Below are 115,099 nucleotides of genomic sequence, written 5' to 3'. Positions count from 1 at the left end.
CTTCAACCTGCCATCCCTGCCCGGCACTGGCGAAGGGCTGCCTTTCCAGTTTGTCATCAACACCGCCAACGATTACGAGTTGCTGCTGCAAGTGGTCGACCGGGTGAAAAAACGGGTGATGGAGTCCGGCAAGTTCGCCTTCGCCGACGTCGACCTGGCGTTCGACAAGCCGGAAGTGGTGGTGGATATCGATCGCGCGAAGGCTGCGCAGATGGGTGTTTCGATGCAGGATCTCGGCGGAACGCTGGCCACTTTGCTCGGCGAAGCAGAGATCAACCGCTTTACCATCGAGGGTCGCAGCTACAAAGTCATTGCACAGGTCGAGCGGCCTTTCCGGGATAACCCGCAATGGCTGAACAATTATTACGTGAAGAACAGTAAAGGCGAACTGCTGGCCCTCTCGACCCTGATTAGCGTGACCGACCGGGCGCGTCCACGGCAACTGAACCAGTTCCAGCAACTCAACTCGGCCATCCTGTCCGGGGTGCCGCTGGTCAGCATGGGTGAAGCGATCGACGCCGTTCTCCAGATCGCTCGGGAAGAAGCACCGGCAGGCTTTGCCTTTGACTATGCGGGCGCTTCGCGGCAATACGTGCAGGAAGGCAGTGCATTGTGGGTGACCTTTGCCTTGGCGCTGGCAATCATTTTCCTGGTGTTGGCGGCCCAGTTTGAAAGCTTCCGCGACCCGCTGGTGATTCTGGTGACCGTCCCGCTGTCGATCTGCGGGGCGCTGATTCCGCTGTTCCTCGGCTGGTCGAGCATGAATATCTACACACAGGTCGGATTGGTGACGTTGATTGGACTGATCAGCAAGCACGGGATTTTGATCGTCGAGTTCGCCAATCAGCTGCGCAAAGACAAGGGGCTGAGCGCTCGCGAGGCGGTGGAAGAAGCTGCGGCCATCCGTTTGCGCCCGGTGCTGATGACGACCGCCGCCATGGTGTTCGGCATGGTGCCCTTGATCATCGCCACCGGGGCGGGAGCGGTCAGCCGCTTTGATATCGGTACGGTGATTGCGACGGGGATGTCGATTGGTACGTTGTTCACATTGTTCGTGTTGCCATGCGTGTACACACTGCTGGCCAAATCCGAGAAAACTGTACACACCAACGCCCTGTAGGAGCCGGCTTGCTGGCGATGAACGACGACGCGGTATGTCTGGAGCACCTCGGTGCCTGGATCGCCAGCAAGCCGGCTCCTACGAGATTGTGTGCAAGTCAGTTGTTGACGGGCATAAAAAAGGCCTCGCATCAGCGAGGCCTTTTATTTTGGCTTCAATCTGTTCAACTTTGCGGCCTCAATCCTTGAGAAAGTCCGAACATGAACAGCAATAGATCATGGTCGGGCTGTGTTGCTACGGATGCCTTGGCAACCCGTGGCAACGGACAATGCGCGTCCCCTTGCATTGAACTGAGGACTTGCGTGCGGGGCTGCTCCCAGGCAGCCACCGCGAGTGAAGCAACTGCCAAGGCTCCTATCAGAAACAAACCTCGCGCAACTTCGAGTTTCATTGCTATAAACCTTTGATAGCGCTGCCAAACGCCGTCTTATAAAAATAGACGAGTTTGTCCCAGTCCGTCGTGCTGAACGACGAGTGGCGACGCAGTTGCTTCATGTCATGAGCCGCTGCGCGATAAGCGGTCAGACGCTGTCGGCACTTCTCCAGATCGATCAGGGCGACCTCGACTTTGGCGGTTTCGCCGACACCGGTAACGCGCACAAATACGTGTTTGATATAGATGCAGCTATGCTGCCAACGACCCTTGTGCATACGCGCAAGGTTCTCGGCCAGATCCTTCAACACGCGATCATGCGCGACTTCACCGACACGCTCGCGGCCGCCGCCAGCGTACCAATGTTCGATTTCTTCAAAGCCGTCCAGTGACTTGGTAACCAGCAGTGCGCGCCATTTGTGCACCGGATCGCGTTGTGCGCCGCAGTAAACGATTTCCGGAACGCGGACACCCAGTGCCCGCACGCCAGTCAGCGCATCACGCTCACGCAAAACCGTCGGCCGACCAAACGGGTGCAACCAGCTGCGATGGATATGCCCGGTCTGCCGTTTAACGTAGAGCAGCTGACCATCGCTACCCATGATGCGCTGCACGCCACTTTCTCCACCGCGACGGACATTGGGTTCTTCTACCCATTCACCGCGCTGGTTCCAGAAATAGTCGAAGCGGTCCGGGGAAGCGACTTCCGTTTCCGCTGCACATTGCACTGCCATTCTCTTACCTCTTCCGTAATACGTAGACCCGCCACATGGCATAGAGCGGTATAAAGTCCAGTTGTTCCTGAATTCGGAAACCTGCCTGTTCAAATTCCTTTTCTACCGTAGCAGCCGGTAACACAAATCGATTCTGATAACCAACCTGCCCACGGGTTTTCTCTGCGCGCTTGCGTTTCCAGGCTTTGAAATTGCCATCCACCCACAGCGAAAGAATCACACTGTCTCGGGTGACGCGCTCGAACTCACGCAAAATCGCCAGTCGATGCTCGGCTTCACCGATGTGATGGAGCAAACGCATGCAAAAAATGCTGTCGACGGCGTTATCAGGCAGGGCGATGTCGAATGCAGAAGTGTGCAAGGGTTGTACCCGTTTCACCACATCGGCAGGTTGCGCCTGTGTAGCGATCTTCAGCATGGACTCGGAATTGTCGGCACCGATGATCACACGATTGGGCTTTTCTGCCAGCAACGGCCAGAAACGCCCCGCACCGCAGGGCAAATCGAGGACCAGGCCCGGCTCGCCAACCAGCGCCAATGCCTTTCGTGCCAGTTGCTCGTCCCGCAAGTGGGACAGTCGACGGCCAAGACCATCCTTGTGCTTGCGCAGGTAACGCTGGGCGTGTTGATCGTCGTACTTTTCGGAAAAATCTAATTTGATAGGGCCGGCCATCACAAAGGTCTCCTTAGCTTCTGATACCAACGACCACCATATGGAGCGGGTTGTCAGATTCAGGTTATCCCTTTGTGAAAAAAATGTTATGTAAAAGTCGAAAATATTTCGAGGTATTACAAGGCTTGGCTATGGCCCTAATCGCCTTTTGACAGATCGCTCAATTCACTTGAGATGTATGCAACTGCACGTGGAAACGACAACCGTTGGGCTCCATGGTAGTGAGGCTGACGCTCCAGCCCTGGTTTTCACAGATTCGTTGCACCAATGACAGACCTAACCCCAGCCCGTCACCGCGTTTCTCCGTGCCCCGCACAAAGGGCTCGAACATGGCTTCGCGTTTTTCCTCGGGAATACCCACGCCACTGTCCTCGACCAGGAAACCACCGGTCGTCAGCGTCAAGCGAATGAAGCCCCGTTCGGTGTAGTGCAGCGCATTACGCAGCAGGTTGCCCATGACCGCTTGCAAGAGCGTCGCGTTATAGCGAGTGGTCTGTGGATTACCCGGCTCGAAGATCAGCCTCAACCCTTTTTCCTCAATCGGCCCGCGCCACAGACTGAGCAGCCCATCGGCCACTTGGCTCACGGACTGCTGCGGTGACATGTTGGCGTCTTCACGTTGCGCACGGGCCAGCATCAGGAAGGTTTGCACCAGCTCACGCATTTCTTCACAGGCCCGTGCGATTCGTTCGACCTGCGCTCGGCCGCGCTGATCGAGGCCCGAGTTTTCCAGCAACAATTCACAGGAACTGGCCAACACCATCAAGGGCGTGCGCAGTTCGTGGCTGACGTCGCTGGTGAACAAGCGCTCCCGGGTCAATGCCTGGCGCAATCGGCCGAGCGTAGCGTCAAAGGCGACCGCCAGTTCACCCACTTCATCGGCCGCATAATCGGGCGCCAGAGGTGGCGCCAAACCTAACAGCTGATCACGATGACGCACCTGACGTGCCAGGCGCACCACCGGCGCCATCACCTTGCGCGCCAAGACCCATCCGAGGAAAACCGCCAACGCCAGGCTGAGCACGAAACCCACCAGCACCACGGCGAACAACACTCGCTCGCGCTCTTCAAAATCGCTCTGATCCTGCAACAGCACATACCGCCGGCCATCAATGATTTCGACCATCGCGTGGTAGGACAAATTCTCGCGGAATACTTCGTGAAACCCCGTATCGAGGTGGCGCAAATCCTTGGGCAGCTCGAAGTCGCCGCGTCCGCCGCTGAAATAGAACAACTGGTCGGGCTCAGGGCGATGGCTCCAGTCGGAGACATTGTCCATCAGCAACAGACGTTGTAGATCGCCGCCCAGACCGGCCGAAATCAGTTTTTCTTCCACCAGGTGCACGGTGAAGACAATGCCCATCGCGAACGCACCCGCCACCAACGCGCTCATCAGCGCAAAGGCAATAATGATCCGCTGGGAAAGGCTTTGCTTAAACTCCATCACGGCCCTCGGCCAAGCGATAACCCACACCGTGCACCGTTTGCAGCAAGGGCTTGGCGAATGGCTTGTCGATCACCTGGCGCAACTGGTGGACATGGCTGCGCAGGCTGTCGCTGTCCGGGCAGTCGTCGCCCCACAGCGCTTCCTCGAGAATTTCCCGGCGCAGCACGTGCGGGCTTTTCTGCATCAGTACGGCCAGCAACTTCAGGCCCACCGGGTTGAGCTTGAGCAGACGACCTTCGCGGGTAACTTCCAGGGTATCGAGGTCGTAGCTCAGATCGCCGACTTGCAGGGTGCGGCGACCGCCACCCTGGGTACGACGCATGACGGCCTCGATGCGCGCCGCCAGTTCCGACAGGGCAAAGGGCTTGATCAAGTAATCATCGGCACCGGACTTGAAGCCCTGTAGCCGGTCATCCAATTGATCGCGAGCCGTCAGCATGATCACCGGCGTATCGCGGCGTGCATCTTCGCGCAGGCGCTTGCACAGGGTGTAGCCGTCGATCCCGGGCAACATGATGTCGAGCACGATCAAGTCGTAATGCTCGGTGGCCGCCAGATGCAGACCTGACAAACCGTCCTGCGCGCAATCCACGGTATAGCCTTTGAGACCCAGGTAATCGGCGAGATTAGCCAGGATATCGCGGTTGTCTTCAACCAATAGAATTCGCATGGGCACCTTCTTCGTACGCGGAAACGGCCGTCTTGGCCCGCGCAGCTTAAGGCCAAGTGTGGCTCACGGCTAGGACTGCGTGCAGTCATTGATCCAGCGAACGAACGGGTTAACGGCTCAACAACTTTTTCACTATTGGTTCACAGGCTGACGACAGGATCAGGCTCAAACTCCGCGCGGCTGCGTACTTCAGATCTCTTCACCGACCAAGGAATTGCCATGGTTTCGACCCTCGTCCGCCCTGCCTCCCGCCCGCTCAACTGGTGGGTATGCCTGGGCGTTCCCGCCGTCGCGGCGATAATTTTGGTACTGCTTGAGCTGACGTCCCTGGACATGGACCTGGCCAGGCTCTTCTACGATCCGGTCGCGGGAGAGTTCATCGGGCGGCACAGTTACTTCCTCGAAGACATCCTGCATGACCGGGCAAAGCAAGTAGTCATCGCGTTCTCGGTGTTTGCCATTCTCGGCTTCATCGGTTCGTTTTTCATGGTCAGGCTCAAACCTTTCAAACGAGAGCTTGGCTGCCTGGTGTTGTCCCTGGGTTTGGCGACATCTTTTGTCACCCCCATGAAAGCGGTGACGGCAGTGCAATGTCCTTGGAGCCTTGAGCAGTTCGGTGGTCACGAAACCTACAGTGAATTGCTGAGCCCTCGCCCGCCTACCGAGAAGCCTGGCCGTTGCTGGCCCGGCGGTCATGCCGCCACCGGTTTTACGCTGCTTGCGTTGTTTTTCGTGTTGCGCGACCGTCGTCCGCGCATGGCACGTGCGGCGTTTGTTTTCGCCATCGCTTTGGGCTCGGTGTTCTCTATCGGCCGGATGATGCAGGGTGCGCACTTTTTCTCGCACAACGTGTGGACCGCGGTGTTCTGCTGGTTGATTTGTTTGGGGTCGTATTACTGGATTCTGTATCGGCCGGCATCGAAGGCTGAACCGGTGAGCAAGACTGAACCGGTCAGGGCCTGATAGAAGATCAAAAGATCGCAGCCTTCGGCAGCTCCTACAGGGATCGCATCTTCATGCCGCGATTCCCACAACTGTCGCATTTCCCTGTAGGAGCTGCCGGAGGCTGCGATCTTTTGACGTTGATCTTTTATAAGCCCAATAAAAAACCCCGCCTGCTTTCGCAGGCGGGGTTTTTTGATACAGGGGTAAGGCTGGCTTACATCATGCCGCCCATGCCGCCCATACCGCCCATGTCTGGCATACCGCCGCCAGCACCGCCGTCTTTCTTCGGTGCATCAGCGATTGCTGCTTCGGTAGTCAGGATCAGGCTGCCGATGGAGGCTGCAGCTTGCAGAGCCGAACGGGTCACCTTGGTTGGGTCCAGGATGCCCATTTCGATCATGTCGCCATATTCGCCAGTCGCAGCGTTGTAGCCGAAGCTGCCCGCGCCGTTCTTGACCTTGTCGACCACTACGCTTGGCTCGTCGCCGGAGTTGGCAACGATCTGACGCAGAGGTGCTTCGATAGCGCGACGCAGAACAGCGATGCCCACGTCCTGATCGGCGTTGTCGCCTTTCAGATCGGACAGTGCTTGCAGAGCACGGATCAGGGCCACGCCACCGCCAGGTACCACGCCTTCTTCAACGGCTGCACGGGTAGCGTGCAGGGCGTCTTCAACGCGGGCTTTCTTCTCTTTCATTTCTACTTCGGAACCAGCGCCAACCTTGATCACTGCAACGCCGCCGGACAGCTTGGCCAGACGCTCTTGCAGTTTTTCACGGTCGTAGTCCGAGGAAGTCTCGGCAACCTGGGCGCGGATCTGGTTGATGCGTGCTTCGATGTCGCCTTGTACGCCAGCACCGTCAACGATGATGGTATTTTCCTTGGACAGGGTCACGCGCTTGGCGTTACCCAGGTGCTCCAGGGTGGTGCTTTCCAGGCTCAGGCCGATCTCTTCGGAGATGACGGTACCGCCGGTCAGAACAGCGATGTCCTGCAGCATGGCCTTGCGACGGTCGCCGAAGCCTGGAGCCTTGACGGCTGCGACTTTAACGATGCCACGCATGTTGTTCACAACCAGCGTCGCCAGGGCTTCGCCTTCAACGTCTTCGGCCACGATCAGCAGTGGACGGCCGGCTTTGGCAACGGCTTCCAGTACTGGCAGCATTTCGCGGATGTTCGAGATCTTCTTGTCGACCAGCAGGATCAGCGGGCCGTCCAGCTCAGCGACCATGGTCTCTGGCTTGTTGACGAAGTACGGGGACAGGTAGCCACGGTCGAACTGCATGCCTTCAACAACCGACAGTTCGTTTTCCAGGCCCGAGCCTTCTTCAACGGTGATCACGCCTTCTTTACCGACTTTTTCCATCGCTTCGGCAATGATGTCGCCGATGGAGTTGTCGGAGTTGGCGGAGATGGTGCCTACCTGAGCGATAGCCTTGGTGTCAGCGCATGGCTTGGACAGGGCTTTCAGCTCTTTGACGATAGCGATGGTCGCTTTGTCGATACCGCGCTTCAGGTCCATCGGGTTCATGCCGGCAGCGACGGCTTTCAGGCCTTCGTTGACGATCGATTGAGCCAGAACGGTAGCGGTGGTGGTGCCGTCGCCTGCGTCATCGTTGGCACGGGAAGCAACGTCTTTGACCAGCTGCGCGCCCATGTTTTCGAAACGGTCTTCCAGTTCGATTTCCTTGGCTACGGAAACGCCGTCCTTGGTGATGGTCGGAGCGCCGAAGCTCTTCTCGATGATCACGTTACGGCCTTTCGGGCCCAGGGTCGCTTTTACTGCGTCAGCCAGGACGTTGACACCGGTGAGCATTTTCTTGCGGGCGGAATCGCCGAATTTAACTTCTTTAGCAGCCATGATCGATATTCCTTAAATACTTTGTAGTAACGGGAAAATGAGCGGGTAATCAGCCTTCGACAACAGCGAGAATTTCGTTCTCGCTCATTACCAGCAGGTCTTCGCCGTCGACTTTCACAGTGTTGCTGCCGGAGTAAGGACCGAACACAACCTTGTCGCCCACTTTTACGGACAGTGCACGCACTTCACCGTTATCCAGTACGCGGCCGGTGCCGACAGCGAGGATTTCGCCGCTGTTGGCTTTTTCAGCAGCCGAACCTGGCAGGACGATACCGCCAGCGGTTTTCTTTTCTTCTTCGCTGCGACGGATGACGACGCGGTCATGCAGAGGACGAAGCTTCATTGTCGATCTCTCCTAATTGTGGTTTTCATCGGCCGGTGTAGTCCCGGCGGGTTTAACAAAGTCCGGCGGTGCCGGGTGCGGTTCGTCGAGCGAACCGCGGAAGTCTGTCTGGCGTGATCACCAGAAACCTTGCGGTGACCGTTACATAAGGGCGCATAAGCTTATTACAAGGGCGGGGATCGAAAAATTTTCTTCTCTTTGCCCGCAACGAACACGGCACCCGAAGGTGCCGTGTCGATATGAGGTGTTACTTGCTATCGCGGTGTTCGAACTCGCCTTCGATCACGTTCGGCTCGCGGCCCAGCGGCTCACGCGGCGCAGGGCCGCCACGGGACTGAAGGTCATCGGCGAACGCACGCTGGCGGATCGCTTGCTCCTCGGCACGCTGGCGCATTTTATTGGCCAGCAGACGACGAGAGATCGGCAGCAGCATGATCAGGCCGACCACGTCGCTGATGAAACCCGGCAGGATCAACAGACCACCGGCCAATGCCAGCATCAGGCCTTCGAGCATGGTCTGCGCGGGCAACTCGCCACGGTTCAGGCTTTCACGGGCTCGCAAAGCCGTTGCCAGCCCGGCGACTCGCAACACGAACACACCGAACATTGAGCCGAGAATGATCAGCAGCAGAGCCGGGAAAAACCCGATAGCCCCTGCCACCTTGACGAATACGAACAGCTCCAACACCGGGAACAGCAGAAAGAGCAACAAAAAAGGGCGCATCAAATGGTTCCTCAACGCAAGAATGCCTTGCCAGTAATCCTTAGATGACGTCGCCGTTTCGTGAATTCAAGCGTCGGCTACTTCATTTTTTGGCCAATGTTCGGCGTGAGCGAGGAAAACCAAGGCCTGGCGAACTTGTGTCGGCGTATTACACGGAGCCTGGAACGGCAACCAGTAGAGCACTTGCCCGATGCGCAGGTGCATACCTTCGCTGTCGATTCCGACCATCTGCGCCGGCGCGGTTTTCGGCAAACCCGCCAGATCGACGTAATGGGCAATCGCCTTGGCGTGATCGGCGTTCATGTGCTCGACCATGCTCACTTCAGCCTTGCCGGCAAAAGGGTTCGCCACGATCAGGTCGTTGACCCAATGAATGGCGCCAAAACCGCCGATATAACGGTGACGCACCGGTTGCAGCACCCAGAAATCGAAATCATGGGCCTTGTGGTAGTTCTGCGATTCGGGGAAGTAGCGGTAATAACGCTCGGCCGCCGCATCGATGGCCGACTCGTCCTCGAGCATCTGCGCCTCGGCCAGATAGGTCAGCCGACCAACGGCTTGCACATCCTCAGCCCCACGCTCGCCGACAAAAAGCGAGCATTTTGGATCTTTCTGCAAGTTGTGGGTGTGCTGAGCGATGCGGCTTATAAGGATCAGCGGCCGACCGTGCTCGTCCAGGCAGTACGGAACGACAGATCCAAACGGGAAGCCGGGCATCGCCTTGGAGTGGGTCGACAGCACTCCACGGTATTCCTTGAGAAGCAATTCTCGGGCATTCTTGGCCGCTTCTACGCTCAATTTATGACTCCTTATATAGAATCCGTCGAAAAAACGGACGGGCACCTGGGGATAAGTTCCCAGCACGCCATCGGGGGCAATTCTCATGTGCAGCCGGGCCACGTCGGGCGCAGATAGAGAGGCTCTCAACAAGGAAACCACTCTAGACCTGCTACCGGGGCATGCGAATGCAACTCACTGACAAAGTAATCATTATCACTGGCGGTTGCCAGGGTTTAGGCCGCTCCATGGCCGAGTATTTCGCCGACAAGGGCGCGAAGCTCGCGCTGGTCGACTTGAACCAGGAAAAACTCGACGACGCCGTTGCCGCTTGCAAGGCCAAAGGTGTCGAGGCCCGCGCCTATCTGTGCAACGTCGCCAATGAAGAACAGGTGACCCACATGGTCGCGCAGGTCGCCGAAGACTTCGGTGCGATCCATGGCCTGATCAACAACGCCGGTATTTTGCGTGACGGTCTGTTGCTCAAGGTCAAGGACGGCGAAATGACCAAGATGAGCCTGGCACAGTGGCAGGCGGTGATCGACGTCAACCTGACCGGCGTGTTCCTGTGCACCCGAGAAGTCGCGGCGAAAATGGTCGAGCTGAACAACAGCGGCGCGATCATCAATATCTCGTCGATTTCCCGCGCCGGCAACGTCGGCCAGACCAACTACTCCGCCGCCAAGGCCGGTGTCGCTGCGGCGACCGTGACCTGGGCCAAGGAACTGGCGCGCTACGGCATTCGCGTGGCCGGCATTGCACCGGGCTTCATCGAAACCGAAATGACCTTGGGCATGAAACCGGAAGCGTTGGAGAAGATGACGTCGGGGATTCCGCTCAAGCGCATGGGCAAGCCGGAAGAGATCGCCCATTCGGCGGCTTACATCTTTGAGAACGACTATTACACCGGTCGGATTCTGGAGATGGATGGCGGGTTGCGGATCTAAAACAAGATCAAAAGATCGCAGCCTGCGGCAGCTCCTACAGGGTGAACATCAATCCCATGTAGGAGCTGCCGCAGGCTGCGATCTTTTAAGAGGTGACCGGAATCAATCGTCGCTGATGCTGATGTTCGGCATCGCCGGCGTCGCAGCTTCCTGCAACACGATCCGCGCGCCAACGTGACGTGCCAGTTCCTGGTAAACCAGGGCGATCGGACTGTCCGGCTCGGCGATCACCGTTGGCTTACCGCCATCGGCCTGTTCACGGATGGCCATCGCCAGCGGCAACGAAGCCAGCAGCTCCACGCCGTACTGATTGGCCAGTTTTACACCGCCGCCCTCACCGAACAGATGCTCGGCATGTCCGCAGTTCGAGCAAATGTGCACAGCCATGTTTTCCACCACGCCCAACACCGGAATGTTGACCTTGCGGAACATTTCCACGCCCTTGCGCGCGTCCAGCAAAGCCAGGTCCTGTGGTGTGGTCACGATGACGGCACCGGCCACCGGGACTTTCTGCGCCAGGGTCAGCTGGATGTCGCCGGTGCCTGGCGGCATGTCGATGACCAGGTAATCCAGGTCGCCCCACGCAGTTTGGGTCACCAGTTGCAACAAGGCGCCGGAGACCATCGGCCCGCGCCAGACCATCGGCGTGTTGTCATCGGTCAGGAATGCCATGGACATCACTTCGACGCCATGGGACTGGATCGGCACGAACCACTTCTGATCCTTGATCTGAGGCCGGGTACCTTCCGCGATGCCGAACATGATGCCCTGGCTCGGCCCGTAGATGTCCGCATCGAGAATCCCAACCTTGGCGCCTTCACGGGCCAGCGCCAATGCCAGGTTGGCCGCGGTGGTGGACTTGCCCACACCGCCCTTGCCGGACGCCACGGCTACCACGTTCTTGACGTTGGCCAGGCCCGGAATCTGCGCTTGAGCCTTGTGCGCGGCGATCACGCTGGTGATGTCGACGCGGGCACTTGCTACGCCATCCAATCCTTGAATAGCCATTTCCAGCATCTGCGCCCAGCCACTTTTGAACAGACCCGCGGCGTAACCCAGTTCGAGCTGCACGCTGACGCGATCGCCCTGGATTTCGATGTTGCGCACGCATCCGGCGCTGACCGGGTCCTGGTTCAGGTAAGGGTCGGTGTATTGGCGAAGGACGGCTTCCACCGCTGCGCGATTGACGGCGCTCATGGGCAACTCCGAAAACAAGACTGGGAATAGATGGCGGGTATCCTACGCCGGCCATCCAATTGTGGCGAGGGAGCTTGCTCCCGTCCGGCTGCGCAGCAGCCGTCATTCGAATGACTCCGTTTGTCTGACAGATTGGCATCGACAGGTTAGGGGGCGGCTTCGCCACCCAGCGGGAGCAAGCTCCCTCGCCACGGTTTTTTGCGATTGCAGCAACAGGAAACAGGTGCACAGGATGAAAAATCCGCGCCAGCGCTTTATAGTGGCCGACCTCCGTTTCATCAAGTAGCCGAGCCCCATGTCCGAGCCACGCAAGATCCTCGTCACCAGCGCCCTGCCCTATGCCAATGGTTCGATCCATCTTGGCCACATGCTGGAATACATCCAGACCGATATGTGGGTGCGCTTCCAGAAGCACCGCGGCAACCAATGCATTTATGTCTGCGCCGACGACGCCCACGGTTCGGCGATCATGCTGCGCGCGGAAAAAGAAGGCATCACCCCGGAACAACTGATCGCCAACGTCCAGGCTGAACACAGCGCCGACTTTGCCGAGTTCCTGGTGGACTTCGACAACTTCCACTCCACTCACGCCGAAGAAAACCGTGAGCTGTCGAGCCAGATCTACCTGAAGCTGCGCGACGCCGGGCACATCGCCCAGCGCTCGATCACTCAGTACTTCGACCCGGAAAAGAAAATGTTCCTGGCCGACCGCTTCATCAAGGGCACTTGCCCGAAATGCGGCACTGAAGACCAGTACGGCGACAACTGCGAAAAATGCGGCGCGACCTACGCCCCGACCGACCTGAAAGATCCAAAGTCTGCGATTTCCGGCGCCACTCCGGTGCTCAAGGATTCCCAGCACTTCTTCTTCAAGTTGCCGGACTTCCAGGAAATGCTGCAAACCTGGACCCGCAGCGGCACTCTGCAAGACGCCGTGGCGAACAAGATTGCCGAATGGCTGGACGCAGGCCTGCAACAGTGGGACATCTCCCGCGATGCACCGTACTTCGGTTTCGAGATTCCCGACGAGCCGGGCAAATATTTCTACGTGTGGCTGGACGCGCCGATCGGCTACATGGCCAGCTTCAAGAACCTCTGCGACCGTACGCCGGAGCTGGACTTCGACGCGTTCTGGGGCAAGGACTCCACCGCCGAGCTGTACCATTTCATCGGCAAGGACATCGTCAACTTCCACGCCCTGTTCTGGCCTGCGATGCTCGAAGGTGCGGGTTATCGCAAGCCGACCGGCATCAACGTACACGGCTACCTGACCGTCAATGGCCAGAAAATGTCCAAGTCCCGTGGCACCTTCATCAAGGCGCGGACCTACCTGGATCACCTGTCGCCGGAATACCTGCGCTACTACTACGCGGCCAAACTGAGCCGTGGCGTCGATGACCTCGACCTGAACCTCGAAGACTTCGTGCAGAAGGTCAACTCCGACCTGGTCGGCAAAGTCGTCAACATCGCCAGCCGTTGCGCCGGTTTCATCAACAAAGGCAATGCCGGTGTGATGGTCGACACCAACGCCGCGCCGGAACTGACCGAAGCCTTCCTGGCCGCCGCGCCTGGCATTGCCGACGCCTATGAAGCCCGCGACTTCGCCCGTGCCATGCGCGAGATCATGGGCCTGGCCGACCGCGCCAACGCCTGGATCGCTGACAAGGCTCCGTGGTCGTTGAACAAACAGGAAGGCAAGCAGGATGAAGTCCAGGCGATCTGCGCCACCGGCGTCAATCTGTTCCGCCAACTGGTGATCTTCCTCAAACCGGTGCTGCCGCTGCTGGCCGCCGATGCCGAGGCGTTCCTCAACGTCGCGCCGCTGACCTGGAACGACCACGCGACCTTGCTCGCCAACCATCAGTTGAACGAGTTCAAGCCGCTGATGACCCGTATCGATCCAGTAAAAGTGCAAGCCATGACCGACGCTTCGAAAGAAGACCTGACCGCCAGCCAGACCGACACCGGCGACGCAGCACCTGCCGGCAACGGCGAGCTGGCCAAGGATCCGCTGTCGCCGGAAATCGAGTTCGATACCTTTGCTGCGGTCGACTTGCGCGTGGCGCTGATCGTCAAGGCCGAACACGTGGAAGGTGCCGACAAGCTGCTGCGCCTGACCCTGGACATCGGTGACGAGCAACGCAACGTGTTCTCCGGCATCAAGAGTGCTTACCCGGATCCGTCCAAGCTCGATGGTCGCCTGACTATGATGATCGCCAACCTCAAGCCACGGAAAATGAAGTTCGGCATTTCCGAGGGCATGGTGATGGCGGCCGGCCCTGGCGGTGAAGAAATCTACCTGCTCAGCCCGGACAGCGGCGCCAAGCCTGGTCAGCGGATCAAGTAAGGGATTGCGGCAAACTGATCCCACAGTCGTGCCTCGCGCGACTGTGGGATTTTCATGTCTGGCCCATACTATCTCTGTAGAAGCTGCCGCAGGCTGCGATCTTTTGATTCCGCTTTCAAGATCAAAAGATCGCAGCCTGCGGCAGCTCCTACAGAGGATATCCAGCATCGGATATGGACGATCATGACCGAACTGCTTCTGACACTCATCAGCACTGCCCTGATCAACAACCTCGTGTTGCATTGGCCGCTGGGCGTCGATCCGTTGTTGGGCAGCGAACGCCGGCAAGTCCATGCGCTGGGCATTGCAACGACGTGCCTGATGTTGATTGTCGGTTTGCTCGGCTACGCATTTTATCACTGGCTGCTTGTGCCGCTGGATATGACGGCCCTGCGCCTGTTCGTGTTTCTACCGCTGAGCGTGCTGTTGATCGCCCCTCTGCTCAAGCTGCTTGCGCGGTTGCTGCCCAAGCTTTCATTCGACGGCCTGTGGCTGCTGATGGCGGCCAATGCCGGCATCCTGGGCGTGACATTGTTCAACGCTCAGGACGACAACGGCCTCTTCCACGCCACAGCCCTGAGCCTGGGTGCCGGGCTGGGCTTCTGGCTGGTGCTGAGTCTGTTTAACGACCTGCGCCAACGCACACTCGATAATGATGTCCCCCTGCCCTTTCGCGGCCTGCCGATCGACTTGATCGGTGCCGGCCTGATTGCAGTGGCTTTTCTCGGATTCAGTGGACTGATCAAAACATGAGTCTGATTCAACGCATCGACGCCCTCCTTCCGCAGACTCAATGCGGCAAGTGCGGCCATCCCGGATGCAAGCCCTACGCCGAAGGCATCGTCAACGGTGAGCCCATCAACAAGTGTCCGCCGGGCGGTAGCGAAACCATCAAAGCCTTGGCCGAGCTGCTTAAAGTACCGGTGCTGGAACTGGATGCGAGTAGAGGTTCGGCTCCGGCGCAGATCGCCTACATCCGAGAAGCCGAGTGCATCGGCTGCACCAAATGCATTCAGGCCTGCCCGGTTGACGCCATCATCGGTGCGGCCAAATTGATGCATACGGTCATCATCGACGAATGCACCGGTTGCGACCTCTGCGTGGCGCCCTGCCCCGTGGACTGCATCGAAATGCGGCCGCTGCCGATGGCTACGGTGCTGCCGATTGTCGGCGGTCTGGCGTTCAGTGTTGAGGAGCAACGAGCCCGTGCCGCCAAACGCAATCACGCTCGCCGCCGTTTCGAACAGCGCAACGCCCGCCTGCAACGGGAAGAACAACAGAAAGCCGCCGATCGCCAGGCCCGGGCGCAACGCGCAGCCCAGCCACGTGAAGTGTCGGTCGACCCGGTGCAGGCCGCCCTCGAGCGGGTCCACGCGCAGAAAGCCGCCAATGCCGACGCGGCATTGAAAAAAGCCAAGATCGATTTGGCGATGAGCCGGGCGCAATTGAACAAATCGCTCAAAGCCTTCGGCCATCCGCCGACCTTCGAACAGCAGTCGCAACTGATTGTCCTGCAACAACAGTTCGAGGCCGCCGAAAAAGCCCTGGCGCAGCTCGAAAGCACCGCTCCACCCGTCTCGGCACCCGTTGCGGCTCCGGCAAAGAATGCCGATTTGAATCGGGCGAAGATCCAGTTGGCCATGCGCCGCGCCGAACTGAAGAAAGCTCAAGCCAACGAAGCGCCCGCCGAACAGATCGAAATCCTGGAGCGTGCACTCAGCGATGCTGAACGTCAGGTGGATGCCTATGCCTCCCCTTGAAGCGGTTGACGAGCGCCTCCAGCAGGCCATGAAGCGGGTGTTGCTAGCCACGCTGCCGGGGTTGCTTGTGCTGTTCTGGCTGTATGGCTGGGGGGTTTTATTCAATCTGCTGTTGGCAAGTTTTAGTGCGTTGGCGGTTGAAGCGGCTGTATTGCAGTTGCGCAGACGCCCGCTCAAAACCACTTTGAGCGACGGCAGTGCCTTGGTCAGTGCGACGCTGCTGGCCCTGGCCTTGCCGCCCTACTGCCCATGGTGGCTGACGGTCTGTGCTGCCGCTTGCGCAATGCTGTTCGGCAAGCATCTGTATGGCGGCGTCGGCGGCAACCCGTTCAACCCGGCGATGCTTGGCTTCGCCTTGGTAATGGTGACCTTTCCCCAGCAGATGACGCACTGGCCGGCGCCCCATGGCATGAATCTGCTGGGCGGCTTGCAGCAGGTATTCGGCCTGGAACAGCCCCCGGATGCCTGGGTCCAGGCGACGGCACTGGACAGCCTGCGGATCAACAAAAGCCTGACCATGGATGAATTATTCTCCACAAATTTAGCGTTTGGTCACTTCGGTGGCCGAGGCATGGAATGGGTGAACCTGGCCTTTCTCGCCGGTGGTGCATTTCTTCTGCGACAGCGAGTGTTCAGCTGGCATGCACCGGTCGGCATGCTCGCCAGCCTGTTCATCAGCAGTTTGTTGTGCTGGAACGGCTCGGGCTCCGATTCACATGGCTCACCGCTGTTTCACCTGCTCACTGGCGCGAGCATGCTGGGGGCGTTTTTCATCGTGACGGAACCGGTGTCCGGCGCGAAAAGCCCCGGGGCACGACTGTTGTTCGGCGTTGGCGTCGGCCTGCTCACGTATGTGATTCGCACATGGGGCGGCTACCCGGATGGCGTGGCGTTTGCCGTACTCCTCATGAACCTTTGCGTACCGGCGCTGGAGCGGTTTGCCGCATCAAGACAGGAGCGAACTGCGCCATGAATCGCGCATCGAGCGTTGCGATCCTGATAGTTCTGACCACCGTTGGCATTGGTCTGAGCTATTACGTCCAGTACAGCAGCGCCCCCCGTATTGCAGCTGAACAACGGTTGATTGACAGCCGTAACCTGCTCGACTTGTTGCCACCCGACAGCTATGACAATCAACCGCTGGAACAGCCTCTCACCCTCGAAAACACCGAGTTGACCAACAGCACCTTGATAACAGGCTACCGCGCGACCAAAGCCAGCCAGCCTTGCGCGGTGTTGCTGCGCAGCCAGACCCTGGGCTATGCCGGCACGATTGACTTGCTGATCGCCATTGATGTCAACGGCAGGCTGGTCGGCGTCAAAACCCTCAAGCAATCGGAGACTCCGGGCCTGGGCGCGCGGATCGCCGACTGGCCCAATGCGTGGCTTCAGGTGTTTTCCGGCAAATCACGGTCGGAACCCGGCGACAGTGGCTGGGCGCTGAGAAAAGATCAGGGGCAATTCGACCAGATCGCCGGCGCGACGATTACTTCCAGGGCGGTCATTAACGCCCTCCATGAAGCGTTGCGCTACTTCGATGAACACCGGCAACATCTGCTCGGAAGTTCTTCCCATGAATAAATCATCGACTCTGCAGAACACGCTGATGCTTGCACCCCTGATTGGCGCCACCAGTTCGCTGACGCCTGCTCTCGGTCTGTGGCTGATGTTCATGCTCGTGATCAGTTGTTTTGGCCTTAGCATGGGCGCATTGAGGCCGCAAATGCATCCGACGACGCACTTGCTGACCAGCGTGCTGCTGGCTGCCACATTGACCACTTGCGCGGAGTTGGGTGCGCAAGTCTGGTCGCTGCAATGGCATCAGCACGTGGGGATTTATGCAGGCTTGATCGCCTTGCAGTGCGTCGTCCTGGAACACACTGGTTATTTCCAGAGACCGTGGCGAGATCGTCTGCGGTTGAGTGGCCTCTTCGGCTTGGTGTTGGTCAGCATGGGGCTGCTGCGCGAACTCGTCGGCAGCGGGACGATCGCCACTCATCTACCGTGGCTGGCCGGTATGACACAGGCCGGCTGGCAGGGCTGGGTTTTGACCGCTGACGGTGGTTTACGCCTGGCCACGCTTACCCCTGGCGGTTTCATTCTGTTGGGGTTGCTGATCGCCGCATGGCAAGCGTGGCACCGCCCGACACCTCTTTCACACTGACCGTCCTCAAGGAAAAGCACTGCCGATGAATGCCGCAAAACGTCTGGAAATTTTTCGCCGGCTGCATGAAGACAACCCGGAACCGAAGACCGAACTGGCCTATTCCTCACCGTTCGAGTTGCTGATTGCAGTAATTCTTTCTGCGCAATCGACCGATGTCGGCGTCAACAAGGCCACTGCAAAACTGTTCCCGGTTGCCAATACCCCGGCGGCGATTCACGCACTGGGCGTCGAGGGTTTGTCGGAATACATCAAGACCATCGGCCTGTTCAACAGCAAAGCAAAAAACGTGATCGAGACCTGTCGCTTGCTGGTGGAACGCCACGCAGGCGAAGTACCGCAGACCCGCGAAGAACTCGAGGCGCTGCCCGGCGTAGGCCGTAAAACCGCCAACGTTGTGCTCAATACCGCGTTCCGTCAGCTGACCATGGCCGTAGACACCCATATTTTCCGGGTCAGCAACCGCACCGGCATTGCGCCCGGCAAGAATGTGGTTGAGGTGGAGAAAAAACTGATGAAATTCGTGCCCAAGGAATACCTCCTCGACTCCCATCACTGGTTGATCCTCCACGGGCGCTACGTCTGCCTCGCTCGCAAGCCTCGCTGCGGCAGTTGCAGGATCGAAGACCTGTGCGAATACAAGCACAAGACCTCGGACGATTGAGACACTATTAAGTTTATTGATTTATCGATTGAAAAAATCTTTTTTACCGACTGGAAGAATATCGATATAAGGAGCCCCAAAGGCCGTCTTAGCCTGGAGTAACTAAATGAGCACTGGCAAAGAGCAATTGGACGTAGAGGACGATTTCACCCCCGTCGAGGCTGATGACGCTGAACCGGTGGTTGAAGTAGCGAAAACCAACCTTAGCAAGCGCCGTACCATCGATAACCTTCTGGAGGAGCGCCGACTGCAAAAGCAATTGGCCGATTACGATTTTGACTTATGACACCTGAAAGCCTCCCGAAACGGAGGCTTTTTTTATTATGTTCCGACTTGCGATAAATGCCCGTTCATCGCATATCGCTCTACGCTAACGGATTACACAAGCCCATTGCGTTGAGCCAATTCAATCAGGTCAACCAAAGAGCGCGCATTAAGCTTTAATAAAAGACGCGTCTTGTAAGTACTGACGGTCTTGTTACTAAGGAACATCCCGTCAGCAATCTCTTTATTAGTCTTGCCCTTGGCCAACTGTTGCAAGACCATCATTTCGCGCCCTGAAAGCCGATCTACCATATCCGCTTCGCTGGCATTCCCAAGGCTTGCACGCACTGTATGCAACGCCTGATTGGGAAAGTAACTATAACCGGACAATACCGCCTTGATTGCACTGAGCAACTCAGTCAAGTCCTGTTGCTTGCAGACATATCCAGCCGCCCCCGATTGCATGCAACGCATGGAAAAATGCCCGGGCGCCTGCGACGTCAGTATCAATACCTTCACCGGCATTGCTGTCGATGCCAACCGCGCAATAACTTCCAGCCCATCCAGTTTCGGTATTCCAATATCCAGAATGACAATGTCCGGCATACAGTCACGGGCAAGTTGCAATGCATCCACGCCATTATCTGTCTCTGCAATGACTTCGTAGCCATGACGTTCCATCAGCATACGCACCGCAAGACGAATGACGGGGTGATCATCCACGATCAGCACTTTATTCATGGGCAAGTCCAATTTTCGCTGTTCGAATTTTTAGAGCCCGCACAATAGCCTAGTCGTTTCATCCATGGCATGCCGTGCCCCCCGGCCACCCACAGCGAGAGACATTCCCTACAAATATTGCGGATTAGTCTTACAAAAAAACCAATGACACGACGCCTCGAAAACGGAACAAGCGTGAAGACAATTCAATTCTCAATAGTTTTTTGTAACGACGCACGACCGAAAAATCAGTTAGAAATGCGAAACAGCGGCATTCCGACAAGCACCAACCATTAAACAAAGGTCGGAAGTAACTGATATTTTCTGAATCCACATTCATACCAGAAATATCATACACAATGCATCCACTTGCTCTTACAGCAAAAAAACACCCATGATCAATTATTACAGAAAAGCAATTTAAAAACCAAAAACAGAGAAGCATTTAAAAATTCCAAAAAACATTACACAGTTAAAATAAAATAACCAAACTACAAACACCACAGATACTATGACAACCAATAACCACAACAACCATAAGCGAACTAAGAAAAGATTAAATCACATGAGCAAAAGATATGACAAAACTCAAAAAAAGAATGACCAACCCCATGACCATTATCGCGATATTCGCAACGCTATCCGAAACATCGGCGGCCATCTCATTGCCTTTTCTGGACAATGAGGATCGAGAAATTTACATCTGGTTTTTGATCAGCTTTCCTTTTTACTTGCTGCTTCTTTTTTTCGCCACGCTCAACTTTAACTATCGGTCGCTTTACGCGCCTTCGGACTTTGAAAAGGAAGAGCACTTCATGAAGGCGCTGGACAATGTTGAGCGCCCGGAAAATGACAATTCAATGATGTCGCTCGACAACAGTGGCCGGGATTCGTCGATTGATGATTGGCGATCAGTTCCGCCCTCGCGAACTGCACAGGCCCCGCCGATCGAAACCGACCTATCGGCTACCCTCTCGTTTCAGCATCACGGCCGGATGCCGGAGCTTTTGGAAGACCTCTACATCATTGATGCCCGTTGGGTGAGCGAAAAAATCGAGTTCGGCACTTTACTGGAGAAAATCAAAAAACCACAGGCGAGGAAGGGCCGCGTAATTTTGTTTCTTACCGGTGCAGAATCGGAGAGGTTAGTGAAAGAAAGTGCACGCTCAAAGCAGACAAGAAAACAAGGCAGCGCCGCTTTTTATGTGGCTTATAACTTGAATTCACACGAGATGACGGTCATTGATCAAAGCAGCCTGATGGCGCACAGCAATCAATCGTGACGCAAGGGAGCACCAGACGATAAAAATGAATGAAGCGCAGTGTCATACAGAAACGATATTTTGCAAATTTGTGGCCTCGTCAATGACGAGGCCACAAACCCATCACAAGCTCAAAAGCTTCAGAAAAGCTTCCGGCCTTTATTCGCTGCAATACGCATACGCAAGGCGTTCAGCTTGATGAAGCCTGCCGCGTCCGCCTGGTTGTAAGCGCCGCCATCTTCCTCGAAGGTCGCAATGTTGGCATCGAACAACGACTCGTCGGACTTACGGCCAGTAACGATCACATTGCCCTTGTACAGCTTCAGGCGCACAACGCCGTTCACGTGAGCCTGGGACGCGTCGATCATCTGTTGCAGCATCAGACGCTCAGGGCTCCACCAGTAACCGGTGTAGATCAGACTGGCGTACTTCGGCATGAGCTCGTCTTTGAGGTGAGCCACTTCACGGTCCAGGGTGATCGATTCGATCGCACGGTGGGCGCGCAGCATGATGGTGCCGCCAGGTGTCTCGTAGCAGCCGCGGGACTTCATGCCCACGTAACGGTTCTCGACGATGTCCAGACGACCGATACCGTGTTCGCCACCGATACGGTTCAGGGTCGCCAGCACGGTAGCCGGGGTCATTTCGACGCCGTCCAGTGCGACGATGTCGCCGTTGCGGTAGGTCAGTTCCAGGTATTGCGGCTTGTCGGGAGCCTTCTCCGGGGAGACGGTCCATTTCCACATGTCTTCTTCGTGCTCGGTCCAGGTGTCTTCCAGCACGCCGCCTTCATAGGAGATGTGCAGCAGGTTGGCATCCATCGAGTACGGGGATTTTTTCTTGCCGTGACGCTCGATCGGGATCGCGTGCTTTTCAGCGTAATCCATCAGTTTTTCACGGGACAGCAAGTCCCATTCGCGCCACGGAGCGATCACTTTCACGCCTGGCTTCAAGGCGTACGCGCCCAGTTCGAAACGAACCTGGTCGTTACCTTTACCGGTGGCGCCGTGGGAAATGGCGTCAGCGCCGGTTTCGTTGGCAATTTCGATCAGGCGTTTGGCGATCAACGGACGAGCGATGGAAGTACCCAGCAGGTACTCGCCTTCATAAACGGTGTTGGCGCGGAACATCGGGAACACGAAATCGCGCACGAATTCTTCGCGCAGGTCGTCGATGTAGATTTCTTTGACGCCCATGGCCTGAGCCTTGGCGCGTGCAGGTTCGACCTCTTCGCCCTGACCCAGGTCAGCGGTGAAGGTCACGACTTCACAGTTATAAGTATCCTGCAGCCACTTGAGGATCACCGAAGTGTCCAGGCCGCCGGAATACGCCAGAACGACCTTGTTTACGTCCGCCATGCCATCACTCCACGGGGTTCTACGGAAAGCCGTGAAGTCTACCGCTCATACAGAATAATTTACAGAGGCGCGACAGCTTATGACGACGAAGCGACAGAATCTGTCGAGAGCGCGACGATGACCGTCAGGTCAGGAAGTCGCCGACGCTGCCGGTTTCGTAGCCTGAGGGGCAACCTGCTCCGCCGGAGCCCCTCGCTCCAGGCGTACGGCTACCCGGCGATTCTTCGAGCGGTTGGCGTTGTTGGTGTTGGGCGCCAACGGATAACGCTCGCCGTGAAAACGGATAGTGATTTGCGATTCCTGAATCCCGTTGGCCTTGAAAAACTCCATGACGGCCAAGGCCCGGCGGCGTGACAGATCACGATTGGTCAATCGGTTGCCGCTATTGTCGGAGTGGCCATCGAGTTCGATGTGATTGACCGTCGGATCAGCCTTCATGTACTCCAGCATGACCTGCAGCTTGGCTTTGGCGGCGGCATCCAGATCGATACCTCCACCAGGGAAGCCAACCTCGGACTGTTTCACTTGCTCGAAGTTTTGCGGCAACAACTTGGCCACGCAGCCCTGATAATCAGCGAAAGCCTTGCTGAATTTGACCGGCAGCAACCGCACTTCCGACACCCGGCCGTCGCCCGAGGAATGCCGAACCACCGGACTGCGCCCATCCATGAGGCCACTGATCAAACGCCCGGCCTGAATCTGTGAGCTGTTGAATAGCACATTGCCGCTGCCAATTCTCACCGTGCCCAGGTTGATATCGCCACGTCCCGGTTGCCAAGGGGCAGCGGCCGCCAGCAATGTCGCAGAACCGCCGCCCATCATGGCGTTGTAAGCATTCAGACGAAATGTCGCCTGCTCGCCAGCACGGCGCACAAACTGCCCCGAGCCGAAATCGGTGATCGGCTGAGTCAGGCGGCATTCGAACTTGTCGCCTTCGACCGTCCACTCAATGCTCTCCAGACGGGTCTGGAAAGTGAGCGCCATCGCGGGAAGGCTGGCAAACACACTGAGCAAGGCTAAATAACGCTGGCGCACGGGAGGCTCCACTGGTTTCTACAACACAAAGACCGACACACACTTGTTTACGGCATACCTGTTGGATATCGGAAGCTTCCCGCAAAACTTGATAGCGAGTGCCTGCAAGAGTCTTTTCCGGTAGCATTCCCCTCAGTTTGACCCGCCTGGAATCCCCTCATGTCCGACCGCCTGACCCTGCTGCGTCCCGACGACTGGCATATTCATCTTCGCGATGGTGCTGTGTTGACCAATACCGTCGCGGATGTCGCGCGCACCTTTGGTCGCGCCATCATCATGCCCAACCTGGTTCCTCCGGTCCGCAATGCGGCCGAAGCCGACGGCTATCGCCAGCGGATTCTCGCTGCCCGCCCGGCCGGCAGCCCGTTCGAACCGCTAATGGTCCTGTACCTGACCGACCGCACCCAGCCTGAAGAAATTCGCGAGGCCAAGGCCAGCGGTTTCGTGCACGCCGCCAAGCTGTACCCGGCCGGTGCGACCACCAACTCGGACTCTGGCGTCACCAGCATCGACAAGATCTTCCCTGCACTTGAGGCCATGGCCGAAGTGGGAATGCCTTTGTTGATTCACGGTGAAGTCACCCGTGGCGATGTCGACGTGTTCGACCGCGAAAAAATCTTCATCGATGAGCACATGCGCCGTGTGGTCGAGCGTTTCCCGACGCTCAAAGTAGTGTTCGAACACATCACCACCGCGGACGCCGTGCAGTTCGTCAACTCGGCTTCGGCCAACGTTGGCGCGACCATCACCGCGCATCACCTGCTGTACAACCGCAACCACATGTTGGTGGGCGGGATTCGGCCGCACTTCTATTGCCTGCCGATTCTCAAGCGCAATACGCACCAGGAAGCCCTGCTTGACGCCGCCACCAGCGGCAGCGAAAAGTTCTTCCTCGGCACTGACTCTGCGCCCCACGCCCAGCACGCCAAAGAAGCCGCTTGCGGTTGCGCCGGCTGCTACACCGCTTATGCCGCGATCGAGATGTACGCCGAAGCCTTCGAACAGCGCAACGCGCTGGACAAGCTCGAAGCCTTCGCCAGCCTCAACGGCCCGCGTTTCTACGGCCTGCCGGCGAATACCGATCGCATCACCCTGGTTCGCGAAGAATGGACCGCCCCAACCAGCCTGCCATTTGGCGAGCTGACCGTTATCCCGCTGCGCGCCGGTGAAAAACTGCGCTGGCGCCTGCTGGAGGAACACGCGTGAGTGAAGACCATTACGACGACGAACAGGAAGGTAATGGCGGTGGCGGCGGTTCCCGTCACCCAATGGCCGCACGGTTTCGTGGCTACCTGCCGGTTGTCGTCGACGTAGAAACCGGTGGCTTCAATTCGGCCACCGACGCTCTGCTGGAAATCGCCGCGACCACCATCGCCATGGATGAAAAGGGTTTTGTTTACCCGGATCACACCTACTTCTTCCGGGTCGAGCCTTTCGAAGGCGCGAACGTCGAGGCGGCAGCGCTGGAGTTCACCGGGATCAAGCTCGATCACCCACTGCGCATGGCAGTGAGTGAAGAAGCGGCCCTGAACGACATCTTCCGCGGCGTGCGCAAGGCGCTCAAGGCCAACGGCTGCAAGCGGGCAATTCTGGTCGGGCACAACAGCAGCTTCGATTTGGGCTTCCTGAACGCCGCCGTCGCGCGACTGGACATGAAGCGCAACCCGTTCCACCCGTTCTCCAGCTTCGACACGGCCACCCTCGCCGGTCTGGCCTATGGTCAAACCGTGCTGGCCAAGGCCTGTCAGGCCGCCGATATCGACTTCGACGGCCGCGAGGCCCACTCGGCTCGCTATGACACCGAGAAGACGGCCGAGCTGTTCTGCGGCATCGTCAATCGCTGGAAGCAGATGGGTGGCTGGGAAGATTTCGACGATTGATCCAGGTGCGACCTTGCGCCTACAGGATGCACGCCTCTGTAGGAGCCGGCTTGCTGGCGATGGCGGCATAACGGCTACCATCGCCAGCAAGCTGGCTACTACAGGGTTCTGGACATATTCCGCGCATAAAAAAACCGGCCCTGAGGCCGGTTTTTTTGTACCTGGAACGGCCTTACAGAGCAGCAGCGTGCTCGGTCAGGTAAGCAGCAACGCCTTCTGGCGAAGCGTTCATGCCTTTGTCGCCTTTTTTCCAGTTGGCAGGGCAAACTTCGCCGTGCTCTTCGTGGAATTGCAGAGCGTCGACCAGACGCAGCAACTCTTCCATGTTACGGCCCAACGGCAGGTCGTTGATGATCTGCGAACGGACCACGCCTTTGTCGTCGATCAGGAATGCGCCACGGAAAGCAACACCGTCAGCGGACTGAACGTCGTAGGCCTTCATGATTTCCTGCTTGATGTCGGCAGCCATGGTGTAACGGACTTCGCCGATACCGCCATTGTTGACCGGGGTGTTGCGCCAGGCGTTGTGGGTGAAGTGCGAGTCGATCGAGACCGCGACCACTTCAACGTTGCGTGCCTTGAACTCAGACATGCGGTTGTCCAGAGCGATCAGCTCCGACGGGCAAACGAAGGTGAAGTCCAGTGGGTAGAAGAACACCAGGCCGTATTTGCCTTTGATGGCCGACGACAGGGTGAAGCTGTCTACGATTTCGCCATTGCCGAGTACAGCCGGTACGGTGAAGTCAGGGGCTTGCTTGCCTACGAGTACGCTCATTGGATATCTCCTGGTGTAGAAACGTATAAAACAAGATTCGTATCAGCCTGCCACCGTCAGGCGACAGCCCTGTGACACGAACCCGTTTCGAAAAGACCGGCCATCATACACTGCGTTTTTGACCTGTCCTTAACGGTTTTTCCCGCTCAGGTAAAAAACGCCGGAGAAGATTTCGTTGTTGGCTACCGTTCGTCAGCGCTGAAAAAAGGGCCCCGAAAGCACTTTGACAATCATTCTCGTTAACATTAAGATCCATCGCATTCGAGCATAAACAAGCGACGGTTTTCACTTATGTATGTTTGCCTCTGCACTGGCGTCACCGACGGCCAAATCCGCGATGCGATCTATGAAGGATGCTGCAGCTACAAGGAAGTCCGCCAGGCCACCGGCGTTGCCAGTCAATGCGGCAAATGTGCCTGCCTGGCCAAGGAAGTGGTCCGCGAAACCTTGACCAAACTGCAAACCGCCCAGGCTGCGATTCCTTTTCCTGTCGAATTTACAGCCGCATAAATACGCTATTTCAAAGAACCGGACTGAAGTCCGGTTTTTTTATGCCTGAAAATCAATTGCTTAGGCTCTAGACGCGGAACACAAACATTCTTATTCCGATTAATTTTCATTTAAGTTTCAATAACTTAGGTTTGACACTATTAAATACGGGGCTCAAACTCTTCCCTATTGACGGCTAATAAAGGGCAGGACCCCATCATGAAAGGCGACGTTACAGTCATCCAGCATCTCAACAAGATCCTTGCCAATGAACTGGTCGCGATCAATCAATACTTCCTGCATGCGCGCATGTACGAAGATTGGGGCCTGAACAAGCTCGGCAAGCACGAGTACCACGAATCCATCGACGAGATGAAGCACGCGGACAAGCTGATCAAGCGCATCCTGTTCCTCGAAGGCCTGCCGAACGTCCAGGACCTGGGCAAGCTGCAGATCGGCGAGCACACCAAGGAAATGATCGAGTGTGACCTGCGTATCGAAAAGACCGGCCACGCCGATCTGAAAGTGGCGATCGCACATTGCGAAACAGTCGGCGACTTCGGTAGCCGTGAACTGCTTGAAGATATCCTTGAGTCCGAAGAAGAACATATCGACTGGCTGGAAACCCAACTTGGCCTGATCGATAAAATCGGTATCGAGAACTACTTGCAATCGCAGATGGGCGACGACGAATAAACGTAGCGCCACTCATCTCGATGCAATAAAAAGCCCCGCACTCTTTTACAGAGGCGGGGCTTTTTTATGCGTGGATTTCAGGCTTGCCTGAAACCTCTGCAGGAGCAAACTTGCTCGCGATGAACGATAACGCGGTGCTCTTGATGAACCGCGTCATCGTTCATCGCTGGCAAGCCAGACTCCTACAGGTACTGAATCAGGCTTCGCTCTTGTTGGCAGCAGCAGCTTCAACAGCAGCCTTGATGGTGGTTTGCAGCGAACCGTCTGCAGCCATCTCGGTCATGATGTCGCTACCGCCAACCAGCTCACCACCGACCCACAGTTGCGGGAAAGTTGGCCAGTTGGCGTATTTTGGCAGGTTGGCGCGGATTTCCGGGTTCTGCAGGATGTCCACGTACGCAAACTTTTCACCACACGCCATCACGGCCTGCGCGGCTTTCGCGGAAAAGCCGCACTGCGGGGCATTTGGCGAGCCTTTCATGTAAAGCAGAATGGTGTTGTTGGCAATCTGCTCTTTAATCGTTTCGATGATATCCATGGAGCACCTCGGCTGAACTTTCCGACTCATGGGTCGGCACGGTGGCGCATTGTAACGGAAAGCCGAGCGCCCTGCTCGGTCTCTCCGTCAGATACGATCAGGCCGCCGCCACGGTCACCGGAACACCATTGAGCGCCGCATTCCCTGACAACTCATCAAGTTGACACTCGTCAGTCAGGTCATTGGCACTGGAACCCGGTTGGCCACTGGCGATCGTCATTTGCACACCAGGCCGGGCATGACCCCAACCGTGAGGGAGGCTGACCACGCCTTTCATCATATCCAGGCTACCGAGCACTTCAACTTCGATCACGCCAACCCGCGAGCTGACCCGCACCTTCTGCCCGTCACTCAGACCGCGACTGGCGAGGTCATCCGGGTTCATCAGCAACTGATGACGCGGCTTGCCTTTCACCAGGCGGTGATAGTTGTGCATCCACGAGTTGTTACTGCGCACATGCCGGCGGCCAATCATCAACAACTCATCGGCAGCCGGTGCCTGCAACGCCGCAAAACGCGCGAGGTCGGCGAGGATCGCGGCCGGGGCGGCCTGGATTCGCTGGTTGGCGGTTTTCAGACGTGGTGCCAGGTTGGATTTAAGCGCCCCCAGATCGACCCCGTGAGGATGATCGAACAGGGTTGCCAAAGACAGTTTGTGTTCCGAGTTATCGCCATACATCCCCATACGCAAGCCACGGTCGATCATCTGCGCCGGAGCAATGGTCGGTTTCAATTCCTTGCCGGTCTTCGCCGCAAACGCCTTGGCCAACCCGACGAAAATCTCCCAGTCATGCAGCGCTCCTTCGGGTTTGGCGAGGATCGCACGGTTGAAACGACTGACGTTGCGCACCGCAAACATGTTGAACGTCGTGTCGTAATGATCGTTTTCCAGTGCCGAGGTGGACGGCAGGATCAGGTCGGCGTAACGCGTGGTTTCATTGATGTACAGATCGACACTGACCATGAATTCCAAGCCGTCCAATGCCTGCTCCAGTTGTCGGCCATTGGGCGTCGACAGCACCGGGTTGCCCGCCACGGTGATCAGTGCGCGGACCTGCCCTTCGCCTTCAGTGAGCATCTCTTCGGCCAGTGCCGACACCGGTAGTTCGCCCGCGTACTCCGGGCGCCCGGACACACGGCTCTGCCACAAATTGAAATGCCCGCCCGACGTGGAAGCCACCAGGTCCACCGCCGGTTCGGTGCACAACGCACCGCCGACACGGTCGAGGTTGCCAGTGACCAGATTGATCAACTGCACAACCCAATGGCACAGCGTGCCGAACGCCTGGGTCGAAACGCCCATGCGGCCGTAGCAAACGGCGGTCGGGGCAGCGGCGAAATCCCGCGCCAACTGGCGGATCTGCTCGGCTGGCACCGCACACAACGGGCTCATGGCCTCGGCGGTAAAATTCGCGACGGCCGCGCGGACCTCCTCCAGTCCGTCAATCGGCAAATGACTGGCGCGGGTCAGCCCTTCAGCGAACAAGGTATTGAGCAGGCCGAACAGTAACGCGGCATCGCCGCCGGGACGCACAAACAAATGCTGATCGGCAATTGCCGCCGTTTCGCTACGGCGCGGGTCAACCACCACCACTTTGCCGCCCCGGGCCTGAATCGCCTTCAAGCGCTTTTCCACATCCGGCACGGTCATGATGCTGCCGTTGGACGCCAGCGGATTGCCGCCGAGGATCAGCATGAAGTCGGTGTGATCGATGTCCGGAATCGGCAGCAGCAAACCGTGGCCGTACATCAAATGACTGGTCAGGTGATGGGGCAACTGATCGACTGAGGTCGCAGAAAACCGGTTGCGGGTTTTCAGCAAGCCTAAAAAATAGTTGCTGTGGGTCATCAGCCCATAGTTATGCACGCTGGGGTTGCCCTGATAGACCGCCACCGAATTCTGCCCATGACGCGCCTGAATCTCCGCCAGGCGATCGGCCACCAGGTTGAAGGCGTCTTCCCACTCGATCGGCTGCCACTCGCTTCCTACCCGCAGCATCGGTTGATGCAGGCGATCCGGATCGTTCTGAATATCTTGCAGGGCGACGGCCTTGGGGCAGATATGCCCGCGGCTGAACGTATCGAGCGGATCGCCCTTGATCGAGGTGATCTGCACGTTGCCGGCTTCAGCCTCGGTGGTTTCGATGGTCAGGCCGCAGATGGCTTCACACAAGTGGCAGGCACGGTGATGGAGAGTCTTGGTCATGGCCAGTCTCTGTCTTGTTCTGGGCGGGCAATATCGGCCGCGGGAACAAAACTATGGCGCCTGCCCCGCCACCGCGCCAGCGACGTTCGTCTTGTGAATTGGTGTCCATCAGGCCAGCCGATGACCTGCGAGCACCGCGGGTGGTGTTGCGAATAACAGGTCAGAAACCGACCGCCAGCGCACCGTCCCCGCCCCGGTTAATTGCCAAGCTCCACAGGGCCGGTGTACAAATGCTCGGCTGCTGTCAGGAAACAGGCTTCAAAAGCGCTACTGCGGTTATCCCGTAGCCCCTCTGAAATCCCCTAAAAACCGTAGCCCTATTGGTAAGACGCGACATTTAATTATAAGATCGCGCCTTCCCCTATTTCGTCGCCCCGTGCGGCTTACGCCGCAGGTCTCGCCCGTTGTTCCGTTAAACAAGGCTTTGAGCATCTGCGGTTTGTAGCAAAAAGGTAGTCAATGATGAGCGCAAGGCACTTTCTCTCCCTGATGGATTGCACGCCCGAAGAGCTGGTCAGCGTGATCCGTCGAGGCGTTGAGCTCAAGGACCTGCGTAACCGCGGCGTACTGTTCGAGCCCCTGAAAAACCGCGTGCTCGGGATGATTTTCGAAAAGTCCTCGACCCGCACCCGTATTTCGTTCGAAGCCGGCATGATCCAGCTTGGCGGCCAGGCGATCTTCCTGTCGCCGCGCGACACGCAACTGGGTCGTGGCGAGCCGATCGGCGACGCCGCCATTGTCATGTCGAGCATGCTCGATGCGGTGATGATCCGTACGTTTTCCCACAGCACCCTGACCGAATTCGCTGCCAATTCCCGCGTCCCGCTGATCAACGGCCTGTCCGATGACCTGCACCCGTGCCAGTTGCTGGCCGACATGCAGACTTTCCTTGAACACCGTGGCTCGATCCAGGGCAAGACAGTGGCCTGGATCGGCGACGGCAACAACATGTGCAACAGCTATATAGAAGCGGCGATCCAGTTCGACTTCCAGTTGCGCATTGCCTGCCCGGAAGGTTACGAGCCCAACCCCGAATTCGTGGCCAAGGCCGGCGACCGCGTGACCATCGTCCGCGATCCGAAAGATGCAGTGCGCGGCGCCCATCTGGTGAGCACCGACGTCTGGACCTCCATGGGACAGGAAGAAGAAACCGCCAAGCGCCTGCAGCTGTTCGCCCCGTATCAGGTCAACTGCGCCCTGCTCGATCTGGCCGCCCCGGACGTGCTGTTCATGCATTGCCTGCCGGCCCACCGTGGCGAAGAGATCAGCGTCGACCTGCTCGACGACTCGCGCTCGGTCGCCTGGGATCAAGCTGAAAACCGTCTTCACGCACAAAAGGCCCTGCTCGAGTTTCTCGTCGAGCCGGCGTACCACCACGCATGAGCCAGCCATTACTGCTCAACCTGCGCAACCTCGCCTGCGGCTATCAAGACCAGCGCGTGGTGCAGAACCTCAACCTGCATTTGAACGCCGGTGACATCGGTTGCCTGCTGGGCTCTTCGGGCTGCGGCAAAACCACCACCCTGCGGGCGATTGCCGGTTTCGAACCGGTGCACGAAGGTGATATCCAGCTGGCTGGGGAGACCATCTCCAGCGCCGGTTTCACCCTCGCGCCGGAGAAACGTCGTATCGGCATGGTGTTCCAGGACTATGCGCTGTTTCCGCACTTGAGCGTGGCCGACAACATCGCCTTCGGCATTCGCAAGCATCCGCAAAAGGATCGCGTCACCGAAGAGTTGCTGGAACTGGTCAACCTGAAAAACCTCGGCAAGCGCTTCCCCCACGAACTCTCCGGTGGCCAGCAGCAACGCGTCGCCCTCGCCCGCGCGCTGGCGCCGGAACCGCAACTGTTGCTGCTCGACGAACCGTTCTCCAACCTCGATGGGGAATTGCGCCGCAAGCTCAGCCACGAAGTGCGCGACATCCTCAAGGCCCGTGGTACCAGCGCGATTCTGGTCACCCATGACCAGGAAGAGGCCTTCGCCGTCAGCGATCACGTCGGTGTATTCAAGGAAGGTCGGCTGGAACAGTGGGACACGCCCTACAACCTGTATCACGAACCGCTGACGCCTTATGTCGCCAGCTTCATCGGTCAGGGTTATTTCATTCGCGGCCAACTGAGCAGCCCGGAATCGGTGCAGACCGAGCTGGGTGAACTGCGCGGCAACCGTGCCTACACCTGGCCGGTCGGTGGTGCGGTGGATGTGTTGCTGCGCCCGGACGACATCGTTTATGCGCCGGACAGTGCGCTGAAGGCGCGGATCGTGGGCAAGACCTTCCTCGGTGCTTCGACCCTGTATCGCTTGCAGCTACCGACTGGTGCGCAACTGGAATCGATATTTCCGAGCCATGTTGATCATCTGGTGGGTGCGCAGGTGGGTATTCGTGTCGCGGCGGAGCATCTGGTGTTGTTCCAGGCCTCAGGCAGTACGGCGGCGCAGATTCCGGCCGTAGAGTCAGGTGTTCGGCGCTACAGCACCGCGCACTGATAAAGATCAAAAGATCGTCCGCGTTCGGACGATCTTTTCGCTTTCAACCCAACATTAGCTTTCCGCTCGTCGCCACCAGCGTCGCATTCCCGCCAATCTTCACCCGATCCCTTTCAGCCGAAAAAGCAACTCCCGCCCCCCGCGCCGGACACTGATACGCCGTCAGGAAACTCAAGCTGCATGAGACTTCTCCTTTATAAGCTCAAGCGCGGCCGATATCGGCGAACTTCGCCTGGGTGTGTTCGGCGAGCACGTCGGGGGCCAATTCGACTTCCAGACCGCGTCGACCGGCACTGACAAAAATACTCGCCAAGGGCTGGGCCGAGCTGTCGATAAAAGTACGCAGGCGCTTCTTCTGCCCCAGTGGACTGATCCCGCCCAACAGATACCCCGTTGAGCGTTGCGCAGCTGCCGGGTCTGCCATTTCGACTTTTTTCACCCCGGCCGCATGGGCCAGCCCCTTCAAATCCAGGCTCCCGCCCACCGGCACCACCGCCACCAGCAACTCGCCTTTTTCACTGGCTGCCAGCAAGGTCTTGAACACTTGCGCCGGGTCCAGTCCGAGTTTCTCCGCGGCCTCCAATCCATAGGACGCGGCCTTCGGGTCATGTTCATAACTGTGCACGCGATGTTCGGCTCGAACCTTTTTCAACAAATCCAATGCGGGGGTCATGTCAGCTCCAGACTGGGCGGCAGTAGAAAAATACTGCGCCCGATTCTAGGACATTGATTCACAAATGGCTCTATGACAGGACTGTTTCGAAAACCCTGGCGCAATTTTACGTCTCCCTCGCTCCCATTTTCCTACTCACAGCCAGGATCATTCATACAACTAATAGTTAATTTGTGACTGACGGTTCACTTTCGCCCTTTGACAGTAGCGTTTCTTGTCTATATTTTTTCGAATCTGAATAATGCACCATCGTTTCATTGCAACACCCGACAGTCAGCCGAGAACAGGATGGGGATCCTGCCTCAGTGAAAAACGCGCTTCGACCATGATTTGAAAAAAGCGCCAGAAAATAAAAAATGAGGTTTCAATGACAACCGCTTTACAACAACCATCGCTCTCGAGCCAATGCATGGCCGAATTTCTCGGCACTGCTCTGCTGATCTTTTTTGGTACGGGTTGCGTTGCTGCGCTCAAGGTCGCAGGCGCCAGCTTCGGCCTGTGGGAAATCAGCATCATCTGGGGCGTCGGCGTCAGCATGGCGATCTACCTGACTGCCGGGGTTTCCGGGGCTCATCTCAACCCCGCTGTCAGCATTGCACTGAGCATTTTCGCCGACTTCGAAAAACGCAAACTGCCGTTCTACATTTTGTCTCAGGTCGCCGGGGCCTTTTGCGGCGCCTTGTTGGTGTACACGCTGTACAGCAACCTGTTCTTCGATTTCGAACAAACTCACCACATGGTTCGCGGTACCGAAGCCAGTCTTGAATTGGCCTCGGTGTTCTCCACTTTCCCTAACCCGAGCCTGTCCACCGCGCAGGCGTTCCTGGTTGAAGTGATCATCACCGCCATCCTCATGGGCGTGATCATGTCCCTGACTGACGATAACAATGGTCTGCCGAACGGCCCGCTCGCGCCCATCCTGATCGGCTTGCTGATTGCGGTAATAGGCAGCTCGATGGGGCCGCTGACGGGTTTCGCGATGAACCCTGCCCGTGACTTCGGCCCGAAACTGATGACCTTCTTCGCCGGCTGGGGTGATATTTCCTTCACCGGCGGGCGCGACATCCCGTACTTCCTGGTACCTGTTTTTGCACCGATTGTCGGTGCTTGCCTCGGTGCCGCGGCCTATCGCGGGCTCATCGCCCGCCATCTGCCAGGCACCGCAGCTGCTACAAAGGACACAACACCGGCCATTGACGGCAAACCAAGAATTTCTTGATACCGTTGACGCGTGATACTGCCCACTTAATCGCGCGCCAGACTTCATTCCCTTATTTCGTCCAAGGCAATCGACATGACCGACCTACAGAATAAGAACTACATCATTGCCCTCGATCAGGGTACGACCAGCTCCCGCGCGATCATTTTCGACCGCGACGCGAATGTGGTCTGCACCGCCCAACGGGAATTCGCGCAGCACTACCCGCAAGCCGGCTGGGTCGAACATGACCCGATGGAAATCTTCGCCACCCAAAGCGCCGTGATGGTCGAGGCCCTGGCTCAAGCCGGCCTGCATCACGATCAGGTCGCGGCCATCGGCATTACCAACCAGCGTGAGACCACGGTGGTCTGGGACAAGAACACCGGCCGCCCGATCTATAACGCGATCGTCTGGCAGTGCCGCCGCAGCACCGAAATTTGCCAGCAGCTCAAACGCGATGGCCATGAGCAGTACATCAGCGACACCACCGGCCTGGTCACCGACCCGTACTTTTCCGGCACCAAGTTGAAGTGGATTCTCGATAACGTCGAAGGCAGCCGCGAACGCGCACGCAATGGCGAGCTGCTATTCGGCACCGTCGACAGTTGGCTGATCTGGAAATTTACCGGCGGCAAGGTCCACGTCACCGACTACACCAACGCCTCGCGCACCATGCTCTTCAACATCCACACTCTTGAGTGGGACGCGAAGATGCTGGAGGTGCTGGATATTCCGCGGGAAATGCTGCCGGAAGTGAAATCGTCGTCGGAAATCTACGGCCATACCAAAAGCGGCATTGCCATCGGCGGTATCGCCGGTGACCAGCAGGCCGCACTGTTCGGCCAGATGTGTGTCGAGCCTGGTCAGGCCAAGAACACCTACGGCACCGGTTGCTTCCTGCTGATGAACACCGGTGACAAGGCCGTGAAGTCGAATCACGGCATGCTCACCACCATCGCCTGTGGCCCGCGCGGCGAAGTCGCTTATGCACTGGAAGGCGCAGTGTTCAACGGCGGCTCCACCGTGCAGTGGTTGCGTGACGAGTTGAAAATCATCAACGACGCCCACGACACCGAATACTTCGCCAACAAGGTCAAGGACAGCAACGGCGTGTACCTGGTCCCGGCCTTCACCGGCCTCGGCGCGCCGTACTGGGACCCGTATGCTCGCGGCGCCCTGTTCGGCCTGACCCGCGGCGTTCGCGTGGATCACATTATCCGCGCCGCGCTGGAGTCGATTGCCTATCAGACCCGCGACGTACTCGATGCCATGCAGCAGGATTCCGGCGAACGCCTCAAAGCCCTGCGTGTGGATGGCGGTGCGGTGGCGAACAACTTCCTCATGCAGTTCCAGGCTGACATTCTCGGCACCCAGGTCGAGCGTCCGCAAATGCGTGAAACCACGGCGCTGGGCGCTGCTTACCTGGCCGGTCTGGCCTGCGGTTTCTGGGGCAGCCTGGAAGAATTGCGCGGCAAAGCGGTGATCGAACGCCAATTCGAACCGACCCTGGACGAAGCGGCGAAGGAAAAACTCTACGCTGGCTGGAAAAAAGCCGTCAGCCGCACCCGTGATTGGGAACCGCACGAGGGCGCTGAATAAGCCAAGGGCCGGACGCGTTTCCGGTTGTAACTGGCAGGGAGCGAATTCCTGCGGCATCATGGGCAAATTTTGCACGGCAGCCCCAAGGACGCCCCATGAATCTGCCTCCCCGTCAGCAGCAAATCCTCGAACTGGTCCGCGAACGCGGCTACGTCAGCATCGAGGAAATGGCCACGCTGTTCGTCGTTACCCCGCAGACCATCCGCCGCGATATCAATCAGCTGGCGGAAGCCAATTTGCTGCGTCGCTATCATGGCGGCGCGGCTTACGACTCCAGCGTCGAAAACACTGCCTACGCCATGCGCGCCGATCAAATGCGCGATGAGAAGCAGAGAATCGGTGAAGCGATCGCAGCGCAGATCCCCGATCATGCCTCGCTGTTCATCAATATCGGTACGACCACCGAATCCATCGCCCGGGCGCTGCTCAATCACAGTCACCTGAAGATCATCACCAACAACCTGCATGTCGCCTCGATGCTCAGCGCCAAGGACGATTTCGACGTCCTGCTGACCGGCGGCAATGTGCGGCGCGATGGCGGTGTAGTCGGTCAGGCCAGCGTCGATTTCATCAACCAGTTCAAGGTCGACTTCGCCCTTGTCGGCATCAGCGGCATCGATGAAGACGGCAGCCTGCTGGATTTCGATTATCAGGAAGTGCGAGTGTCCCAAGCGATTATCGCCAATGCCCGTCAGGTGATCCTCGCCGCTGACTCCAGCAAGTTCGGGCGCAATGCCATGATTCGCCTGGGGCCGATCAGCCTGGTTGATTGCCTGGTAACCGACCAGCAACCTTCGCCTGCGCTGATGCAGTTGTTGAATCAGCACAAGGTTCGTCTTGAAGTCGTTTAACCCTTTCAACATCAAAAGATCGCAGCCTTCGGCAGCTCCTACAGGGTATTGCATATCCATGTAGGAGCTGCCGAAGGCTGCGATCTTTTTGCTTTTATGTTCGAATATTTTCCTTTCTCCGCCCTTCGATGAGTATTTTCAATCGAAGCTGACTGGCTGCGCGCGTCTTAATGGGCTAGTATTTTCGCAAATGAACATTTATGTTCGAATTCAAATATAGAAAATCAAAAAGCCCCGAGGCCTTGCCGATGCCCACTTCCATTTTGTCTACGCCCCCTCTTGCCGAGGTCTACGATATCGCCGCCATCGGTGGCGGCATCAATGGTGTGGGGATCGCAGCGGATGCTGCCGGGCGTGGTCTGTCGGTGTTCCTTTGTGAAAAGGATGACTTGGCCAGCCATACTTCGTCAGCCAGCAGCAAGCTGATCCACGGCGGCCTGCGCTATCTCGAACATTACGAATTCCGCCTGGTGCGCGAAGCACTGGCCGAACGCGAAGTGCTGCTGACCAAGGCTCCGCACATCGTCAAGCAAATGCGCTTCGTGCTGCCGCACCGCCCGCACCTGCGCCCGGCCTGGATGATCCGCGCCGGCCTGTTCCTGTATGACAACCTCGGCAAACGGGAACAGCTCGCCGGTTCGAAAAGCCTGAAGTTCGGCCCGGACAGCGCGTTGAAAAGCGAAATCACCAAAGGCTTCGAATACTCCGATTGCTGGGTCGACGATGCGCGTCTGGTTGTACTGAACGCCATGGCCGCCCGGGAAAAAGGTGCCCACGTCCACACTCAGACCCGTTGCGTCAGCGCTCGCCGCACCAAAGGTCTGTGGCACCTTCATTTGGAACGCGCCGATGGCAGTCTGTTTTCGATCCGCGCCAAAGCATTGGTGAACGCGGCTGGCCCATGGGTCGCCAAGTTCATTCGTGACGACCTGAAGATGGAGTCGCCTTACGGCATTCGCCTGATCCAGGGCAGCCACCTGATCGTGCCGAAACTGTACGAAGGTGAACACGCACACATTCTCCAAAACGAAGATCAGCGCATCGTCTTCACCATCCCGTACCTGAACCACTTCACCCTGATCGGCACCACCGACCGCGAGTACACCGGCGACCCGGCAAAAGTGGCGATCACTGATGGCGAGACCGACTACCTGTTGAACGTGGTCAATGCTCACTTCAAAAAGCAGATCAGCCGCGACGACATCCTGCACAGTTATTCCGGTGTTCGTCCGCTGTGCAATGACGAATCCGACAACCCGTCGGCCGTCACCCGCGATTACACCCTGGCGTTGTCGGGCAGTGGCGACGAAGCGCCGCTGCTGTCGGTGTTCGGCGGCAAGTTGACTACCTATCGCAAACTGGCGGAATCGGCATTGGCACAACTGGCGCCGTACTTCCAACACATCCAGCCGAGCTGGACCGCTAACGCGACCCTGCCGGGCGGCGAAGACATGACCACCCCGCAGGCGCTGAGCTCGCTGATCCGCGACAAGTACGATTGGGTCCCGACCGAGATTTCGCGGCGCTGGGCCACAACCTACGGCAGCCGTACCTGGCGCATGCTCGAAGGCGTAGAAAACCTGGGCGATATGGGCGAACACATTGGCGGTGGTCTCTACACCCGTGAAGTGGATTACCTGTGCAGCGAAGAATGGGCGACCACCGCACACGACATCCTGTGGCGCCGCAGCAAGCTCGGCTTGTTCACCACGGCTGCCGAACAGGACAAACTCAAGGATTACCTGAACAAGGTCGAGCAGAACCGCAGCAAGATTGAAGCGGCCTAATCGGAAATAGCTGAAAAGCCCCGCCTCTTGAAAGAGAGCGGGGCTTTTTATTGGTTTACCGATAAGCGACCTGTAGGAGCCGGCTTGCTGGCGATTCCGGTGTATCAATCAACATTGAAGCGTCAGATATACCGCCATCGCCAGCAAGCCGGCTCCTACAAAACAGGCTGCGATCAGTTGATCCAGAGCCTCATTCACGCAAATCCGATTCATGGATGGGCTGATCACGATGGGTCGCCCGCTGGTATTGCGCCGGCCAGATAGCCTTGCGCCCGCCCAGGTCATCGTCCGCATGCAGCGGCCAGTACGGATCGCGCAACAGCTCACGGGCGAGGAAAATAATGTCCGCCTGACAGGTGCGCAGAATGTGCTCGGCTTGCGCAGGCTCGGTAATCATTCCCACGGTGCCGGTGGCGATTTCTGATTCTTTGCGTACGCGCTCGGCAAAACGAGTCTGGTAACCAGGCCCTGTAGGGATTTCCGCGTTGACCGCCGTACCGCCCGAGGAAACATCGATCAGGTCCACGCCGAGGACTTTGAGGCGCCGTGCCAGTTCAACGGTTTCATCAGGGTTCCAACCGTCTTCCACCCAGTCGGTGGCCGAAACCCGGACGAACAATGGCAATTCTTCCGGCCATACCGCACGCACCGCTTCGGTGACCTGCAACACCAACCGGATGCGGTTTTCGAATGAACCTCCATATTGATCCCGCCGCTGATTACTCAGAGGCGAAAGAAATTGGTGCAGCAGATAACCATGGGCGGCGTGCACTTCCACCACTTTGAAACCGGCCGTCAGCGCTCGTTTGGCCGCGTCGACAAAGGCCTGAATGACATCGGCGATTTCGCCTTCATCGAGCTGTTTGGGTTGCGTGTGTTGTGGATCGAAAGCAATCGCTGACGGGCCGACCGGCAGCCAGCCGCCCTCTTCGGTTTTGACGCTGCCGTGCTTGCCCAGCCAGGGTCGATAGGTACTGGCCTTGCGCCCGGCATGAGCCAACTGGATGCCGGCCACGGCGCCCTGAGCGGCGATGAAGCGGGTGATGCGTTGCAAGGGTTCGATCTGTTCGTCGTTCCACAGGCCAAGGTCTTGACCGGTGATGCGCCCGTCGGCCGTGACCGCCGTGGCTTCGGTAAATATCAGCCCCGCGCCGCCGATGGCGCGGCTGCCGAGGTGGACCAGGTGCCAGTCATTGGCCAGGCCATCGACACTGGAATACTGGCACATCGGCGATACGGCAATTCGGTTGAGCAGGGTCAGTTGGCGAAGGGTATAGGGTTCAAGCAGCAGACTCATGGGGCACCTCTCGATCAGTGGTCAGGCTCCAGGGTTCTGATTGAATAGTCGACGAGTGACAGGAAAAAGGTGCAGCACCCGCCCCCGCGGGCAAAAAATTCGACAAGACGTCACAAGGCCAATCAAGCAGTGCTTAGAGCCTAGTCGACAACCGGGGATGAGGGAGGGTTCAAGAATTGAAAACGCAGACAACCCGCAAACAACACCGCCCTTCGTGGCGAGGGAGCTTGCTCCCGCTGGAGGGCGCAGCACTCCCAATGCCGGCTGATGCGGATCGACCTCGGCACTGGTTTTGGGGCGGCTACGCCACCCAGCGGGAGCAAGCTCCCTCGCCACAAAGGTCAACGCGGTTCGATATGGGCAATCATCAACTGAACGGTCTCGTTACCACGAAACTCGTTAACGTCGAGTTTGTAGGCCAATTCCACCCACTTGATAGTCGGATTCGGCCAGACGTCGCGGTCGATACCAAAGGCGATCCCGTCGAGCTTGACCGAACCGCATTCACTTCTGAGGACCACTTTCAGGTGCCGTTCGCCGACGACACGCTGTTCGACCAGTTGAAATACCCCATGAAACAACGGCTCCGGGAAGTGCTGCCCCCAGGGCCCGGCATGGCGCAGCGCGCGGGCCAGTTCCAGGTGAAATTCCTCAACCGCCAGGGTTCCGTCCGACAGCAAACGCCCGGTAAGGTCTTCTTCGCGCATTTGCCTACGCACTTCAGCGTCAAAAGCTTCGGCAAACAGTGGAAAATTCGCTTCCGGCAGCGTCAGGCCGGCGGCCATGGCATGGCCGCCGTATTTGGTGATCAGGCTTGGATGCTGTGCCGCCACCACGCTCAGGGCATCACGAATATGAAAGCCCTGGACCGAACGCCCCGAGCCCTTGAGCAGGCCGTCTCCTGCATCGGCAAAGGCGATGGTCGGACGGAAATAGCGCTCTTTCATACGCGACGCGAGGATACCGATGACGCCCTGGTGCCATTCGGCATCGAACAGGCACAAGCCAAACGGCATCGATTCCACCGGCAAATCCTTGAGCTGCGCCAGCGCTTCACGCTGCATGCCCTGCTCGATGGATTTGCGGTCCTGGTTCATGCCGTCCAGTTGCGCGGCCATTTCACGGGCCAGGCCTGCGTCTTCGGTGAGCAGGCATTCGATGCCCAGGCTCATGTCATCCAGGCGCCCCGCCGCGTTCAGCCGCGGACCGACAATGAAGCCCAGGTCGGTGGAAGTAATGCGCGCATGGTCACGCTTGGCCACTTCGAGGATCGCCTTGATCCCCGGCCGGGCACGTCCGGCGCGAATCCGCTCCAGGCCTTGGTGCACCAGAATCCGGTTATTGGCATCCAGCGGCACCACGTCAGCGACGCTGCCCAGCGCCACCAGGTCGAGCAATTCACCGATGTTCGGCTGCGGCTTGTTTTCGTACCAGCCCAAGCTGCGCAAGCGCGCACGCAGCGCCATCAACACATAGAAAATCACCCCGACGCCGGCCAAAGCCTTGCTCGGAAATTCGCAACCCGGCTGGTTCGGATTGACGATGGCATCGGCCAGCGGCAGTTCGTCGCCGGGCAAGTGGTGATCGGTAACCAGCACGCTCAGACCGGCCTTTTTCGCCGCCGCCACGCCTTCGACACTGGAAATGCCGTTGTCCACCGTGATCAGCAACTGCGGCTGACGCTCCAGCGCCACCGCGACGATTTCCGGCGTGAGACCGTAGCCGTAATCAAAACGGTTGGGCACCAGATAGTCGACGTGAGCCGCGCCCAACAAGCGCAGACCCAGGGTGCCCACGGTACTGGCCGTCGCGCCGTCAGCATCAAAGTCACCGACGATCAGGATCCGCTGCCGCTGCTCGAGCGCGGTCACCAGCAAATCCACGGCCGCCTCGATGCCCTTGAGTTGCTGGAACGGAATCAACCGCGCCAGACTCTTGTCCAGTTCGGCCTCGGACTGCACGCCACGCGCCGCGTACAGACGGGTCAGCAGAGGCGGAATATCACCGAGGAATGGCAGGGTGTCGGGCAGCAGGCGAGGTTCGATGCGCATGGGGTGACAGATGCTTCTCTTCAATACGTAGGATAAAACTGATGAGGCGGCGACTGATCAGCCGCGTTCGCCCTGCAGCCACTGCAACTGGACTTCATGCTGGCCACGGTCGTCGGTAACGAAGATGGTCCCTTCGCTGATCATCACGTCCCACTTGATCACTCGAGGCATGTCTTTGGCCAGGGTTTCCAGGACTTCCTGAGGCACCGCCGCGATGTTGACGTTTTTCAGGTTTTTGATCGCCGGGATCACCTTGCCTTCCCAGACGCGCAGGCTGCCGTAGGCCAACAGGCTGGTGCGCTCAGTGCGGCGCGAGCACCAGGTCAGGCGATCAGCGTCCGGTTGGCCGACTTCGATCCAGTGCAGGACACGGTCATCCAGGCTCTTTTCCCACAAGGCAGGTTCATCCACGTCCGACAGACCACGGCCAAACGACAGTTGCTCGTTGTACCAGAGGGCGTAGGCCAGCAGGCGCACCGTCATACGCTCTTCGGTTTCCGAAGGGTGACGGGCAATCGTCTGCTTGACGGTCTCGTAGACACTGCGGTCGAGGTCGGTGAGGTTCAGTTCAAACTTGTAGGTCGTGGACGGCTGGGCCATGAACGGGCTTCTTGATACGAGGAAAGTCGGCAAGTCTAACCGATTCGACAGGCAATCATCGAATTGAAGGCGATCTACCTTGAGCGCCTGACAGTCGGCTATGTTAAAACTCTGTATTCGCTCAGTCTTTTGTCCTACAGGATCCAGTATGCCGTTCACCGCCAAACCGCTCTCAGGTCTGAAAGTCATTGAATTGGGTACGTTGATCGCCGGTCCGTTTGCTTCGCGCATTTGCGCGGAATTCGGTGCCGATGTGGTCAAGGTCGAATCCCCGGACGGTGGCGATCCGTTGCGCAAGTGGCGCAAGTTGTACGAAGGCACTTCGCTGTGGTGGTTCGTGCAGGCACGCAACAAAAAGTCCCTGACCCTGAACCTGAAACATCCGGACGGTCTGGCGATCCTGAAAAAGCTGCTAAGTGAAGCGGACATCCTCATCGAGAACTTCCGCCCGGGCGTGCTGGAAAAACTTGGCCTGGGCTGGGACGTCCTGCACGCACTGAACCCGAAGCTGGTAATGGTGCGGCTGTCGGGCTTCGGCCAGACCGGACCGATGAAAGATCAGCCAGGCTTTGGCGCAGTCGGTGAATCCATGGGCGGCCTGCGCTATATCACTGGATTCGAAGACCGGCCACCGGTGCGCACCGGGATTTCCATCGGCGATTCGATTGCTGCGCTCTGGGGCGTGATCGGCGCGCTGATGGCCCTGCGTCACCGCGAGGTGAATGGTGGCCAAGGGCAGGTGGTGGATGTAGCGCTGTATGAAGCGATCTTCGCCATGATGGAAAGCATGGTCCCGGAGTTCGACGTGTTCGGTTTTATCCGCGAGCGTACCGGCAACATCATGCCGGGCATTACGCCCTCCTCCATTCATACCAGCGCCGACGGCAAACACGTGCAGATCGGCGCCAATGGCGACGCGATCTTCAAGCGCTTCATGTTGATCATCGGCCGCGAAGACTTGGCCAATGATCCAACGCTGGCCAGTAACGACGGGCGTGACAGCCGTCGCGACGAGCTTTACGGAGTGATTGAACGCTGGGTCAATTCGTTGCCCCTGGACACTGTTATTGAGCGCTTGAATCAGGCCGACGTACCCGCCAGCCGAATATTCAGTGCCGAAGATATGTTCAGCGATCCGCAATACCTGGCCCGGGAAATGTTCCTTCAAGCCAAGCTTCCGGACGGCAAAGACTTCAAGATGCCGGGGATCGTGCCGAAACTCTCTGAGACACCCGGTGATTGTGAATGGGTCGGGCCGCAACTGGGCGAGCACAACGCACAGGTACTCCAGGAGCTTGGCTATGACGCGTCGCAGATTACACAGCTGCGCAAAGACGGGGCCATCTGAGCTGAAGCGCCTGCCTGCGCGGTTCTTCACGCACTGCCTGCTGCGTAACGGGCGGGCGATGTGCGCGTTGGCGGGCGTGATTTTGACTACCCTTGTGGCTCCGCCGGCAATCGCGCAACCCAAGGAAAACCTGCTTTGGCTGAAGCGGGATCTACCGCCGCTGTTCATTTTCGACGGCCCGCAAAAAAGCCAGGGGGTGATCGATCAACTGTTGCGGCAATTGATCGCCGGCATGCCGCAGTACCAACACAGCGTGATGAAGGTCAATCGCGCACGCGGATTGCAGATGCTCCACGAGCCCGCCCTGACGTGCGATGCAGCACTTAACTGGAGCAAGGAACGCGAAGGCTGGATCGCGTTTTCCGTTCCGGTGTTCCGCGCCATGAGCAATGGCCTGGCAGTGCGGCGCATTGATCGGGAGGTGCTGACGCCTTTCATCACGAATGGCGAGGTCGACCTGGCGGCACTGCTGGCCACTGGCAACGTGACCATGGGCATTGTTGCCGAGCGCAACTACGGGGAGTTTCTCGACGTATTGATCAAACAAGCACCGCCCAAGGCGCTGACCTTGCATTACGGTAACGACGCCTTGGGCAGCCTGTTGCAGATGCAACGCCTTGGGCGCTTGCGGCTGCTGTTGGGCTATCGTCCGGAAATCCGCTACCAGGCCCAGCAGCAGGGCATCGGGGAAGATGAATTGCAGTTCTACCCGATTCGCGGCACCGGAAAATACTTGTCCGGTTACATCGGTTGCACCGACACACCCAAAGGCCGACAGGCGATCATCGAGATTAACGAGCTGCTGCGAACGCTATCCCGCGCCCCATTGAGCGAAGCCTATGCCGCTTGGCTTGATCCGGAAAGTCGAAGCGAATATCTGAAGGCCGCCAAGGCGTTTTTTGAGGATCAGGCCGGGCAATGACAAATCCCGTGCAAAAAGAAACCCCGAGAAGTGGGGAGACGACTCGAGGTTAAACGTGGTCTGAAAAATAGACCCGTAGCAGCAAGCTACAAGCACCGGAGCACAATGCTTGATCCTGCTGTTAAAGGGTCTGACTGACTTGGGTGCAGGAAGGTTCCCACAAAAAATCCATTCAGTTACGGCTGGCCAGCAATTTGTCCTGGGCAGCGTTGCGCAATGCTGCGATAACGCAGGGCTCCAGGCGTCCTTCCGCGATCAGCACATCGCGATGCAACCCGTCGACCACATCCGTGAGAAGACGCTTATCGGTTAACTGGGCCTGGCTGAATTCGCGCTCGACCATCACGGCACCGGTCGAGTTCTTCAATGTCACCCGGCATTCGCCATGAATGCCTGACGGGGTCAATGTCACCTGGTACGGGCTCAGAGCCTCACCGAGCAAGAGACTGATACTTTCCAAATCGATCACCACTCAATAGTCCGAAAACAAAGTGCCTGGGGCGTGTCTACAGTAAATGACCGCTGGCCCGAGATGAAAGTTCTGAATTCCGGTGCAGATGCACCTTCGTCTCTGGTCGATTGAGCATGCATGGAAAAGATGACAGAGAAAAAACAGTCACGTCACGTCTGTCGGGTGCGCCGGCCAATATCGCTCCACCCCCCCAACAATCCTCGCAATTGGCCGTCGGCGCTGTAGAACGGCACGGTCCATTGGTAGACATCCCTGAGGCCGTTGTTGAACATCAATTGCCGCTCCTTGAAATGCCCCTTGCGATTAGCCAGCTGAGCCATGAACTCGGCGTGCAGCAGTTGCGCGGTCTCTTTGGGAAAGATGTCCAACTCAATCAGCTGCCGTCCCTGAACCTGATCAAAACGGGTCGACAGTCTCTCCTCATAGCTTTTGTTGCACATGATCAAGCGCCCTTGCAGATCACGAACGAACATCGGATCAGGCATCGCGTCCATCAACGCATGCTGGAATGCGAGCTGATCACTGAGGCTTTTTTCAGCCTCTGTCCGTTGTTTGACCAATGCGGTCAATCGACGATTCCAGAGCAAGGACAACAGACCGAACATACCGGTAATACCGACACCCCAGCAGCCCCACTTGGTCACTCGGTGCCAGACCGTACGCGATGGCGCAGGAGCTATGCCGCTGAGCCATTTCTGGCGAATGGCGCGCAGTTCTTCGGGGGGAAACGCCTCAAGCGCCTTGTTGAGGATGCTCAACAGCTGCGGCTGACCTTTGCGTGTAACCAGGTAGTCGGGATCCCACCGGCCCTCCACGATATGCCCCACCTCGAGCTGGCCCGATGGATAAAGCTGAGCGCCAATTTCGTTTTCAATGGTGGCATAGGCCTCACCGCTTTCGACCAACGCACGGGCCTCTGCGTAAGTCTTGACCAATCGCAACTCGATAGCTGGATACTCTCGGCGAATAGTGGTCTCCAGGGCATGACGAGCCGGTAACACCAGCACCCGTTTCGCCAACTGTTGCAGAGACTGCACCTTCGGTGCCTCGGCTCGCCCGACAAATACCCAACCAGCGCCACCAAATGAATGGCTGAAATCCAGATAAGCCTTGCGCTCGTCATTCATCGCCAGCGTCGTGCTCAAGTCCGCCTCGCCGTTCTCCAGGGTGGCGAGCATCTGATCGATAGAAAACGATTCGACATGAACAAACTGCAAACCGGTCATGGCGCTGATGCGGTCCAGCATATCCTTGTTCAACCCACTCCAATGGCCCTGCTCGTCCTTGAACAGGTACAACGGGTACGGCAGTGACGCGACGATGACCCGCGGATGCTCGGCAATCCATCGCAACTCCCCGGCATCCAGTTCAATCGCTTTACCGAGTTCTCGTACCGCCGAATGCGCCGCCACCAGCCACTGGGAAAAACCCAGGGTACTGAGCAAAACGAGCCAGCAAGCCGCTGACCTTAACCTTTTGAAAAACAGCATTGCCACGTCCTTGATGATCCGCTCGCCCGTCCCTCCTGGGCAACTTCACGGTCAGTGTGGCATGCAAAAACAAGAAAGCCCGTCAGGAGACGGGCTTCAATTTGTGACAGGTTTTGCCGGTTACAAAGGCTTACCGCGGTTGCCATGCTGACTGACAAAGGCCTGTACGGCTTTCAGATCGTTCGGTAACACGGTGCAACGCTCATCTCGCTCAAACAAATCAGAAAGATGTACAGGGAGTTCCAGCTCTTTTCCTACACCAGCTTTCTCCACCGCGTCCGGGAATTTGACCGGATGGGCCGTGCCGAGGATCACCATCGGGATATCCAGGCTGCGACGGCATTCGCGCGCGGCCTTGACGCCGATCGCGGTATGCGGGTCCAGCACTTCGCCGGTCTGCTCGTAGACCTCGGCGATGGTTTCGCAGGTTTGCGCATCATCCACGGCCAGCGAGTCGAACAGTTTGCGCGCTTCGGTCCAGCGCTCCTGCTCAACGCTGAAGCCACCGCCCTGCTTGAAGCTGTCCATCAGACCGGCAATCGCCGCGCCGTTGCGACCGTGCAGGTCGAACAGCAGGCGCTCGAAGTTCGACGAGACCATGATGTCCATCGACGGCGACAGCGTGGCGTGCAGGGTTTCCTTGACGTACTGGTTGCCGCTCATGAAGCGGTGCAGGATGTCGTTGCGGTTGGTGGCGACGATCAACTGGTTGATCGGCAGGCCCATGTTGCGCGCCAGGTAACCGGCGAAGATGTCGCCGAAGTTGCCGGTCGGCACCGAGAACGACACCGAACGCGCCGGGCCACCCAATTGCAGGGCCGCGTGGAAGTAGTAAACGATCTGGGCCATGATCCGCGCCCAGTTGATCGAGTTTACGGCCACCAGGCGAGTGCCCTTGAGGAAGCCCTGGTCGGCGAAGCTCGCCTTGACCATTTCCTGGCAGTCATCGAAGTTGCCTTCGATGGCGATGTTGTGGATGTTCTCACCGAAAATGGTGGTCATCTGCCGGCGCTGCACTTCGGACACACGGTTGTGCGGGTGCAGGATGAAGATGTCGACGTTTTCGCAGTGCTTGCAGCCTTCGATGGCGGCCGAACCGGTATCACCGGAGGTGGCGCCGACAATCACCACGCGCTCGCCGCGTTTTTCCAGCACGTAGTCGAGCAAGCGACCGAGCAGTTGCAGGGCGAAGTCCTTGAACGCCAGGGTCGGGCCGTGGAACAGCTCGAGCACCCATTCGTTGCCGTTCAGCTGACGCAGCGGCGCGACGGCGCTGTGGGCGAACACGCCGTAGGTTTCTTCAAGAATCTTTTTGAAATCGGCATCCGGAATACTGCCGGTGACAAACGGGCGCATCACGCGGAAGGCCAGTTCGTGATACGGCAGGCCGGCCCAGGAAGCGATTTCTTCCTGGGTAAAACGTGGCAGGTTTTCCGGGACGTACAAACCGCCGTCGGTGGCAAGACCTGCCAGCAGGACGTCTTCGAAATTCAGGGCCGGTGCCTGGCCGCGGGTACTGATGTAGCGCATAGGGGCAAACCTTCGGTTCGGGCTTCAAGCTTCAAGCTTCAAGCTGCAAGTTCAAAGCACTGAGGCTTTTGCTTGCAGCTTGAAGCTGACGGCTTGCAGCTGCTTCTAAATTAGTTCAGATGCTCGACGCGGATCCGTACAACCGGACCGACCACGCCAGCCAAGGCTTCCAGGGCAGCGATCGCATCATTGATATGCTGTTCCAGCACGCGGTGGGTCAGCAGGATCATCGGCACCAGGCCGTCGTGTTCTTCGACTTCCTTCTGCATGATCGACTCGATGTTGATGCCGCGCTCCGACAGGATGCTCGCCACTTGCGCCAACACGCCCGGATGGTCCTTGGCCTGAATACGCAGGTAATAGGCGCTTTCGCAGGCTTCGATCGGCAGGATCGGGTGCGCCGACAGCGAATCCGGCTGGAAGGCCAGGTGCGGTACACGGTTTTCCGGATCGGAAGTCATGGCGCGAACCACGTCCACCAGGTCGGCGATCACCGACGAAGCGGTCGGCTCCATGCCGGCGCCAGCGCCGTAGAACAGGGTAGAACCGGCAGCGTCGCCGTTGACCATCACCGCGTTCATTACGCCGTTGACGTTGGCGATCAGGCGATCGGCCGGAATCAGCGTCGGATGCACACGCAGCTCGATACCGGCCGCGGTGCTGCGCGCCACGCCCAGGTGCTTGATGCGGTAGCCCAGCGCTTCGGCGTAGTTCACGTCAGCGGTGGTCAGCTTGGTGATGCCTTCGGTGTACGCCTTGTCGAATTGCAGCGGAATGCCGAACGCGATGGACGCCAGGATCGTCAGCTTGTGGGCTGCGTCGATGCCTTCAACGTCAAAGGTCGGATCCGCTTCGGCGTAACCCAGGGCTTGGGCCTCGGCCAGCACGTCTTCGAAGGTGCGACCCTTCTCGCGCATCTCGGTAAGGATGAAGTTACCGGTGCCGTTGATGATGCCCGCCACCCAGTTGATGCGGTTGGCGGACAGGCCTTCGCGGATCGCCTTGATCACCGGGATGCCACCGGCCACGGCCGCTTCGAACGCAACGATCACGCCCTTCTCGCGGGCCTTGGCGAAAATTTCGTTACCGTGAACGGCAATAAGCGCCTTGTTCGCGGTGACCACATGCTTGCCATTCTCGATGGCCTTGAGTACCAGCTCACGGGCAACGGTGTAGCCGCCCATCAGCTCTATAACGATGTCGATCTCAGGGTTCGTGGCCACTTCGAAGACATCGTTGGTAATCGCAATACCGGTCGTTTGGAACTGAGGCTTTGGCGTGCGCATGGCAATTTGTGCCACTTCGATTCCACGCCCGGCACGACGAGCAATTTCCTCGGCGTTGCGCTGAAGTACGTTGAAGGTACCGCCACCGACGGTTCCTAACCCACAGATGCCTACTTTGACCGGTTTCACTGTGAACTCCCCATAAAACGGCCGACTCGAGGCCGGCCGTAAAAACAACCGCGTGCTCGCGGTTCTCTATTAATGGCCCGGCAAATGTTGCTGCCGGACCATGATCGTCAAAGGCTGGCCGTGACGATGCGAATTTACTTCGCGCCCAGCGCCAGTTTGGCGACTTGTGGCGCAGGCTGGTAGCCCGGAATGACCTGACCATCAGCCAAAACGATGGCCGGTGTACCGTTCACGCCAATCGACTGGCCGAGGGCGAACTGCTTGGAAACCGGGTTATCGCACTTGGCGGCCTTGATTTCCTTGCCGTCGACCATTTTGTCCATGGCCGCTTTCTTGTCTTTCGAGCACCAGACCGCTTGCAGCTGCTCGTCACCCGGCGAGCCCAGACCCTGGCGCGGGAACGCGACGTAACGCACTTCGATGCCGCGCTTGTTCAGCTCGGGCACTTCGGCGTGCAGCTTGTGGCAATACGGGCACGTGGTGTCGGTGAACACGGTGATGTGCGACTTGGTTTCGCCGATGGCCGGGTAGACCACGGTTTCCGCGACAGGGATCGCATTGACCAGTTTGGAAACGCCCAGGCGCTCGGTCTTTTCGGTCAGGTTGACCGGTTTGCCGTCCTTGAGCTGGAACATGTAGCCCTGCACCACGTACTGGCCATCGGCGCTGGCATAGAGCACGCGGCTGCCTTGCAGCTTGACCTCGTAGAGACCTGGCAGAGGACTGGCGGAAATGCTTTCTACTGGCACTTCGAGCTGGAGGTTTTCCAGGCTTTTACGAATGGCTTTGTCGGCCGCGTCATCGGCGACGGCAAAGGTGCTGACCAACGCAATGGCGGCGGTGGCGAAAATCTGGGTCAGACGCATGAGAACTCCTGAAGGCGGACAAATGGAACGATCAGAACGCCCGTGCCGAAACACCGGGTCATAACCGCCCATCGTGCAAACCGGCAAAGCCTACCACATAAGGGCTGTGTGACCGAATGCGCCTGTCGCAAGAGATCGCACGATGCAGATCTGGAAATTCTGCTGTGGCGAGGGAGCTTGCTCCCGCTCGGCTGCGAAGCAGTCGCAAACTCACCAAGCCAATGTTCCTGATTGACCGCGTCGAATGGTTTTGGGGCCGCTGCGCGACCCAGCGGGAGCAAGCTCCCTCGCCACAAAAGCCACAGCCCCAATAGTTATCGACTATCCGCGCGGGTGGTGTTTGGCATGCAGCTCTTGCAAGCGCGCCCGGGCGACGTGGGTATAAATCTGCGTAGTCGACAAATCGCTATGGCCGAGCAGCATCTGCACCACGCGCAAATCCGCGCCATGGTTGAGCAGATGCGTGGCGAACGCATGGCGCAAGGTGTGCGGCGATAGCGATTTGCCGATCCCCGCGACTTTCGCCTGATGCTTGATTCGGTGCCAGAACGTCTGGCGCGTCATCTGCTCGCCGCGCTGACTGGGAAACAACACATCACTGGGACGCCCGCCGAGCAGTTCGCCACGGCCATCGCGCATGTAGCGCTCGACCCAGACAATCGCCTCTTCGCCCATCGGCACCAGACGCTCCTTGCTGCCCTTGCCCATCACACGCAGCACGCCCTGACGCAGATTGACCTGCTCAAGCGTCAGGCTGATCAGCTCCGTCACCCGCAGGCCACAGGCGTACAGGACTTCCAGCATGGCCCGATCGCGCTGACCAATGGCTTCGCTCAGGTCCGGCGCTTTCAACAACGCTTCCACGTCGGCTTCCGACAAGGATTTCGGAAGCGGCCTACCGAGCTGTGGCATGTCGATGCGAAGGGTCGGATCGACAGCGATCAGCTTTTCCCGCAGCAAATAGCGATAGAACCCACGCACACCGGAAAGAAATCGCGCGGTTGAGCGAGGTTTGTAATTTTGCTCCAGGCGCCAGGCGAGGTGATCGAGGATCAGTTCGCGCCCGGCGCTGATCAGCTCCAGCCCCTTTTCCTGCAACCAGCCGTTGAACAAGGCCAGGTCGCTGCGATAGGCATCTCGGGTGTTGTCGGAAAGACCTTTTTCCAACCACAGGGCGTCGAGGAATTGGTCTATCAATGGATGATCAATGGCAGGCATAAAGGCTCAGGCAAGACCGGAAAAACGGTCAACGAAGATAAATCGCAGGCAACAAAAAAGCAGCCCGTAGGCTGCTTTTTTCTGCATCGGAAGCTGGACTTAAGCCAGTTTTTCCTTGATGCGAGCTGCTTTACCGGACAGGTCACGCAGGTAGTACAGCTTGGCTTTACGTACGTCACCGCGACGTTTAACGGCCATGCTGTCGATTTGCGGGCTGTAGGTCTGGAAAGTACGCTCTACGCCAACACCGTTGGAGATTTTACGAACGGTGAAAGCACTGTTTACGCCGCGGTTACGCTTGGCGATAACAACACCTTCGAACGCTTGCAGACGCGAACGGTCGCCTTCCTTCACTTTCACCTGAACGACAATGGTGTCGCCCGGGGCAAAGGTAGGGATCTCTTTGGTCATCTGCTCTGCTTCGAGTGCAAGGATGATTTTGTTAGTCATGCTGTGCTCCTAAGGTAAATCGTCGGATCTACCATCGATACGTTGTTAACTATCGTCCCGCTCGCGGATGTATTCCTCGAGCAGCTTCTTCTCTTCTCCAGAAAGCGAGCGGCTTTCCAGAAGATCGGCGCGTCGTTCATAGGTCCGACCAAGGGACTGCTGTAAACGCCAACGCCGGATGTGCGCGTGATTGCCACTTAGCAATACGTCGGGAACACGCTGATCCGCATACACCTCCGGTCGGGTGTAGTGCGGGCAATCCAGCAAACCATCCGTAAAGGAATCTTCCTCGGCGGAGTCCGCATGCCCTAAAGCTCCAGGCAGCAGTCGTGTAACCGCATCGATCAGGACCATCGCCGGCAGCTCGCCGCCAGACAGTACATAGTCGCCAATCGACCACTCTTCATCGACATGAGCATCAATAAAACGCTCGTCAATGCCTTCATAGCGGCCGGCAATCAGGATCAATGCATCCAGATTCGCCAACTCGCGTACCGCCGACTGAGTCAGTTGACGGCCTTGGGGCGACAGGTAAATCACCTTCGCGCCCTCCCCGGCGGCTGCCTTGGCGTGAACCAGAGCGTCTTCCAGGGGCTTGATCTTCATCACCATGCCCGGACCACCGCCAAACGGGCGATCGTCCACAGTGTGATGTCGATCCGTCGTGTAGTCTCGCGGATTCCAACAGGTGAGCTGCAAGAGCCCCTGTTTCACCGCACGACTGGTGATGCCGTACTCGCTGATGGCGGAGAACATCTCGGGAAACAAACTGATCACTTCTACGCGCAAATTAGCCACGCTTAGAAGTCCGCGTCCCAATCCACCTTCATCTCGCCTGCTGCCAGGTCGATGGCCAACACGCATTGCTCGGTATAGGGCAACAGGCGTTCGCGATCATCCAGGCTGCCAGCGCAAGGCTTGACCACCATTACATCATTCGAGCCGGTCTCCAGCAGGTGATCGATCTTCCCGAACAGTTGTCCGAGGGTGTCGATGACCTTGAGACCTTCCAGCTGGTACCAGTAGTACTCGCCGTCGGTCAGTTCAGGGAACAGGTTGCGCGGCACGCAGATCTCATAACCGGCCAGAAGACGAGCTTCTTCACGATCATCGAGACCCTTGAGCTTTGCGACCAGGAACTTGTCATTCCCGCGTCCGCTGACCAGCTCTACCTGCTTTACATTGCCGTCACGCTTGAGCGTCCAGGTTTTGTAGTCCAGCAGGTTTTTAATCGGATCAGTAAAGGAGTACACCTTCACTTCGCCGCGAACGCCGTGAACAGAATAAATCTTGCCGATAACGATCAAATCATCAGCAACAGCTGGCGTCGCGTTCATATTGCTCAGGCCGCAGCCTTAGCAGATTCCTTCAACAACTGAGCAACGCGCTCAGAAGGTTGTGCACCAACGCTCAGCCAGTAGGCTACGCGCTCTTGGTTCACGGACAGACGAACTTCTTGACCACGAGCAACAGGGTTGAAGAAACCAACCTGTTCCTTGTGCGAACCGTCGCGCGGGTTGCGGCTGTCGGTTACGGTCAAGTGGTAAAACGGGCGCTTTTTGGAGCCGCCAAGGGCAAGACGGATTGTTAGCATGTGAACATCGTTCCTGTAGTCGGTGCTGCAAATCTAAAGGCACAGCGGGCATAGGTGCCCGAAAGGCCGCATATTCTAAGGAATATCCGGACTTTTGCAAATGACTTTTTCCGGCGGCCTATCGGACGCCATGCAGATTTGCTATAGAGCCGTCGTTGAAAACGGCCGGTCAGCTCCCGCCAAGTGCGGGTTTGCTGTAGATCCCGCTTCCTTGCGGGTCTGCGCCGGTGCGATGACCGGCGCGGATTCTTTACATTTTCGGCATGCCGCCGCCGGGCAACATACCGCCCATGCCGCGCATCATTTTGGCCATTCCGCCTTTCGCGGAGAATTTCTTCATCATCTTCTGCATCTGCTTGTGTTGCTTGATCAAGCGGCCGATGTCCTGCACCTGAGTGCCGGAGCCCATGGCGATACGACGTTTGCGCGAACCGCTGATCATCTCAGGGTCGCGGCGCTCGGCCGGGGTCATGGAGTTGATGATGGCTTCCATCTGCTTGAATTGCTTCTCTGCCGCACCCTGGGCGTTGCCCATTTGCGCCAGGTTCACGCCACCCATGTTCGGCAGCTTGTCCATGAGCCCGCCGAGGCCGCCCATGTTCTTCATCTGTTGCAGCTGATCACGGAAGTCTTCGAGGTCGAAGCCCTTGCCCTTTTTCAGCTTCTTGGCCAGTTTGTCGGCTTTGTCCTTGTCGAGCGTCGCTTCCGCCTGCTCGATCAGGCTGAGCACGTCGCCCATGCCGAGGATGCGCGAAGCAATACGCTCAGGGTGGAACGGATCGAGCGCTTCGCTCTTTTCGCCCATACCGATGAACTTGATCGGCTTGCCAGTGATGGCACGCACCGACAGTGCGGCACCGCCACGGGCGTCGCCGTCGACCTTGGTCAGGATCACACCGGTCAGCGGCAGTGCATCGCCGAAAGCCTTGGCCGTGTTGGCCGCGTCCTGGCCGGTCATGGCATCAACCACGAACAGGGTTTCTACCGGGTTGATCGCGGCATGCAGCGCCTTGATCTCGCCCATCATCTCTTCATCGATGTGCAGGCGACCGGCGGTATCGACGATGACCACGTCGATGAATTTGAGTTTTGCTTCCTTAATAGCCGCTTGCGCGATATCGACCGGTTTTTGGCTCAGGTCGGACGGGAAGAAGGTTACGCCAACTTCACCGGCAAGCATTTCCAGCTGCTTGATCGCCGCCGGACGATAAACGTCCGCGGACACGACCATGACCGACTTCTTCTTGCGCTCTTTAAGGAAGCGCGCGAGCTTGCCGGCGGTGGTGGTTTTACCAGCGCCCTGCAAACCGGCCATCAGGATAACGGCAGGAGGAACGGCACTCAGGTTCAGGTCTTCGTTGGCCGCGCCCATCAGGCTTTCGAGCTCGGCCTGAACGATCTTCACAAAGGCCTGGCCAGGCGTCAGGCTGCGCGACACTTCGGTGCCGACAGCGCGCTCCTTGACCGAATTGACGAAGTCCTTCACCACTGGCAGGGCGACGTCGGCTTCGAGCAACGCCATGCGCACTTCGCGCAGGGTGTCTTTGATGTTGTCCTCGGTCAGCTTGGCCTTGCCGGTGACATGGCGCAGCGTCTGCGAGAGACGGTCGGTTAAGTTTTCAAACATTGCGCGATCCTTTCAGGCCCTGTGTAGACCGGGATAATGGCGGCCCGGACCGGACTAAACGTGTGCTCGGCGAGCCTGCGGCGTGGGCAGGTCGCGGATTATAGCGAAGAGTGCGGCCGGCGGACACCTCGCCGTCAGCTTGTCTGGTCTTTCGTGCGGCGTGGGTTCTATGCCAAACTCAGCGCCTTTCGGGCTTGCCTAACAGGACTTATGCTCCCCTTGTCACCCAGTTTGCTTACTACTCTCGCCGCCGCCTGTTTATATGCCGCTGCGACTCTCTATCAGGGCACTCGTCTGGCCACCGGCGCCAAGGCGAACAAACGCCTGCTGGTCACGCTCGGCGTGCTTGCGGTACTGGCCCACAGCGCCAGCCTGTTCACCCACCTGCTGACGCCGATTGGCCTGGGCCTGGACTTCTTCAGCGCCGCCAGCCTGATTGCCGCTGCGGTCATCGCCCTGACGCTCTTGGCCTGTTCGCGCATTCCAGTGGAGAACCTGCTGGTATTGCTGTTTCCCCTCGGAGCGCTGACCGCCCTTCTCGCGCAGTTCGCCCCCGCCGGCACCGTGCAGATCATCGACGAGGCGCCGGGCATCCTTGCCCACATCCTCCTGTCGATCCTCGCCTATGGCATGTTTACCATCGCGGTGTTCCAGTCGCTGTTGCTGCTGGTTCAGGACCATCAGCTCAAGCACAAGCACCCGTCCGGACTGATCAAGAACTTCCCGCCGCTGCAAACCATGGAAAGCCTGTTGTTTGGCTTCCTCTGGGCCGGCTGGACGCTGTTGTCGCTGTCGTTGATCTCGGGCTGGCTGTTCGTCGAAAACCTGTTCGCGCAACATCTGGTGCACAAAACCTTGCTGGCCTGCCTGGCCTGGATTGTCTTCAGCGTGCTGCTCTGGGGTCGTAACCGCCTCGGCTGGCGCGGACACAAGGCCATTCGCTGGACCCTTGCCGGTTTTTGCCTGTTGATGCTGGCGTATTTCGGCAGCAAGCTGGTTCGTGAATACATCCTGCACATCTGACGGGCGGCATTAATGGACGACTTGCCCTTAGGGCCGATGCTTGCAGTAGTAATCGTGTTGCTTCTCTGGTCGGGGCTGTTCACCGCCATTGAAGCCGCTCACCAGCATGTGCTGGCCCAGCGCAACGCCTCACGCTCAAGCGACCAGCCGCTGGCCAGACTTGGCTTCCCGCTCAATAGCCTGATCTTCTGCAATACCCTGTGCCGCACACTGCTGGTGGTCATCTGCACCTTGCTGGCGATTTTCACCTGGGCCGAAAACGGTCCGTGGCTGGCGTGCATGGGTGCCGGCGCCGCGGTACTGGTATTTGCCGACTACCTGCCGCGCGCCCTCGCCGTGCGCCATCCGGACGCAATCCTGGCGCTGGGTAACAACCTGCTTCGCATTCCCCTGAAGATCCTTTACCCGGCTGCCTGGCTTCTGAATGCCATCAGCCAGTTACTGCTGCGCCCGCTCGCGCGCAAGGCCAAGGTGGTGCAACAGAGCGACGACGAGATACCAGTGGAGCGCCGTGACGATCACGAAACCGTTTGCCGCCCACATTCGCTACCGGGCATCCATGCGCTGGATAACATCACGGTCAACGACATTCTGGTACCGCGCAGTGAAGTCGACGGAATCAACCTCGACGACCCGATCGAGGAAATCATCGAACAACTGCGCCACAACAAACGCACGCGCCTTCCGGTGTTCCATAGCGATATCAACCAGGTCGAAGCGGTACTCAACACCCGGCAAATAGGCCACTTGCTGCCCGATGGCAGCCTGACGCTGGAAGCACTGCTGGAGGCCAGCCGCGAACCGTACTTCGTGCCGGAAAGCACCCCGCTACAACTGCAACTGCTGAACTTCCATAAACAGCAGCGGCGCCTGGGCATGGTGGTCGACGAGTATGGTGAAGTGCTCGGCATCGTCACCCTGGAAGACATTCTCGAAGAAATCGTCGGCGAATTCGAAAGCCAGCAGAGTCTGAACAACCCGCACATCCATCCGCAGGCCGATGGCCGTTTGGTGATCGATGGCGCGGCCTCAATTCGCGAACTGAATAAAAGCCTCGGTTGGCACCTGCCGAGCGACGGCCCGAAAACCTTGAACGGCTTGGTGACCGAAGCATTGGAAACCATCCCCGAGAGTGCGGTTTGTCTGAAGATTGGTCGGTATCGACTGGAAATTCTCGAGACCGAGGAAAACCGGGTGACACGGGTGTTGATCTGGCAGACCAGTTCGAAACCTGTAGTTATCTGAGAGAGCCGACACTATCAACTGTGGCGAGGGAGCTTGCTCCCGCTGGACTGCGAAGCAGTCCCTGGCTTTTTGCGGCCGCTGCGCGCCCGAGCGGGAGCAAGCTCCCTCGCCACAGGAAACCTCATTCATCCGCCTCTTGTTGAATCATTAGCCACCTTCCTATAATCGAGCGGCTTACCCAAGCCTCGCCGCCCCCGTGCTTACCCCGCACTCCGCAGGTTCCGGCCAGACCATCAGATACGTCCGCATCAAACCGACGACTGTTCCTACCTGGAACAGCGACCGCGCCTCCACCCACATCCCTGGGTATTCGACCATAATAATTCGCTCCACTGGGGCACATGACTGTCAGGGATAACCGCATGACGACCAGCACGACTTACAGCGATTCCACACCCGCGCAACCGACGAACTCCGCCACCCGCGTGGCCACCGCGAGCTTCATCGGTACCGCCATCGAGTTCTACGACTTTTACGTCTATGCCACTGCTGCCGCGCTGGTGATCGGGCCGGTGTTCTTTCCGCAAACCTCCGGCACGGCGCAGATGCTGTCGGCCTTCCTCACGTTCGGCATCGCCTTCCTTGCCCGACCGCTGGGCTCGGCGCTGTTCGGCCACTTCGGCGACCGCATCGGCCGAAAATCCACCTTGGTAGCCTCCCTACTGTTAATGGGTGTGTGCACCACGCTGATCGGCGTACTGCCGGGTTATGACAGCATCGGGGCCTGGGCGCCGATCCTGCTTTGCGTCTTGCGCTTCGGCCAGGGCCTGGGGCTGGGTGGTGAATGGGGCGGCGCAGCCTTGCTCGCCACCGAAAATGCGCCAAAGGGTAAACGCGCGTGGTTCGGCATGTTCCCGCAGCTCGGCCCATCCATCGGTTTTCTGGCGGCGAACGGACTGTTCCTGACCTTGGCCATGACCCTGGACGACGAACAGTTCCGTTCCTGGGGCTGGCGTATCCCGTTCCTGCTTAGCGCTGCGCTGGTGATGGTTGGTTTGTACGTTCGACTCAAGCTTCATGAAACACCGGTCTTCGCGAATGCCGTCGCTCGCCAGGAACGGGTGAAAATCCCACTGGTCGAGCTATTCAGCCAATACTGGATGCCGGTGCTGTTGGGGGCAGGCTCCATGGTGGTGTGCTATGCGCTGTTCTACATCTCGACCGTGTTCTCGCTGAGTTATGGCGTCGCGACGCTCGGCTACAGCCGCGAAACCTTCCTCGGCCTGTTGTGCTTCGCCGTGCTGTTCATGGCGGCGGCCACGCCACTGTCGGCATGGGCCAGCGACCGTTACGGGCGCAAACCGGTGCTGATCATCGGTGGTGTGCTGGCGATTCTGTCCGGCTTCCTGATGGAACCGCTGCTGACCCAGGGTTCGACCTGGGGCGTGGCGTTGTTCCTGTGCATTGAACTGTTCCTGATGGGCGTGACCTTTGCGCCGATGGGCGCGTTGCTGCCGGAGCTGTTTCCAACCCACGTGCGCTATACCGGCGCATCGGCTGCCTACAACCTGGGCGGGATTGTCGGCGCTTCGGCGGCGCCGTTCTTCGCGCAGAAACTGGTGGCCATGGGCGGACTGAGTTATGTCGGCGGGTATGTGTCCGGGGCGGCGGTGCTGAGTTTGATTGCGGTGCTGTGCCTGAAGGAAACGCGGCATAACGATTTGAATCGCATCGCCTGATAGATCGCTATCGCGGGCGAGCCCGCTCCCACAGAGTTAGTGTCGATCACAAAATAGCTGTACGACACATAACCTGTGGGAGCGGGCTTGCCCGCGATGGCGTCTTCACTGACAAAGACTCTCCCCGGAAAACCACAATTTTCCCCCGCCCATTGTCACCTCGCTCTACGCGCATTGGCTCATCCCCGCTATACTTCCCGGCTTTTCCTGAATAAATGCCAATAGGGTCCCGCCGCGCATGGATAAGACCTACCAGCCGCACGCCATTGAAACTTCCTGGTACAACACCTGGGAGTCAGAGAATTACTTCGCCCCGCAAGGCGCGGGCGAGTCCTACACCATCATGATCCCGCCGCCGAACGTCACCGGCAGCTTGCACATGGGTCATGGCTTCAACAACGCGATCATGGACGCCCTGATCCGTTTCCGTCGCATGCAGGGCCGCAACACCCTGTGGCAGCCGGGCACCGACCACGCGGGTATCGCCACGCAAATGCTGGTGGAGCGTCAACTCGAGGCCCAAGGCCAGAACCGCCACGACCTGGGCCGCGACAAATTCCTCGAGAAGGTCTGGGAGTGGAAGGATCAGTCCGGCGGCAACATCAGCCGTCAGATCCGTCGCCTCGGTTCGTCCGTGGACTGGAGCCGCGAGCGCTTCACCATGGACGACGGCCTCTCGGAAGCCGTTAAAGAAGCTTTCGTTCGCTTGCACGAAGATGGCCTGATTTATCGCGGCAAGCGTCTGGTCAACTGGGACACCAAGTTGCACACGGCGATTTCCGACCTCGAAGTGGAAAATCACGACGAAAAAGGTTTCCTGTGGAACCTGAAATACCCGTTGGCCGATGGCGCCAAGACCGCTGAAGGCAACGATTTCCTGATCGTCGCGACGACTCGTCCGGAAACCATGCTCGGCGACTCCGCCGTGGCGGTTAACCCGAACGATGAACGCTACAAAGCCCTGATCGGCAAATTTGTCGAGCTGCCGCTGGTCGGCCGCCGCATCCCGATTATCGCCGACGATTACTGCGATCCAGAATTCGGCACCGGCTGCGTGAAAATCACCCCGGCCCACGATTTCAACGACTACGAAGTCGGCAAGCGTCATAACCTGCCGCTGCTGAACATTTTCGACAAGAACGCTAATGTCCTGCCGGCCGTGCAGGCGTTCAACCTCGATGGCAGCCTGAACGAAACGATCGACGGCAAGATCCCGGCCGAATACGCCGGCCTCGACCGTTTCGAGGCGCGCAAGCAGATCGTCGCTGCGTTCGACGCTGCCGGCCTGCTGGTCAGCGTCGACGATCACGCCCTGAAAGTACCGAAAGGCGATCGCTCCGGCACCATCATCGAGCCGTGGCTGACTGACCAGTGGTACGTGTCCACCAAGCCATTGGCCGAGCCTGCGATTGCTGCCGTTGAAGACGGTCGCATCCAGTTCGTGCCGAAACAGTACGAAAACATGTACTTCTCGTGGATGCGCGACATCCAGGATTGGTGCATCAGCCGTCAGCTGTGGTGGGGCCACCGGATTCCGGCCTGGTACGACGAGTCGGGCAAAGTCTACGTCGGTCGCGACGAAGCCGAAGTGCGTGCCAAGCACAACCTGGGCCCGGACGTAGCGCTGCAACAGGACAACGACGTTCTCGACACCTGGTTCAGTTCCGGCCTGTGGACGTTCTCGACGCTCGGCTGGCCTGAGCAAACCGAATTCCTGAAGAAATTCCACTCCACCGACGTGCTGGTGACTGGCTTCGACATCATTTTCTTCTGGGTTGCCCGGATGATCATGCTCACCATGCATTTGGTGAAAAACGAAGACGGCACGCCGCAGGTTCCGTTCAAGACCGTGTACGTACATGGTCTGGTGCGAGATGGCCAAGGCCAGAAGATGTCCAAGTCCAAGGGCAACGTCCTTGACCCGTTGGACATCATCGACGGCATCGAACTGGAAGAACTGGTGCAGAAACGCACCTCCGGCATGATGCAGCCGAAACTGGCGAAGAAGATCGAGAAGCAGACCCGCGACGAGTTCGCCGAAGGCATCGCCAGCTACGGCACCGACGCCCTGCGCTTCACCTTCTGCTCGCTGGCGTCCACCGGTCGCGACATCAAGTTCGACATGGGCCGCGTCGAAGGCTATCGCAACTTCTGCAACAAGATCTGGAACGCGGCGCGCTACGTGCTGGACAAGGGCGAAGACTGCGGCCAGAACGGCGAAGCCTACGAACTGTCGCTGGCTGACCGCTGGATCATTTCGCAGCTGCAACGCACCGAAGCCGAAGTGACCCGTCAGCTTGACCAGTTCCGTTTCGACCTCGCCGCACAAGCCTTGTACGAGTTCATCTGGAACCAGTATTGCGACTGGTACCTGGAACTCTCCAAGCCTGTGTTGTGGGACGAAAACGCGCCGGTTGAACGTCAGCGCGGCACCCGTCGCACCCTGGTTCGCGTACTGGAAGTGGCCCTGCGCCTGGCGCACCCGTTCATGCCGTTCATCACCGAAGAAATCTGGCAGCGCGTCGCGCCGCTGGCCGGAATCGAAGGCAAGACGATCATGCTGCAACCTTGGCCAGTGGCCAATGAAACACGCATCGATCAGGCTGCTGAAGACGATATCGAATGGCTCAAGGGCTTGATGCTCGGCACGCGTAACATTCGTGGCGAAATGAACATCGGCCCGGGCAAACCGCTGCCGCTGTTCCTTAAGAACGTCAGCGCTGAAGATCAGCGTCGTCTGACCGAGAACGAAGCCCTGCTGAAGAAGCTGGCGCGCCTCGAATCGATCACCGTGCTGGCAGCCGGCGAAGAAGCACCGCTGTCCGCCACTGCACTGGTCGGCGAGATGGAAGTGCTGGTGCCGATGGCCGGCCTGATCGACAAAGGTGCTGAGCTTGCGCGTCTGGACAAGGAAATCCAGCGTTTGCAAGGTGAAGTGCAGCGCGTCGGCGGCAAGCTGTCCAACGCCGGTTTCGTTGACAAGGCACCAGCCGAAGTCATCGAGAAAGAACGCGCCAAACTGGCCGAAGCCGAACAGGCTCTGGGCAAACTGGCGGAGCAACATGCGCGGATTGCCAGCCTGTAACGGCAAATCGCAATGAAAAAGGGAGGCCCATGCGGCCTCCCTTTTTCATACCCGCCACAAATCCCCCTGTAGGAGCTGCCGCAGGCTGCGATCTTTTGATCTTGTTTTTTTAAGAGCAAGATCAAAAGATCGCAGCCTTCGGCAGCTCCTACAGAGATACAGGGGGCACGCCGATTGTGGTGGGATGTGGGACAATGCCCGTCACTTTTAGCCATACCCGAATCGACCACACCCATGACCGCCCCCCGCACACCCAAACCTGCGCGTAAAAAGCCCGAATCCGCGACCCCGGCCAAAGCCGTGGAGCCACGCGAAAAGGCCAGCCTGCACCCGCGCAACCGCCATCAGGGTCGCTACGACTTCCCGGCACTGATCAAGACCACGCCGGAGCTGGCGAAGTTCGTGATCATCAATCCGTATGGCAAGGAAAGCATCGACTTCGCCAGTCCGGATGCGGTGCGCGTATTCAACCGGGCGTTGCTCAAGTCGTTCTATGGCATCGCCCATTGGGACATTCCCGCGGATTACCTGTGCCCACCGGTTCCGGGCCGTGCGGACTACGTGCACTTCCTCGCCGACTTGTTGGCCAGCGGCAATGACGGCGTTATCCCGCGTGGCGCTGCGGTGAAGGTACTGGACGTGGGCATGGGTGCCAACTGCGTGTATCCGTTGATCGGTCATAGCGACTATCGCTGGCAGTTCCTCGGCTCTGAAATCGACGCCACGGCCCTGGCCTCCGCCAAAGCCATCGTGCAATCCAACGGGCTGAACAAGGCCATCCAGTTGCGCCAGCAGAGCAATCCCAAGCACATCCTGCTGGGTCTGCTCGAACCCGGCGAACGTTTTGACCTGACCATGTGCAACCCGCCATTCCACGCCTCGCTGGAGGAAGCAACCAAGGGCAGCACGCGTAAATGGCGCGCGCTGGGCAAGGCCGATCCGAAGCGCAAACTGCCGGTACTGAACTTTGGTGGCCAGGCGGCCGAGCTGTGGTGTGAAGGTGGCGAAGCGCGTTTCGTGACGCAACTGATCGCCGAGAGTGCGCAGGTCAGCCAGCAGGTGTTGTGGTTCAGCACCCTGGTGTCGAAAGCCTCGAACCTGCCGGCGATCCAGACTGCGCTGAAAAAAGCAGGTGTGCTGGAAAGCCAGGTCGTGGAAATGTCCCAAGGGCAGAAGCAGAGCCGCTTCGTGGCCTGGACCTTCAAGACCAAGTCCGAACAGCAGATCTGGCGTCGCGAGCGTTGGGCGCAGAAAAGCTGAGCCATCACACAATTCAACGGTAGGAGCGAGCCTGCTCGCGATGAGGCCCTGTCAGCCAACATCTATGTTGAATGACCCACCGCTATCGCGAGCAGGCTCGCTCCTGCATTGATTCGATGTGTTTGCGAGCAAATCGCAGACACAAAAAAACCGTGCCCGGATCGCTCCGGCGCACGGTTTCTTTTTAACAAGTCTTACTTGTTAACAGCATCGGTCAGGCCTTTGGCCACAACCAGCTTGATCACTTTCTTGGCAGCGATTTCGATGGCAGCGCCAGTCGAAGGGTTACGGCCAGTACGGGCAGGACGCTCAGTCACTTTCAGTTTGCCGATACCTGGCAGAGTGATTTCGCCGCCGTTTTCCAGCTGATCGGCAACGATTTGGCCCAGTTGGTCCAGAGCGTTACGCGCGGTGGTTTTCGGCGCGTCGATAGCTTCAGCGATGTCGGCGATCAGTTGGTCTTTAGTAAGAGCCATGTAGTGTTCCTTCCCTATCAAATTCATATGGATTGCAGAGTGCAATGTCAGCCATCGAGCCCGATCTTCTGGATCTGGCACCCTCGGCGAAATAACCTCGGGATCGGGGTTATAGATACCGAAATCAGGGTTTGGTTCGACCTGACAAAAGCTGACTGCAGGCTTAACGCAGTGACTTCGCGCAAGACCGGGCAAAACTAGCACAGAGACGGGGAAATATCCGCCTCCAGCTACCCATTTGGTCAGCTTTATTGCTCTAAATCGGGAAAAAAACCTATAAGGGCCACCGGTCACCGTGCAATTGCCCTACATCCCGCCTGCAGGAGCTGCCGAAGGCTGTGATCTTTTGACTTCGTATTTTTTAAAAACAGGATCAAAAGATCGCAGCCTACGGCAGCTCCTACAGAGGGATGCGGTTACACTTAGCGCTTTTTCGGGGAGCTCGCCCTGCTCTCTCCAACCAGCCGCTCCCATTAGCCGAGAAGCCCATGCCGATCCGTCACTGCATCGTCCACCTGATCGACAAAAAACCCGACGGCACACCCGCAGTTCTCCACGCCCGTGACTCTGAACTGGCCGAGTCCGCGGCCATCGAGAACATGCTCGCCGACCTCAATGAAAGCTACAACGCCAAACAAGGCAAGGCCTGGGGCCTGTTTCATCCAGAGTCCGGCGCCTTTCCATTCAGCGGCTGGCTGAAGGAATACCTCGACGGCGGCAAGGATTTCACGGCGTTCAGTCGTGTGGCGGTGGAACACCTGCAAAAGCTGATGGAGGAATCCAACCTCTCGGTTGGTGGCCACGTGTTGTTCGCGCATTATCAGCAAGGCATGACCGATTACCTGGCCATTGCCCTGCTGCACCACAGCGAAGGTGTCGCGGTGACCGATCAACTCGACGTCACCCCGTCCCGTCACCTGGACCTGGGCCAACTGCACCTGGCGGCGCGGATCAACGTTTCCGAGTGGCAGAACAACAAACAGTCCAAGCAGTACATTTCGTTCATCAAAGGCAAGAACGGCAAAAAAGTCTCGGAATATTTCCGCGACTTCATCGGCTGCCAGGAAGGGGTCGACGGGCCGGGCGAAACCCGCACCTTGCTCAAGGCTTTCAGTGATTTCGTCGAAAGCGAAGACCTGCCGGAAGACTCCGCCCGCGAGAAGACCAAGACCCTGGTGGATTACGCCAGCAGCCAGGCCAAGCTCGGCGAACCCATGGGCCTGGAAGAACTGTCGGAACTGATCGACGAAGAACGCCCGAAAGCTTTCTACGATCATATCCGCAACAAGGACTACGGCCTGTCGCCGGAAATTCCGGCCGATAAACGTACCTTGAACCAGTTCCGCCGCTTCACCGGTCGCGCTGAAGGTTTGTCGATCAGTTTTGAAGCACACCTGCTGGGCTCGAAGATCGAATACGACGAAGAGGCCGGTACGCTGGTCATCAAGGGCCTGCCAACCTCGCTCACCGATCAGCTCAAGCGACGCAACTGATGCTCGGCAGCGCATTGAAGAAATTCCTGCTGATCCTGCTGGTGGTTGTGGCCTACCAGAACTGGGGCAAGATCGAGCGGGTGTTTAATCCTTCACAAGTGGTGTCGGAGCAGACCCAGGCCGAAGCCAACGTTGTGCTTTACGTCACCGAATGGTGTGGCTACTGCAAGCTGACCCGGCGTTTTCTCGACCAGAAAGGCATTCCGTATCAGGAGTTCGATATCGAAAAAGATGCGCAGGCGCGCAAGGCCTATCAGGCGTTGGGCGGAGGCGGGATTCCGATCATCGATGTGAACGGAACGCTGATTCGCGGGTATGACCCGGATGCGATTCTGGCGGCGTTGAAGTAATTCAATTCACACCATCCATGTGGCGAGGGAGCTTGCTCCCTCGCCACAAGTCGATGTGTATCAGCAAGCCTCGATACGGAATCCGAAGCGCGGAAAGTGCACATGCACCACACCGCCTCGCTCGTCCTCGCGGCGCACAATCAATTCCTCGCGCCCCGCAAACAACAACTCCCCCGCCACCGGATCGACGCCATAATCGGTCGCCGCAATGATCACCTGCTGACCCGCCTTGAACCCATTCGGGTCTTCAAACACTTCATCGGGCAATGCAGCAGGCGTGGCGTTGCATGCAACTTCCAGCGCTTCTTCGGAAGTCATCTCGCTCGGCGCGCCGTGGCCGAAACCTAATACCCGCGCCAACCAGGCCGAGACCGCCGGGTAGTTATCCACAAGCGGCGAGGTTACCGGCGTTGCCTTGAGGAACCACATGGGGTGTGCCAGCGCGAAGTCGGCAATAGACGGCTCGCCGAACAGATAATCCCCCACCTCCTCGCGCTGCAACTGCTGCTCAAGACGCGCCATGATCGTCGGCCATTGATGCTTGGCCTGCTCGGCAGAAAGGCGTGTAGCGCTGCCACCGCTGAACAAGCCGGCGCGGTCAGCGATGAACGCCTTGATCGCTTCTGGCGGCAAACTAGCGAAGCGTACCGCGACCGATTCCGGTTGAAACACCAGGCTGACCGCATGCTGAAACACCACCGAGTCAGCCCACGCCGCGAAGGACGCGGCGATCATTTCCTGACCTTCGGGGAAGAACGCTGGCAGGGCTTTTTCTTGCTCAAGACGACGGGCAATCAAGGCTGTGTCGCAATAAATATCGGCGCCAATCTGCAACACCGGCGTCTTGCGATAGCCACCGGTCAGCGCCGTCAAATCGGGTTTGGGCATCACCGGCGAGATCTTCACCGAGCGCCAGGACAACCCTTTGAAGCCCAACAGCAGACGGGCCTTTTCGGCGAAGGGGGACGTCGGGTAATGATGAAGAATCAACTCGTACATGCTCGGCTCCGCCGCACAAATTAGGAACCCGCAGCTTAGCGCGCTATCGGCAAGCAGCCTACCGATCTGCCTGATGGGAACTTATCAGTCAGGTTGATAAGCCCGCAGCGGCGCTGGCCACCAGGCATTCCTTGGCGCTTTTCTTGAGCTTTTTGATCAGCCGTTCCTGTCGCAACGCTTCGCTTTTATCGCGGCAGACTTCTGTGTAGACCAGCGCCATGGCCGGGCTGGAAAGAAAGAAGCGAGCGCCTTTGCCGCTTTGATGCTTGGCGAAACGACGCACGGGATCGTCGCTGATCCCGCAGTAGAGCGAGCCGTTGGCCGCGCGAACGAGGTAGACGAACCAGGGCTTGCTGACGGGAGACTCGCTTGGGGTGGTCACGTAACGATCAGGGCATGAAAGGAAACAAGCCGCGATCTTATCAGCGACTGGCCTGGAATGCCTTCAGCCCCTTCAACGCCTGAGCGCGAACTGCGTTTCTCACTAGCGGCGTCCAGCCCAGCAACAATCCTTTGAATCCCAGCGCCTGGCGGGACCAGGCCCACAGATCGAAACGGTCGTGATGCTCGCAAATCTTGCCGTCACGGAAGACGAAACGCGCCTGGATGTCGTTGACCACGGTGTTGCCGGTCTGGGAAAACAGATAAGTCGCGACCCAATGGGCGCCACCCGTGCGCTCGTCAGCGCGGACGTTATCGAAAGTCAGGGAGAAATCCTTGGCGCGAGTGGTGAGCATCCGCCACATGTCCCCCGCATCACGGCCACGCAGCTCGCCGAACGCCGGGTCACTGAACACCACATCATCGGTATAGCAGGCGCTCATGGCCTCGGCATCCAGCCGCTGGAAGGCTTGGTAGAACTGGGTGATCAATGCGCTGTTGGCGTCACTCATGTGCAGATTCCCTGATTATGCAAATGGCTTGAAACGATTGCCAGCACGATAGTCTGCAAATGCGCCGGGCACTATCGGCATTCGCCACGAAAATATCGCCACTGTCTACAAGGCACCTATCTAGAACGACATTCCGCTGTCGCGGGCGTAGGAAAAAAGATCGACATCCGTGGAGATGCCCAAGCGTTGCATGGCCATGGTTTTTTGTTTACTGACCGTCGACACACTGCGATTGAAGTGACTGGCAATTTCGCTGACGGTCATGCCGCTGGCCAGCATTCGGACCACCTCGTGCTCTTTGGATGACAACGGCGATTCATTTGTCTGACTGCCTGCGTTGGCCATCATCGTGCGCAAAGATTCACTGATATAGCCTCGACCTTCTCCCACCGCATGAATTGCCAAAGGCAGTTCGGTTTCCGACGCGGTCTTGGCAACGATGGCTTTCACCCCTTGGGCCAGAGCCGCCCTCGCCGTCACGACGTTGGTAAACATCGTCAGCAGAATCACCGGCAAGGCCGGATGGTCACGCCGGATCGTACTCAACATCTTCAACCCATCGGCTTGCTGCCCTCCCGGCATGGCGAAATCGGTGATCAACAGATCGCACGGTGTGCTTGCAAGGACGCTCATGAGGCTGTCGGTGCCCTCTGCCTGACCGACGATCACTGATCGCCTGCTGGCATTGATGAGTATCCGCAACCCGATGCGAACGACGCTATGGTCATCAGCAATTACGACACGCATTGTGGGAGTTCTCCTACTGGTGACTGGAAGGCGCGGAAAATAACGCCGTTTTCTGCCCCCTTACAACGCCTGCCCCAAAAGCCGAAATCGAATTTCTCAATGTATTCAAGGGGCTAATCTTTTGCCCATAGAACACTCAGATTTATCCCACAACTCACCACGCGCAAACCTACAGCAGCGGACTATCCACCAACGGAACATTCGCCACCGCTTAACACATCTATTCATACACAGCTCGGCCGCTTTTCGTAGTTGTTGCATTCAAGTCGCTGACAACACCCGCTTAAATTGCTCCCCAATCGGTGAACCCCATTTATCGAAACAAGAAACGAGACACCTCATGACGATGTTTTTCACCTTCGCGCGGCCTCTGATCCAAACCGGCATCGGCGCGCTCGCTCTGTTGTTGGCCTCCCATGCGCAAGCTGACGGTATGGTCCCGAATACCTCGGTGGTGATCGTCAATGAGGCCGACGGCGAGGCCTCGGTTTCCGTGACCAACACCGACGCCAACCTGGCGTTGCTGCACATCACCATTGAAGACATCCCGCAGGACAGCGAATCCCTGGTGTTCGTGACCCCGCCACTGTCCCGGGTCGAGGCCTCGAAAACCCAATTGGTGCGGTTCATTCTGCAATCGGAAAAGCCCTTGCTCACTCAACGGTTGAAGCGAGTGATCTTCGAAGGCATCCCTCAGGGCAAACCCGCCGCCGAAGCCGGACATGCCCGCGTGGGTGTGACCGTGCGCCAGAACCTTCCGCTGATTCTGCACCCCAAGGGTCTGGCGCCCAACCGAACACCGTGGACTGACCTGAAATGGTCCCTGCAGAACGGCCAACTCACCGTGCGCAACGACACGCCTTACGTCGTGCGCCTTGCACAAGAGCTGAAATTGCTGCCATCCATGAGTGGTGCGTTGTTGCCGCGAACCTATGTGCTGCCCGGTGAAAGCCTCAGTGTTCCAGCAACCGCCAAGTCGGCGACGCAGGTGCGCTTTCAACCGGCGACCGTCTACGGATTTGCGGTGCCGCATTACGAGGCTCCGGTCGAATCCTGAACCCCGTATCACCCACATTACCCCAAGGGATCCGCGGGTTTGATGGGACAGAGGCGACGCCGCTTTAACCGTCGCCGCACGCGTGTCTGAGACCAAGGCGTATCGGCCAGCACGCCGACATAACTCCAAGTGAACCCCATGAACACAGTATCGATTTACCGTGACGGCGAAGCCGTGCCCGCGATTCGGGGCGCGAACGTTCGCCATCAGCTATCCCGACCCTGGGCCAAGGTGGCGTTGGGGTTGGCCAATGCACTGGTGCTGACGGAAGCCTGCGCCGAGGTGCTAGCCAAGAAGCCTATGCCGACTTCCTTTGACGAGAAAACCCTGCAGCAACGAGGCATCGACCCGGCGCTGGCGACGCTGCTGCTGGAAGCGCCTCGCTTCACCGCGGGTCGGCATCCGGTCACGCTTACGGTCAATGGTCAGCGCCGTGGACGGGTGGACGCTGCGTTCAGTGGCGAGGGTGTTTTGTGTTTTGACCAGGCCCTGCTCGATACAGCAAACCTGAGTGCTCCTGCCGATGCGCAGGGGGCTGAGCCTTGCCACGACTTCCTTGGCGCCTGGCCGCAAACATTGATCGAACCGGACCCTGCGAACCTGGGACTGTCATTGATCGTGCCCACCGACGCGATCGGGCCGACGACCCGCGACTTCAGCGGTTATCAAACCGGTGGTTTCGCCGGTTTGCTCAACTACGACTTCAACAGCCTGTTTAGCCAATACGGTAATGATTCGAGCCGTTATATGTCGGCCAACACCGAGCTGGGTTTCAATGCCGGCGACTGGATCGTGCGCAGTCGTCAGGTGCAGACCTGGCAAGATGACGTGTCCCGCACCAGCCATCTGGCGGCCTACGCGCAACGCACGTTCGCCAGTCAGCAGGCCGTGTTGCAAGCCGGACAGATCAATCTCTACAACCCGGTCCTCGCCGGTGCGCAGATTACCGGCGTGCAAGTCCTGACCGAGGAGGCGCTACAGGTTGAAGGGCAAAGCGCGGTGATCGAAGGCATTGCACACAGCCAGGCGCAAGTGGAAGTTCGCCAAAACGGTTCGCTGATTCATTCCACAGTGGTGCCCGCTGGCCCGTTTTCCCTGAATGACGTACGTCGCCTGAACAATCGCTCCGACGTCGAAGTCACGGTCAAAGAAGCGGACGGCAGTGAACGCAGCTTTATCGTACCGGCCGCCATGCTCGGCATCGGCCTGCCCGCGCCCGGCTTTTCCCTGGCGGCCGGCCAGGTGCGCAGTAACGGTGATGCTCAGCAAGGCAATCCATGGGTGATCAGTGGGGGCTGGAGCGGCGCACTCCATCCGCAGTTGCTGTTCAGTACCGGCATGACCGGGGCCGCGGACTACCGTGCGACCGGACTGAGCCTGGGCGCCTTGCCATCGACCGAGACACAGATCCAGGCCAGCGTTGTGGCCGCGGATGCTGGTGGTCGTGCGCCCTCCCGCGGACTTCAGGGCGACCTGAGCGCGTCCCATCGTTTCAATGATCAATGGTCGATCAACGCGGGCAGTTCCTATCGCACTTTAGGCTATCGCGAACTCGAAGACGCCGTGTTCGACACCCGCTCAGACAGCACCAAGTCCCGCTACCGCGACCAGCAAAGCGCGGCGCTCGCTTGGTCACACCCTGGTTTGGGCGCCTTCAGCGGAGGCATCAGTCGCACGGCTTCATTCGATGGCCAGAGCAGCAGCCGCGCGCTGGCGTCATGGGGTACCAACATTGCCGGGGTGTCCGTTTCGGCCTCCGCCGAATGGCAGCTCAGTGGCGCGAACCGTCGCGATGACAGTGTGTATTTGAACTTCAGCATTCCATTGGGCGAGAGCCGCCGCGCACGCACTTGGGTGCGCAGCTCCGGCGGTGAATACCGCAGCGGCGTGGGGCTCAATGAGCGGGTCAATGATCAATTCGGCTACCGGGTCGGCGTCGAACACAACACCCGTGACAAACAAGTGCAGTCCATCGCCGGCGTTTCCCTGCTGCCGCGCTTCAGCCAGCTGGACTTGAGTTACACCCGTTCAGATGCCGAACGTTCCAGCTATCAGGCGGCTGCGCGCGGCGGTGCGGTGCTGCATGACGGCGGTTTGACGCTGTCGCCTTACGCCGTGCGAGACACCTTCGCCCTGGTGTCGGTGGGGGAGATGGACGCGATCAAAGTCACCACACCCAGCGGCCCGGTCTGGACCGACGGTCGAGGGCAGGCGGTAGTCCCGCAGCTCGCGGCGTATGGCCGCAGTGCGGTTGAAATCGATACGCGCTCATTGCCGCGCAACGTCGATATCAACAACGGATTGGCGGTGATTTCGGCCGGACGCGGTGCGGTCGACCGCGTCGAATTCGGGGTCTCGATGACCCGCCGGGCATTGCTCAAGGTCACCACCGGTGACGACAAAGCGCTGCCCCGTGGCGCGACGGTGAACACCGAGGATGGCGAGTTCGTGACGCTGGTTCAGGACGCCGGGCAGGTGTTTTTGCCCAATGTCCTCGATACGCGCCCGCTGTGGATAAGTGCACCGGGGCTTGAGCGCTGCCGACTCGACTTCGAACTGCCAGCAAAAGCCGACACCGAGGCCTACTACGAAACCGCCGCCGCCCGGTGCCGGGCCCTCTGAGGATAAATTGATGAAACTGTCCCGCTATTGGCTGCTGGCCCTTGCCCCTTTGACGCTGAGCGGATTCACCCCGCTGGCCTGGGCGCTCTCGGACGACTGCCAGCTCAACCTCAGCCAGCCCGTGCTCGATTACGGCCTGATGAACCGGGCAATACGCCTCGATACAACACCCGTGCGTTCGCTGGGCGAGCGACGCTTGAACTTGAACCTGAATTGCTCGCAACCCACGGACATGAGCGTGTTCTACCGGGCCCTGGCCGCGACCGTCGAGCGCTACCACTTCGCGGAACACGGCAGCTACGAAATGCGCGTCAGTGGCGGCGTACTCGATGGGCAATCGGTCGATCTGGGATTGATTGCCAATGCCGGACAAACGCCCACTGAAACCGCCTCGAACCTGACCTGGCGACCGGAGCACGGCGTGGTGCCGGTCCGCGCGGGCGCTCCGGTACAGGGTCGGCATTTCTCCGCGCAAGTGGAGGTGACGGCATGGGTTCAGGAACAAGCGCTGCAAGTGCGTGACGCGGCAACCTGGGAAACCACCGGCGTTTTCGACGCAATCGCGACGGGCCGCTCCCGGCAAACCACCCTGCGCGCCAGCTTCGCACCGGCGGCCTGCGAGCCGGTGTTGTCGAATGCCGGCCTGGTCGATTTCGGCACCCTGCGCAAAAACGACCTGAACCCCGACAAGGGCACCCGCCTGCCACCCAAGTCCCTGACGCTGCGGGTCGGCTGCGATGCACCGACCCACTACGCCTTGGTGATGCACGACAACCGCGCAGGCTCGGCGACGGTCAACAGCGAGATTTACTTCGGACTGGCCCTCGACAACCGCAGCAACAAGATCGGCCTGTATTCGCTGAACGTCGACCCCGCCGATGCCAGCGCCGACGGATTCGGGCGCCTGTATCGAACCGACTCGACCACCAACGGCTCGGCGTGGAGTACGGCCAGCTCGAACCCGATCCCCATCGGTCAGAAAAGCTATCTGGGCTTTACCGACAGCGCCGGCAGCACCGCAGGCCCCGTCGCCATCCAGAACCTCAGCACCATTGTGACCGTCGAGGCGGTCATCGCGCCGACCTCCAGCCTGGACTTGAGCAGCGCCGTGCAGCTCGATGGCTCGGGGACGATCGAGATTATTTACCTGTAACACCCAACCCACCTTGTTGAATCGGGCGCAGTGAAGCGCCTGGTCAGTCAAGGAACAACCCGTAAAAAGGAATAACAAAAATGAAAAAGTACTTCATAGCGTTGTCGACTGTCGCACTGGTCAATGTCACACCTTATGCCCTTGCATCGTCGACGGACCTGACGATTACAGGCCTCATCACCCCCGCCGCCTGTATGCCCAGTCTGTCCAATGGCGGTGTCGTGGATAACGGCAAGTTTCCGGCCAAGGACCTCAACCCCACCAGGGGCACTGTGGTCGGGACAGAAACGCTGAAGCTGACCGTGGCGTGTGATTCACCGACCCAGTTCGCCCTGAACCCGATCGATAACAGAGCCGGCACGGCATTACTAAGCAGTTGGTTCGGCCTGGGGCTCACCGATGCCGGCGAAAAACTGGGTTGGGTTCGAGTCGATGTCAAAAATGCCCTGGCGGACGGAGTGGCGGCCCACGCGATCGATTCCGAAGACGGCGGCGAAAACTGGAAGCAAACCTGGGTGTCAAGCCCCGGCTACCTCTTGTCAGTAGCCTCCCCTGCCGATTTCAGCACGCCATTGATGGTGCAAGACCTGTCGATGGACTTCGAGGTCCAAACCAACATCGCCCGCGCCGATAGCCTGACCCTGACCAATGAAGTGGTCATGGACGGTGCCGTGACATTTGAAATGAAGTACCTGTAAGGCCCCGCGCTGAACCATTCGCAGCGTCAGGGTGAGTGGTTCGGTGCCGAAATCAATTCCCGATACCACCCGGTCCGGGATGAAAAAATCACTGTGATCAAGAAAATCAAATGAAAAAATATCTGGCAGCACTTTCCAGCGCCGCGTTGATCAGCATGGCGCCGTATGCCCTCGCTTCGTCGACGGACCTGACCGTTACTGGCCTCATCACGCCAGGTGCTTGTACACCGAGCCTGTCCAATAACGGTGGAGTCGACCTCGGCAAGATCCCGGCACATACCCTCAACCAAACCGGGAACACCTACCTCGGCAGCTATCCTCTGCAGTTGACCGTGGCCTGTGAAAATCCGCGTTTCATTGCATTTGAATCCGTCGATAACAGGGCTGGCACCGCGACAGAAGACGAAAATTTTTTTTACGGTCTGGGGCTGACGGATGAAGGTGAAAAGCTGGGCTATTTCTATACCAGTATCAATGAGGTGGTTGTGGATGGCCGTTACTCGGATTCGATCGAATCGGTTGACGGAGGGAATAGCTGGAATTACTCACCATCGATAAGACCAGGCGCCCTCCTTTCCGTCAGTTCGCAATCCGACTACACCACCCCGATTGCAGTAAAAGACCTGATCATGGATCTGCAGATCAGGCCTGCCATCACCCGGGCAGACAGCCTGACGTTGACCAACGAAGTGAAGATCGACGGCTCCGGGACACTTCAACTGACTTACCTGTAACCGCCTGGCGCTGAGCCATTCGCAGCGTCCGGGCGAGTGATTCAGTGCCGATTTCCGTTCCCGAAACACGTTGGTGCGAAGGGGACAAAAACAAATCCTGAAATAAATCGGAATACCTGAATGAAAAAATACTTTGCTGCACTCTCGGCCGCCGCGCTGCTCGGCAGCGCATCGTTTGCCGTCGCCGCATCAAGCACCGACCTGACCGTCACCGGGCTCATCACTCCGGAAGCTTGCGTTCCGAGTTTGTCTAGTGGAGGCATCATCGATGTAGGCAAAAAGTTAGCAAAAGACCTTCATCCCACCAACCACACTCGCCTTGGCATTTACCCGATCCAGCTCACTGTGGCCTGCGATGGTCCGATGACGCTGGTCGTAACGGGCGTCGATAACCGCCCTGGCACGGGTTCATCCGGAACCTGGTACGGCTTGGGGCTAACCAACGCCGGTGAACGGCTGGGCACGGTTAATGTGAAAGCTAAAACCGCAGTGGCAGACGGTGAGACCGTGCGACTGATCGAATCCGTCAATGACGGCGCGACCTGGCGCGCAGCGAACTGGCTGTATCCGTCGTATCAGCTGTCCGTCAGCTCGCCCACTGACCTCACCACTCCGATTGCCGTGAAAGACCTCGCCGCGGAGCTGGACATCTACGTCAACATCGCGCCCGCCAACGGTCTAACCTTGACGGATGATGTCCAGATCGACGGTCACGCGACGTTTGAGTTGACCTACATCTAAGCCCCTGACACTGAACCATTCGCAGTGTCAGGGCGAGTGGTTCGGTTTATTCCTCCATTCCCGGAGCTTAATTGGCAGGGAATGGAAGACAACCAATGAAAAAGAGCAATAACCCTCATGAAAAAGTATCTCGCCGCACTCACCGCAACCGCACTGATCGGCGTTGCGCCGCTTGCCCTCGCAGCATCGAGCACTGATCTGACCGTCACTGGTCTTATAACGCCGTCCGCTTGTACACCCAATCTGTCGAGCGGCGGTAAGGTGGACAATGGCAAGATTCCAATCAAAGACCTTAATCTAACCAAAGCCACTCAACTCGCGACTAAAACGCTGCAACTGTCGATTGCCTGTAATGCCCCGATGTTGTTTGCCCTGGACTCAACCGACAACAAAGCAGGTACAGGAAGCTCTGACTGGTTTGGCTTGGGGTTGACCGACGCTGGTGAAAAAATCGGCTTTGTATACCTGGCAGGCCAGAACCCCGTTGCGGACGGCGCCGATGTGCGCATGATTGAATCGGAGGACGACGGGGTAAGTTGGTCGCCTAAAACCTGGTTGAGGCACGACTCTCTGAGCGCATTCGCTGCTTCCACCGGCACCATCGAACCCATTTTTATTAAGGATTTGGCGATGGACCTGGAAGTTACTACGTTCATCGCCCGCGCTGACAGCCTGACCTTGACCGATGACGTCATTTTGGACGGTTCGGCGACCATCGAAGTGAAGTACCTATAAGCGCATGCCACTGAACCGTTCGCTGTTTCAATACAAGCGAACGGATCTGCGCCTCAACGCGCTACCTGAGTAGCTGACGCCTCATTCGATGGCTCGGCGACGCTGAAAATGCCCTATCTGTAAACGCCCGTTACCTTCAGACTTTTTCGCTGACCACCTGCACGTACAGCGAACGCCCGGCGCCGAGGCCGGCGAGGATTGCGCCAAGGCCTATCACGCCGAAGATCCAGCCCACGGCCGTCCAGCCGCCGGTCCAGTCATGCACGATTCCCACCGCGAAAGGCCCCATGGACGCCAGGGTGTAGCCGAAGCCTTGGGCCATGCTCGACAGGTTCGTCGCCACATGGGAGTCCCGCGAACGCAGCACGATCAGCGTCAACGCCAGGCTGAACGTGGCGCCCTGCCCCAGCCCCAACACAATTGCCCACCCCCACAAACCTTCGATCGGCGCGTACAGGCAACCAAACAGACCGCCAAGGGTCAGCGCCATGACGATCACGATGGCCAGCCGCTGATCCTTGCCGCGCGTGGCCAGCCACGGTGCGGCGAGAGAGCTGACCAGTTGCACGATCACTGAACCCGAGAGCACCAGACCGGCCTGGGTCGGGGTCAGGCCACGGCCGATCAGGATCGACGGCAACCAGCCGAACACGATGTAGGCCAGTGAAGATTGCAGGCCCATGTACAAGGTCACTTGCCAGGCCAGCGGATCACGCAGCAATCCGCGAACACGGTAAGCAACGTGATGCGAACCGTGTTTCTGCCCGACCTGCGGCAACCAGAAAACCGCTGCGGCCAGCGCCGGAATCACCCAGAAACCGAGGCCCAATGCCCAGCTCTTGTCGAAGTGTTCGCTCAATGGCACGGTTGCGCCCGCCGCCATGGCTGCGCCCAGGCACAGGGCCATGGTGTAGACACCGGTCATGGTCCCGGCCTGTTTCGGGAAGTCGCGTTTGACGATGCCCGGCAGCAAGACGCCGATCACGCCGATGCTGGCGCCGGCCAGAACACTGCCGGCGAACAGGCCGATCTCGCCAAAGGAGCTGCGCAGGATGATTCCGCCCGCGAGGGTCAGCAAAATGCCGAGCACCACCCGCTCGGCACCGAAACGACGCGCCAGCACCGGCGCCAAGGGTGCGAACAGGCCGAGGCAAAGTACCGGCAGCGTAGTCAGCAATCCGGCCTGGGAGGCCGACAGCCCGAGGGACTTCGATACTTCGCTGAGCATCGGCGCCATGCTCGACAACGCCGGGCGCAGGTTCAGCGCCACCAGAATCAACCCCAGCAGCAACAACCATGGTCGCCGCAGGACTGGATGAGTTTGCTGGACCTGCGCGTCGTCGGCTTCGGCATCGATCAGCAGTTCTTCCAGCTCTGCCGTGCGCTTGGTATCAGCGATATTGCTGCGATTGCTGGACATGGTTTTCTCGGTTTCAAGGTTCATTGATCAACTGCCTCGACAGGGCTTTGGCCCGCTCCGGGTCGCGTTGTTCGACGGCATCGAGCAGTTCGACATGCAGGTCGAAGACTTCCTGGCGGCGCGGGGTGATGTTCAGGCAATGGCGAAGCTGAGCGCCGACGACACTGGAGAAATAGCGATACAACTCGCTGAGTGTCGGGTTATGCGCGGCGTCCACCAGACGACGGTGGAACACCAGATCGCAGGCGATGTATGTGTCGAGATCACCGTGATAATGGCTGCCGCTGACGCCCAGTGCTTCGCGCAATGCCACCAAATCCTCATCGGTACGGCGCAATGCGGCCAGGCCAATGGCCTCGACCTCAAGGATGTGCCGGGTCTCGCGGGCCTGCTCCCGCGAACAACTGGATAACGCTTTCAGGGTGTCCAGCGGATCAACCACCGCCCGCAGATAACTGCCGTCGCCCTGGCGGATTTCAATCAATCCGGAAAATGCCAACACGCGCATGGCTTCACGCACGGTGTTGCGGCTGATGCCCAGCTCTGCCGACAGTTCGGGTTCGGTGGGCAAGCGTTGGCCGACCGTCCAGACACCTTGGGTGATGCGCAGACGTAATTGATCCAGGGCCTGATCGACCAGGGATCGTTTAACTAATGGAGAAATTTCAGACATAAGACTCGCCCTTTCATCCAATCATAGGATGAATTTTCTGACATGGTAGTCAGCATCTCCTCTTGGGGCAACCGGGTTTTCACCACCCTTTGGGAGCCGGCTTGCTGGCAATGAGGATGTATCAGTCGACGTAGATTTCAATGAGAGACCGCCATCGCCAGCAAGCCGGCTCCTACGGGATTGTGGACGGCGATAAATTGCAGGCAAAAATAAACCCGGAACTCAGTCCGGGTTTATTTCAACGCTCGAATCAGATCAATGCAGGATCTGGCTCAGGAACAGCTTGGTGCGATCATTTTGCGGGTTGTCGAAGAAGTCGTTCGGTGCCGCCTGTTCGACGATTTCACCCTTGTCCATGAAGATCACGCGGTTGGCCACGGTGCGGGCGAAGCCCATTTCGTGGGTTACGCAAAGCATGGTCATGCCGTCTTCGGCCAGGCCGATCATGGTGTCCAGAACCTCTTTCACCATCTCCGGGTCGAGTGCCGAAGTCGGTTCGTCGAACAGCATGATTTTCGGCTTCATGCACAGCGCACGGGCAATCGCCACACGCTGTTGCTGACCGCCGGACAGTTGCCCCGGGAATTTATGCGCCTGCTCCGGAATGCGTACGCGTTCCAGGTAATGCATGGCGATTTCCTCGGCCTTGCGCTTGGGCATCTTGCGTACCCACATCGGCGCCAGGGTGCAGTTCTGCAGGATGGTCAGGTGCGGGAACAGGTTGAAGTGCTGGAACACCATGCCGACTTCGCGGCGGATCGCTTCGATCTGCTTGAGGTCGTTGGTCAGTTCCACGCCATCGACCACGATGCGACCCTGCTGGTGTTCTTCCAGACGGTTCAGGCAACGGATGGTGGTGGACTTGCCGGAACCCGACGGGCCGCAGAGGACGATACGCTCGCCCTGCTTGACGTTGAGGTTGATGTCTTTCAGTACGTGAAACTGGCCGTACCACTTGTTCACGCCCTGCATCTGAATAATGCCTTCAGGGCTCACAGGCTGTTTGATCGCTTCGCTCATCACTTAACTCCTAACGCTTGTGGCCTGTGTCGAGCTTACGTTCCAAATGCATGGAGTAGCGCGACATACCAAAACAGAAAATCCAGAACACCAGGGCCGCAAACACATAGCCTTCAGTGGCCATGCCCAGCCATTTCGGGTCGGCGGCGGCTTGCTTGACGCTGTTGAGCAAGTCGAACAGGCCGATGATGATCACCAGGCTGGTGTCCTTGAACAGGGCAATGAAGGTGTTGACGATGCCGGGGATCACCATCTTCAGGGCTTGCGGCAGAATCACCAGGCCCATGCTGCGCCAGTAACCGAGGCCCATCGCCGCAGCCGCTTCGTACTGACCTTTAGGGATCGCTTGCAGGCCACCGCGCACCACTTCCGCCACGTAGGCCGACTGGAACAGGATCACGCCGATCAGCGCCCGCAGCAGTTTGTCGAAGTTCATGCCTTCAGGCAGGAACAGCGGCAGCATCACCGAGGACATGAAAAGCACCGTGATCAACGGCACACCGCGCCAGAATTCGATGAAGGTCACGCAGACCACACGAATCGCTGGCATGTTCGAACGACGGCCCAGCGCCAGGACAATCCCCAGCGGCAAGGCACCGGCAATGCCGACAGTGGCGATCACCAGGGTCAGCATCAGGCCGCCCCATTGGCTGGTCGCCACTTGGGTAAGGCCGAAAACGCCGCCATGCAGCAGGCACCAGGCAATGATCGGGTACAGCACCAGGAAGCTCAGGCCATACACCGCTTTACGGTGGAAGCGCGAGATGAACAACGGTGCCACGCCGATGACCGCCAGCCACACGGTCAGGTCTACGCGCCAGCGCAGTTCCGGCGGATAGTAGCCGTACATGAACTGGCCGATGCGCTGCTGGATGAACACCCAGCAGGCGCCCTCCTTGGTGCAGTCGGCGCGAGTGGTGCCGACCCAGTTGGCGTCGATGATCGCCCACTGCAAAATCGGCGGCACCACAAGATAGATCAGGTAGAACGCGAACAGGGTCAGCAGGGTGTTGAGCCAGCTGGAGAACATGTTCGCGCGCATCCACGCCACCACGCCGATGCTACTGCTCGGTGGTGGCATGTCGGGTTTGAAAGTATGAATACTCATGCGCTTTTCCTTACCGCTCGATCAGCGCAATGCGCTTGTTGTACCAGTTCATCAGCAAGGAAATGCTGATACTGATCGCCAGGTACACGCTCATGGTGATCGCAATCACCTCGATCGCCTGCCCGGTCTGGTTCAGCACCGTACCGGCAAACAACGAAACCATTTCCGGATAACCGATACCGGCCGCCAGCGAGGAGTTCTTCGCCAGGTTCAGGTATTGGCTGGTCAGCGGTGGAATGATCACGCGCAGGGCTTGCGGGATGATCACCTTGCGCAGGGTCGGACCGTTGCGCAGGCCAAGCGAATGCGCCGCTTCGGTCTGGCCGTGGCTGACCGACTTGATGCCCGAGCGCACGATCTCGGCGATGAACGCCGCGGTGTAAACCGTCAGGGCCAGGGTCAAGGCCAGCAGTTCCGGGATCAGCACCCAGCCGCCGACGAAGTTGAAGCCCTTGAGCTCCGGCATTTCCCAGTGCACCGGTGCGCCGAAAATCAGCGCGCACAGCGTCGGGATTACCAGGAACAACGCCAGGCCGACCCAGAACTTGTGGAACGGCACGCCGGTGGCTTCGAAGCGCTTGTTGGCCCAGCGGCACATCAGCACGATGGCAACGATGGCCACCACGACGCTGATCGCAAACGCCCAGAAACCGTCGGCCATCAGTGCGGCCGGCATGTTCAGGCCACGGCTGCTGACGAAGAAGGTGTCGCCGAAGTTGTGGCTGTTGCGCGGCCCCGGCATGGTCAGGAATACCGCGAAGTACCAGAACAGGATCTGCAGCAGCGGCGGAATGTTACGGAAGACTTCCACATATACCGTCGCCACTTTGGCGATGATCCAGTTCTTCGACAGCCGTGCCACACCGACGATGAAGCCGAGGATGGTGGCCAGAATCACGCCGATGAAGGTGACCAGCAAGGTGTTGAGCAGACCGATGACAAACACCCGGGCATAGCTGTCCGCTTCGGTGTAGTCGATCAGGTGCTGAGCGATGCCGAAACCGGCACTGCGCTCAAGAAAGTCGAAACCGGAGGTAATGCCCCGGTGCTGAAGGTTGGTTTGCGTGTTGTCGAACAGAAACCAGCCTAACGAGACCACACCGACAATGGTGATGATCTGGAATACCCACGCACGCACTCGTGGATCGCTGAGGCTGAGCCTCTGCTTTGGTGCGCCGATTGAATTTTGCATGAAGTGCCCCGGAAATAATGGAACAGAACATCACCCGGTGGTTGGCCCACCGGGTGATAGAACCATCAGCGCACTGGTGGTGCGTATTGAATGCCGCCAGCGTTCCACAAGGCGTTCAGCCCGCGGTCGATTTCCAGCGGAGTGTTCTTGCCGAGGTTTTTCTCGAACACTTCACCGTAGTTGCCGACTTGCTTGACGATCTGTACGACCCAGTCTTTCTTCACTTTCAGGTCTTTGCCGTATTCACCGTCGGTACCCAGCAGACGGGCTACGTCCGGGTTCTTGGTGCCTTTGGCTTCAGCTTCGACGTTCTTCGAAGTGATACCGGCTTCTTCAGCGTTGAGCATGGCGTAGCCAGTCCAGCGCACGATGGCCAGCCACTCGTCGTCGCCGTTACGCACGACCGGGCCCAGAGGCTCTTTGGAAATGGTTTCTGGCAGAACCACGTAGTCTTTCGGCGAGGCCAGCTTGCTGCGCTGGGCGAACAGCTGGGACTTGTCGGAAGTCAGTACGTCGCAACGACCGGATTCCAGCGACTTGGCGCTCTCGTCGGAGGTGTCGAAAGTGATCGGGGTGTATTTCAGACCGTTGCCACGGAAGTAGTCGGAAACGTTCAGTTCGGTAGTGGTACCGGCCTGGATGCAGATGGTTGCACCGTCCAGTTCCTTGGCACTCTTAACGCCCAGCTTGTTGTTAACCAGGAAGCCGATGCCGTCGTAGTAAGTGATGAAGCCCGGGAATTTCAGACCCATGCCCGCGTCACGGGAGCTGGTCATGGTGGTGTTGCGCGACAGGATGTCGATTTCGCCCGATTGCAGCGCGGTGAAGCGCTCCTTGGCGTTCAACTGGCTGAACTTGACCTTGGTTGCGTCGCCGAAGACGGCAGCCGCTACAGCACGGCAGTAGTCAGCATCGATACCCACGATCTTGCCGGTGGAGTCTGGCACCGAGAAACCCGGCAGACCGTCACTCACACCGCACTGTACGAAACCTTTTTTCTGCACTGCATCCAGGGTCGCGCCCGCCTGAGCGAACCCACTGACGCCAAGCACTGCGGCTGCAGTCACGACGGCCAGGGTGGATTTCAACATCTTCATTCAAACCTCCAGTTTTGCTCTTGTTGTGTCGGAGCGTGAGTCCAGTCGCACCCTTTTGAGGCGTTGTTGACCCGTGTTGGCTTTTTTTAGGGTCAACCGACGTAGGACCGTAGCTATGAGTCTAGTAGGAGAAAATCCACAGAAAGGACAACTCACTTCTCACCAATCGGCCGAACGGGCTGTAGCCCTTTCACGTTCGCGAAGCCCGTAGCGGCCTTTGGCGAACATCCATCACCGGATTTTTTGCTATCCCGCCTCCAGCAGTACACTGATAGTGTTACCGCCAGTCGCGAGATGGGTTGCACCGCTTCCCCATAGCAAAGCCCGTACCACACCTGCCGCTAAAGCGGTTAAGCGACAGGTCAATAGCAAAACTTGTAACCTTGCGACATCTTCGTAACTGATCAACCAGACACGCCCTCAGACCTCGCACTCAATGAGAGCGCACGCACAAAATTGGAGCAGCCATGACCGAGCCCTTGATTCTTCAGCCCGTAAAGACCGCAGACGCCTGCGTGATCTGGCTGCACGGCCTGGGCGCCGACCGCTATGACTTCCTCCCGGTGGCTGAAGCCCTGCAGGAAAGTCTGTTGAGCACCCGCTTCGTTCTACCCCAGGCACCGACTTGCGCCGTGACCATCAACGGTGGTTACGAAATGCCGAGCTGGTACGACATATTGGCCATGACCCCAGCACGCGCGATCAATCGCGAGCAGCTGGAAGACTCGGCGGACAGGGTCATTAAATTGATCGAACAGGAGCGCGCCAGCGGAATAGACGCCTCGCGGATTTTTCTCGCCGGTTTTTCCCAGGGCGGCGCCGTGGTTCTACACACCGCGTTTCTGAAATGGCAGGGACCGCTGGGTGGCGTACTTGCCCTCTCTACTTATGCACCGACCTTCAGCGACGAGCTGCAATTGTCTGCCAGTCAGCAGCGTATTCCGGTGTTGTCGATGCATGGTCAGTACGATGACGTGGTGCAGAACTCGATGGGACGTAGCGCCTACGAGCATTTGAAGCAGCGTGGTGTCACCGTGACATGGCAGGAATACCCAATGGGCCACGAAGTGTTACCCGAAGAGATTCGCGACATCGGTGACTGGCTCGGCGAACGTTTGCTGTAACCGTTTTCCGGGTCTTTTTTGTTTAAAAACGCCCTTTGATCCATCCCACTACGCCGCGCCCGATTCTTGCATTACACTGGCCGGCGTACATTCCTTAACCAATTGATGAGATGACCGTGCTCAAAGCACTCAAGAAAATGTTCGGTAAAAGCGAGACTGAGCAACTCGCGCCAGTCCCCAGCGCTCCGTCTCACTCCCCCAGCCACCGCACCGACGGTCATCAGTCTGGTCGGACCGCCCCCGTAGCGGCACCGAAACACGAACCCCAGAGCGCACCGGCCGCCGAGCCTGCGGTGTCATCCGCCGCCGAGCAACCGCGCAGCGAAACGCCGAAACCGGCCAAACCGCGCCGCGAACCGAAGCCAAAAGCCCCGGTCATTCCCTGGAAACTCGAAGACTTCGTCGTCGAACCCCAGGAAGGCAAAACCCGCTTCCACGATTTCAAACTCGCCCCCGAACTGATGCACGCCATCCAGGACCTGGGCTTCCCGTATTGCACGCCGATCCAGGCGCAAGTGCTGGGCTTTACCCTCGCCGGCAAAGACGCCATCGGCCGTGCCCAGACCGGCACCGGCAAAACCGCCGCGTTCCTGATTTCGATCATCACCCAACTGCTGCAAACCCCGCCGCCGAAAGAGCGCTACATGGGTGAGCCGCGGGCGCTGATCATTGCCCCGACGCGCGAACTGGTGGTGCAAATCGCCAAGGACGCGGCGGACCTGACCAAATACACCGGCCTCAACGTCATGACTTTCGTGGGCGGCATGGACTTCGACAAGCAACTCAAGCACCTCGAAGCCCGTCACTGCGACATCCTCGTGGCTACGCCGGGCCGCTTGCTGGACTTCAACCAGCGCGGCGACGTGCATCTGGACATGGTCGAAGTCATGGTGCTAGACGAAGCCGACCGCATGCTCGACATGGGTTTCATCCCGCAAGTGCGCTCCATCATTCGCCAGACTCCACCGAAGAACGAGCGCCAGACGCTGCTGTTCTCCGCGACCTTCACCGAAGACGTGATGAACCTGGCCAAGCAGTGGACCACCGACCCTGCCATCGTCGAAATCGAAGTCACCAACGTGGCCAGCGAAAACGTCGAGCAGCACATCTACGCGGTGGCCGGTGCCGACAAGTACAAACTGCTCTACAACCTGGTCACCGATAACGGCTGGGAGCGCGTGATCGTTTTCGCCAACCGCAAGGACGAAGTGCGGCGCATCGAAGAACGCCTGGTGCGCGATGGCGTCAACGCCGCGCAGTTGTCCGGTGATGTGCCGCAACACAAGCGCATCAAGACCCTGGAAGGTTTCCGCGAAGGCAAGATCCGCGTGCTGGTTGCCACCGACGTGGCCGGGCGCGGCATCCACATCGACGGTATCAGCCACGTGATCAACTTCACCCTGCCGGAAGTCCCGGACGACTACGTGCACCGTATCGGTCGTACCGGTCGCGCCGGCGCCGATGGTGTGTCCATCAGTTTCGCCGGTGAAGACGACTCGTACCAGTTGCCGTCCATCGAAGAAAAGCTGGGTCGCAAGATCAGCTGCGAAACACCACCGACGCATCTGCTGCGTGCGGTTGAGCGCAAGCGTCCGTAACGGACGACAGATAGAAAAAGGCGCAGCCGGAAACGGACTGCGCTTTTTTTTCGTCTGGATATTGTTCGAGACAACTAAAAGTCCATAATAGACAAATAAGTTTAGTTTTCGCTTCCGGAGCCGAACATGTCCAGCACCCCTTACGTGATCTCCCAACCTCAAGCCCGCGAGTTGCTGGCGCAGGTGGATGTGCCGCAGATCCTGCGCAAACTGTTCCGCGACCTGGCCGCCGGGCAAGCGGTGCAACCGGCGCAGCAACTGGTGGAGTTTCCACAGGGTGCCGGCGACTTCATCAACTACTTGGGCGTGCTGGCTGAAGACGGGGTCTACGGGGTCAAGACTTCGCCGTACATCGTGCGCGAACAAGGGCCGCTGGTGACCGCGTGGACCTTGCTGATGTCGATGCAAACCGGCCAGCCGCTGCTGCTGTGCGATGCCGGTGAACTGACCACGGCGCGCACGGCGGCGACCACCGCAGTGGCCATCGATGCCCTCGCGCCGTTGAATGCAACGCGCCTGGCGATCATCGGCAGCGGCAAAGTGGCCCAGGCGCACGTGCATTACGTGAAGAACCTGCGCGAGTGGCAGAGCATCAGCCTGTACTCGCCGAGCCTGAGCACGAGTAGCCCTGATGAATTGGACCAACTGCGAAACCTCGACCCGCGCCTGACTATTGCCGACAGTCGCGAAGCGGCCTTGCAAGACGCCGACGTGATCATGCTCTGCACTTCGTCCGCCGGCCCGGTGATCGATCCGTCAAACCTGAGCAAACCGGCGCTGATCACCTCCATCAGCACCAACGCGCCACGCGCCCACGAAGTGCCGCCGCAGAGCCTCAACGACATGCAGGTGTTCTGTGACTATCGTCTGACCACCCCGGGCTCGGCGGGAGAAATGCTGATTGCCGCCGAGCAGCATGGCTGGGATAACAAGGCGATTGTCGGCGACCTGCCCGACCTGCTCAGTGAGAAAGTGCAACGTCCCGGCTACGATCGTCACGTGTTCTTCCGCTCGATCGGCCTGGGCCTGGAAGACATTGCGCTGGCCAATGCCATCTACCAACTTCAGCGCTAACCCCCCTGTAGGAGCCGGCTTGCTGGCGATCGCATCACCACGGTTTTCCCGACAAACCGCGGCGCCTGCATCGCCAGCAAGCCGGCTCCTACAGTGTCTACGCATTTCAGGAGACGTTCATGAGCCAGGCAGATTTCATCATCATCGGCGGCGGTATCGCCGGCGCTTCCACCGGTTTCTGGCTGTCGCAGCACGGGCGTGTGATCGTGCTCGAACGCGAATCCCATCCGGCCTATCACTCCACCGGACGCTCGGCGGCCCTGTTCACCGCCGCCTACGGCACTCCGCAAGTCCGCGCCCTGACCCAAGCCAGCCGCGACTTTTTCGACGCGCCACCCAGCGGTTTCTGCGAACACCCGCTGCTGACCCCGCGCGGCGAAATGACCGTGGACTTCAGCGGTGATCCGACTGAACTGAACAACCAATACCTCAGCGCAAAAGCCACGGTGCCGGAGATGCAATTGCTCAGCGCCGACGAGGCCTGCGCCCGGGTGCCGATCCTGCGCCGGGAAAAAGTCCACGGTGCGATCTACGACCCGACCGCCAGCGACATCGACACCGACGCACTGCATCAAGGCTACCTGCGCGGTATCCGCCGCAATAAAAGCGAAGTCCATACCGATTGCGAAGTGCTGAGCCTCAGCCGTGACGCCGAAGGTGTATGGCGCGTGCAGACCAACACAGGGACCTTCAGCGCCCCGATCATCATCAACGCCGCCGGCGCCTGGGCGGACAAGATCGGTGAGCTGGCCGGCGCCCAACCGCTCGGCTTGCAACCCAAGCGTCGCGCGGCGTTCATCTTCGCCGGCCCCGAAGGCGTGGACATTCACGATTGGCCGATGCTGGTCAGCCTCGACGAATCCTTCTACATGAAACCCGACGCCGGGATGTTCCTCGGCTCGCCGGCCAACGCCGACCCGGTGGAGCCCCACGACGTGCAGCCCGAAGAGCTGGACATCGCCATGGGCATTTACCAGATCGAAGAAGCCACGACCCTGACCATTCGCCGCCCGACCCGCACCTGGGCCGGCCTGCGCAGTTTCGTCAGCGACGGCGACTTGCTGTCCGGTTTCGATCCACAGGTGCCAGGGCTGTTCTGGGTCGCGGCACAAGGCGGCTACGGCATTCAGACCTCGCCGGCCATGGGTCAGGCCAGCGCGGCGCTGGTACGCGGTGAAGCCCTGCCCGAACAACTCACCCGCTTTGGCCTGAGCGCCAACATGCTCTCCCCTGCCCGCCTGGGCTGAGCCTCGTCCTCAGGTGACGCGCCGACACGATTGCGGCACACTTTCAGGGCCCCGTTTTCGGGGCGCTGATGCTGCCCGACGTTCTATTTTATAAAGAGCCCCAACGCATGAACGCCCCCGAAATAGATCCGACCCTGAGCGACACATCCCTGGATAACTTCCGGGCAATCGCCGATGCCATCGCCACGTTGTTCTTTCCTCACGCCGAGGTGGTGCTGCACGACTTGCGCACGCAAAAGGTCGATTACATCGCCAACAACCTGTCGAAACGGGAAATCGGCGATGACTCGGCGTTGGAGGACATGCTCAGCGACGACGTCAGCGATAGAAACATCGGGCCGTATGAAAAGCTCAACTGGGATGGTCAGAAGATTCGCAGCCTGAGCACTGTGCTACGGGACAACGAAGATCATCCGCTGGCGGTGTTGTGTATCAATCTGAATATTTCGCTGTTCGAGAATGCCAAAGCGGCGCTGGATTTGTTTCTGTCACCCAGCAAGCTGATTCCGCAACCGGACTCGTTGTTTCGCGATGACTGGCAGGAGCGAATCAACACCTTCCTGCACAACTGGCTGCGCGAACGGCAGCTGAGCCTGAACACGCTGACTCGCGATCACAAACGGGAGTTGGTATTGGCGCTGCACGCCGAAGGCGCGTTCAAGGGCAAAAGCGCATCGAACTATGTGGCCAATGTGCTGAACATGGGACGGGCGACGGTTTACAAGCATTTGAAAGAATTGAAGGGCTGAAGATCAAAAGACCGCAGCCTGCGGCAGCCCCTACAAAGAACGCGATCCCCTGTAGGAGCTGACGAGTGAAACGAGGCTGCGATCTTTACCGATCAATCGCCATAGATATCCGACTTGAAATACTTGTCCGAGATCTTCTGATATTCACCATTGGCGCGAATACTGTCGATGGCCGTGTTCAACTGGCTGACCAGTTCGGCATTACCCTTACGCACTGCAATCCCCGCACCCTCGCCCACGTATTTCGGATCCTTCAACTCCGGCCCGACAAACGCATAGCCTTTGCCGCGCGGCATCGACAGGAAGTCATTGAGCGGAATGGTGTCGGCAAAAATCGCATCGAGACGACCGGACGCCAGGTCCATGTAGATCTCTTCGTTATTGCTGTAGCGCTTGACGTTAACGCCCTTGGGTTCGAACACCTCGGTGGCATAACGGTCGGTGGTGGTCGCACGCTGCACGCCGATCGTCTTGCCCTTGAGGCTGGCGTACTGGTCATCCACCACTGCGCCTTCCTTCATCACCAGACGCGAGGAAGTGAAGTAGTACTTGTGGGTGAAATCCACCGATTTCTTGCGGTCTTCGTTGATGGTCATGGACGACAGCGCCATGTCGATTTTCTTCACCTTCAGGGAAGGAATCAGACCGTCGAACTCACCTTCGACCCACACACACTTGACCTTCATCTGCTCGCACAGGGCATTGCCGATGTCGTAGTCGAAACCGACGATTTCGCCTTTATCGGTTTTCGAGGCGAACGGCGGGTAAGCCGCTTCGATACCGATGCGCAGGGTTTTCTCGGCGGCAAACAGGCTACTGCACGCCAACAGGCTCAGGGCCAGACCGGTGATGAGGGGAAACTTCTTCATGTTCGTTCTCTCGCGGGTTGTTGTTGGTTTGGCAAGACAGAAGAAAGAGCTGAAACAGGGGAAAGCCTTTTTTTGTACTTATAATTCCATACTGGACTTTTACGTATAAATCGTCAATCAGGCAAATGCTGCCCGTGTCGGCCGATGGTCGGGTGGTGAATCAAGAGGTTCTTGGGTGAAGCGGATGGCCTCTTCGCGGGCAAGCCCGCTCCCACAGTAGATCTGGCTGAACACAAATTTTGTGTACGACACAGCCCCTGTGGGAGTGGGCTTGCCCGCGATGACTGACTGGAGAACGCAACAGGAACTACTGCTTCCAGCGATCCGCCGCCGCATGATCACTGTCACGCCCTTCAACCCAACGTGGGCCGTCGCTGGTGTTTTCTTTCTTCCAGAACGGCGCGCGGGTTTTCAGGTAATCCATGACAAAGGCGCAGGCGTCGAACGCCGCCTGGCGATGGGCGCTGGCGGCGCCGACGAAGACGATCGGTTCACCCGGTTCCAGGGCGCCAATGCGATGCAGCACTTGCAGCTTGAGCAACGGCCAGCGCTGCTCAGCCTCGGTGGCGATCTTGCCAAGGGCTTTTTCGGTCATGCCCGGATAGTGCTCGAGGAACATCCCGGCCACATCAAGCCCGTCATTGAAGTCACGCACGTAGCCGACAAAACTCACCACCGCGCCGACGCCGACATTGGCGGCGTGCATGGCATTGACTTCAGCCCCTGGATCGAACGCTGTGGCTTGCACGCGGATGGCCATCGATCAGCCCCCGGTCACGGTCGGAAAGAACGCCACTTCGTCGCCATCGCTGACCGGCTCGTCGAGCTGGCAGAGGTCTTCGTTGCGGGCGCACATCAGGTTCTGCTCGGCCAGGACATCGGCGCCGTCACGCAGAGCCAGCAGCGCACGCACGTCGTCGACGGTGGCGAAGCTGCCTTCGACCTTCACCGAATCCACACCCAATGCTTCGCGATAGCGGGCGAAAAACTTCACTGTGATGTTCATGGTTGATCCGCCTGGAAATGACCGCTCTTGCCGCCAACCTTTTCCAGCAGGCGCACGCTTTCAATGGTCATGCCGCGATCAACCGCTTTGCACATGTCGTAGATGGTCAGTGCCGCGACACTGGCGGCGGTCAGGGCTTCCATCTCGACGCCGGTCTGCCCGGATAGCTTGCAGCGCGCCACGATACGCACGCTGTCATCGCCTTCGGCACTCAGTTCGACTTTCACACCGGTCAGCATCAGCGGATGGCAGAGAGGAATCAGGTCGCTGGTTTTCTTCGCCGCCTGAATGCCGGCGATGCGCGCCACGGCGAATACATCACCCTTGGGGTGACCGCCGCTGACGATCATTTGCAGGGTTTCAGGCATCATGCGCACCAGCGCTTGAGCCGTCGCCTCACGGAACGTCACGGCTTTTTCAGTGACGTCGACCATGTTGGCGCGACCTTGGGAATCGAGATGAGTCAGCACGGGATTACTCCTGATCAGGAGCGTCGATTGTAAACCTGCGGGTCAATTTTCCGCACGCACGAATATTGCCGTCCCCCTGTAATTGTGTCGGGCATAAAAAACCGGGCGGCTTTGGGCCGCCCGGTTCTGGTGTGAAAGATTACAAATGCGATTCGGCGTATTCGGCCAGAATCGAACGTGGCACCCCTTGCAGCGTAATGTGCACGCCGTTCGGGAAATCCTTGAAGCGTTCAGTGAGGTACGTCAGCCCGGAACTGGTCGCGGACAGGTATGGGGTGTCGATCTGTGCCAGGTTACCCAGGCACACCACTTTGGAACCGGCGCCGGCACGGGTGATGATGGTTTTCATCTGGTGCGGCGTGAGGTTCTGACATTCGTCGATCAGGATCAAACTCTGCTGGAAGCTGCGGCCCCGGATGTAGTTGAGGGATTTGAACTGCAACGGCACTTTGCTGAGGATGTAGTCGACGCTGCCATGGGTACTTTCGTCATCCATGTGCAAGGCTTCGAGGTTGTCGGTGATGGCGCCGAGCCAAGGCTCCATTTTTTCCGCTTCGGTACCGGGCAGGAAGCCGATCTCCTGGTCAAGACCCTGCACGCTACGGGTGGCAATGATGCGGCGATAACGTTTGCTGACCATGGTCTGCTCAATCGCAGCCGCCAGCGCCAGGATGGTTTTACCAGAGCCGGCGGCACCGGACAGGTTGACCAGATGGATGTCCGGATCGAGCAAAGCGTACAGCGCCAGGCTCTGATAGATGTCACGCGGTTTCAGGCCCCAGGCTTCCTGGTGCAGCAGAGGTTCCTGGTGCAGATCCAGAATCAGCAACTTGTCTTCGTCGATCTCCTTGATCCAGCCGACAAACCCCTGTTCATCAATGATGAACTCATTGATATGCACCGCCGGCAGGTTGTCGATCAGTTGCACCTGATGCCAGGTGCGGCCGTGGTCCTGACGGGTTTCGACCTTGCTCACGCGGTCCCAGAAGGAGCCAGTCATGTTGTGGTACCCGTTGGGTAGCAGCGACACGTCGTCGACCAGTTGGTCAGTGCTGTAGTCCTCGGCCGCGATCCCACAAGCTCGGGCCTTGAGGCGCATGTTGATGTCTTTGGTGACCAGCACCACAGGCAATTTCGGATCGCGCGCGTGCAAGTCGATCAACTGGTTGATGATGATGTTGTCGTTCAGGTGCTCGGGCAGAATGATGTTCGGCTCGGCACGCTTGCTCATCAGAATTGACAGCAAGCCCTTCGGTCCACTCTTGCCCCGCTGGATCGGCACGCCCTGTTCAACGTCCTCGGGAGAGGCATCGCCCAGAGTCTTGTCGATCAGCCGGATGGCCTGACGGCATTCGGCAGCAACGCTGTGATGCCCGCTTTTGAGCTTGTCTAGCTCTTCCAGCACGGTCATCGGGATCGCGACGTGGTGTTCTTCGAAGTTAAGCAGCGCGTTTGGATCGTGAATCAATACGTTGGTATCGAGTACATAAAGGATTGGCTGGTTGGAAGAAGAGCTACGTCCGTGATCATCCATACTCGGTCACCTTTGTGGGAGCCATTCGACGCAATACCTTGACGGTGCTGCGCCTCGAAGTGACTGCCGAATCTCACCTGCGGGGACTCAAGTGAACTGCATACAAAGCTGGGTCTTGGAAGACGCCACCTGTGTTGCAGGTTTCGGCGGTCTGTCTTCGTAATACTCCAAAACACATGACAGAAAAAAGCACTTTGACGTTTTTTTGAAGTTTATTTTTCAGAATGACCAATAGCACTTGGCGGACTGCCATCACCCGTTTACAGTCGGAAGTCCGCCTGTATCGAAATACCTCCAAAAATCGCCCCCCGCCCAATGTTTATGGGCTTTGCGTGTTTTCAGAAAAAGCCGTCAGGCCTTTCATTGGAACCCGCTCTGACAGTCCTCCCAGCCGATCCCGCTTTGCGCCGTTTGTGTAATCAACCAGGGCAATGCCGTTTTTACCCCATCCTGTTTCACATTGAAGTTGATCACGCCATGGCGCCACAGCAGCATCAGGGTCAGCACCCGTTGCGCGCTCTGGTTGGCTTTCAGCTTGCCGGCACCGTCCTGGGCATCGATGTCCCACAGCGCCACCTGCAAGCCCTGGGACTTGAAGAAGCCTTCGGCGTCGGACCGGCGCTGGCCATCAGGCGGACGGAACAGCGGCACATAGTTTTCCGGCAGTTTGCTTTTCACCAACTCGGCGCTGCGTCGTACCGAATCCTGCCAATCCTGCCAGTGACTGTGGGATCGAAACTCCCAGCCCTGCATGCCGACACACTGCGTTGAGTAGGTCGATTGCAGGCTGACCACCGACCGCTCGACCAATCGCGCCTGGATGTCCTTGCCAAGGACGAAGAACGTGCCGCTCATGTTGGACTTGCGCAGGTAGTCCGTGACCCAGGTCGTGTTGTCCGGTACGGCATTCGCGGCACTGTCGAACGTTAACAAAAACAGCCGGTCATGCATCCCGTCGCCGCTGCGCTCATAGTCGCCAAAATGATCGACTTCACTGCTGGTCTGCGGGAACAGCGCAGCCTTGCGTAATTGCTCGTCCAGGTACTGGGTGTGAAACACCCTGCTCGGCTCGGCCCACTTTATGTAGTAGCTGTCCTCGCTGATCTGAAACTTGGTGGCTTGTTCGCGCAGGGTCGGCATGTCTTCGACCAGAAAACAGAACGAGGCGTCCTGATCGCAGCTTTGCTGAGCGAAGTTGTAGTTGCTCAGCAGGCGTTGCCACAGGCGCTGGCGAACACGGTTGATCGATTCCATGTTGATGCTGCGCAAGCTCAAACGCTGCGCCAGCGCCGGTTCGTCCAAGGCTTCGCTGGCCAGCAGCACGTGGGCGAACATGAGAATTTCGGCGCGCGAGGCGACGTCGAACAGCGTCGGGTTGTTGAGCTGTTCAGGCCAGGTGCTGCGATCAAGCGTCGCTACATCCCCGGGAGCCGCCATGGCGCCGAAGCTCAGGAGCCAGGCCGATATTAGAAAAGCAATGCGCAATGGGATGTCTCCATAACAAAACCCGCGCGGCACTATATCCGATCCGCACTCAACTCCCGCAGCCCCAGCGACCTCATTGTGGCGAGGGAGCTTGCTCCCGCTGGGCTGCGAAGCAGACCCAAACCAGCGAATTCATTCCTTCAGGAAAACCGGCGCACCCATCTTGCGACCGCTTCGCGCTCGAGCGGGAGCAAGCTCCGTCGCCACAAAAGCCCATTCAGGCACACCACCGATCACCTATTACCCCGATAGCTGGAGTCAACGATGACAACCCCCTAGAATCGCCCCCACGATTAAAGGAGACGACTTCATGCTGATGGTGATTTCACCCGCCAAGACCCTCGATTACGAAACACCGCCGGCGACCCAGCGCTTCACCCAGCCGCAATACCTCGACCATTCCCAGGAACTGATCCTGCAGTTGCGCGACCTCACGCCGGCGCAGATCAGCGAGTTGATGCACGTCTCCGACAAGATCGGCGGGCTCAACGCCGCGCGTTTCGGCAGCTGGACCCCGGCGTTTACGCCAGAGAATGCCAAGCAAGCGTTGCTGGCATTCAAGGGCGACGTGTACACCGGCCTGAACGCGCAAACTTTCAGCGAAGCCGATTTCGATTACGCCCAGCAACATTTGCGCATGCTCTCCGGCCTGTACGGCCTGCTGCGGCCGCTGGACTTGATGCAGCCGTATCGACTGGAAATGGGCACCAAACTGGCCAACACCCGTGGCAAGGACTTGTATGCCTTCTGGGGCACGCGGATCAGCGAATGGCTGAACGAAGCCCTGGCCGATCAAGGCGATGACGTACTGCTGAACCTGGCTTCCAACGAGTACTTCTCGGCGGTCAAGCGCAATGCCCTGAACGCACGCATCATCAATACCGAGTTCAAGGACCTGAAGAACGGTCAGTACAAGATCATCAGTTTCTACGCGAAAAAAGCCCGCGGCTTGATGAGTCGCTTCGTCATTGAGGAGCGCATCAACGACCCGGCAGCCCTCAAGCAGTTCGACGTCCAAGGCTATCGCTACAGCGCCGAGCAGTCGAAACCGGACAATCTGGTGTTCCTGCGCGATCACGCACCAGAGTGATGCACCCGGTCGGCGCACGACCTCAAACACTGTCGTGCGCCACCCATTGATTGCCCCTTCTTCTCCCGCCTTTTTCGCCATTTTTATGGCGCCAAAAACCCATCAGTCATTTTTCTAACTTTAGTTTCACTCGACTTCGATCTTTTTTTTCAGTAGTGGCACTGAAAATTTTTATCGGTAGTGGCAAAAAACTATCCCCTCCAATAATCCGCCTATATATAAAGGGCGAAACGGTAAGTGCTATCAATTTGAGAGCAGTGCCATCTTTCTCAATATTTCAAGAAATTTCAGATTTCATGATGAGCGGATCGGAACTATGTCCGAATGCACCGCTCATACCACCGGTAACGATTCTCACAGAGCTTGTAGGAGAAGACTTACGCAGAACAGAGATTCGTATAGCAAAGTTGTCACATTAACTTTGATTGAATAATCCCTGATTTGGACAACACAGAATGGACAGGAGATAACGCTCGATGACTATCCCCTACAAGGCCATGGCAGCGCCCCTATAAACGTGCTCACCTGAGCACCCAACCGCTTGATTTACAGGCCTTTGGCCTGGCATTGAGCGCGCAAGACCATTGCACAAGCATCTTCAGAGCAGAGGATCGGCTGCATAACAGGGCAAGTCATAATAATAAGGCTTAGTTGCGCACACCTTGAGTGCACTTATTTAGACACTCGTAACTTATATGCCAGCACACGGCATTGTTGCGCCTGTATGCAGCACTTGCGAGTGCACTATAAACGCTGAACACCATTAACTCCGGCCATCTAATTGGCTTGATCTATACAGAGGTAATTGCGATGCGCATCAGCATATTTGGTTTGGGTTACGTTGGCGCAGTATGTGCCGGCTGCCTGTCTGCACGGGGCCATGACGTCGTTGGCGTCGATGTTGCCAAAGACAAGATCGATATGATCAACGCCGGCAAATCGCCGATCGTTGAACCGGGCCTGGGCGAACTTCTGGCGCAAGGTATCCAGACTGGCCGTCTGCGCGGCACCACCAACTTCGCCGAGGCGATTCGCGACACCGACCTGTCGATGATCTGCGTCGGTACGCCGAGCAAGAAGAACGGCGACCTGGAACTGAACTACATCGAGGCCGTGTGCCGCGAAATCGGTTTTGTCCTGCGTGACAAATCCACCCGCCACACCATCGTGGTGCGCAGCACCGTGCTGCCGGGCACCGTCGCCAACGTGGTCATCCCGATTCTCGAAGACTGCTCCGGCAAGAAGGCCGGTGTCGATTTCGGCGTTGCCGTAAACCCTGAGTTCCTGCGCGAAAGCACCGCCATCGCCGACTACGACCTGCCGCCGATGACCGTCATCGGTGAGTTCGACAAGGCTTCGGGCGACGTACTGCAATCGCTGTACGAAGAACTCGACGCGCCGATCATCCGCAAGGACATCGCCGTCGCCGAGATGATCAAGTACACCTGCAACGTGTGGCACGCCACCAAGGTGACCTTCGCCAACGAAATCGGCAACATCGCCAAGGCTGTCGGCGTCGACGGTCGTGAAGTGATGGACGTGGTTTGCCAGGACAAGACCCTGAACCTGTCCCAGTACTACATGCGCCCAGGCTTCGCTTTCGGTGGTTCCTGCCTGCCGAAGGACGTGCGTGCCCTGACCTACCGCGCCGGTTCCCTGGACGTGGAAGCGCCGCTGCTCAACTCGCTGATGCGCAGCAACGAGTCCCAGGTGCAGAACGCCTTCGACATCGTCGAAAGCCACGACAAACGCAAAGTCGCCCTGCTCGGCCTGAGTTTCAAGGCCGGTACCGATGACCTGCGCGAAAGCCCGCTGGTTGATCTGGCAGAAATGCTGATCGGTAAAGGTTTCGATCTGAGCATCTACGACAGCAACGTCGAGTACGCCCGTGTCCACGGCGCGAACAAGGACTACATCGAGTCGAAGATCCCGCACGTTTCGTCGCTGCTCAACGCTGACTTCGACGATGTGATCAACAACTCCGACGTGATCATCCTCGGCAACCGTGACGAAAAATTCCGCTCCCTGGTGCAGAACGTTCCTCACGGCAAGCAAGTGATCGACCTGGTCGGCTTCATGTCCAAGGCCACCAGCGTCAGCGGTCGCACCGAAGGCATCTGCTGGTAAGCGCAAGGCATCTCTGCGGCGCCGCGCATCAACTGTGCGAACCCGTTGTAGGAGCTGACGAGTGAAACGAGGCTGCGATCTTTTCAGGGCCACTTGGATCCCGAGCGAACCCTGAAAGATCACGATCAAAAGATCGCAGCCTTCGGCAGCTCCTACAGAACCCTGCAAGTTTTTGTAAGCCTGCCTTAACCCAATCGGGCCTCGCCCGAGATCGAGACGGATGCAGATTATGCACAGGCTAAAGCACGGCCTACTCCAGGCCGCCGGTTGGCTGTTTTACTTGAGTTTATTGATGGGCATCGCCATGGCGCTGCCTGTGTCCACGTTCGACTCCGAGTCGAAGGACTTCATTTTCCTGATCGGTATCGTCGGTATCTGGCGCTACTCGATGGGTGCCACGCACTTTCTGCGCGGCATGCTGTTTCTGTACGTGGTCTACCCGCACCTGCGGCGCAAAGTGCGCAAGCTGGGTAAAGCGGCGGACCCGTCCCATGTCTTCTTGATGGTCACCAGTTTCCGTATCGACGCCCTGACCACCGCGCAGGTCTACAGCTCGGTGATCCGCGAAGCGATCGACTGCGGCCTGCCGACCACCATGGTCTGCTCCATCGTGGAAATGTCCGATGAGCTGCTGGTGAAGAGCCTGTGGAAGCGGATGAACCCGCCACCGCATGTAAAACTCGACTTCGTGCGCATTCCCGGCACCGGCAAACGCGACGGCCTGGCCTACGGTTTCCGCGCCATCTCCCGTCACTTGCCGGATGACCGCGCCGTGGTGGCCGTGATCGATGGCGACACCGTGCTCGGCGAAGGCGTCGTGCGCAAGACCGTTCCGTGGTTCCAGTTGTTCGGCAACGTTGGCGGCCTGACCACCAACGAATTCTGCGAAGTGCGCGGCGGCTACATCATGAGCGAATGGCACAAGCTGCGTTTCGCCCAGCGTCACATCAACATGTGCTCGATGGCCCTGTCCAAGCGCGTGCTGACCATGACCGGGCGCATGTCGGTGTTCCGCGCCACCGTGGTCACCAACCCGGAATTCATCGCCGACGTGGAAAGCGACTCGCTGCAACACTGGCGCCTGGGTCGCTTCAAGTTCCTGACCGGTGACGACAAGTCGAGCTGGTTCAGCCTGATGCGTCTGGGCTACGACACCTTCTACGTGCCTGATGCCGCGATCAATACCGTCGAGCACCCGCCTGAGAAGAGCTTCATCAAGGCCAGTCGCAAGCTGATGTTCCGCTGGTACGGCAACAACCTGCGGCAGAACTCCCGCGCCCTGGGCCTGGGGATCAAACGCCTCGGTGCGTTCACTTCGGTGGTGCTGTTCGATCAGCGCGTGTCAATGTGGACCTCGCTGCTGGGCCTGACCGTGGCACTGATCGCCAGCTTCAAGTACGGCACCGCGTTCATCCTGGTGTACCTGCTGTGGATCGGCATTACCCGCCTGATCCTGACCCTGTTGCTGTCCTGCTCCGGTCACCGGATCGGCCCGGCTTACCCGGCGATTCTCTATTACAACCAGATCGTCGGTGCGCTGGTGAAGATCTACGTGTTCTTCCGTCTCGACCAACAATCCTGGACTCGACAGCCCACATCCCTGACCCGTGATCTCGCCAGCTTTCAACGTTGGTTCAACACCTGGTCGTCTCGGACCATGACCTTCTCCGCCGGCAGCATTTTTGTCGCCGTGCTGCTGATGATGGTCTGACCGCCCCCTTATTGAATTAACAAGGAAACCGCCCCTATGAATACCGCCGTCAACGCCAACGTAGTGCACGAATCCGAAGCCCAGCGCCAACACGCCCGAGTGAAAATTCCGGCCAAGCTGCGTTTCTTCGGCCCTGACCGTACGCCGGTCGAAGCACGAGTGATCGATCTGTCCGCTGGTGGCCTGGCTTTCAACGCCGGTCAGCTGCCATTGAAGATCGGCGACAAATACAAGGCTCGCCTGCAATTCGTCATCGACAACCTTGGCCTGGCCATGGACGTCGAGTTGCAGGTGCGTTCCTACGATCGCGAGACTGGTCGTACCGGTTGCATGTTCCAGAACCTGGAACCGCAAGACATCTCGACCCTGCGTCACCTGATCACTTCGCACCTGGCCGGCGACATCGTCACCATCGGTGAAGTGCTGGCGACCCTGCAGCGCGACAATTTCACCAAGGCACGCAAGATCAAGGACGGCGGCCACGGCATGAGCGCGTTCGGTCGTATGAAGGCCGTGACCTTCAGCCTGGGGATTTTCGTGGTTGGCCTGGCCGCGTTCGGCTTCATCTTCAAGTCGGTGTACGGCATGTACTTCGTCAGCCACGCTCAGGCCGGTCTGGTCAGCGTGCCCGGCGTGAACATCACCATGCCGCGCGACGGCACCGTGCAGAGCCTGGTGAAATCCGATGGCGTCGCGGCCAAAGGCGCACCGCTGGCGACCTTCAGCACCAGCATGCTCGACGTGCTCAAGGGTCATCTGGAAGACGATCAACTGGCCCCGGCCAAGGTTGAAGAACTGTTCGGCAAGCAAATGACCGGCACCCTGACCTCGCCATGCGATTGCACCGTGGCCCAGCAAATGGTCGCCAACGGTCAGTACGCCAGCAAGGGTGACGTGATCTTCCAACTGGTGCCGCGTAATACCGAAGCCAATGTCGAAGCGCGCTTCTCCTATCGCCAGTTCGGCGACGTGCTGCCAGGTGCCCCGGTGCGCTTCCAGATCGCCGGTGAAGACAAGACCCGCACCGGCAAGATCGTCAGCAGCACCAGCCTGAAAAGCGCCGACCTGTCGTCCGACATCCGCGTACTGATCCAGCCTGACGAAGCACTCGACAGCGCCCTCGCCGGTCGCCCGGTTGAAGTGAGCAGCGACCGTGGCCCGAACCTGAACTGGCTGATCGACAAAGCCATGGCTGCTGGTCTGTAACCGGAGGACATGCCCGTGACGATCATTAGTCTCCTGAGAACGCCGCGATCCCTGTGGGAGCTGGCTTGCCAGCGATTGGATCAACCTGGTTTACCTGATGCACCGCAGCGCCTGAATCGCTGGCAAGCCAGCTCCCACAGGGGGCCTATGGTGTGCTCGCTGGCGCTGGCAGTGTCTCTGGCCGGTTGTGCCGGCCTGCCCGATCAACGCCTGGCCAACGAAGCCCTCAAGCGTGGCGATACCGCTACCGCGGCGGCGAACTATCAGCAACTGGCAGACCTGGGCTACAGCGAAGCCCAGGTTGGCCTGGCCGACATTCAGGTCGACAGCCGTGACCCGGCGCAGATGAAGCAGGCCGAGGCGACTTACCGCGCTGCCGCCAGTGTTTCACCGCGTGCCCAGGCGCGTCTCGGTCGTCTGCTGGTGGCCAAACCGGGGTCCACCGAAGCCGAGCAACATGAAGCCGAAGGCCTGTTGAAGAAAGCCTCGGCCGCCGGCGAAGGCAACACCCTGATCCCGCTGGCGATGCTGTACCTGCAATACCCGCACAGTTTTCCCAACGTGAATGCGCAACAGCAAATCAGCCAATGGCGCGCCGAAGGCAAACCGGAAGCGGGTCTGGCGCAAGTGCTGCTCTATCGCACTCAAGGTACCTACGACCAGCACCTCGACGAAGTTGAAAGCATCTGCAAAGCGGCGCTGAATACCACCGACATCTGCTACGTCGAACTGGCCACGGTCTACCAGAAACAAGGTAAAGCCGAGCAACAAGCCGAGTTGATCAAGCAGATGCAGGCAGCACACAGTCGCGGCACCGTCACCGCTCAGCGGGTAGACAGTGTGGCTCGCGTGCTGGGCGATGCGAGCCTGGGCAAGACCGACGAAAAAACCGCGCAGTCGCTGCTCGAAGACATCGCTCCCGGCTACCCCGCTTCCTGGGTCAGCCTGGCGCAACTGCTCTACGACTTCCCGGAACTCGGCGATGTCGACCAGATGATGAAGTACCTGGACAACGGCCGTGCCGCCGACCAGCCGCGCGCCGAACTGTTGCTGGGCAAGCTCTACTACGAAGGCAAGATGGTTCCGGCCGACGCCAAGGTCGCCGAGGAACACTTCCAGAAAGCCGTCGGCCGCGAAGTCGCCGCCGATTACTACCTCGGCCAGATCTATCGCCGTGGCTACCTGGGCAAGGTCTATCCGCAGAAGGCGCTGGATCACTTGTTGACCGCCGCGCGCAACGGCCAGAACAGCGCCGACTTCGCCATCGCCCAACTGTTTTCCCAAGGCAAAGGCACCAAGCCTGACCCGCTCAATGCGTACGTCTTCAGCCAATTGGCCAAGGCCCAGAACACCCCGCAAGCCACCGAGCTTGCGCAAACACTCGAAGCCCAACTGCCGCCTGCGCAGCTCGCCGAGGCCCAGCGCCTGTTGAAACAAGAACAGGCGACTCGTGGTGCCTTGAGCCAGAACACGCTGCAACTGCACGCCCTGCAAGAAGAAGGCGGTGAGGAATCCCTATGAAGTTGAATCCATTCATGAAGGCCGGTATCGGCCTGACGTTCGCATTGATCTGGTCGTGCCCGACACTGGCCGCGATGACGGAAGAAACCAAGAACTTCGGCCTGGACGTGAAAATCACCGGCCAGTCCGAAGACGACCGTGACCTCGGCACCCAGAGTGGCGGCGACGTCAACGGCGTCGGCCTCGACCTGCGTCCGTGGGTCTACGGCGAAAGCGGCGCGTGGAGCGGTTATGCGATGGGTCAGGCGGTGACGTCCACCGACATCATCGAGACCGACACCCTGCAGCAATCCGGCAGCGACGGCACGCAAAACACTGAAAACGATGACCGCAAAACCAAGAAAAACTACCTGGCGATGCGCGAGTTCTGGGTCGGCTACAGCGGCTTCACGCCCTACCCTGGCGAGATCCTGAAATTCGGTCGTCAGCGTCTGCACAATGATGACGGTCAATGGCGTGATACCAACATCGAAGCCCTGAACTGGACCTTCGACACCACCCTGTTGCGCGCCAATGCCGGTATCGCCGAACGCTTCAGCGAGTACCGCACCGACCTGAAAGAACTGGCACCCGAAGACAAGGATCGCCTGCACGCTTTCGCTGATGCCGAGTACCAATGGACCCCGGGTCACTGGGCCGGTATTCGCGGTCATCACACCCACGATGACGGCAAGCTCGACTACGCCGAACCGGGTGTTCCCGCCGATTCGCTGGACAAGAAACAGAACGGCGACATCAGTTGGCTGGGCCTGCAGGCCAACAGCGACGCCTACAACTGGCGCAACACCAACACGGTCAATTACTGGGGCAGCATCACCGGCATGAGCGGCGACCGCGACACGGTCAACCCTCTGAACGCCGATGGCACTGCGCCCGCACAACCGAAGAGCAGCGGCGATGTCGACGGCTGGGCCACTGACCTCGGTGTGCGTCTGCGCCTCGATCCGCAATGGCAAGTCGGTGCGGCCTACGCCCGCGCCAGCGAGGATTACGAACAGAACGGCCTGGAAAGCAACCGCTCGAACTACACCGGTACCCGCTCGCGCGTGCACCGTTTCGGCGAGGCCTTCCGTGGCGAAATGAACAACATGCAATCGGCCACGCTGTTCGGTTCGTGGATGCTCAACGACGAATACGACGCCAGCCTGATCTACCACAAATTCTGGCGTGTCGACGGCAACAAGCCGGTCGGCAGCAACGGCATCGACGCCGTGCAGAACAACACCGACGACGTCACCGGCGCGATCCTTTCCAGCACGTCCCTGCCTCTGAACGATGGTGAAAAAGACCTCGGCCAGGAAATGGATCTGGTGGTCACCAAGTACTTCAAGCAAGGCCTGTTGCCAGCCGCATTGAGCCAGAAAATCGATGAACCTTCGGCCCTGGTTCGCTTCCGTGGCGGCGTGTTCAAGCCCGGCGATGCCTACGGCAAAGAAGTCGATTCGTACATGCACCGCGCGTTCATCGACGTGGTCTGGCGCTTCTGATGCACATTGCGAAGGGAGTCCCCGACATGAACAGTGCCAAGAAAGGTACTTTGACCTTGCTGGCCGGCGCGATGCTGCTGGCGAGTGCGGCTGCCTTCGCCAATGTGGAGCCGGCGGTGCCTCAACCAGGCAAGCCGGCAACAGTGGCCAAGGAACTGCAACAAGCCAAGACCTACACCGTCAGCAGCGCACCGACCGCGCCGCTGGAACTGGCTACGCCGAAGCTGCCGGACGTTTCCGGCTACACCGCCGAAGCCATCGCCGCAAAAGTCGTGCGCAGCAAGGCTGGCAAAATCAGCGTGCGCCGGATGATGCAGGAAGACGCCCTGAAGGACTTCATCGGCGGCGACAACAAGATGGCCGAATGGGTGGTGCGTCAGCACGGCATCCCGCAGGCGATCTTTGTCGACGACGGCTACATGAACCTCAAGGACCTGGCGAAAAAGCTGCCCAAGCAGTACTTCAACGAAACCTCGCCGGGTGTGTTCCTGGCCAAGCTGCCGATCGTGGTCGGTCGTCACGGCATCCTCGAAATCGACAAGCAGACCGAAGAATTGCGCCTGTCCCAAGAGGCCGGTTCGTTCCTGGTCAACGATGGCCAGCTGTTCGTACGTGATACCAAGATCACTGGCTGGAGCGAGAAAGCAAACGGCCCGGCGGCCTTCAAGTCGCCGAAAGAGTTTCGTCCGTTCCTGCTGTCCTGGGGCGGCACCGAGACCTACATCGCCAACAGCAAGATCGCCAGTTTCGGCTACGCCAACAGTAAGTCCTACGGCGTGAGTATTTCCCAGTACACGCCGAACATGGCCAAGGTGCTCAAGCGTCCTGAACCGACCGGCTGGATCGTCGGTTCCGAATTCTCGGACATGTGGTACGGCTTCTACTGCTACGAAACCCGCGACTTCGTGGTCAAGGGCAACACCTACAAAGACAACATCGTCTACGGCATCGACCCCCACGACCGTTCCCACGGTCTGATCATTGCCGACAACACGGTGTACGGGACCAAGAAGAAGCACGGGATCATTATTTCCCGTGAGGTCAACGACAGCTTCATCTTCAACAACCGCAGCTACGACAACAAACTGTCGGGCCTGGTGATCGACCGTAACAGCGTCAACAACCTGATCGCTCACAACGAGATCTACCAGAACCACACCGACGGCATCACCCTCTACGAGAGTGCTGACAATCTGCTGTGGGGCAACAAGGTGATCAGCAACCGTCGTCACGGCATCCGTATTCGTAACAGCGTGAATATTCGCCTCTACGAAAACGTTGCCATGGCCAACGGCCTGACTGGCGTCTATGGCCACATCAAGGACCTGAGCAACACCGACCGTGACATCAAGCTCGACCCGTTCGACGCCCAGGTCTCGCTGATTGTGGTCGGCGGTGAATTGGCGGCCAACGGCAGCGGCCCGCTGTCCATCGACTCGCCGCTGAGCGTCGAGTTGTATCGCGTGTCCATGCTCGCCCCGACCAAATCCAGTGGCATCAGCTTCTCGGGGATTCTCGGCGAGCGCCAGGATGAAATTCTCGACCTGCTGGTACGCCAGCAGAAAGCCGTGCTGATCGACCCTGTCGAACGCCAGACCGAAATGCGGGACTGAGGATAATTTTATGCACCCACACTTGATCAAATTACTCAGCCTGTCGGCCCTGACCGCTGGCATCCTCGCCGCCAGCACTGGCGCGCGTGCGGATGAAGTCCAGGCGCCCAAGTTCTCTGCCGAACCGTGCTGCAGCCTGTGCCCGGCCGCCCACGACGCGAAGAATTACACCACCCGTTATCAGCAGAACTTCACCACGCTGGTGCAGGCCCAGGGCGACTGGCTGTTCCGTACGCAAGAAGACTTGCGCACCGAATTCGACACCACCCCCGCCGGCTACAAACGCATGAAGCAACTGCACGATGCGTTCAAGAGCAAAGGCGTGGAACTGGTGGTTGTTTACCAGCCAACCCGTGGTCTGGTGAACCGCAACAAGTTGAACCCGGCGGAAAAAGCCAGCTTCGATTTCGACAAGGCACTGAAGAACTACAAGACCATGCTCGGCCGTTTCGCGCAGATGGGTTACGTGGTGCCGGACCTGTCGCCGCTGACCAACGAGTCGCTGCCCGACACCCTGCCCGCCCACGACTTCTACTTCCGTGGCGACCAGCACTGGACGCCATACGGCGCCCAGCGCACGGCAAAAATCGTGGCGGAAAAGGTCAAGCAGATCCCGGCCTTCGCCGACATTCCCAAGCGTGAATTCGAGACCCATAAGTCGGGTCGCATGGGCAAGACCGGAACATTGCACAACATGGCCGGTCAACTCTGTGGCACCAGCTACGCGATCCAGTACATGGATCAATTCACCACCGAGCCGAAAGGCGAAGCAGGCGATGGCGATCTGTTCGGCGATTCCGGCAATCCGGAAATCACCCTGGTCGGCACCAGTCACAGTGGCAAGAACTACAACTTCGCCGGTTTCCTCGAAGAGGCCATCGGCGCCGACATTCTGAACGTGGCATTCCCCGGCGGTGGCCTGGAAGGTTCGATGCTGCAGTACCTGGGCAGCGACGAGTTCCAGAAGAACCCACCGAAGATTCTCATCTGGGAATTCTCGCCGCTCTATCGCCTCGACCAGGAAACCATCTACCGCCAAATGATGGCGCTGCTGGACAACGGTTGCGAAGGCAAGGATGCACAGATGTCCGGCAGCACCACATTGAAACCGGGCAAGAACGAACTGATGGTCAACAGCAAAAACCTGAACCTGCAAAACGCCAGTCACCAGGTCGACATCCGCTTCGCCGATACCTCGGTGAAAACCTTGCAAGCCACCCTCTGGTACATGAACGGGCGCCACGAGGACATCAAGATCGACAAACCGGAAACCTCCGACACTGACGGACGTTTCGCCTTCGAGTTGCGCACGGACGAAGACTGGGCCTCGCAGAATCTGCTGGCCGTCGAAATCCAGGGCCCGGAAAAAACCGACGCCGCGCCACAGAAAGTCGAAGCGAAAATCTGCAAACGCAACGTATTCCCGAGCGCGGAGCAACGTACCGCTTCGACCGGGCAATGAGGTCTGCTATGCGAAATCCGAAACTTGCAACACTGACGCTTTTGAGCCTGGCGATGTTCGCCGGTGCGACCCAGGCCGCGGCGCCATTGCGCCCGCCGCAGGGTTACTTTGCGCCGATCGAGAAAGTCAAAACCGGCGACAAGAGCGAAGGCTGCGATGCCATGCCGACTCCGTACACCGGCTCCCTGCAATTTCGCAGCAAGTACGAAGGTTCGGACAAGGCGCGTTCGACCCTGAACGTGCAGTCGGAAAAAGCCTTCCGTGACAGCACCGCCGACATCACCAAGATCGAGCGCGGCACCAGCAAGCGCGTCATGCAGTTCATGCGTGACGGTCGCCCGGAACAACTGGAATGCACACTCAACTGGCTGACGGCGTGGGCGAAGGCCGATGCATTGATGTCCAAGGACTTCAACCACACCGGCAAGTCGATGCGCAAATGGGCGCTGGGCAGCATGGCGTCCTCGTACATTCGCCTGAAATTCTCCGACTCCCATCCGCTGGCCAACCATCAGCAAGAGTCGCAGCTGATCGAAGCCTGGTTCAGCAAAATGGCCGATCAGGTGGTCAGCGACTGGGACAACTTGCCGCTGGAAAAAACCAACAACCATTCGTACTGGGCCGCCTGGTCGGTGATGGCAACGTCCGTCGCCACCAACCGTCGCGACCTGTTCGATTGGGCCGTGAAGGAATACAAGGTCGGCGCCAATCAGGTCGATGCGGACGGCTATCTGCCGAACGAGCTCAAGCGCCAGCAACGCGCCCTCGCCTATCACAACTACGCCCTGCCGCCGCTGGCGATGATCGCCAGTTTCGCCCAGGTCAACGGTGTGGATTTGCGTCAGGAAAACAACGGCGCGCTGAAGCGCCTGGGTGATCGAGTACTGGCCGGGGTGAAAGACCCGGACGAATTCGAGGAAAAGAACGGCAAGAAACAGGACATGACCGACCTGAAAGTCGACTCGAAATTCGCCTGGCTCGAACCGTTCTGCACCCTCTACACCTGCACGCCGGATGTGCTGGAGAAGAAGCATGACATGCAACCGTTCAAGACCTTCCGCCTCGGCGGCGACCTGACCAAGGTCTACGACCCGGCCAACGAGAAAGGCAAAGGTTCCTAGAACAACACATTCCCCCTGTAGGAGCTGGCTTGCCAGCGATGCGGTGTGTCAGTCGACATCAATGGTGGATGTCAGACCGAATCGCTGGCAAGCCAGCTCCTACAGGGATCGCGGTGGTTTTTGAATGCAATGTCCCCCCCGGTTTTTCGTGGGGGGTTTGGGGGGGCCGTTGGCCCTTGACTGTTGGTTAAACATGGAGAGATCGGGATGGTATTTTCATCCAACGTGTTCCTGTTTCTGTTCTTGCCGATCTTTCTCGGCTTGTACTACTTGAGCGGGCAACGCTATCGCAACTTGCTGCTGCTGATCGCCAGCTACGTGTTCTACGCCTGGTGGCGTGTGGACTTCCTCGCACTGTTCGCGGCCGTCACGCTGTGGAACTACTGGATCGGCCTCAAAGTCGGCGCTGCCGGCGTGCGGACCAAACCAGCCCAGCGCTGGCTGCTGCTCGGCGTGGCCGTCGACCTGTGCATTCTCGGCTACTTCAAGTACGCCAACTTCGGCGTCGACAGCATCAACGCAATGATGACGTCGGTCGGCCTTGAGCCGTTCATCCTGACCCACGTGCTGTTGCCGATTGGTATCTCGTTTTACATTTTCGAGTCCATCAGCTACATCATCGACGTCTACCGTGGCGATACTCCGGCGACCCGCAACCTGATCGACTTCGCGGCGTTCGTGGCGATTTTCCCGCACTTGATTGCCGGCCCGGTGTTGCGTTTCCGCGACCTCGCCGACCAGTTCAACAACCGCACCCACACCCTCGACAAATTCTCCGAGGGCTGCACGCGGTTCATGCAGGGTTTCATCAAAAAGGTCTTCATCGCTGACACCCTCGCGGTGGTGGCCGACCATTGCTTCGCCCTGCAGAACCCGACCACGGGCGATGCCTGGCTGGGCGCACTGGCCTACACCGCGCAGCTGTACTTCGACTTCTCCGGCTACAGCGACATGGCCATCGGCCTGGGCTTGATGATGGGTTTCCGCTTCATGGAAAACTTCAAGCAGCCGTACATCAGCCAGTCGATCACCGAGTTCTGGCGCCGCTGGCACATCAGCCTGTCGACCTGGCTGCGTGACTATCTGTACATCACCCTCGGCGGTAACCGCAAAGGCACGCTGATGACCTATCGCAACCTGTTCCTGACCATGCTGCTCGGTGGTCTGTGGCACGGCGCGAACATCACCTACATCGTCTGGGGTGCGTGGCACGGCATGTGGCTGGCGATTGAAAAGGCCCTGGGCCTGAACACTTCGCCGCGCAGCATCAACCCGATTCGCTGGGCACTGACCTTCTTGCTGGTGGTGATGGGCTGGGTGATCTTCCGTGCGGAAAACCTGCACGTTGCCGGTCGCATGTACGGCGCGATGTTCAGCTTCGGTGAATGGTCGCTGTCGGAACTCAATCAGGCCAGCCTCACCGGTCTGCAAATCGCTACGTTGGTGGTGGCCTACGTGACCCTGGCGTTCTTCGGCCTGCGCGACTTCTACACCAATCAGCCGCCAGAGAAGACCAAGCCTGCCGTGAACGTCGACAGCGACGGCCCGGCCGCCAGCGAACCAGGCCTGATCAAAGCCGCGCCTGGGGATAACCCGGCGAGCATCCATCAGCCCGGCTACACCGTCGGCGTTGAAGCCCAGGTGCAACCGGCTTACTGGACCGCTGACTGGTCGCGCTATGCAATGCGTGCGCTGGTGCTGCTGCTGTTCATCGCCTCGATTCTCAAACTCTCGGCGCAAAGCTTCTCGCCGTTCCTTTACTTCCAGTTCTGAGGGATCTGACCATGACCCGCTCATTACGCATCTTCTACATCGCCCTGTTCCTGGTGACCCTGCTGGCCTTGGGCCTGTGGTCGGTTCGCAGCTTCCTCGGCTTCAGCACCAACGCTGATGCGACGGTGCTGAACGGTCGCTGGACCAAGGCTGTGGAGACGCATTACGACGAAGAGTTTCCGATCAAGCGCCTGGGCACCAATCTCTGGGCGGCGCTGGACTTCAAACTGTTCAACGAAGGTCGTCCGGGCGTCGTGCTCGGTCGCGACCAGTGGCTGTACAGCGATGAAGAATTCCACCCGATCGTCAACGAAGAGCTGAACCTGCAAGGCAACTACGCGCTCGTTGAAGGCGTGCGCCAGACCCTGAAAGAGAAAGGCGTGCAACTGGTGATGGCGGTGGTTCCGGCCAAGGTACGCCTGTACCCGGAACACCTCGGCGAGGTAAAACCGGCCAGCATCCACGCCAACCTCTATCAGGATTTCCACAAGCGCCTGGCGGCCGACCGCATCCCTGCGCCTGATTTGCTCGGCCCACTGCAAGCCGCCAAGAACAACGGCCAGCAAGTGTTCCTGCGCACCGACACCCACTGGACCCCGGAAGGTGCCGAGATTGCTGCCAACCGCCTGGCCAAGACCATTGCCGACAAATTCCCGCTGAGCGGCGACCCGCAGAACTTCGTCACCGAGCCCGCGGAGAAAGTCACGCACAAGGGCGACCTGCGTCTGTTCCTGCCGCTGGACCCGCTGTTTGAAAACCTGATGCCGGCGCAAGAACCTTTGCAGAAGCGCAACACCATTGCCGCTGAAGACCAGCCAGCCGGTGACGACGCGCTGTTCGCCAACACCGAAGTGCCCGTCGCGCTGATCGGCACCAGCTACAGCGCCAACCCCAACTGGAACTTCGTCGGTGCGCTCAAGCAAGCCCTGCGTAGCGACGTGGTCAATTACGCCGAAGACGGCCACGGCCCGATTCTGCCGATGCTCAGCTACCTGAAAAGTGATGCTTTCAAGAACAGCCCGCCACAGGTGCTGATCTGGGAGTTTCCTGAACGATATCTGCCTGTGAATAACGAAATCGGCGACGCCGACCCGCAGTGGGTCGCAGAGCTTAAACAAGCCGGCGCCCGCCAACAAAACGTAGCTGCAAACACTAAATCCGAGACGCCCGATCGGGCGCAAAACTGAAAGAGAGAGGTACTACCATGACTTTCACGACTACTCCTCGTCGTCTCGCCAAACGCTTTGCACTGGTCGCTGGCCTCAGCGTGCTGTCGGTACAAGCTTTCGCCGGTGGCGATGCCGCGCTGTACGGCCCGACTGCACCAAAAGGCTCGACCTTCGTGCGTATCTATAACGCTGGCAACTCCGAAGTCAGCGCCACCGTTGGCAGCACCAACCTGGCCGACGTCGCGCCGCTGTCCAGCAGTGACTTCAGCTTCATGCCGGGCGGCGACTACAGCGCCAAGGTCGGCAGCCAGACCCTGCCAGTGAAACTGGCCGGTGACCACTATTACACCCTGGTCAACAACGCCAGCGGCGCGCCGCAACTGATCGAAGAGCCGCCGTTCAAGAACAAGCAGAAATCCCTGGTACGCGTGCAGAACCTCAGCGACAAGCCGCTGACCCTGAAAACCGCTGACGGCAAGACCGACGTGGTGCCGAACGTGGCCGCCAAGGGCCGTGGCGAACGTGAAATCAACCCGGTGAAAGTCAGCCTGGCGCTGTACGAGGGCGACAAGAAAGTCGGCGACGTTAAACCAGTCGCCCTGGAACGCGGTGAAGCCGCTGTGCTGTACGTCACCGGCAACGGCAGCAGCCTGTCGCCAGTCTGGGTGAAACGCCCGGTATCGACGCGCTAATCAATTATTCCGGTTGACCCATTTTCCTGTGGGAGCGGGCTTGCCCGCGATGCAGACGACTCGGTGAAACAGATACACCGAGTTGATGCCATCGCTGGCAAGCCAGCTCCCACAGGGACCGAGATGTCAGCCGGGCACGGAACAAAAACAAGAGTGAAACGACACAGCGTTCGTAGCTCTAACCAAACGATTTTCAAGGAGAAACAAAATGATTCCAGTGATCTTGTCCGGTGGTAGTGGCTCACGTCTTTGGCCGCTTTCCCGTAAGCAGTTTCCTAAACAGTTCCTGGCCCTGACCGGCGAACACACCCTGTTCCAGCAAACCCTGGAACGCCTGGTGTTCGAAGGCATGGACACGCCGATCGTGGTCTGCAACAAGGACCACCGCTTCATCGTCAACGAGCAACTGGCCGCGCGCAAACTGGAAACCCAACGCATCCTGATGGAACCGTTTGGCCGTAACACCGCACCGGCCGTGGCCCTGACCGCGATGATGCTGGTCAATGAAGGTCGCGACGAGTTGATGCTGGTACTACCAGCCGACCACGTACTGGAAGACCAGAAAGCCCTGCAACGTGCCCTGGCCCTGGCCACCGTCGCCGCCGAAAACGGCGAAATGGTGCTGTTCGGCGTACCGGCCACCAAACCGGAAACCGGTTATGGCTACATCAAGTCGACCAACGACTCGCTGCTGCCCGAAGGCGTCAGCCGTGTCTCGCACTTTGTGGAAAAACCGGACGTCAAACGCGCCACCGAGTATGTCCAGTCCGGCGGTTACTTCTGGAACAGCGGGATGTTCCTGTTCCGCGCCAGCCGCTTCCTGGAAGAGCTGAAAAAACACGATCCGGACATCTACGACACCTGCCTGCTGACCCTGGAACGCAGCCAGCAAGATGCTGACAGCATCACCTTTGACGAAGCTACCTTCGCCTGCTGCCCGGACAACTCCATCGACTACTCGGTGATGGAAAAAACCCAGCGCGCCTGCGTGGTTCCGCTGACCGCTGGCTGGAGCGATGTCGGTTGCTGGTCGTCGTTGTGGGAAGTGAATGAAAAAGACGTCAATGGCAACGTCACCAAAGGCGACGTAGTCATCCAGGACAGCCGCAACTGCATGATCCACGGCAACGGCAAACTGGTGTCGGTGATCGGCCTGGAAAACATCGTCGTGGTGGAAACCAAGGACGCCATGATGATCGCCCACAAGGACAAGGTCCAAGGCGTGAAACAGATGGTCAACACCCTCAACGAACAGGGCCGCAGCGAAACCCAGAACCACTGCGAGGTCTATCGTCCGTGGGGCTCGTATGACTCGGTGGACATGGGCGGGCGCTTCCAGGTCAAGCACATCTCGGTCAAGCCGGGCGCGTGCCTGTCGCTGCAAATGCACCACCACCGTGCCGAGCACTGGATCGTCGTCAGCGGTACGGCTGAAGTGACCTGCGATGAGAATGTGTTCCTGCTGACTGAAAACCAGTCGACCTACATTCCGATTGCTTCGGTGCATCGCCTGCGCAACCCGGGCAAGATCCCACTGGAAATCATCGAAGTGCAGTCGGGTAGCTATCTGGGCGAAGACGATATCGAGCGCTTTGAAGATATCTACGGTCGTTCGACCCCGATCGAGCGCGGCGTGTCGGTGAAAACCATCGCGCAGTAAGCGATCGCTGTCACTAAAAGCCCCCGTCCAGTCCGCTGCGTTCCCTATCCGCAGCGGACTGGGCGGGGGCTTTTTTTGTCCGGGTTTTGTGTTGCCCGCGCTGAACCTCATCGCGAGCAGGCTCGCTCCTACAGTTGACCGGGTTTTTCCTGGAGAAACGCAATCGAAAGTAGGAGTGAGCCTGCTCGCGATGAGGCCGGCACATTCACCGCTTAATCTCGCCCATCGCCAACCTGCCCTGCGCTTAGGTAGGATGCTCTTCTCTGCCCCCGAGGTTTACGCGTCATGTTCATCGGCGTCCTGCTGGTCATCACCTGGCTGATCCTGCTCCTGCGCTATCCGGCCAAGGCCCTGCCCGTGTCCATGGCCGCCGCCGTAGGGCTGGGCATCGTCGCCACGTGGGTAATCTGGCTGGACCACCGCGAACTCAAGCAACTGCAACGCCTGGAGTTGCGCATCAGCTACGCGCCGCAACACTGCCCTGCCGATCGGCCGCTGCAATTGACCATGAACAACGGCAACGACGTGCCGCTGACTGAGCTGCGCTGGCGTGTCGCGGCTTATGCGCCGGGCGACACGGTCAACCTCGCCGACAATCAATACACCGCCCCGCGCTATCGCGGCCCCGGCGAATTGCAGGCCGGAGGCAACTGGGAAGACTGTCTCCCCATGCCGCCGCTACGCCCCGGATACCGCCCGGAAACCCTGGAGTTTCGCGCCGAGCGTTTGCAGGGTAGTTTCTCCGACTGATCATCCCCCACTCATTTGCACAAGGACCGCGCCATGCCCGTAGCGTTGATTACCGGTTGTTCCAGCGGCATCGGCCGCGCCCTCGCCGATGTATTCAAATCTGCCGGCTATACCGTCTGGGCCAGTGCCCGCAAGGCTGAAGACGTGGCAGTCCTCACTGCTGCCGGTTTCACCGCTGTGCAGCTGGACGTCAATGATGGCCAGGCATTGGAAGCATTGAGCGAGCAAATCAACCAGCAACACGGCGGCCTCGATGTACTGATCAACAACGCCGGATATGGCGCCATGGGGCCGCTGCTCGATGGCGGTGTTCCGGCCATGCAACGTCAGTTCGAAACCAATGTGTTCGCCATCGTTGGCGTGACTCGCGCGATGTTTCCGGTGCTGCGCCGAACCAAAGGGCTGGTGGTCAACATCGGCAGTGTATCCGGTGTGTTGGTCACGCCGTTCGCCGGTGCTTACTGCGCCTCGAAAGCCGCTGTGCATGCCTTGAGCGATGCCTTGCGCATGGAACTGGCGCCATTTGGCGTGCGAGTGATGGAGGTTCAGCCGGGGGCCATCGCGTCCAGTTTCGCCAAGAATGCCGGACACGAAGCCGAGCAGTTGATCAGCGAGCAATCGCCGTGGTTTCCGCTGCGCGAAGGCATTCGTGCACGAGCGAAGGCGTCCCAGGATAATCCGACGCCGGCCAGTGAGTTTGCCGCCGGATTACTCAAGGCGGTGCAACAGAGCAAGCAGCCACGGCTGATCCGCCTGGGCAATGGCAGCCGCGCGTTGCCGTTGCTTGCCGGATTGTTGCCCAAGGGGTTGCTGGAATCGGGATTGATGAAGCGGTTCGGGTTGCGTGGGCAACTCTGAGACCGAGTGGACGCCTTCGCGGGCAAGCCCGCTCCCACATTTGAAATGCGATCCCCTGTGGAAGTGGGCTTGCCCGCGAAGGCGCCAGAACAGACTCCACAGAACTCAAGGAATCAAACATGACCGACTACACCGAATACTTCGACGAAGTGATCCAGACCCACGTTGCCATCGAACAATGGCTGGCCGAGGAACGCGACGCGGCTGAACTCGAACAACTGCTGACGCGTTTCTCCCCACAGTTTTCCATGGTCTCGCCCTTGGGCCGAGTGCTGGATTTTGCGGCGCTGAGCGAACTGTTCCTGCTGGCGGGCGGCAAGAAGCTTGGCTTTCGCATCGAGCTCAGCGAGTTGCGTGGCATTGCGCTGTACGACGGTGGCGCAGTCGTGAGTTATCGCGAGCAGCAGACCGACGCCACCGGACTGCATTCGGATCGGCGCTCGAGCGTGGTGTTCGAGAAAGTGGATGGAAAGATCCTGTGGCGGTATTTACAGGAGACCTTTTGCTGACAACAACGCCGCTCAACTGTAAGAGCGAGCCTACTCCGGGCGGCGTTCCGGCGATGGACATCAACGATAACGCGGGCATTCAGACAAGCCCGGGGCGCTCTCCAGTTTTTCGCGAGCCCGCTTGTATGTTTAGACTTGAAGGGGTGGGCGGGACTAAAAGCTCGATTCCGACTCTAGCCAGTACGGACCGTGGGAGACTTCTCGTCCCGCCCTTTCTACCCGAAGCGCCGATAAGGAATTCATCG

General features: G+C 58.7%; 107 protein-coding genes and 1 pseudogene (1 of these 108 cut by a window edge). 59 read left to right on the top strand and 49 right to left on the bottom strand.

What is annotated here, in order from left to right; all coding sequences use genetic code 11:
* Nucleotides 1–1,120, top strand: the 3' portion of a protein-coding gene (locus KGB21_RS11790) for a multidrug efflux RND transporter permease subunit (protein WP_034149042.1). Its footprint begins 1,925 nt before the window's first position; 1,120 of the gene's 3,045 nt are visible here — the last part of the coding sequence; its start codon lies beyond the left edge, outside the window; it ends in the stop codon at nucleotides 1,118–1,120.
* 163 nt (nucleotides 1,121–1,283) lie between these two features.
* Here the strand turns inward: KGB21_RS11790 and KGB21_RS11785 are convergent, their stop codons facing one another.
* From KGB21_RS11785 to colR, 5 genes are all read right to left on the bottom strand, one after another.
* Nucleotides 1,284–1,511 (bottom strand): hypothetical protein, encoded by a 228-nt coding sequence (locus tag KGB21_RS11785; RefSeq protein ID WP_080757993.1) that lies wholly within the window; start codon nucleotides 1,509–1,511, stop codon nucleotides 1,284–1,286.
* Nucleotides 1,512–1,513: 2 nt separating this feature from the next.
* Nucleotides 1,514–2,227: a lipopolysaccharide kinase InaA family protein gene (locus KGB21_RS11780; protein ID WP_034149041.1), complete on the bottom strand. Its 714-nt coding sequence runs from the start codon at nucleotides 2,225–2,227 to the stop codon at nucleotides 1,514–1,516.
* A gap of 4 nt (nucleotides 2,228–2,231) precedes the next feature.
* Complete coding sequence (locus tag KGB21_RS11775) at nucleotides 2,232–2,900, bottom strand: class I SAM-dependent methyltransferase (protein ID WP_034149040.1); 669 nt, start codon at nucleotides 2,898–2,900, stop codon at nucleotides 2,232–2,234.
* A gap of 160 nt (nucleotides 2,901–3,060) precedes the next feature.
* Nucleotides 3,061–4,344 (bottom strand): sensor histidine kinase, encoded by a 1,284-nt coding sequence (locus KGB21_RS11770; protein ID WP_034149039.1) that lies wholly within the window; start codon nucleotides 4,342–4,344, stop codon nucleotides 3,061–3,063.
* Complete coding sequence (gene colR / locus KGB21_RS11765) at nucleotides 4,334–5,017, bottom strand: two-component system response regulator ColR (protein ID WP_020799911.1); 684 nt, start codon at nucleotides 5,015–5,017, stop codon at nucleotides 4,334–4,336. The genes KGB21_RS11770 and colR overlap by 11 nt, the downstream gene beginning before the upstream one ends.
* Nucleotides 5,018–5,236: 219 nt before the next feature.
* Here colR and KGB21_RS11760 point away from each other — a divergent pair, with 219 nt between their 5' ends.
* The gene (locus KGB21_RS11760; RefSeq protein ID WP_223505197.1) at nucleotides 5,237–5,980 is read left to right on the top strand and encodes a phosphatase PAP2 family protein; all 744 of its coding nucleotides are present in this window, start codon (nucleotides 5,237–5,239) and stop codon (nucleotides 5,978–5,980) included.
* A 196-nt stretch (nucleotides 5,981–6,176) separates the two neighbouring features.
* Here the strand turns inward: KGB21_RS11760 and groL are convergent, their stop codons facing one another.
* The 4 genes from groL to KGB21_RS11740 all read right to left on the bottom strand — a co-directional run bounded on the left by groL (nucleotide 6,177) and on the right by KGB21_RS11740 (nucleotide 9,688).
* A complete protein-coding gene (gene groL / locus KGB21_RS11755; protein WP_034149037.1) occupies nucleotides 6,177–7,823 on the bottom strand; it encodes a chaperonin GroEL in 1,647 nt (548 codons plus the stop codon).
* A 49-nt stretch (nucleotides 7,824–7,872) separates the two neighbouring features.
* Nucleotides 7,873–8,166 carry a co-chaperone GroES gene (locus KGB21_RS11750; protein ID WP_034149036.1) on the bottom strand — a complete coding sequence of 98 codons (294 nt, stop codon included), beginning with the start codon at nucleotides 8,164–8,166 and terminating at the stop codon, nucleotides 7,873–7,875.
* A 247-nt stretch (nucleotides 8,167–8,413) separates the two neighbouring features.
* Complete coding sequence (locus KGB21_RS11745) at nucleotides 8,414–8,890, bottom strand: FxsA family protein (RefSeq protein WP_223505196.1); 477 nt, start codon at nucleotides 8,888–8,890, stop codon at nucleotides 8,414–8,416.
* A gap of 66 nt (nucleotides 8,891–8,956) precedes the next feature.
* Complete coding sequence (locus tag KGB21_RS11740) at nucleotides 8,957–9,688, bottom strand: HugZ family protein (RefSeq protein WP_223505195.1); 732 nt, start codon at nucleotides 9,686–9,688, stop codon at nucleotides 8,957–8,959.
* A 167-nt stretch (nucleotides 9,689–9,855) separates the two neighbouring features.
* Here KGB21_RS11740 and KGB21_RS11735 point away from each other — a divergent pair, with 167 nt between their 5' ends.
* Nucleotides 9,856–10,614 carry an SDR family oxidoreductase gene (locus KGB21_RS11735; protein ID WP_034149033.1) on the top strand — a complete coding sequence of 253 codons (759 nt, stop codon included), beginning with the start codon at nucleotides 9,856–9,858 and terminating at the stop codon, nucleotides 10,612–10,614.
* A 102-nt stretch (nucleotides 10,615–10,716) separates the two neighbouring features.
* Here the strand turns inward: KGB21_RS11735 and apbC are convergent, their stop codons facing one another.
* Entirely contained in the window at nucleotides 10,717–11,811 is a 1,095-nt protein-coding gene (gene apbC, locus KGB21_RS11730) for an iron-sulfur cluster carrier protein ApbC (protein WP_223505194.1), read from the bottom strand.
* A gap of 295 nt (nucleotides 11,812–12,106) precedes the next feature.
* Here apbC and metG point away from each other — a divergent pair, with 295 nt between their 5' ends.
* From metG to KGB21_RS11690, 8 genes are all read left to right on the top strand, one after another.
* On the top strand, nucleotides 12,107–14,158 hold the full coding sequence (gene metG / locus KGB21_RS11725; protein ID WP_034149031.1) for a methionine--tRNA ligase: 2,052 nt from the start codon (nucleotides 12,107–12,109) through the stop codon (nucleotides 14,156–14,158).
* 183 nt (nucleotides 14,159–14,341) lie between these two features.
* Nucleotides 14,342–14,911 (top strand): electron transport complex protein RnfA, encoded by a 570-nt coding sequence (locus KGB21_RS11720; protein ID WP_223505193.1) that lies wholly within the window; start codon nucleotides 14,342–14,344, stop codon nucleotides 14,909–14,911.
* Nucleotides 14,908–15,918 carry an electron transport complex subunit RsxB gene (gene rsxB, locus KGB21_RS11715; RefSeq protein ID WP_034149029.1) on the top strand — a complete coding sequence of 337 codons (1,011 nt, stop codon included), beginning with the start codon at nucleotides 14,908–14,910 and terminating at the stop codon, nucleotides 15,916–15,918. Before KGB21_RS11720 ends, rsxB begins: the two co-directional genes overlap by 4 nt.
* A complete protein-coding gene (locus KGB21_RS11710) occupies nucleotides 15,905–16,891 on the top strand; it encodes an RnfABCDGE type electron transport complex subunit D (protein ID WP_034149028.1) in 987 nt (328 codons plus the stop codon). Before rsxB ends, KGB21_RS11710 begins: the two co-directional genes overlap by 14 nt.
* Entirely contained in the window at nucleotides 16,888–17,499 is a 612-nt protein-coding gene (locus KGB21_RS11705; protein WP_034149027.1) for an RnfABCDGE type electron transport complex subunit G, read from the top strand. Before KGB21_RS11710 ends, KGB21_RS11705 begins: the two co-directional genes overlap by 4 nt.
* The gene (locus tag KGB21_RS11700; RefSeq protein WP_034149026.1) at nucleotides 17,492–18,082 is read left to right on the top strand and encodes an Rnf-Nqr domain containing protein; all 591 of its coding nucleotides are present in this window, start codon (nucleotides 17,492–17,494) and stop codon (nucleotides 18,080–18,082) included. Before KGB21_RS11705 ends, KGB21_RS11700 begins: the two co-directional genes overlap by 8 nt.
* Nucleotides 18,083–18,107: 25 nt before the next feature.
* Nucleotides 18,108–18,746 (top strand): endonuclease III, encoded by a 639-nt coding sequence (nth, locus tag KGB21_RS11695; protein WP_034149025.1) that lies wholly within the window; start codon nucleotides 18,108–18,110, stop codon nucleotides 18,744–18,746.
* A 106-nt stretch (nucleotides 18,747–18,852) separates the two neighbouring features.
* Nucleotides 18,853–19,032 (top strand): PA3496 family putative envelope integrity protein, encoded by a 180-nt coding sequence (locus tag KGB21_RS11690; RefSeq protein ID WP_007898493.1) that lies wholly within the window; start codon nucleotides 18,853–18,855, stop codon nucleotides 19,030–19,032.
* 92 nt (nucleotides 19,033–19,124) lie between these two features.
* On the opposite strand, the gene KGB21_RS11685 is transcribed toward KGB21_RS11690, so the two are convergent.
* Nucleotides 19,125–19,751, bottom strand: a complete 627-nt coding sequence (locus KGB21_RS11685) for a response regulator transcription factor (RefSeq protein WP_223505192.1) — start codon at nucleotides 19,749–19,751, stop codon at nucleotides 19,125–19,127.
* 557 nt (nucleotides 19,752–20,308) lie between these two features.
* Between KGB21_RS11685 and KGB21_RS11680 the strand changes: the two genes are divergently transcribed.
* A complete protein-coding gene (locus tag KGB21_RS11680) occupies nucleotides 20,309–21,013 on the top strand; it encodes a hypothetical protein (RefSeq protein ID WP_223505191.1) in 705 nt (234 codons plus the stop codon).
* 119 nt (nucleotides 21,014–21,132) lie between these two features.
* Here the strand turns inward: KGB21_RS11680 and KGB21_RS11675 are convergent, their stop codons facing one another.
* Together KGB21_RS11675 and KGB21_RS11670 are read right to left on the bottom strand one after the other, a co-directional pair.
* Nucleotides 21,133–22,350 (bottom strand): argininosuccinate synthase, encoded by a 1,218-nt coding sequence (locus tag KGB21_RS11675; protein ID WP_034149022.1) that lies wholly within the window; start codon nucleotides 22,348–22,350, stop codon nucleotides 21,133–21,135.
* Nucleotides 22,351–22,479: 129 nt separating this feature from the next.
* On the bottom strand, nucleotides 22,480–23,385 hold the full coding sequence (locus KGB21_RS11670; RefSeq protein ID WP_034149021.1) for a flagellar protein MotY: 906 nt from the start codon (nucleotides 23,383–23,385) through the stop codon (nucleotides 22,480–22,482).
* A gap of 159 nt (nucleotides 23,386–23,544) precedes the next feature.
* Between KGB21_RS11670 and pyrC the strand changes: the two genes are divergently transcribed.
* Nucleotides 23,545–24,591 (top strand): dihydroorotase, encoded by a 1,047-nt coding sequence (pyrC, locus tag KGB21_RS11665; protein ID WP_020799892.1) that lies wholly within the window; start codon nucleotides 23,545–23,547, stop codon nucleotides 24,589–24,591.
* A complete protein-coding gene (rnt, locus tag KGB21_RS11660; protein WP_034149020.1) occupies nucleotides 24,588–25,265 on the top strand; it encodes a ribonuclease T in 678 nt (225 codons plus the stop codon). The genes pyrC and rnt overlap by 4 nt, the downstream gene beginning before the upstream one ends.
* A 172-nt stretch (nucleotides 25,266–25,437) precedes the next feature.
* Here the strand turns inward: rnt and KGB21_RS11655 are convergent, their stop codons facing one another.
* On the bottom strand, nucleotides 25,438–26,040 hold the full coding sequence (locus KGB21_RS11655; RefSeq protein ID WP_007971324.1) for a peroxiredoxin: 603 nt from the start codon (nucleotides 26,038–26,040) through the stop codon (nucleotides 25,438–25,440).
* Nucleotides 26,041–26,331: 291 nt separating this feature from the next.
* Here KGB21_RS11655 and KGB21_RS11650 point away from each other — a divergent pair, with 291 nt between their 5' ends.
* Both KGB21_RS11650 and bfr read left to right on the top strand, forming a co-directional pair.
* Complete coding sequence (locus KGB21_RS11650; protein ID WP_008057530.1) at nucleotides 26,332–26,550, top strand: bacterioferritin-associated ferredoxin; 219 nt, start codon at nucleotides 26,332–26,334, stop codon at nucleotides 26,548–26,550.
* A gap of 198 nt (nucleotides 26,551–26,748) precedes the next feature.
* Nucleotides 26,749–27,225, top strand: coding sequence for a bacterioferritin (gene bfr, locus KGB21_RS11645; RefSeq protein WP_034149019.1), 477 nt, complete (start codon nucleotides 26,749–26,751; stop codon nucleotides 27,223–27,225).
* A gap of 196 nt (nucleotides 27,226–27,421) precedes the next feature.
* On the opposite strand, the gene grxD is transcribed toward bfr, so the two are convergent.
* Complete coding sequence (grxD, locus tag KGB21_RS11640; protein ID WP_034149018.1) at nucleotides 27,422–27,763, bottom strand: Grx4 family monothiol glutaredoxin; 342 nt, start codon at nucleotides 27,761–27,763, stop codon at nucleotides 27,422–27,424.
* Between the two features lie 97 nt (nucleotides 27,764–27,860).
* Nucleotides 27,861–29,969: a molybdopterin oxidoreductase family protein gene (locus KGB21_RS11635; RefSeq protein ID WP_223505190.1), complete on the bottom strand. Its 2,109-nt coding sequence runs from the start codon at nucleotides 29,967–29,969 to the stop codon at nucleotides 27,861–27,863.
* Nucleotides 29,970–30,431: 462 nt separating this feature from the next.
* Between KGB21_RS11635 and argF the strand changes: the two genes are divergently transcribed.
* Both argF and KGB21_RS11625 read left to right on the top strand, forming a co-directional pair.
* On the top strand, nucleotides 30,432–31,352 hold the full coding sequence (argF, locus tag KGB21_RS11630) for an ornithine carbamoyltransferase (protein WP_223505189.1): 921 nt from the start codon (nucleotides 30,432–30,434) through the stop codon (nucleotides 31,350–31,352).
* Nucleotides 31,349–32,458, top strand: a complete 1,110-nt coding sequence (locus KGB21_RS11625; protein ID WP_034149015.1) for an ABC transporter ATP-binding protein — start codon at nucleotides 31,349–31,351, stop codon at nucleotides 32,456–32,458. The genes argF and KGB21_RS11625 overlap by 4 nt, the downstream gene beginning before the upstream one ends.
* A 43-nt stretch (nucleotides 32,459–32,501) precedes the next feature.
* Here the strand turns inward: KGB21_RS11625 and KGB21_RS29595 are convergent.
* A pseudogene (locus tag KGB21_RS29595) lies at nucleotides 32,502–32,651 on the bottom strand (isomerase); the annotation flags it as partial.
* Nucleotides 32,652–32,660: 9 nt separating this feature from the next.
* Complete coding sequence (gene ybaK / locus KGB21_RS11620) at nucleotides 32,661–33,131, bottom strand: Cys-tRNA(Pro) deacylase (protein ID WP_034149014.1); 471 nt, start codon at nucleotides 33,129–33,131, stop codon at nucleotides 32,661–32,663.
* A 367-nt stretch (nucleotides 33,132–33,498) separates the two neighbouring features.
* On the opposite strand from ybaK, the gene KGB21_RS11615 reads away from it, so the two are divergent.
* The 4 genes from KGB21_RS11615 to glpD all read left to right on the top strand — a co-directional run bounded on the left by KGB21_RS11615 (nucleotide 33,499) and on the right by glpD (nucleotide 38,569).
* Complete coding sequence (locus KGB21_RS11615; protein ID WP_034149013.1) at nucleotides 33,499–34,350, top strand: MIP/aquaporin family protein; 852 nt, start codon at nucleotides 33,499–33,501, stop codon at nucleotides 34,348–34,350.
* A gap of 75 nt (nucleotides 34,351–34,425) precedes the next feature.
* Complete coding sequence (gene glpK / locus KGB21_RS11610; protein WP_223505188.1) at nucleotides 34,426–35,931, top strand: glycerol kinase GlpK; 1,506 nt, start codon at nucleotides 34,426–34,428, stop codon at nucleotides 35,929–35,931.
* 95 nt (nucleotides 35,932–36,026) lie between these two features.
* Nucleotides 36,027–36,782, top strand: a complete 756-nt coding sequence (locus tag KGB21_RS11605; protein WP_034149011.1) for a DeoR/GlpR family transcriptional regulator — start codon at nucleotides 36,027–36,029, stop codon at nucleotides 36,780–36,782.
* A gap of 248 nt (nucleotides 36,783–37,030) precedes the next feature.
* Nucleotides 37,031–38,569 carry a glycerol-3-phosphate dehydrogenase gene (gene glpD, locus KGB21_RS11600; protein ID WP_223505187.1) on the top strand — a complete coding sequence of 513 codons (1,539 nt, stop codon included), beginning with the start codon at nucleotides 37,031–37,033 and terminating at the stop codon, nucleotides 38,567–38,569.
* Between the two features lie 190 nt (nucleotides 38,570–38,759).
* On the opposite strand, the gene KGB21_RS11595 is transcribed toward glpD, so the two are convergent.
* The 3 genes from KGB21_RS11595 to KGB21_RS11585 all read right to left on the bottom strand — a co-directional run bounded on the left by KGB21_RS11595 (nucleotide 38,760) and on the right by KGB21_RS11585 (nucleotide 42,517).
* Entirely contained in the window at nucleotides 38,760–39,866 is a 1,107-nt protein-coding gene (locus KGB21_RS11595) for an NADH:flavin oxidoreductase/NADH oxidase (protein ID WP_223505186.1), read from the bottom strand.
* 341 nt (nucleotides 39,867–40,207) lie between these two features.
* Entirely contained in the window at nucleotides 40,208–41,917 is a 1,710-nt protein-coding gene (gene recJ, locus KGB21_RS11590; protein WP_034149009.1) for a single-stranded-DNA-specific exonuclease RecJ, read from the bottom strand.
* Between the two features lie 57 nt (nucleotides 41,918–41,974).
* A complete protein-coding gene (locus KGB21_RS11585; RefSeq protein WP_034149008.1) occupies nucleotides 41,975–42,517 on the bottom strand; it encodes a YaeQ family protein in 543 nt (180 codons plus the stop codon).
* Nucleotides 42,518–42,665: 148 nt separating this feature from the next.
* Here KGB21_RS11585 and KGB21_RS11580 point away from each other — a divergent pair, with 148 nt between their 5' ends.
* Nucleotides 42,666–43,865, top strand: coding sequence for a CaiB/BaiF CoA transferase family protein (locus tag KGB21_RS11580; protein WP_223505185.1), 1,200 nt, complete (start codon nucleotides 42,666–42,668; stop codon nucleotides 43,863–43,865).
* Nucleotides 43,819–44,787, top strand: a complete 969-nt coding sequence (locus KGB21_RS11575) for a TIGR02285 family protein (protein WP_223505184.1) — start codon at nucleotides 43,819–43,821, stop codon at nucleotides 44,785–44,787. The genes KGB21_RS11580 and KGB21_RS11575 overlap by 47 nt, the downstream gene beginning before the upstream one ends.
* 172 nt (nucleotides 44,788–44,959) lie before the next feature.
* On the opposite strand, the gene KGB21_RS11570 is transcribed toward KGB21_RS11575, so the two are convergent.
* The 11 genes from KGB21_RS11570 to ffh all read right to left on the bottom strand — a co-directional run bounded on the left by KGB21_RS11570 (nucleotide 44,960) and on the right by ffh (nucleotide 55,449).
* Nucleotides 44,960–45,247 (bottom strand): DUF3509 domain-containing protein, encoded by a 288-nt coding sequence (locus KGB21_RS11570; protein WP_034149229.1) that lies wholly within the window; start codon nucleotides 45,245–45,247, stop codon nucleotides 44,960–44,962.
* A 161-nt stretch (nucleotides 45,248–45,408) separates the two neighbouring features.
* Nucleotides 45,409–46,749, bottom strand: coding sequence for a transporter substrate-binding domain-containing protein (locus KGB21_RS11565; RefSeq protein WP_223505183.1), 1,341 nt, complete (start codon nucleotides 46,747–46,749; stop codon nucleotides 45,409–45,411).
* Between the two features lie 120 nt (nucleotides 46,750–46,869).
* Nucleotides 46,870–48,279, bottom strand: coding sequence for a threonine synthase (gene thrC, locus KGB21_RS11560; RefSeq protein WP_223505182.1), 1,410 nt, complete (start codon nucleotides 48,277–48,279; stop codon nucleotides 46,870–46,872).
* A 110-nt stretch (nucleotides 48,280–48,389) separates the two neighbouring features.
* On the bottom strand, nucleotides 48,390–49,694 hold the full coding sequence (locus tag KGB21_RS11555) for a homoserine dehydrogenase (RefSeq protein WP_018926703.1): 1,305 nt from the start codon (nucleotides 49,692–49,694) through the stop codon (nucleotides 48,390–48,392).
* A 134-nt stretch (nucleotides 49,695–49,828) separates the two neighbouring features.
* Nucleotides 49,829–50,560, bottom strand: coding sequence for a bifunctional protein-disulfide isomerase/oxidoreductase DsbC (gene dsbC, locus KGB21_RS11550; RefSeq protein ID WP_223505181.1), 732 nt, complete (start codon nucleotides 50,558–50,560; stop codon nucleotides 49,829–49,831).
* Between the two features lie 321 nt (nucleotides 50,561–50,881).
* Nucleotides 50,882–51,778 (bottom strand): site-specific tyrosine recombinase XerD, encoded by an 897-nt coding sequence (gene xerD / locus KGB21_RS11545; protein ID WP_223505180.1) that lies wholly within the window; start codon nucleotides 51,776–51,778, stop codon nucleotides 50,882–50,884.
* Between the two features lie 99 nt (nucleotides 51,779–51,877).
* Nucleotides 51,878–52,228 (bottom strand): 50S ribosomal protein L19, encoded by a 351-nt coding sequence (rplS, locus tag KGB21_RS11540; protein WP_003175895.1) that lies wholly within the window; start codon nucleotides 52,226–52,228, stop codon nucleotides 51,878–51,880.
* A 45-nt stretch (nucleotides 52,229–52,273) separates the two neighbouring features.
* On the bottom strand, nucleotides 52,274–53,026 hold the full coding sequence (trmD, locus tag KGB21_RS11535; protein ID WP_034149002.1) for a tRNA (guanosine(37)-N1)-methyltransferase TrmD: 753 nt from the start codon (nucleotides 53,024–53,026) through the stop codon (nucleotides 52,274–52,276).
* Nucleotides 53,027–53,028: 2 nt separating this feature from the next.
* Nucleotides 53,029–53,565 carry a ribosome maturation factor RimM gene (rimM, locus tag KGB21_RS11530; protein ID WP_034149001.1) on the bottom strand — a complete coding sequence of 179 codons (537 nt, stop codon included), beginning with the start codon at nucleotides 53,563–53,565 and terminating at the stop codon, nucleotides 53,029–53,031.
* 5 nt (nucleotides 53,566–53,570) lie between these two features.
* On the bottom strand, nucleotides 53,571–53,822 hold the full coding sequence (gene rpsP, locus KGB21_RS11525) for a 30S ribosomal protein S16 (protein WP_003198088.1): 252 nt from the start codon (nucleotides 53,820–53,822) through the stop codon (nucleotides 53,571–53,573).
* A gap of 250 nt (nucleotides 53,823–54,072) precedes the next feature.
* Nucleotides 54,073–55,449, bottom strand: coding sequence for a signal recognition particle protein (ffh, locus tag KGB21_RS11520; protein WP_034149000.1), 1,377 nt, complete (start codon nucleotides 55,447–55,449; stop codon nucleotides 54,073–54,075).
* 210 nt (nucleotides 55,450–55,659) lie between these two features.
* Between ffh and KGB21_RS11515 the strand changes: the two genes are divergently transcribed.
* The 5 genes from KGB21_RS11515 to rlmF all read left to right on the top strand — a co-directional run bounded on the left by KGB21_RS11515 (nucleotide 55,660) and on the right by rlmF (nucleotide 63,741).
* Nucleotides 55,660–56,472: an inner membrane protein YpjD gene (locus KGB21_RS11515; RefSeq protein WP_034148999.1), complete on the top strand. Its 813-nt coding sequence runs from the start codon at nucleotides 55,660–55,662 to the stop codon at nucleotides 56,470–56,472.
* Nucleotides 56,473–56,484: 12 nt separating this feature from the next.
* Nucleotides 56,485–57,717 (top strand): transporter associated domain-containing protein, encoded by a 1,233-nt coding sequence (locus KGB21_RS11510; protein WP_223505179.1) that lies wholly within the window; start codon nucleotides 56,485–56,487, stop codon nucleotides 57,715–57,717.
* Between the two features lie 362 nt (nucleotides 57,718–58,079).
* Nucleotides 58,080–59,396, top strand: a complete 1,317-nt coding sequence (locus KGB21_RS11505) for an MFS transporter (RefSeq protein ID WP_034148997.1) — start codon at nucleotides 58,080–58,082, stop codon at nucleotides 59,394–59,396.
* 238 nt (nucleotides 59,397–59,634) lie between these two features.
* Nucleotides 59,635–62,481, top strand: coding sequence for a valine--tRNA ligase (locus tag KGB21_RS11500; RefSeq protein WP_223505178.1), 2,847 nt, complete (start codon nucleotides 59,635–59,637; stop codon nucleotides 62,479–62,481).
* Nucleotides 62,482–62,715: 234 nt separating this feature from the next.
* On the top strand, nucleotides 62,716–63,741 hold the full coding sequence (rlmF, locus tag KGB21_RS11495) for a 23S rRNA (adenine(1618)-N(6))-methyltransferase RlmF (protein ID WP_223505177.1): 1,026 nt from the start codon (nucleotides 62,716–62,718) through the stop codon (nucleotides 63,739–63,741).
* 194 nt (nucleotides 63,742–63,935) lie between these two features.
* Here rlmF and KGB21_RS11490 read toward each other — a convergent pair whose 3' ends face one another.
* Nucleotides 63,936–64,217, bottom strand: coding sequence for an HU family DNA-binding protein (locus KGB21_RS11490; RefSeq protein WP_007905514.1), 282 nt, complete (start codon nucleotides 64,215–64,217; stop codon nucleotides 63,936–63,938).
* A gap of 488 nt (nucleotides 64,218–64,705) precedes the next feature.
* Here KGB21_RS11490 and yejK point away from each other — a divergent pair, with 488 nt between their 5' ends.
* Complete coding sequence (gene yejK / locus KGB21_RS11485; protein WP_034148994.1) at nucleotides 64,706–65,710, top strand: nucleoid-associated protein YejK; 1,005 nt, start codon at nucleotides 64,706–64,708, stop codon at nucleotides 65,708–65,710.
* Entirely contained in the window at nucleotides 65,710–66,060 is a 351-nt protein-coding gene (locus tag KGB21_RS11480) for a glutaredoxin family protein (RefSeq protein WP_034148993.1), read from the top strand. Before yejK ends, KGB21_RS11480 begins: the two co-directional genes overlap by 1 nt.
* A gap of 60 nt (nucleotides 66,061–66,120) precedes the next feature.
* On the opposite strand, the gene KGB21_RS11475 is transcribed toward KGB21_RS11480, so the two are convergent.
* The 4 genes from KGB21_RS11475 to KGB21_RS11460 all read right to left on the bottom strand — a co-directional run bounded on the left by KGB21_RS11475 (nucleotide 66,121) and on the right by KGB21_RS11460 (nucleotide 68,699).
* Nucleotides 66,121–67,059 carry a glutathione S-transferase family protein gene (locus KGB21_RS11475; protein ID WP_223505176.1) on the bottom strand — a complete coding sequence of 313 codons (939 nt, stop codon included), beginning with the start codon at nucleotides 67,057–67,059 and terminating at the stop codon, nucleotides 66,121–66,123.
* 88 nt (nucleotides 67,060–67,147) lie between these two features.
* The gene (locus KGB21_RS11470; RefSeq protein ID WP_034148991.1) at nucleotides 67,148–67,441 is read right to left on the bottom strand and encodes a GIY-YIG nuclease family protein; all 294 of its coding nucleotides are present in this window, start codon (nucleotides 67,439–67,441) and stop codon (nucleotides 67,148–67,150) included.
* Nucleotides 67,442–67,481: 40 nt separating this feature from the next.
* Nucleotides 67,482–67,952 carry a nuclear transport factor 2 family protein gene (locus KGB21_RS11465; RefSeq protein ID WP_034148990.1) on the bottom strand — a complete coding sequence of 157 codons (471 nt, stop codon included), beginning with the start codon at nucleotides 67,950–67,952 and terminating at the stop codon, nucleotides 67,482–67,484.
* Between the two features lie 120 nt (nucleotides 67,953–68,072).
* Complete coding sequence (locus KGB21_RS11460) at nucleotides 68,073–68,699, bottom strand: response regulator transcription factor (RefSeq protein WP_034148989.1); 627 nt, start codon at nucleotides 68,697–68,699, stop codon at nucleotides 68,073–68,075.
* 340 nt (nucleotides 68,700–69,039) lie between these two features.
* Here KGB21_RS11460 and KGB21_RS11455 point away from each other — a divergent pair, with 340 nt between their 5' ends.
* The 7 genes from KGB21_RS11455 to KGB21_RS11425 all read left to right on the top strand — a co-directional run bounded on the left by KGB21_RS11455 (nucleotide 69,040) and on the right by KGB21_RS11425 (nucleotide 76,439).
* A complete protein-coding gene (locus tag KGB21_RS11455; RefSeq protein ID WP_411741362.1) occupies nucleotides 69,040–69,756 on the top strand; it encodes a fimbria/pilus chaperone family protein in 717 nt (238 codons plus the stop codon).
* 138 nt (nucleotides 69,757–69,894) lie between these two features.
* The gene (locus tag KGB21_RS11450) at nucleotides 69,895–72,378 is read left to right on the top strand and encodes a fimbria/pilus outer membrane usher protein (RefSeq protein WP_223505175.1); all 2,484 of its coding nucleotides are present in this window, start codon (nucleotides 69,895–69,897) and stop codon (nucleotides 72,376–72,378) included.
* Nucleotides 72,379–72,388: 10 nt separating this feature from the next.
* Complete coding sequence (locus KGB21_RS11445) at nucleotides 72,389–73,531, top strand: DUF1120 domain-containing protein (RefSeq protein WP_223505174.1); 1,143 nt, start codon at nucleotides 72,389–72,391, stop codon at nucleotides 73,529–73,531.
* Between the two features lie 80 nt (nucleotides 73,532–73,611).
* On the top strand, nucleotides 73,612–74,229 hold the full coding sequence (locus KGB21_RS11440; RefSeq protein ID WP_223505173.1) for a DUF1120 domain-containing protein: 618 nt from the start codon (nucleotides 73,612–73,614) through the stop codon (nucleotides 74,227–74,229).
* A gap of 110 nt (nucleotides 74,230–74,339) precedes the next feature.
* Nucleotides 74,340–74,963, top strand: a complete 624-nt coding sequence (locus KGB21_RS11435) for a DUF1120 domain-containing protein (RefSeq protein WP_034148984.1) — start codon at nucleotides 74,340–74,342, stop codon at nucleotides 74,961–74,963.
* A gap of 120 nt (nucleotides 74,964–75,083) precedes the next feature.
* Entirely contained in the window at nucleotides 75,084–75,704 is a 621-nt protein-coding gene (locus KGB21_RS11430; protein WP_034148983.1) for a DUF1120 domain-containing protein, read from the top strand.
* A 117-nt stretch (nucleotides 75,705–75,821) separates the two neighbouring features.
* Nucleotides 75,822–76,439, top strand: coding sequence for a DUF1120 domain-containing protein (locus tag KGB21_RS11425; protein WP_223505172.1), 618 nt, complete (start codon nucleotides 75,822–75,824; stop codon nucleotides 76,437–76,439).
* A gap of 136 nt (nucleotides 76,440–76,575) precedes the next feature.
* Here KGB21_RS11425 and KGB21_RS11420 read toward each other — a convergent pair whose 3' ends face one another.
* From KGB21_RS11420 to KGB21_RS11395, 6 genes are all read right to left on the bottom strand, one after another.
* Nucleotides 76,576–77,883 (bottom strand): CynX/NimT family MFS transporter, encoded by a 1,308-nt coding sequence (locus KGB21_RS11420; protein WP_223505171.1) that lies wholly within the window; start codon nucleotides 77,881–77,883, stop codon nucleotides 76,576–76,578.
* Nucleotides 77,873–78,532 (bottom strand): FadR/GntR family transcriptional regulator, encoded by a 660-nt coding sequence (locus tag KGB21_RS11415; RefSeq protein WP_034148980.1) that lies wholly within the window; start codon nucleotides 78,530–78,532, stop codon nucleotides 77,873–77,875. The genes KGB21_RS11420 and KGB21_RS11415 overlap by 11 nt, the downstream gene beginning before the upstream one ends.
* A gap of 255 nt (nucleotides 78,533–78,787) precedes the next feature.
* On the bottom strand, nucleotides 78,788–79,552 hold the full coding sequence (locus KGB21_RS11410; protein WP_003171943.1) for an amino acid ABC transporter ATP-binding protein: 765 nt from the start codon (nucleotides 79,550–79,552) through the stop codon (nucleotides 78,788–78,790).
* 10 nt (nucleotides 79,553–79,562) lie between these two features.
* Entirely contained in the window at nucleotides 79,563–80,660 is a 1,098-nt protein-coding gene (locus KGB21_RS11405; RefSeq protein WP_223505170.1) for an amino acid ABC transporter permease, read from the bottom strand.
* Between the two features lie 10 nt (nucleotides 80,661–80,670).
* Nucleotides 80,671–81,852: an amino acid ABC transporter permease gene (locus KGB21_RS11400; RefSeq protein ID WP_223505169.1), complete on the bottom strand. Its 1,182-nt coding sequence runs from the start codon at nucleotides 81,850–81,852 to the stop codon at nucleotides 80,671–80,673.
* Between the two features lie 65 nt (nucleotides 81,853–81,917).
* Entirely contained in the window at nucleotides 81,918–82,949 is a 1,032-nt protein-coding gene (locus tag KGB21_RS11395; protein ID WP_034148977.1) for an amino acid ABC transporter substrate-binding protein, read from the bottom strand.
* A 467-nt stretch (nucleotides 82,950–83,416) separates the two neighbouring features.
* Here KGB21_RS11395 and KGB21_RS11390 point away from each other — a divergent pair, with 467 nt between their 5' ends.
* The 5 genes from KGB21_RS11390 to KGB21_RS11370 all read left to right on the top strand — a co-directional run bounded on the left by KGB21_RS11390 (nucleotide 83,417) and on the right by KGB21_RS11370 (nucleotide 88,741).
* Nucleotides 83,417–84,073, top strand: a complete 657-nt coding sequence (locus KGB21_RS11390) for an alpha/beta hydrolase (protein WP_223505168.1) — start codon at nucleotides 83,417–83,419, stop codon at nucleotides 84,071–84,073.
* 110 nt (nucleotides 84,074–84,183) lie between these two features.
* Nucleotides 84,184–85,671, top strand: coding sequence for an ATP-dependent RNA helicase RhlB (rhlB, locus tag KGB21_RS11385; protein WP_223505167.1), 1,488 nt, complete (start codon nucleotides 84,184–84,186; stop codon nucleotides 85,669–85,671).
* A gap of 126 nt (nucleotides 85,672–85,797) precedes the next feature.
* Nucleotides 85,798–86,745: an ornithine cyclodeaminase family protein gene (locus KGB21_RS11380; RefSeq protein WP_223505166.1), complete on the top strand. Its 948-nt coding sequence runs from the start codon at nucleotides 85,798–85,800 to the stop codon at nucleotides 86,743–86,745.
* Nucleotides 86,746–86,864: 119 nt separating this feature from the next.
* Complete coding sequence (locus KGB21_RS11375; protein ID WP_223505165.1) at nucleotides 86,865–87,992, top strand: NAD(P)/FAD-dependent oxidoreductase; 1,128 nt, start codon at nucleotides 86,865–86,867, stop codon at nucleotides 87,990–87,992.
* Between the two features lie 107 nt (nucleotides 87,993–88,099).
* Entirely contained in the window at nucleotides 88,100–88,741 is a 642-nt protein-coding gene (locus tag KGB21_RS11370; protein ID WP_263386192.1) for a PAS domain-containing protein, read from the top strand.
* A gap of 92 nt (nucleotides 88,742–88,833) precedes the next feature.
* On the opposite strand, the gene KGB21_RS11365 is transcribed toward KGB21_RS11370, so the two are convergent.
* From KGB21_RS11365 to KGB21_RS11340, 6 genes are all read right to left on the bottom strand, one after another.
* The gene (locus KGB21_RS11365) at nucleotides 88,834–89,610 is read right to left on the bottom strand and encodes an ABC transporter substrate-binding protein (protein WP_223505164.1); all 777 of its coding nucleotides are present in this window, start codon (nucleotides 89,608–89,610) and stop codon (nucleotides 88,834–88,836) included.
* A gap of 307 nt (nucleotides 89,611–89,917) precedes the next feature.
* Nucleotides 89,918–90,370: a molybdopterin synthase catalytic subunit MoaE gene (moaE, locus tag KGB21_RS11360; protein WP_034148969.1), complete on the bottom strand. Its 453-nt coding sequence runs from the start codon at nucleotides 90,368–90,370 to the stop codon at nucleotides 89,918–89,920.
* A 3-nt stretch (nucleotides 90,371–90,373) separates the two neighbouring features.
* Entirely contained in the window at nucleotides 90,374–90,616 is a 243-nt protein-coding gene (locus tag KGB21_RS11355) for a MoaD/ThiS family protein (protein WP_034148968.1), read from the bottom strand.
* Nucleotides 90,613–91,086, bottom strand: coding sequence for a cyclic pyranopterin monophosphate synthase MoaC (gene moaC / locus KGB21_RS11350; protein ID WP_223505163.1), 474 nt, complete (start codon nucleotides 91,084–91,086; stop codon nucleotides 90,613–90,615). Before moaC ends, KGB21_RS11355 begins: the two co-directional genes overlap by 4 nt.
* Before the next feature lie 139 nt (nucleotides 91,087–91,225).
* Entirely contained in the window at nucleotides 91,226–92,620 is a 1,395-nt protein-coding gene (locus KGB21_RS11345) for a PhoH family protein (RefSeq protein WP_034148966.1), read from the bottom strand.
* Nucleotides 92,621–92,980: 360 nt separating this feature from the next.
* A complete protein-coding gene (locus KGB21_RS11340; protein WP_034148965.1) occupies nucleotides 92,981–94,105 on the bottom strand; it encodes a polysaccharide deacetylase family protein in 1,125 nt (374 codons plus the stop codon).
* Between the two features lie 310 nt (nucleotides 94,106–94,415).
* Here KGB21_RS11340 and yaaA point away from each other — a divergent pair, with 310 nt between their 5' ends.
* The 16 genes from yaaA (at nucleotide 94,416) to KGB21_RS11260 (ending at nucleotide 114,854) form a co-directional block, all read left to right on the top strand.
* Nucleotides 94,416–95,195: a peroxide stress protein YaaA gene (gene yaaA / locus KGB21_RS11335; protein WP_034148964.1), complete on the top strand. Its 780-nt coding sequence runs from the start codon at nucleotides 94,416–94,418 to the stop codon at nucleotides 95,193–95,195.
* Between the two features lie 810 nt (nucleotides 95,196–96,005).
* The gene (locus tag KGB21_RS11330) at nucleotides 96,006–97,322 is read left to right on the top strand and encodes a nucleotide sugar dehydrogenase (RefSeq protein WP_034148963.1); all 1,317 of its coding nucleotides are present in this window, start codon (nucleotides 96,006–96,008) and stop codon (nucleotides 97,320–97,322) included.
* Nucleotides 97,323–97,551: 229 nt separating this feature from the next.
* Nucleotides 97,552–99,033 carry a mannuronan synthase gene (alg8, locus tag KGB21_RS11325; protein ID WP_130907928.1) on the top strand — a complete coding sequence of 494 codons (1,482 nt, stop codon included), beginning with the start codon at nucleotides 97,552–97,554 and terminating at the stop codon, nucleotides 99,031–99,033.
* A gap of 36 nt (nucleotides 99,034–99,069) precedes the next feature.
* Entirely contained in the window at nucleotides 99,070–100,239 is a 1,170-nt protein-coding gene (locus KGB21_RS11320) for an alginate biosynthesis protein Alg44 (protein ID WP_223505162.1), read from the top strand.
* Nucleotides 100,240–100,248: 9 nt separating this feature from the next.
* Nucleotides 100,249–101,760 carry an alginate biosynthesis TPR repeat lipoprotein AlgK gene (gene algK / locus KGB21_RS11315; RefSeq protein WP_317846723.1) on the top strand — a complete coding sequence of 504 codons (1,512 nt, stop codon included), beginning with the start codon at nucleotides 100,249–100,251 and terminating at the stop codon, nucleotides 101,758–101,760.
* Nucleotides 101,757–103,247, top strand: coding sequence for an alginate export family protein (locus KGB21_RS11310; protein ID WP_034148959.1), 1,491 nt, complete (start codon nucleotides 101,757–101,759; stop codon nucleotides 103,245–103,247). Before algK ends, KGB21_RS11310 begins: the two co-directional genes overlap by 4 nt.
* Before the next feature lie 26 nt (nucleotides 103,248–103,273).
* On the top strand, nucleotides 103,274–104,860 hold the full coding sequence (gene algG, locus KGB21_RS11305; RefSeq protein ID WP_034148958.1) for a mannuronan 5-epimerase AlgG: 1,587 nt from the start codon (nucleotides 103,274–103,276) through the stop codon (nucleotides 104,858–104,860).
* A gap of 10 nt (nucleotides 104,861–104,870) precedes the next feature.
* Complete coding sequence (locus tag KGB21_RS11300; protein WP_223505160.1) at nucleotides 104,871–106,322, top strand: alginate O-acetyltransferase; 1,452 nt, start codon at nucleotides 104,871–104,873, stop codon at nucleotides 106,320–106,322.
* A gap of 8 nt (nucleotides 106,323–106,330) precedes the next feature.
* A complete protein-coding gene (locus tag KGB21_RS11295; RefSeq protein ID WP_223505159.1) occupies nucleotides 106,331–107,443 on the top strand; it encodes a mannuronate-specific alginate lyase in 1,113 nt (370 codons plus the stop codon).
* A 207-nt stretch (nucleotides 107,444–107,650) separates the two neighbouring features.
* Nucleotides 107,651–109,216, top strand: a complete 1,566-nt coding sequence (locus KGB21_RS11290; protein WP_223505158.1) for an MBOAT family O-acyltransferase — start codon at nucleotides 107,651–107,653, stop codon at nucleotides 109,214–109,216.
* A gap of 11 nt (nucleotides 109,217–109,227) precedes the next feature.
* Nucleotides 109,228–110,403: an alginate O-acetyltransferase gene (locus tag KGB21_RS11285; protein WP_034148954.1), complete on the top strand. Its 1,176-nt coding sequence runs from the start codon at nucleotides 109,228–109,230 to the stop codon at nucleotides 110,401–110,403.
* Nucleotides 110,404–110,420: 17 nt separating this feature from the next.
* A complete protein-coding gene (locus KGB21_RS11280; protein WP_034148953.1) occupies nucleotides 110,421–111,077 on the top strand; it encodes an alginate O-acetyltransferase AlgF in 657 nt (218 codons plus the stop codon).
* Between the two features lie 208 nt (nucleotides 111,078–111,285).
* The gene (locus tag KGB21_RS11275) at nucleotides 111,286–112,737 is read left to right on the top strand and encodes a mannose-1-phosphate guanylyltransferase/mannose-6-phosphate isomerase (RefSeq protein WP_034148952.1); all 1,452 of its coding nucleotides are present in this window, start codon (nucleotides 111,286–111,288) and stop codon (nucleotides 112,735–112,737) included.
* 285 nt (nucleotides 112,738–113,022) lie between these two features.
* On the top strand, nucleotides 113,023–113,487 hold the full coding sequence (locus KGB21_RS11270) for a multidrug transporter (protein WP_223505157.1): 465 nt from the start codon (nucleotides 113,023–113,025) through the stop codon (nucleotides 113,485–113,487).
* A gap of 33 nt (nucleotides 113,488–113,520) precedes the next feature.
* Entirely contained in the window at nucleotides 113,521–114,345 is an 825-nt protein-coding gene (locus KGB21_RS11265) for an SDR family oxidoreductase (RefSeq protein WP_223505156.1), read from the top strand.
* A gap of 119 nt (nucleotides 114,346–114,464) precedes the next feature.
* Nucleotides 114,465–114,854 (top strand): DUF4440 domain-containing protein, encoded by a 390-nt coding sequence (locus KGB21_RS11260; protein ID WP_223505155.1) that lies wholly within the window; start codon nucleotides 114,465–114,467, stop codon nucleotides 114,852–114,854.
* Nucleotides 114,855–115,099 lie beyond the last annotated feature (245 nt).

It is taken from the genome of Pseudomonas sp. GL-RE-29 (assembly GCF_019947275.1).
GTDB classification, from domain to species: domain Bacteria; phylum Pseudomonadota; class Gammaproteobacteria; order Pseudomonadales; family Pseudomonadaceae; genus Aquipseudomonas; species Aquipseudomonas fluorescens_A.
Note: the sequence above shows the minus strand (reverse complement) of the source record. Positions and strands in the feature narration are given on the sequence as shown.

Coding starts and splice junctions, on each gene's coding strand:
- KGB21_RS11265 (WP_223505156.1), top strand. CDS start 113,521: ATGCCCGTAGCGTTGATTACCGGTTGTTCCAGCGGCATCGGCCGCGCC.
- KGB21_RS11700 (WP_034149026.1), top strand. CDS start 17,492: ATGAATAAATCATCGACTCTGCAGAACACGCTGATGCTTGCACCCCTG.
- rhlB (WP_223505167.1), top strand. CDS start 84,184: ATGACCGTGCTCAAAGCACTCAAGAAAATGTTCGGTAAAAGCGAGACT.
- KGB21_RS11405 (WP_223505170.1), bottom strand. CDS start 80,660: ATGAGTATTCATACTTTCAAACCCGACATGCCACCACCGAGCAGTAGC.
- KGB21_RS11615 (WP_034149013.1), top strand. CDS start 33,499: ATGACAACCGCTTTACAACAACCATCGCTCTCGAGCCAATGCATGGCC.
- rlmF (WP_223505177.1), top strand. CDS start 62,716: ATGACCGCCCCCCGCACACCCAAACCTGCGCGTAAAAAGCCCGAATCC.
- KGB21_RS11330 (WP_034148963.1), top strand. CDS start 96,006: ATGCGCATCAGCATATTTGGTTTGGGTTACGTTGGCGCAGTATGTGCC.
- KGB21_RS11585 (WP_034149008.1), bottom strand. CDS start 42,517: ATGGCCCAGCCGTCCACGACCTACAAGTTTGAACTGAACCTCACCGAC.
- KGB21_RS11575 (WP_223505184.1), top strand. CDS start 43,819: ATGACGCGTCGCAGATTACACAGCTGCGCAAAGACGGGGCCATCTGAG.
- KGB21_RS11760 (WP_223505197.1), top strand. CDS start 5,237: ATGGTTTCGACCCTCGTCCGCCCTGCCTCCCGCCCGCTCAACTGGTGG.
- KGB21_RS11295 (WP_223505159.1), top strand. CDS start 106,331: ATGCGAAATCCGAAACTTGCAACACTGACGCTTTTGAGCCTGGCGATG.
- rpsP (WP_003198088.1), bottom strand. CDS start 53,822: ATGCTAACAATCCGTCTTGCCCTTGGCGGCTCCAAAAAGCGCCCGTTT.
- KGB21_RS11785 (WP_080757993.1), bottom strand. CDS start 1,511: ATGAAACTCGAAGTTGCGCGAGGTTTGTTTCTGATAGGAGCCTTGGCA.
- KGB21_RS11445 (WP_223505174.1), top strand. CDS start 72,389: ATGAAACTGTCCCGCTATTGGCTGCTGGCCCTTGCCCCTTTGACGCTG.
- KGB21_RS11515 (WP_034148999.1), top strand. CDS start 55,660: ATGCTCCCCTTGTCACCCAGTTTGCTTACTACTCTCGCCGCCGCCTGT.
- rplS (WP_003175895.1), bottom strand. CDS start 52,228: ATGACTAACAAAATCATCCTTGCACTCGAAGCAGAGCAGATGACCAAA.
- KGB21_RS11415 (WP_034148980.1), bottom strand. CDS start 78,532: ATGTCTGAAATTTCTCCATTAGTTAAACGATCCCTGGTCGATCAGGCC.
- KGB21_RS11605 (WP_034149011.1), top strand. CDS start 36,027: ATGAATCTGCCTCCCCGTCAGCAGCAAATCCTCGAACTGGTCCGCGAA.
- KGB21_RS11625 (WP_034149015.1), top strand. CDS start 31,349: ATGAGCCAGCCATTACTGCTCAACCTGCGCAACCTCGCCTGCGGCTAT.
- KGB21_RS11370 (WP_263386192.1), top strand. CDS start 88,100: ATGAACGCCCCCGAAATAGATCCGACCCTGAGCGACACATCCCTGGAT.
- KGB21_RS11480 (WP_034148993.1), top strand. CDS start 65,710: ATGCTCGGCAGCGCATTGAAGAAATTCCTGCTGATCCTGCTGGTGGTT.
- alg8 (WP_130907928.1), top strand. CDS start 97,552: ATGCACAGGCTAAAGCACGGCCTACTCCAGGCCGCCGGTTGGCTGTTT.
- KGB21_RS11780 (WP_034149041.1), bottom strand. CDS start 2,227: ATGGCAGTGCAATGTGCAGCGGAAACGGAAGTCGCTTCCCCGGACCGC.
- KGB21_RS11675 (WP_034149022.1), bottom strand. CDS start 22,350: ATGGCGGACGTAAACAAGGTCGTTCTGGCGTATTCCGGCGGCCTGGAC.
- KGB21_RS11510 (WP_223505179.1), top strand. CDS start 56,485: ATGGACGACTTGCCCTTAGGGCCGATGCTTGCAGTAGTAATCGTGTTG.
- rimM (WP_034149001.1), bottom strand. CDS start 53,565: ATGAACGCGACGCCAGCTGTTGCTGATGATTTGATCGTTATCGGCAAG.
- KGB21_RS11750 (WP_034149036.1), bottom strand. CDS start 8,166: ATGAAGCTTCGTCCTCTGCATGACCGCGTCGTCATCCGTCGCAGCGAA.
- KGB21_RS11290 (WP_223505158.1), top strand. CDS start 107,651: ATGGTATTTTCATCCAACGTGTTCCTGTTTCTGTTCTTGCCGATCTTT.
- KGB21_RS11375 (WP_223505165.1), top strand. CDS start 86,865: ATGAGCCAGGCAGATTTCATCATCATCGGCGGCGGTATCGCCGGCGCT.
- dsbC (WP_223505181.1), bottom strand. CDS start 50,560: ATGCGTCTGACCCAGATTTTCGCCACCGCCGCCATTGCGTTGGTCAGC.
- KGB21_RS11580 (WP_223505185.1), top strand. CDS start 42,666: ATGCCGTTCACCGCCAAACCGCTCTCAGGTCTGAAAGTCATTGAATTG.
- KGB21_RS11400 (WP_223505169.1), bottom strand. CDS start 81,852: ATGCAAAATTCAATCGGCGCACCAAAGCAGAGGCTCAGCCTCAGCGAT.
- algK (WP_317846723.1), top strand. CDS start 100,249: ATGCCCGTGACGATCATTAGTCTCCTGAGAACGCCGCGATCCCTGTGG.
- KGB21_RS11420 (WP_223505171.1), bottom strand. CDS start 77,883: ATGAACCTTGAAACCGAGAAAACCATGTCCAGCAATCGCAGCAATATC.
- KGB21_RS11650 (WP_008057530.1), top strand. CDS start 26,332: ATGTATGTTTGCCTCTGCACTGGCGTCACCGACGGCCAAATCCGCGAT.
- KGB21_RS11770 (WP_034149039.1), bottom strand. CDS start 4,344: ATGGAGTTTAAGCAAAGCCTTTCCCAGCGGATCATTATTGCCTTTGCG.
- KGB21_RS11455 (WP_411741362.1), top strand. CDS start 69,040: ATGACGATGTTTTTCACCTTCGCGCGGCCTCTGATCCAAACCGGCATC.
- argF (WP_223505189.1), top strand. CDS start 30,432: ATGAGCGCAAGGCACTTTCTCTCCCTGATGGATTGCACGCCCGAAGAG.
- grxD (WP_034149018.1), bottom strand. CDS start 27,763: ATGGATATCATCGAAACGATTAAAGAGCAGATTGCCAACAACACCATT.
- KGB21_RS11280 (WP_034148953.1), top strand. CDS start 110,421: ATGACTTTCACGACTACTCCTCGTCGTCTCGCCAAACGCTTTGCACTG.
- KGB21_RS11435 (WP_034148984.1), top strand. CDS start 74,340: ATGAAAAAATATCTGGCAGCACTTTCCAGCGCCGCGTTGATCAGCATG.
- KGB21_RS11345 (WP_034148966.1), bottom strand. CDS start 92,620: ATGGATGATCACGGACGTAGCTCTTCTTCCAACCAGCCAATCCTTTAT.
- apbC (WP_223505194.1), bottom strand. CDS start 11,811: ATGAGCGCCGTCAATCGCGCAGCGGTGGAAGCCGTCCTTCGCCAATAC.
- KGB21_RS11565 (WP_223505183.1), bottom strand. CDS start 46,749: ATGCTGTTTTTCAAAAGGTTAAGGTCAGCGGCTTGCTGGCTCGTTTTG.
- KGB21_RS11310 (WP_034148959.1), top strand. CDS start 101,757: ATGAAGTTGAATCCATTCATGAAGGCCGGTATCGGCCTGACGTTCGCA.
- KGB21_RS11395 (WP_034148977.1), bottom strand. CDS start 82,949: ATGAAGATGTTGAAATCCACCCTGGCCGTCGTGACTGCAGCCGCAGTG.
- KGB21_RS11450 (WP_223505175.1), top strand. CDS start 69,895: ATGAACACAGTATCGATTTACCGTGACGGCGAAGCCGTGCCCGCGATT.
- moaE (WP_034148969.1), bottom strand. CDS start 90,370: ATGGCCATCCGCGTGCAAGCCACAGCGTTCGATCCAGGGGCTGAAGTC.
- bfr (WP_034149019.1), top strand. CDS start 26,749: ATGAAAGGCGACGTTACAGTCATCCAGCATCTCAACAAGATCCTTGCC.
- KGB21_RS11710 (WP_034149028.1), top strand. CDS start 15,905: ATGCCTCCCCTTGAAGCGGTTGACGAGCGCCTCCAGCAGGCCATGAAG.
- ybaK (WP_034149014.1), bottom strand. CDS start 33,131: ATGACCCCCGCATTGGATTTGTTGAAAAAGGTTCGAGCCGAACATCGC.
- ffh (WP_034149000.1), bottom strand. CDS start 55,449: ATGTTTGAAAACTTAACCGACCGTCTCTCGCAGACGCTGCGCCATGTC.
- recJ (WP_034149009.1), bottom strand. CDS start 41,917: ATGCGCATCGAACCTCGCCTGCTGCCCGACACCCTGCCATTCCTCGGT.
- KGB21_RS11300 (WP_223505160.1), top strand. CDS start 104,871: ATGCACCCACACTTGATCAAATTACTCAGCCTGTCGGCCCTGACCGCT.
- KGB21_RS11270 (WP_223505157.1), top strand. CDS start 113,023: ATGTTCATCGGCGTCCTGCTGGTCATCACCTGGCTGATCCTGCTCCTG.
- KGB21_RS11775 (WP_034149040.1), bottom strand. CDS start 2,900: ATGGCCGGCCCTATCAAATTAGATTTTTCCGAAAAGTACGACGATCAA.
- KGB21_RS11705 (WP_034149027.1), top strand. CDS start 16,888: ATGAATCGCGCATCGAGCGTTGCGATCCTGATAGTTCTGACCACCGTT.
- nth (WP_034149025.1), top strand. CDS start 18,108: ATGAATGCCGCAAAACGTCTGGAAATTTTTCGCCGGCTGCATGAAGAC.
- KGB21_RS11690 (WP_007898493.1), top strand. CDS start 18,853: ATGAGCACTGGCAAAGAGCAATTGGACGTAGAGGACGATTTCACCCCC.
- pyrC (WP_020799892.1), top strand. CDS start 23,545: ATGTCCGACCGCCTGACCCTGCTGCGTCCCGACGACTGGCATATTCAT.
- KGB21_RS11475 (WP_223505176.1), bottom strand. CDS start 67,059: ATGTACGAGTTGATTCTTCATCATTACCCGACGTCCCCCTTCGCCGAA.
- KGB21_RS11320 (WP_223505162.1), top strand. CDS start 99,070: ATGAATACCGCCGTCAACGCCAACGTAGTGCACGAATCCGAAGCCCAG.
- KGB21_RS11460 (WP_034148989.1), bottom strand. CDS start 68,699: ATGCGTGTCGTAATTGCTGATGACCATAGCGTCGTTCGCATCGGGTTG.
- KGB21_RS11365 (WP_223505164.1), bottom strand. CDS start 89,610: ATGAAGAAGTTTCCCCTCATCACCGGTCTGGCCCTGAGCCTGTTGGCG.
- KGB21_RS11390 (WP_223505168.1), top strand. CDS start 83,417: ATGACCGAGCCCTTGATTCTTCAGCCCGTAAAGACCGCAGACGCCTGC.
- algG (WP_034148958.1), top strand. CDS start 103,274: ATGAACAGTGCCAAGAAAGGTACTTTGACCTTGCTGGCCGGCGCGATG.
- yaaA (WP_034148964.1), top strand. CDS start 94,416: ATGCTGATGGTGATTTCACCCGCCAAGACCCTCGATTACGAAACACCG.
- KGB21_RS11505 (WP_034148997.1), top strand. CDS start 58,080: ATGACGACCAGCACGACTTACAGCGATTCCACACCCGCGCAACCGACG.
- KGB21_RS11465 (WP_034148990.1), bottom strand. CDS start 67,952: ATGAGTGACGCCAACAGCGCATTGATCACCCAGTTCTACCAAGCCTTC.
- glpK (WP_223505188.1), top strand. CDS start 34,426: ATGACCGACCTACAGAATAAGAACTACATCATTGCCCTCGATCAGGGT.
- KGB21_RS11720 (WP_223505193.1), top strand. CDS start 14,342: ATGACCGAACTGCTTCTGACACTCATCAGCACTGCCCTGATCAACAAC.
- KGB21_RS11260 (WP_223505155.1), top strand. CDS start 114,465: ATGACCGACTACACCGAATACTTCGACGAAGTGATCCAGACCCACGTT.
- colR (WP_020799911.1), bottom strand. CDS start 5,017: ATGCGAATTCTATTGGTTGAAGACAACCGCGATATCCTGGCTAATCTC.
- KGB21_RS11500 (WP_223505178.1), top strand. CDS start 59,635: ATGGATAAGACCTACCAGCCGCACGCCATTGAAACTTCCTGGTACAAC.
- KGB21_RS11275 (WP_034148952.1), top strand. CDS start 111,286: ATGATTCCAGTGATCTTGTCCGGTGGTAGTGGCTCACGTCTTTGGCCG.
- KGB21_RS11635 (WP_223505190.1), bottom strand. CDS start 29,969: ATGACCAAGACTCTCCATCACCGTGCCTGCCACTTGTGTGAAGCCATC.
- KGB21_RS11380 (WP_223505166.1), top strand. CDS start 85,798: ATGTCCAGCACCCCTTACGTGATCTCCCAACCTCAAGCCCGCGAGTTG.
- KGB21_RS11685 (WP_223505192.1), bottom strand. CDS start 19,751: ATGAATAAAGTGCTGATCGTGGATGATCACCCCGTCATTCGTCTTGCG.
- KGB21_RS11410 (WP_003171943.1), bottom strand. CDS start 79,552: ATGAGCGAAGCGATCAAACAGCCTGTGAGCCCTGAAGGCATTATTCAG.
- groL (WP_034149037.1), bottom strand. CDS start 7,823: ATGGCTGCTAAAGAAGTTAAATTCGGCGATTCCGCCCGCAAGAAAATG.
- KGB21_RS11490 (WP_007905514.1), bottom strand. CDS start 64,217: ATGGCTCTTACTAAAGACCAACTGATCGCCGACATCGCTGAAGCTATC.
- KGB21_RS11595 (WP_223505186.1), bottom strand. CDS start 39,866: ATGAGTCTGCTGCTTGAACCCTATACCCTTCGCCAACTGACCCTGCTC.
- yejK (WP_034148994.1), top strand. CDS start 64,706: ATGCCGATCCGTCACTGCATCGTCCACCTGATCGACAAAAAACCCGAC.
- rsxB (WP_034149029.1), top strand. CDS start 14,908: ATGAGTCTGATTCAACGCATCGACGCCCTCCTTCCGCAGACTCAATGC.
- KGB21_RS11680 (WP_223505191.1), top strand. CDS start 20,309: ATGACAAAACTCAAAAAAAGAATGACCAACCCCATGACCATTATCGCG.
- thrC (WP_223505182.1), bottom strand. CDS start 48,279: ATGCGCTACATCAGTACCCGCGGCCAGGCACCGGCCCTGAATTTCGAA.
- glpD (WP_223505187.1), top strand. CDS start 37,031: ATGCCCACTTCCATTTTGTCTACGCCCCCTCTTGCCGAGGTCTACGAT.
- KGB21_RS11285 (WP_034148954.1), top strand. CDS start 109,228: ATGACCCGCTCATTACGCATCTTCTACATCGCCCTGTTCCTGGTGACC.
- KGB21_RS11655 (WP_007971324.1), bottom strand. CDS start 26,040: ATGAGCGTACTCGTAGGCAAGCAAGCCCCTGACTTCACCGTACCGGCT.
- KGB21_RS11430 (WP_034148983.1), top strand. CDS start 75,084: ATGAAAAAATACTTTGCTGCACTCTCGGCCGCCGCGCTGCTCGGCAGC.
- KGB21_RS11355 (WP_034148968.1), bottom strand. CDS start 90,616: ATGAACATCACAGTGAAGTTTTTCGCCCGCTATCGCGAAGCATTGGGT.
- xerD (WP_223505180.1), bottom strand. CDS start 51,778: ATGCCTGCCATTGATCATCCATTGATAGACCAATTCCTCGACGCCCTG.
- KGB21_RS11440 (WP_223505173.1), top strand. CDS start 73,612: ATGAAAAAGTACTTCATAGCGTTGTCGACTGTCGCACTGGTCAATGTC.
- KGB21_RS11745 (WP_223505196.1), bottom strand. CDS start 8,890: ATGCGCCCTTTTTTGTTGCTCTTTCTGCTGTTCCCGGTGTTGGAGCTG.
- KGB21_RS11735 (WP_034149033.1), top strand. CDS start 9,856: ATGCAACTCACTGACAAAGTAATCATTATCACTGGCGGTTGCCAGGGT.
- KGB21_RS11425 (WP_223505172.1), top strand. CDS start 75,822: ATGAAAAAGTATCTCGCCGCACTCACCGCAACCGCACTGATCGGCGTT.
- metG (WP_034149031.1), top strand. CDS start 12,107: ATGTCCGAGCCACGCAAGATCCTCGTCACCAGCGCCCTGCCCTATGCC.